This is a genomic window from Streptomyces sp. NPDC037083 (assembly GCF_055606485.1).
The window spans coordinates 453,178-563,378 of record NZ_JBVJSQ010000005.1 but is presented as its reverse complement, the minus strand read 5'-3'; the positions used below and the strand labels follow the sequence as shown (position 1 = coordinate 563,378).

106 protein-coding genes, 1 tRNA gene and 2 pseudogenes (1 of these 109 running past the window's edge) are annotated in these 110,201 nt (G+C 71.0%); 56 read left to right on the top strand and 53 right to left on the bottom strand.

Features of this window, described 5'->3' with window-relative positions; genetic code table 11:
* Positions 1-293 precede the first annotated feature (293 nt).
* The 8 genes from pstB to ACZ7DE_RS17340 form a co-directional block, all read right to left on the bottom strand.
* Complete coding sequence (gene pstB / locus ACZ7DE_RS17375) at positions 294-1,070, bottom strand: phosphate ABC transporter ATP-binding protein PstB (RefSeq protein WP_470761970.1); 777 nt, start codon at positions 1,068-1,070, stop codon at positions 294-296.
* Between the two features lie 48 nt (positions 1,071-1,118).
* Positions 1,119-2,183, bottom strand: a complete 1,065-nt coding sequence (pstA, locus tag ACZ7DE_RS17370; protein ID WP_470761968.1) for a phosphate ABC transporter permease PstA — start codon at positions 2,181-2,183, stop codon at positions 1,119-1,121.
* Complete coding sequence (pstC, locus tag ACZ7DE_RS17365; protein ID WP_470761966.1) at positions 2,180-3,199, bottom strand: phosphate ABC transporter permease subunit PstC; 1,020 nt, start codon at positions 3,197-3,199, stop codon at positions 2,180-2,182. The genes pstA and pstC overlap by 4 nt, the downstream gene beginning before the upstream one ends.
* A 137-nt stretch (positions 3,200-3,336) precedes the next feature.
* Positions 3,337-4,467, bottom strand: coding sequence for a phosphate ABC transporter substrate-binding protein PstS (gene pstS, locus ACZ7DE_RS17360; protein ID WP_470761964.1), 1,131 nt, complete (start codon positions 4,465-4,467; stop codon positions 3,337-3,339).
* Between the two features lie 335 nt (positions 4,468-4,802).
* Positions 4,803-5,234: an NUDIX hydrolase gene (locus ACZ7DE_RS17355; RefSeq protein WP_470761962.1), complete on the bottom strand. Its 432-nt coding sequence runs from the start codon at positions 5,232-5,234 to the stop codon at positions 4,803-4,805.
* Between the two features lie 22 nt (positions 5,235-5,256).
* Positions 5,257-6,447 (bottom strand): CHAD domain-containing protein, encoded by a 1,191-nt coding sequence (locus tag ACZ7DE_RS17350; RefSeq protein WP_470761960.1) that lies wholly within the window; start codon positions 6,445-6,447, stop codon positions 5,257-5,259.
* Positions 6,428-8,785, bottom strand: a complete 2,358-nt coding sequence (locus ACZ7DE_RS17345) for an RNA degradosome polyphosphate kinase (protein WP_470761958.1) — start codon at positions 8,783-8,785, stop codon at positions 6,428-6,430. The genes ACZ7DE_RS17350 and ACZ7DE_RS17345 overlap by 20 nt, the downstream gene beginning before the upstream one ends.
* Before the next feature lie 34 nt (positions 8,786-8,819).
* Complete coding sequence (locus ACZ7DE_RS17340; RefSeq protein WP_470762060.1) at positions 8,820-9,245, bottom strand: GntR family transcriptional regulator; 426 nt, start codon at positions 9,243-9,245, stop codon at positions 8,820-8,822.
* Between the two features lie 118 nt (positions 9,246-9,363).
* Here ACZ7DE_RS17340 and ACZ7DE_RS17335 point away from each other — a divergent pair, with 118 nt between their 5' ends.
* The 5 genes from ACZ7DE_RS17335 (at position 9,364) to ACZ7DE_RS17315 (ending at position 14,149) form a co-directional block, all read left to right on the top strand.
* Positions 9,364-9,912, top strand: a complete 549-nt coding sequence (locus ACZ7DE_RS17335) for an RNA polymerase sigma factor (RefSeq protein WP_470761956.1) — start codon at positions 9,364-9,366, stop codon at positions 9,910-9,912.
* Between the two features lie 67 nt (positions 9,913-9,979).
* The gene (locus ACZ7DE_RS17330) at positions 9,980-10,822 is read left to right on the top strand and encodes a cupin domain-containing protein (protein WP_470761954.1); all 843 of its coding nucleotides are present in this window, start codon (positions 9,980-9,982) and stop codon (positions 10,820-10,822) included.
* A gap of 62 nt (positions 10,823-10,884) precedes the next feature.
* On the top strand, positions 10,885-11,802 hold the full coding sequence (locus ACZ7DE_RS17325) for an ABC transporter ATP-binding protein (RefSeq protein ID WP_470761952.1): 918 nt from the start codon (positions 10,885-10,887) through the stop codon (positions 11,800-11,802).
* A complete protein-coding gene (locus ACZ7DE_RS17320; protein ID WP_470761950.1) occupies positions 11,799-13,352 on the top strand; it encodes an ABC transporter permease in 1,554 nt (517 codons plus the stop codon). The genes ACZ7DE_RS17325 and ACZ7DE_RS17320 overlap by 4 nt, the downstream gene beginning before the upstream one ends.
* Positions 13,353-13,495: 143 nt before the next feature.
* Positions 13,496-14,149: an ABC transporter gene (locus tag ACZ7DE_RS17315; RefSeq protein ID WP_470761948.1), complete on the top strand. Its 654-nt coding sequence runs from the start codon at positions 13,496-13,498 to the stop codon at positions 14,147-14,149.
* Positions 14,150-14,603: 454 nt separating this feature from the next.
* On the opposite strand, the gene mshD is transcribed toward ACZ7DE_RS17315, so the two are convergent.
* Entirely contained in the window at positions 14,604-15,530 is a 927-nt protein-coding gene (gene mshD / locus ACZ7DE_RS17310; protein ID WP_470761935.1) for a mycothiol synthase, read from the bottom strand.
* A gap of 158 nt (positions 15,531-15,688) precedes the next feature.
* Between mshD and ACZ7DE_RS17305 the strand changes: the two genes are divergently transcribed.
* Positions 15,689-17,500, top strand: a complete 1,812-nt coding sequence (locus ACZ7DE_RS17305; RefSeq protein WP_470761933.1) for a bifunctional metallophosphatase/5'-nucleotidase — start codon at positions 15,689-15,691, stop codon at positions 17,498-17,500.
* Between the two features lie 337 nt (positions 17,501-17,837).
* On the opposite strand, the gene ACZ7DE_RS17300 is transcribed toward ACZ7DE_RS17305, so the two are convergent.
* The 7 genes from ACZ7DE_RS17300 to ACZ7DE_RS17270 form a co-directional block, all read right to left on the bottom strand.
* Entirely contained in the window at positions 17,838-19,979 is a 2,142-nt protein-coding gene (locus tag ACZ7DE_RS17300) for a pectinesterase family protein (RefSeq protein ID WP_470761931.1), read from the bottom strand.
* An 81-nt stretch (positions 19,980-20,060) separates the two neighbouring features.
* Positions 20,061-21,515 carry a HAMP domain-containing sensor histidine kinase gene (locus tag ACZ7DE_RS17295; protein ID WP_470761929.1) on the bottom strand — a complete coding sequence of 485 codons (1,455 nt, stop codon included), beginning with the start codon at positions 21,513-21,515 and terminating at the stop codon, positions 20,061-20,063.
* Positions 21,512-22,249, bottom strand: coding sequence for a response regulator transcription factor (locus ACZ7DE_RS17290; RefSeq protein ID WP_470761927.1), 738 nt, complete (start codon positions 22,247-22,249; stop codon positions 21,512-21,514). Before ACZ7DE_RS17290 ends, ACZ7DE_RS17295 begins: the two co-directional genes overlap by 4 nt.
* Positions 22,250-22,365: 116 nt before the next feature.
* Complete coding sequence (locus tag ACZ7DE_RS17285) at positions 22,366-22,584, bottom strand: hypothetical protein (protein ID WP_470761926.1); 219 nt, start codon at positions 22,582-22,584, stop codon at positions 22,366-22,368.
* Positions 22,585-22,620: 36 nt separating this feature from the next.
* Positions 22,621-23,799, bottom strand: coding sequence for a S1C family serine protease (locus ACZ7DE_RS17280; protein WP_470761924.1), 1,179 nt, complete (start codon positions 23,797-23,799; stop codon positions 22,621-22,623).
* Positions 23,800-23,961: 162 nt separating this feature from the next.
* On the bottom strand, positions 23,962-24,984 hold the full coding sequence (locus tag ACZ7DE_RS17275) for a LacI family DNA-binding transcriptional regulator (RefSeq protein ID WP_470761923.1): 1,023 nt from the start codon (positions 24,982-24,984) through the stop codon (positions 23,962-23,964).
* A gap of 105 nt (positions 24,985-25,089) precedes the next feature.
* Positions 25,090-25,878: a winged helix-turn-helix transcriptional regulator gene (locus ACZ7DE_RS17270; RefSeq protein ID WP_470761921.1), complete on the bottom strand. Its 789-nt coding sequence runs from the start codon at positions 25,876-25,878 to the stop codon at positions 25,090-25,092.
* A 204-nt stretch (positions 25,879-26,082) separates the two neighbouring features.
* On the opposite strand from ACZ7DE_RS17270, the gene ACZ7DE_RS17265 reads away from it, so the two are divergent.
* From ACZ7DE_RS17265 to ACZ7DE_RS17230, 8 genes are all read left to right on the top strand, one after another.
* On the top strand, positions 26,083-26,922 hold the full coding sequence (locus ACZ7DE_RS17265; RefSeq protein ID WP_470761919.1) for an alpha/beta hydrolase: 840 nt from the start codon (positions 26,083-26,085) through the stop codon (positions 26,920-26,922).
* 55 nt (positions 26,923-26,977) lie between these two features.
* Positions 26,978-27,232, top strand: coding sequence for a MoaD/ThiS family protein (locus ACZ7DE_RS17260; protein ID WP_470761917.1), 255 nt, complete (start codon positions 26,978-26,980; stop codon positions 27,230-27,232).
* 1 nt (position 27,233) lies between these two features.
* Positions 27,234-28,613 (top strand): hypothetical protein, encoded by a 1,380-nt coding sequence (locus ACZ7DE_RS17255; RefSeq protein WP_470761915.1) that lies wholly within the window; start codon positions 27,234-27,236, stop codon positions 28,611-28,613.
* 185 nt (positions 28,614-28,798) lie between these two features.
* Positions 28,799-29,536 (top strand): LmeA family phospholipid-binding protein, encoded by a 738-nt coding sequence (locus ACZ7DE_RS17250; protein WP_470761913.1) that lies wholly within the window; start codon positions 28,799-28,801, stop codon positions 29,534-29,536.
* A 199-nt stretch (positions 29,537-29,735) separates the two neighbouring features.
* The gene (locus ACZ7DE_RS17245) at positions 29,736-29,816 is read left to right on the top strand and encodes an Ms5788A family Cys-rich leader peptide (RefSeq protein ID WP_350751515.1); all 81 of its coding nucleotides are present in this window, start codon (positions 29,736-29,738) and stop codon (positions 29,814-29,816) included.
* Between the two features lie 138 nt (positions 29,817-29,954).
* Positions 29,955-30,794 carry a sulfurtransferase gene (locus ACZ7DE_RS17240; RefSeq protein WP_470761911.1) on the top strand — a complete coding sequence of 280 codons (840 nt, stop codon included), beginning with the start codon at positions 29,955-29,957 and terminating at the stop codon, positions 30,792-30,794.
* A gap of 69 nt (positions 30,795-30,863) precedes the next feature.
* Positions 30,864-31,151 (top strand): DUF1416 domain-containing protein, encoded by a 288-nt coding sequence (locus ACZ7DE_RS17235; RefSeq protein WP_020122955.1) that lies wholly within the window; start codon positions 30,864-30,866, stop codon positions 31,149-31,151.
* Between the two features lie 79 nt (positions 31,152-31,230).
* Positions 31,231-31,500 carry a DUF3099 domain-containing protein gene (locus tag ACZ7DE_RS17230; RefSeq protein WP_470761909.1) on the top strand — a complete coding sequence of 90 codons (270 nt, stop codon included), beginning with the start codon at positions 31,231-31,233 and terminating at the stop codon, positions 31,498-31,500.
* Positions 31,501-31,541: 41 nt separating this feature from the next.
* Here ACZ7DE_RS17230 and ACZ7DE_RS17225 read toward each other — a convergent pair whose 3' ends face one another.
* Positions 31,542-31,904, bottom strand: coding sequence for a DsrE family protein (locus tag ACZ7DE_RS17225; RefSeq protein ID WP_239755590.1), 363 nt, complete (start codon positions 31,902-31,904; stop codon positions 31,542-31,544).
* Positions 31,905-32,236: 332 nt separating this feature from the next.
* On the opposite strand from ACZ7DE_RS17225, the gene ACZ7DE_RS17220 reads away from it, so the two are divergent.
* The 3 genes from ACZ7DE_RS17220 to ygfZ are packed head-to-tail and all read left to right on the top strand — an operon-like array spanning position 32,237 to position 34,297.
* A complete protein-coding gene (locus ACZ7DE_RS17220; protein WP_470761906.1) occupies positions 32,237-32,812 on the top strand; it encodes a heme-binding beta-barrel domain-containing protein in 576 nt (191 codons plus the stop codon).
* A 17-nt stretch (positions 32,813-32,829) separates the two neighbouring features.
* Positions 32,830-33,321 (top strand): Fur family transcriptional regulator, encoded by a 492-nt coding sequence (locus ACZ7DE_RS17215; protein WP_470761903.1) that lies wholly within the window; start codon positions 32,830-32,832, stop codon positions 33,319-33,321.
* A gap of 10 nt (positions 33,322-33,331) precedes the next feature.
* On the top strand, positions 33,332-34,297 hold the full coding sequence (ygfZ, locus tag ACZ7DE_RS17210; RefSeq protein WP_470761901.1) for a CAF17-like 4Fe-4S cluster assembly/insertion protein YgfZ: 966 nt from the start codon (positions 33,332-33,334) through the stop codon (positions 34,295-34,297).
* Positions 34,298-34,343: 46 nt separating this feature from the next.
* Here ygfZ and dtd read toward each other — a convergent pair whose 3' ends face one another.
* Positions 34,344-34,769 carry a D-aminoacyl-tRNA deacylase gene (gene dtd / locus ACZ7DE_RS17205; RefSeq protein ID WP_470761899.1) on the bottom strand — a complete coding sequence of 142 codons (426 nt, stop codon included), beginning with the start codon at positions 34,767-34,769 and terminating at the stop codon, positions 34,344-34,346.
* 157 nt (positions 34,770-34,926) lie between these two features.
* On the opposite strand from dtd, the gene ACZ7DE_RS17200 reads away from it, so the two are divergent.
* The 3 genes from ACZ7DE_RS17200 (at position 34,927) to ACZ7DE_RS17190 (ending at position 38,155) form a co-directional block, all read left to right on the top strand.
* Positions 34,927-35,493: an RsiG family protein gene (locus tag ACZ7DE_RS17200; protein WP_470761897.1), complete on the top strand. Its 567-nt coding sequence runs from the start codon at positions 34,927-34,929 to the stop codon at positions 35,491-35,493.
* A gap of 190 nt (positions 35,494-35,683) precedes the next feature.
* A complete protein-coding gene (locus ACZ7DE_RS17195) occupies positions 35,684-36,949 on the top strand; it encodes a GNAT family N-acetyltransferase (RefSeq protein ID WP_470761895.1) in 1,266 nt (421 codons plus the stop codon).
* 297 nt (positions 36,950-37,246) lie between these two features.
* On the top strand, positions 37,247-38,155 hold the full coding sequence (locus ACZ7DE_RS17190) for a GntR family transcriptional regulator (protein ID WP_470761893.1): 909 nt from the start codon (positions 37,247-37,249) through the stop codon (positions 38,153-38,155).
* Here ACZ7DE_RS17190 and ACZ7DE_RS17185 read toward each other — a convergent pair.
* A complete protein-coding gene (locus tag ACZ7DE_RS17185; protein ID WP_470761891.1) occupies positions 38,145-38,339 on the bottom strand; it encodes a hypothetical protein in 195 nt (64 codons plus the stop codon). The genes ACZ7DE_RS17190 and ACZ7DE_RS17185 overlap by 11 nt on opposite strands.
* A gap of 152 nt (positions 38,340-38,491) precedes the next feature.
* Here ACZ7DE_RS17185 and ACZ7DE_RS17180 point away from each other — a divergent pair, with 152 nt between their 5' ends.
* Both ACZ7DE_RS17180 and ACZ7DE_RS17175 read left to right on the top strand, forming a co-directional pair.
* Entirely contained in the window at positions 38,492-39,370 is an 879-nt protein-coding gene (locus ACZ7DE_RS17180) for a FadR/GntR family transcriptional regulator (RefSeq protein WP_470761889.1), read from the top strand.
* Complete coding sequence (locus ACZ7DE_RS17175; protein ID WP_470761887.1) at positions 39,370-40,116, top strand: HAD family hydrolase; 747 nt, start codon at positions 39,370-39,372, stop codon at positions 40,114-40,116. Before ACZ7DE_RS17180 ends, ACZ7DE_RS17175 begins: the two co-directional genes overlap by 1 nt.
* Here the strand turns inward: ACZ7DE_RS17175 and ACZ7DE_RS17170 are convergent.
* The gene (locus ACZ7DE_RS17170) at positions 40,103-40,288 is read right to left on the bottom strand and encodes a hypothetical protein (protein WP_470761885.1); all 186 of its coding nucleotides are present in this window, start codon (positions 40,286-40,288) and stop codon (positions 40,103-40,105) included. The two genes, ACZ7DE_RS17175 and ACZ7DE_RS17170, sit on opposite strands and share 14 nt — an antisense overlap.
* Positions 40,289-40,412: 124 nt before the next feature.
* Here ACZ7DE_RS17170 and ACZ7DE_RS17165 point away from each other — a divergent pair, with 124 nt between their 5' ends.
* The 5 genes from ACZ7DE_RS17165 (at position 40,413) to ACZ7DE_RS17145 (ending at position 47,552) form a co-directional block, all read left to right on the top strand.
* Complete coding sequence (locus tag ACZ7DE_RS17165; protein WP_470761883.1) at positions 40,413-41,294, top strand: winged helix-turn-helix domain-containing protein; 882 nt, start codon at positions 40,413-40,415, stop codon at positions 41,292-41,294.
* A 266-nt stretch (positions 41,295-41,560) separates the two neighbouring features.
* Positions 41,561-43,684 (top strand): phosphotransferase family protein, encoded by a 2,124-nt coding sequence (locus ACZ7DE_RS17160; protein WP_470762059.1) that lies wholly within the window; start codon positions 41,561-41,563, stop codon positions 43,682-43,684.
* A 79-nt stretch (positions 43,685-43,763) separates the two neighbouring features.
* Complete coding sequence (locus tag ACZ7DE_RS17155; RefSeq protein ID WP_470761881.1) at positions 43,764-44,651, top strand: hypothetical protein; 888 nt, start codon at positions 43,764-43,766, stop codon at positions 44,649-44,651.
* A gap of 76 nt (positions 44,652-44,727) precedes the next feature.
* Positions 44,728-45,357: a TetR family transcriptional regulator gene (locus ACZ7DE_RS17150; RefSeq protein ID WP_470761879.1), complete on the top strand. Its 630-nt coding sequence runs from the start codon at positions 44,728-44,730 to the stop codon at positions 45,355-45,357.
* A gap of 56 nt (positions 45,358-45,413) precedes the next feature.
* On the top strand, positions 45,414-47,552 hold the full coding sequence (locus tag ACZ7DE_RS17145) for a HelD family protein (protein WP_470761877.1): 2,139 nt from the start codon (positions 45,414-45,416) through the stop codon (positions 47,550-47,552).
* A 17-nt stretch (positions 47,553-47,569) separates the two neighbouring features.
* Here the strand turns inward: ACZ7DE_RS17145 and ACZ7DE_RS17140 are convergent, their stop codons facing one another.
* On the bottom strand, positions 47,570-47,950 hold the full coding sequence (locus ACZ7DE_RS17140; RefSeq protein ID WP_470761876.1) for a winged helix-turn-helix transcriptional regulator: 381 nt from the start codon (positions 47,948-47,950) through the stop codon (positions 47,570-47,572).
* A 138-nt stretch (positions 47,951-48,088) separates the two neighbouring features.
* Between ACZ7DE_RS17140 and ACZ7DE_RS17135 the strand changes: the two genes are divergently transcribed.
* From ACZ7DE_RS17135 to ACZ7DE_RS17120, 4 genes are all read left to right on the top strand, one after another.
* The gene (locus tag ACZ7DE_RS17135; protein ID WP_470761875.1) at positions 48,089-48,496 is read left to right on the top strand and encodes a RidA family protein; all 408 of its coding nucleotides are present in this window, start codon (positions 48,089-48,091) and stop codon (positions 48,494-48,496) included.
* A gap of 134 nt (positions 48,497-48,630) precedes the next feature.
* Positions 48,631-49,074 (top strand): helix-turn-helix domain-containing protein, encoded by a 444-nt coding sequence (locus ACZ7DE_RS17130; protein ID WP_470761873.1) that lies wholly within the window; start codon positions 48,631-48,633, stop codon positions 49,072-49,074.
* Positions 49,075-49,196: 122 nt separating this feature from the next.
* Positions 49,197-49,862 carry a hypothetical protein gene (locus tag ACZ7DE_RS17125; protein WP_470761872.1) on the top strand — a complete coding sequence of 222 codons (666 nt, stop codon included), beginning with the start codon at positions 49,197-49,199 and terminating at the stop codon, positions 49,860-49,862.
* A gap of 179 nt (positions 49,863-50,041) precedes the next feature.
* The gene (locus ACZ7DE_RS17120) at positions 50,042-50,377 is read left to right on the top strand and encodes a DUF2516 family protein (protein ID WP_470761871.1); all 336 of its coding nucleotides are present in this window, start codon (positions 50,042-50,044) and stop codon (positions 50,375-50,377) included.
* A gap of 210 nt (positions 50,378-50,587) precedes the next feature.
* On the opposite strand, the gene ACZ7DE_RS17115 is transcribed toward ACZ7DE_RS17120, so the two are convergent.
* The 3 genes from ACZ7DE_RS17115 to ACZ7DE_RS17105 all read right to left on the bottom strand — a co-directional run bounded on the left by ACZ7DE_RS17115 (position 50,588) and on the right by ACZ7DE_RS17105 (position 54,502).
* Positions 50,588-52,135, bottom strand: a complete 1,548-nt coding sequence (locus ACZ7DE_RS17115; protein ID WP_470761869.1) for a PP2C family protein-serine/threonine phosphatase — start codon at positions 52,133-52,135, stop codon at positions 50,588-50,590.
* A 251-nt stretch (positions 52,136-52,386) separates the two neighbouring features.
* A complete protein-coding gene (locus ACZ7DE_RS17110; protein WP_470761867.1) occupies positions 52,387-53,481 on the bottom strand; it encodes a C40 family peptidase in 1,095 nt (364 codons plus the stop codon).
* A gap of 202 nt (positions 53,482-53,683) precedes the next feature.
* The gene (locus ACZ7DE_RS17105) at positions 53,684-54,502 is read right to left on the bottom strand and encodes a class I SAM-dependent methyltransferase (protein ID WP_470761865.1); all 819 of its coding nucleotides are present in this window, start codon (positions 54,500-54,502) and stop codon (positions 53,684-53,686) included.
* Between the two features lie 494 nt (positions 54,503-54,996).
* Between ACZ7DE_RS17105 and mshA the strand changes: the two genes are divergently transcribed.
* Both mshA and ACZ7DE_RS17095 read left to right on the top strand, forming a co-directional pair.
* Positions 54,997-56,334: a D-inositol-3-phosphate glycosyltransferase gene (gene mshA, locus ACZ7DE_RS17100; RefSeq protein WP_470761863.1), complete on the top strand. Its 1,338-nt coding sequence runs from the start codon at positions 54,997-54,999 to the stop codon at positions 56,332-56,334.
* A pseudogene (locus tag ACZ7DE_RS17095) lies at positions 56,327-56,821 on the top strand (type III secretion system chaperone family protein); the annotation flags it as partial. The gene mshA and the pseudogene ACZ7DE_RS17095, both read left to right, overlap by 8 nt.
* A 209-nt stretch (positions 56,822-57,030) precedes the next feature.
* On the opposite strand, the gene ACZ7DE_RS17090 reads toward ACZ7DE_RS17095, so the two are convergent.
* Positions 57,031-57,861 carry a helix-turn-helix transcriptional regulator gene (locus tag ACZ7DE_RS17090; RefSeq protein ID WP_470761861.1) on the bottom strand — a complete coding sequence of 277 codons (831 nt, stop codon included), beginning with the start codon at positions 57,859-57,861 and terminating at the stop codon, positions 57,031-57,033.
* A 49-nt stretch (positions 57,862-57,910) separates the two neighbouring features.
* Between ACZ7DE_RS17090 and ACZ7DE_RS17085 the strand changes: the two genes are divergently transcribed.
* A complete protein-coding gene (locus ACZ7DE_RS17085) occupies positions 57,911-58,336 on the top strand; it encodes a DUF2000 family protein (RefSeq protein WP_470761859.1) in 426 nt (141 codons plus the stop codon).
* Between the two features lie 160 nt (positions 58,337-58,496).
* Here the strand turns inward: ACZ7DE_RS17085 and ACZ7DE_RS17080 are convergent, their stop codons facing one another.
* Entirely contained in the window at positions 58,497-59,822 is a 1,326-nt protein-coding gene (locus tag ACZ7DE_RS17080) for an MDR family MFS transporter (protein ID WP_470761856.1), read from the bottom strand.
* A gap of 184 nt (positions 59,823-60,006) precedes the next feature.
* On the opposite strand from ACZ7DE_RS17080, the gene ACZ7DE_RS17075 reads away from it, so the two are divergent.
* Positions 60,007-60,768: a phosphoglyceromutase gene (locus tag ACZ7DE_RS17075; RefSeq protein WP_470761854.1), complete on the top strand. Its 762-nt coding sequence runs from the start codon at positions 60,007-60,009 to the stop codon at positions 60,766-60,768.
* 105 nt (positions 60,769-60,873) lie between these two features.
* On the opposite strand, the gene ACZ7DE_RS17070 is transcribed toward ACZ7DE_RS17075, so the two are convergent.
* The gene (locus ACZ7DE_RS17070; RefSeq protein ID WP_470761852.1) at positions 60,874-61,149 is read right to left on the bottom strand and encodes a ribosomal protein L7/L12; all 276 of its coding nucleotides are present in this window, start codon (positions 61,147-61,149) and stop codon (positions 60,874-60,876) included.
* A gap of 39 nt (positions 61,150-61,188) precedes the next feature.
* A pseudogene (locus tag ACZ7DE_RS17065) lies at positions 61,189-61,338 on the bottom strand (site-specific integrase); the annotation flags it as partial.
* Between the two features lie 692 nt (positions 61,339-62,030).
* On the opposite strand from ACZ7DE_RS17065, the gene ACZ7DE_RS17060 reads away from it, so the two are divergent.
* Positions 62,031-62,666: a hypothetical protein gene (locus ACZ7DE_RS17060; RefSeq protein ID WP_470761850.1), complete on the top strand. Its 636-nt coding sequence runs from the start codon at positions 62,031-62,033 to the stop codon at positions 62,664-62,666.
* The gene (locus ACZ7DE_RS17055) at positions 62,663-63,151 is read left to right on the top strand and encodes a hypothetical protein (RefSeq protein ID WP_470761848.1); all 489 of its coding nucleotides are present in this window, start codon (positions 62,663-62,665) and stop codon (positions 63,149-63,151) included. The genes ACZ7DE_RS17060 and ACZ7DE_RS17055 overlap by 4 nt, the downstream gene beginning before the upstream one ends.
* Positions 63,152-63,693: 542 nt before the next feature.
* Here ACZ7DE_RS17055 and ACZ7DE_RS17050 read toward each other — a convergent pair.
* The 7 genes from ACZ7DE_RS17050 to ACZ7DE_RS17020 form a co-directional block, all read right to left on the bottom strand.
* Positions 63,694-64,317 carry an HD domain-containing protein gene (locus tag ACZ7DE_RS17050; protein WP_470761846.1) on the bottom strand — a complete coding sequence of 208 codons (624 nt, stop codon included), beginning with the start codon at positions 64,315-64,317 and terminating at the stop codon, positions 63,694-63,696.
* On the bottom strand, positions 64,314-64,595 hold the full coding sequence (locus tag ACZ7DE_RS17045) for a hypothetical protein (RefSeq protein WP_470761845.1): 282 nt from the start codon (positions 64,593-64,595) through the stop codon (positions 64,314-64,316). Before ACZ7DE_RS17045 ends, ACZ7DE_RS17050 begins: the two co-directional genes overlap by 4 nt.
* Complete coding sequence (locus tag ACZ7DE_RS17040) at positions 64,592-66,103, bottom strand: hypothetical protein (protein ID WP_470761843.1); 1,512 nt, start codon at positions 66,101-66,103, stop codon at positions 64,592-64,594. Before ACZ7DE_RS17040 ends, ACZ7DE_RS17045 begins: the two co-directional genes overlap by 4 nt.
* Before the next feature lie 744 nt (positions 66,104-66,847).
* Positions 66,848-70,825 (bottom strand): tetratricopeptide repeat protein, encoded by a 3,978-nt coding sequence (locus tag ACZ7DE_RS17035; protein ID WP_470761841.1) that lies wholly within the window; start codon positions 70,823-70,825, stop codon positions 66,848-66,850.
* A gap of 12 nt (positions 70,826-70,837) precedes the next feature.
* Positions 70,838-71,200 carry a trypco2 family protein gene (locus tag ACZ7DE_RS17030; RefSeq protein ID WP_470761839.1) on the bottom strand — a complete coding sequence of 121 codons (363 nt, stop codon included), beginning with the start codon at positions 71,198-71,200 and terminating at the stop codon, positions 70,838-70,840.
* A 224-nt stretch (positions 71,201-71,424) separates the two neighbouring features.
* Entirely contained in the window at positions 71,425-72,684 is a 1,260-nt protein-coding gene (locus ACZ7DE_RS17025) for an NAD(P)/FAD-dependent oxidoreductase (protein ID WP_470761837.1), read from the bottom strand.
* A gap of 93 nt (positions 72,685-72,777) precedes the next feature.
* Positions 72,778-73,722: an RNA polymerase sigma-70 factor gene (locus tag ACZ7DE_RS17020; protein ID WP_470761835.1), complete on the bottom strand. Its 945-nt coding sequence runs from the start codon at positions 73,720-73,722 to the stop codon at positions 72,778-72,780.
* Between the two features lie 337 nt (positions 73,723-74,059).
* Between ACZ7DE_RS17020 and ACZ7DE_RS17015 the strand changes: the two genes are divergently transcribed.
* Positions 74,060-74,911, top strand: coding sequence for a DUF4232 domain-containing protein (locus tag ACZ7DE_RS17015; protein WP_470761834.1), 852 nt, complete (start codon positions 74,060-74,062; stop codon positions 74,909-74,911).
* 39 nt (positions 74,912-74,950) lie between these two features.
* Here ACZ7DE_RS17015 and ACZ7DE_RS17010 read toward each other — a convergent pair whose 3' ends face one another.
* From ACZ7DE_RS17010 to phoU, 3 genes are all read right to left on the bottom strand, one after another.
* Positions 74,951-75,199 carry an SCO4226 family nickel-binding protein gene (locus ACZ7DE_RS17010; RefSeq protein WP_470761832.1) on the bottom strand — a complete coding sequence of 83 codons (249 nt, stop codon included), beginning with the start codon at positions 75,197-75,199 and terminating at the stop codon, positions 74,951-74,953.
* A gap of 236 nt (positions 75,200-75,435) precedes the next feature.
* Entirely contained in the window at positions 75,436-75,594 is a 159-nt protein-coding gene (locus ACZ7DE_RS17005; RefSeq protein WP_470761830.1) for a hypothetical protein, read from the bottom strand.
* A 265-nt stretch (positions 75,595-75,859) separates the two neighbouring features.
* Entirely contained in the window at positions 75,860-76,603 is a 744-nt protein-coding gene (phoU, locus tag ACZ7DE_RS17000; RefSeq protein ID WP_470761829.1) for a phosphate signaling complex protein PhoU, read from the bottom strand.
* A 278-nt stretch (positions 76,604-76,881) separates the two neighbouring features.
* Between phoU and phoR the strand changes: the two genes are divergently transcribed.
* Together phoR and phoP are read left to right on the top strand one after the other, a co-directional pair.
* Complete coding sequence (gene phoR, locus ACZ7DE_RS16995; protein WP_470761827.1) at positions 76,882-78,201, top strand: two-component system sensor histidine kinase PhoR; 1,320 nt, start codon at positions 76,882-76,884, stop codon at positions 78,199-78,201.
* A gap of 5 nt (positions 78,202-78,206) precedes the next feature.
* Positions 78,207-78,878 (top strand): two-component system response regulator PhoP, encoded by a 672-nt coding sequence (gene phoP / locus ACZ7DE_RS16990; RefSeq protein ID WP_004000192.1) that lies wholly within the window; start codon positions 78,207-78,209, stop codon positions 78,876-78,878.
* Positions 78,879-79,037: 159 nt separating this feature from the next.
* Here phoP and ACZ7DE_RS16985 read toward each other — a convergent pair whose 3' ends face one another.
* Positions 79,038-79,703, bottom strand: coding sequence for a copper chaperone PCu(A)C domain-containing protein (locus ACZ7DE_RS16985; protein WP_470761825.1), 666 nt, complete (start codon positions 79,701-79,703; stop codon positions 79,038-79,040).
* Between the two features lie 660 nt (positions 79,704-80,363).
* On the opposite strand from ACZ7DE_RS16985, the gene ACZ7DE_RS16980 reads away from it, so the two are divergent.
* The 6 genes from ACZ7DE_RS16980 (at position 80,364) to ACZ7DE_RS16955 (ending at position 86,738) form a co-directional block, all read left to right on the top strand.
* Positions 80,364-80,846, top strand: a complete 483-nt coding sequence (locus ACZ7DE_RS16980) for a CarD family transcriptional regulator (protein ID WP_003953493.1) — start codon at positions 80,364-80,366, stop codon at positions 80,844-80,846.
* Between the two features lie 299 nt (positions 80,847-81,145).
* Positions 81,146-81,898 (top strand): 2-C-methyl-D-erythritol 4-phosphate cytidylyltransferase, encoded by a 753-nt coding sequence (ispD, locus tag ACZ7DE_RS16975; RefSeq protein WP_470761823.1) that lies wholly within the window; start codon positions 81,146-81,148, stop codon positions 81,896-81,898.
* Positions 81,888-82,394: a 2-C-methyl-D-erythritol 2,4-cyclodiphosphate synthase gene (gene ispF, locus ACZ7DE_RS16970; protein WP_470761822.1), complete on the top strand. Its 507-nt coding sequence runs from the start codon at positions 81,888-81,890 to the stop codon at positions 82,392-82,394. The genes ispD and ispF overlap by 11 nt, the downstream gene beginning before the upstream one ends.
* Positions 82,395-82,501: 107 nt before the next feature.
* A complete protein-coding gene (gene cysS, locus ACZ7DE_RS16965; RefSeq protein WP_470761820.1) occupies positions 82,502-83,902 on the top strand; it encodes a cysteine--tRNA ligase in 1,401 nt (466 codons plus the stop codon).
* Between the two features lie 100 nt (positions 83,903-84,002).
* On the top strand, positions 84,003-84,944 hold the full coding sequence (rlmB, locus tag ACZ7DE_RS16960; RefSeq protein WP_470761818.1) for a 23S rRNA (guanosine(2251)-2'-O)-methyltransferase RlmB: 942 nt from the start codon (positions 84,003-84,005) through the stop codon (positions 84,942-84,944).
* Between the two features lie 126 nt (positions 84,945-85,070).
* Positions 85,071-86,738, top strand: coding sequence for a DoxX family membrane protein (locus ACZ7DE_RS16955; protein ID WP_470761816.1), 1,668 nt, complete (start codon positions 85,071-85,073; stop codon positions 86,736-86,738).
* Positions 86,739-86,914: 176 nt separating this feature from the next.
* Here the strand turns inward: ACZ7DE_RS16955 and ACZ7DE_RS16950 are convergent, their stop codons facing one another.
* The 4 genes from ACZ7DE_RS16950 to ACZ7DE_RS16935 all read right to left on the bottom strand — a co-directional run bounded on the left by ACZ7DE_RS16950 (position 86,915) and on the right by ACZ7DE_RS16935 (position 91,285).
* Complete coding sequence (locus ACZ7DE_RS16950; RefSeq protein WP_470761814.1) at positions 86,915-87,646, bottom strand: nucleotidyltransferase family protein; 732 nt, start codon at positions 87,644-87,646, stop codon at positions 86,915-86,917.
* 212 nt (positions 87,647-87,858) lie between these two features.
* Positions 87,859-88,329 carry a hypothetical protein gene (locus tag ACZ7DE_RS16945; protein ID WP_470761812.1) on the bottom strand — a complete coding sequence of 157 codons (471 nt, stop codon included), beginning with the start codon at positions 88,327-88,329 and terminating at the stop codon, positions 87,859-87,861.
* A 221-nt stretch (positions 88,330-88,550) separates the two neighbouring features.
* Complete coding sequence (locus ACZ7DE_RS16940; RefSeq protein ID WP_470761811.1) at positions 88,551-89,639, bottom strand: ABC transporter ATP-binding protein; 1,089 nt, start codon at positions 89,637-89,639, stop codon at positions 88,551-88,553.
* 311 nt (positions 89,640-89,950) lie between these two features.
* The gene (locus tag ACZ7DE_RS16935; RefSeq protein WP_470761809.1) at positions 89,951-91,285 is read right to left on the bottom strand and encodes an RNA-guided endonuclease InsQ/TnpB family protein; all 1,335 of its coding nucleotides are present in this window, start codon (positions 91,283-91,285) and stop codon (positions 89,951-89,953) included.
* Positions 91,286-91,460: 175 nt separating this feature from the next.
* Between ACZ7DE_RS16935 and ACZ7DE_RS16930 the strand changes: the two genes are divergently transcribed.
* Positions 91,461-91,534 (top strand) — tRNA-Thr (locus ACZ7DE_RS16930).
* Between the two features lie 70 nt (positions 91,535-91,604).
* On the opposite strand, the gene ACZ7DE_RS16925 is transcribed toward ACZ7DE_RS16930, so the two are convergent.
* Positions 91,605-92,522: an aminoglycoside phosphotransferase family protein gene (locus ACZ7DE_RS16925; protein ID WP_470761807.1), complete on the bottom strand. Its 918-nt coding sequence runs from the start codon at positions 92,520-92,522 to the stop codon at positions 91,605-91,607.
* Between ACZ7DE_RS16925 and ACZ7DE_RS16920 the strand changes: the two genes are divergently transcribed.
* A complete protein-coding gene (locus ACZ7DE_RS16920) occupies positions 92,521-93,186 on the top strand; it encodes a rhomboid-like protein (protein WP_470762058.1) in 666 nt (221 codons plus the stop codon). The two genes, ACZ7DE_RS16925 and ACZ7DE_RS16920, sit on opposite strands and share 2 nt — an antisense overlap.
* A complete protein-coding gene (locus ACZ7DE_RS16915) occupies positions 93,183-94,613 on the top strand; it encodes an NAD(P)/FAD-dependent oxidoreductase (RefSeq protein WP_470761805.1) in 1,431 nt (476 codons plus the stop codon). Before ACZ7DE_RS16920 ends, ACZ7DE_RS16915 begins: the two co-directional genes overlap by 4 nt.
* A gap of 71 nt (positions 94,614-94,684) precedes the next feature.
* Here the strand turns inward: ACZ7DE_RS16915 and ACZ7DE_RS16910 are convergent, their stop codons facing one another.
* Positions 94,685-95,653, bottom strand: coding sequence for a zinc-binding dehydrogenase (locus ACZ7DE_RS16910; protein WP_470761804.1), 969 nt, complete (start codon positions 95,651-95,653; stop codon positions 94,685-94,687).
* A gap of 289 nt (positions 95,654-95,942) precedes the next feature.
* Between ACZ7DE_RS16910 and ACZ7DE_RS16905 the strand changes: the two genes are divergently transcribed.
* Entirely contained in the window at positions 95,943-96,647 is a 705-nt protein-coding gene (locus ACZ7DE_RS16905) for a pentapeptide repeat-containing protein (protein ID WP_470761802.1), read from the top strand.
* A 104-nt stretch (positions 96,648-96,751) separates the two neighbouring features.
* Here the strand turns inward: ACZ7DE_RS16905 and ACZ7DE_RS16900 are convergent, their stop codons facing one another.
* Positions 96,752-97,252: a hypothetical protein gene (locus tag ACZ7DE_RS16900; RefSeq protein WP_470762057.1), complete on the bottom strand. Its 501-nt coding sequence runs from the start codon at positions 97,250-97,252 to the stop codon at positions 96,752-96,754.
* Between the two features lie 58 nt (positions 97,253-97,310).
* Here ACZ7DE_RS16900 and ACZ7DE_RS16895 point away from each other — a divergent pair, with 58 nt between their 5' ends.
* Positions 97,311-98,723, top strand: a complete 1,413-nt coding sequence (locus ACZ7DE_RS16895) for a M1 family metallopeptidase (RefSeq protein WP_470761801.1) — start codon at positions 97,311-97,313, stop codon at positions 98,721-98,723.
* Between the two features lie 108 nt (positions 98,724-98,831).
* Here ACZ7DE_RS16895 and ACZ7DE_RS16890 read toward each other — a convergent pair whose 3' ends face one another.
* A complete protein-coding gene (locus tag ACZ7DE_RS16890) occupies positions 98,832-99,812 on the bottom strand; it encodes a bifunctional GNAT family N-acetyltransferase/NUDIX hydrolase (protein ID WP_470761800.1) in 981 nt (326 codons plus the stop codon).
* 154 nt (positions 99,813-99,966) lie between these two features.
* Positions 99,967-100,542: a TerD family protein gene (locus ACZ7DE_RS16885; protein WP_470761798.1), complete on the bottom strand. Its 576-nt coding sequence runs from the start codon at positions 100,540-100,542 to the stop codon at positions 99,967-99,969.
* A gap of 165 nt (positions 100,543-100,707) precedes the next feature.
* On the opposite strand from ACZ7DE_RS16885, the gene arfB reads away from it, so the two are divergent.
* Entirely contained in the window at positions 100,708-101,145 is a 438-nt protein-coding gene (gene arfB / locus ACZ7DE_RS16880) for an alternative ribosome rescue aminoacyl-tRNA hydrolase ArfB (RefSeq protein ID WP_470761796.1), read from the top strand.
* Between the two features lie 113 nt (positions 101,146-101,258).
* Positions 101,259-102,122, top strand: a complete 864-nt coding sequence (locus ACZ7DE_RS16875; RefSeq protein WP_470761794.1) for a sigma-70 family RNA polymerase sigma factor — start codon at positions 101,259-101,261, stop codon at positions 102,120-102,122.
* Positions 102,123-102,251: 129 nt separating this feature from the next.
* On the opposite strand, the gene ACZ7DE_RS16870 is transcribed toward ACZ7DE_RS16875, so the two are convergent.
* Together ACZ7DE_RS16870 and ACZ7DE_RS16865 are read right to left on the bottom strand one after the other, a co-directional pair.
* On the bottom strand, positions 102,252-102,758 hold the full coding sequence (locus ACZ7DE_RS16870; RefSeq protein ID WP_470761792.1) for a GNAT family N-acetyltransferase: 507 nt from the start codon (positions 102,756-102,758) through the stop codon (positions 102,252-102,254).
* Between the two features lie 79 nt (positions 102,759-102,837).
* Complete coding sequence (locus tag ACZ7DE_RS16865; RefSeq protein ID WP_470762055.1) at positions 102,838-103,329, bottom strand: flavin reductase family protein; 492 nt, start codon at positions 103,327-103,329, stop codon at positions 102,838-102,840.
* A 457-nt stretch (positions 103,330-103,786) separates the two neighbouring features.
* Here ACZ7DE_RS16865 and cdgB point away from each other — a divergent pair, with 457 nt between their 5' ends.
* On the top strand, positions 103,787-105,454 hold the full coding sequence (gene cdgB, locus ACZ7DE_RS16860; RefSeq protein WP_470761790.1) for a diguanylate cyclase CdgB: 1,668 nt from the start codon (positions 103,787-103,789) through the stop codon (positions 105,452-105,454).
* A gap of 147 nt (positions 105,455-105,601) precedes the next feature.
* A complete protein-coding gene (locus ACZ7DE_RS16855; protein ID WP_470761788.1) occupies positions 105,602-106,561 on the top strand; it encodes a CBM35 domain-containing protein in 960 nt (319 codons plus the stop codon).
* 10 nt (positions 106,562-106,571) lie between these two features.
* Here ACZ7DE_RS16855 and ACZ7DE_RS16850 read toward each other — a convergent pair whose 3' ends face one another.
* The 3 genes from ACZ7DE_RS16850 to ACZ7DE_RS16840 all read right to left on the bottom strand — a co-directional run bounded on the left by ACZ7DE_RS16850 (position 106,572) and on the right by ACZ7DE_RS16840 (position 109,784).
* Positions 106,572-107,501, bottom strand: coding sequence for a 1-phosphofructokinase family hexose kinase (locus ACZ7DE_RS16850; RefSeq protein WP_470761786.1), 930 nt, complete (start codon positions 107,499-107,501; stop codon positions 106,572-106,574).
* Positions 107,502-107,637: 136 nt separating this feature from the next.
* Positions 107,638-108,843: an N-acetylglucosamine-6-phosphate deacetylase gene (gene nagA / locus ACZ7DE_RS16845; RefSeq protein WP_470761784.1), complete on the bottom strand. Its 1,206-nt coding sequence runs from the start codon at positions 108,841-108,843 to the stop codon at positions 107,638-107,640.
* Complete coding sequence (locus tag ACZ7DE_RS16840) at positions 108,843-109,784, bottom strand: ROK family protein (protein ID WP_470761782.1); 942 nt, start codon at positions 109,782-109,784, stop codon at positions 108,843-108,845. The genes nagA and ACZ7DE_RS16840 overlap by 1 nt, the downstream gene beginning before the upstream one ends.
* A gap of 164 nt (positions 109,785-109,948) precedes the next feature.
* Between ACZ7DE_RS16840 and ACZ7DE_RS16835 the strand changes: the two genes are divergently transcribed.
* Positions 109,949-110,201, top strand: partial view of an ABC transporter substrate-binding protein gene (locus ACZ7DE_RS16835; RefSeq protein ID WP_470761780.1) — the 5' end (the start) only. Its footprint extends 1,037 nt past the window's final position; the window shows 253 of its 1,290 coding nt (coding positions 1-253); it begins with the start codon at positions 109,949-109,951; its stop codon lies off the right edge, out of view.

Genomic DNA, 110,201 nt, shown 5'->3' with positions numbered 1-110,201 from the left:
ACTCGGGTGGGGGCTCCGCCCCCTGTGGCGCCCGCGAGTGTCGTTCGCCCGCGCCCCCGCTCGGTGGGTTGACGAGTGGCCCTCGTCTCAGGGCTTCGCCCGAAGCCCGGGCGCCCCCTGGAGGTTCAGCCCCCTGCGGACCTCGCCTCTCGGCGCCTCGTCCCGCCGGGGCCGGCCGTGGCCCGGTGTCGTCCCGCCTCCTGCAACGCGTGAGCCCGCCCCCCGAAGACGGGGGGCGGGCTCTTTGCGTCCTCGCGGTGGCACCGCCATGCAGCACCGCGAGGGGTTCGGGGTCAGCCGAAGCGGCCTGAGATGTAGTCCTCGGTCGCCTGGACCGACGGGTTGGAGAAGATGCGTTCCGTGTCGTCGATCTCGACCAGCTTGCCGGGCTGGCCGACGGCGGCCAGGTTGAAGAACGCCGTGCGGTCAGAGACGCGCGCCGCCTGCTGCATGTTGTGCGTCACGATGACGATCGTGAAGCGTTCCTTCAGCTCGCCGATCAGGTCCTCGATGGCGAGGGTGGAGATCGGGTCGAGGGCCGAGCAGGGCTCGTCCATCAGCAGGACCTTCGGCTCCACCGCGATCGCCCGCGCGATGCACAGCCGCTGCTGCTGGCCGCCCGACAGGCCCGAGCCGGGCTTGTTCAGGCGGTCCTTGACCTCGTTCCAGAGGTTCGCGCCCTTGAGGGACTTCTCGACCACGTCCGCGAGCGCGGACTTCTTGTACGAGCCGTTCAGCCGCAGGCCCGCCGCCACGTTGTCGAAGATCGACATCGTGGGGAAGGGGTTCGGACGCTGGAAGACCATGCCGACCTCGCGGCGCACGGACACCGGGTCCACGCCCGCGCCGTAGAGGTCCTCGTCGTCCAGGAGCACCTTGCCCTCGACCCGGCCGCCGGAGGTCACCTCGTGCATGCGGTTCAGCGTGCGCAGGAACGTGGACTTGCCGCAGCCGGAGGGGCCGATGAAGGCCGTCACCGAGCGCGGCTCGACCGTCATCGAGATGTCCTCGATCGCCTTGTGGGCTCCGTAGTAGGCGGTCAGCCCGCTTACGTCGATTCGCTTGGCCATGTGTTCTACTTCACTTCCCGGTCGTATAGATCAGTCGCTGTGGCCGCTTCAGCGACCGGTCTTCGGGGCCTTCCAGCGGGCGAGGCCGCGGGCCACCAGGTTGAGGATCATCACGAAGGCGATCAGCGTGAGCGACGCGGCCCAGGCCCGGTCGTAGGCCGCCGTCGAACCCGCGCTCTGCGCGTACTGCTGGTAGATGTACAGCGGAAGCGACGCCTGCGCGCCCTCGAAGGGGTTGGCGTTGATGAACGGGTTTCCGAAGACCAGGAGCAGGACCGGCGCCGTCTCGCCGGCGATACGGGCGATCGCCAGCATCACGCCCGTGATGATGCCTCCGATCGACGTCGGGACTACCACCTTCAGGATCGTGCGCCACTTGGGGACGCCCAGGGCGAGAGAGGCCTCGCGCAGCTCGTTCGGAACCAGTTTCAGCATTTCCTCTGTCGAGCGTACGACGACCGGCATCATCAGGATCGCCAGCGCGAGTGAGCCGGCGAAGCCGAACGGCTGCATGTCGAGCATCAGCATCAGGCTGAGGATGAACAGGCCGGCCACGATGGAGGGGATGCCGGTCATCACGTCCACGAAGAACGTGACCGCCCTGGCCAGGTTGCCGCGGCCGTACTCCACCAGGTAGATGGCCGTCAGGATGCCGATCGGCGCGCCGATCGCGGTGGCCAGGCCGACCTGCTCCAGGCTGCCGAGGATCGCGTGGTAGATGCCGCCGCCCGGCTCGCTGTCCGCCACCACGCCCATCGAGTGGGTGAGGAAGTAGACGTCCAGGACCTTCACGCCCCGCTGGATCGTCGTCCACAGGAGGGAGACCAGCGGGACGACCGCCAGCAGGAACGCCACCCAGACCAGGCTCGTCGCCACCCGGTCCTTCGCCTGGCGGCTGCCCTCCACCTTCGTGGCGATGGCGTACGTGCCGAGGATGAAGAGGATGCCGGCGATCAGACCCCACTGGACCTTGCTGTCCAGCCCGCCGGCGATGCCGATGACGACCGCGAGGGCGAGCGAGCCCGCCGCGACGGCCCAGGCGAACCACTTGGGCAGGCTGGCGCCGCGGAGCGTGCTCGGGGCCTTGTCTGCTACTGCGCTTGCGTGGCTCATGCGTTGGCCCCCGAGTACTCCTTGCGGCGGGCGATGATCATGCGAGCCGCGCCGTTGACCAGCAGGGTGATGACGAACAGGACCAGACCGGAGGCGATGAGCGCGTCACGGCCGAACTCCGTCGCCTCGTTGAACTTGCTGGCGATGTTCTGGGCGAAGGTGCCGCCGCCCGGGTTGAGGAGGCTGGCGTGGATGTCGAAGTCGGGGGAGAGCACGGTGGCCACCGCCATCGTCTCGCCGAGCGCTCGGCCGAGTCCCAGCATCGAGGCCGAGATCACGCCGGAGCGGCCGAAGGGCAGCACCGACATGCGGATGACCTCCCAGCGGGTGGCGCCGAGCGCCAGCGCGGCCTCCTCGTGCATCTGCGGAACCTGCCGGAACACCTCGCGGCTGACGTTGGTGATGACCGGGAGAATCATGACGGCCAGCAGGATGCCCACCGTGAGCATCGAGCGCGGTGCGCCCTGGTCCCAGGAGAAGACGCCGGTCCAGCCCAGGTAGTCGTCCAGCCAGCCGAACAGGCCGTCCATGTGCGGTACGAGGACCAGGGCGCCCCAGAGGCCGTACACGATGGACGGCACGGCGGCGAGCAGGTCGATCACGTACGCGACGGGGCCGCTCATGCGGCGCGGGGCGTAGTGGGTGATGAAGAGGGCGATCGCCACGGCGATCGGGACCGCGATGACCATCGCGATGATCGACGAGACCACTGTGCCGAAGGCCAGGACCGCGATGCCGAACTTCGGCGGGACGAGGCTGGTGTTCCACTCGAAGGCGGTGAGGAAGTTGGCCTCGTCCTTGCTGATGGCGAGGTACGCCCGGTAGGTGAGGAAGACCGCGATCGCGGCCATGATCACCAGCAGGAAGATGCCCGAGCCGCGGGAGAGACCGAGGAAGATCCGGTCACCGGGCCGAGTGGCGCCGCGGGCCGCGCGCTTCTCCTCGGCCGTCGGAGGCGGCGGGGTCGCGGGGGGTGGGATGTCGTCCGTGTCTGTCTGGTGCGTCTTTATGTTCATGGGGATCTCCGGTCTGCGGAGCCGCCCGCGGGTATCGGCGGCTCGGGTGGGGCCGGATCGCGTGCGGCCCCTGGCGGCGGTGCACCGGACGGGTGCGGTCCGGACCGAGTTCCCCCGACCGGACCGCACCTCTCAGATCAGCTCAGGCCCTCGATGGTGGTGCGGACCTTGGAGATGATGGAGTCGGGGATCGGCGCGTAGTCGATGCCCGAGAGGATGCCCTGGCCCTCGGTGCTGGCGATGTAGCGCAGGAACGCCTTGGTGGCGGGCAGGGTGTCGGCCTTGTTGCCCTTGTCGCAGGCGATCTCGTACGTGACCAGGGTGAGCGGGTAGGCGCCGTCGGCCTTGGTGTTGTAGTCCAGCTTCAGCGACAGGTCGCTGCCGGTGCCGACGACCTTCGCGGCGGCGACGGCCTTGGTGGCGCCGTCGGAGGAGGCCTTGACCGGGGCCGAGGCACCCGTGTCGACGGCGACGGTGCCCAGGCCGTCCTTGGCGTAGGACAGCTCCATGTAGCCGATCGCGCCGTTGGTCTGCTTCACGCCCTGGGCGACTCCGGAGGAGCCGGCCGCGGCCTGGCCGCCCTTGGCCTGCCAGGCCTTGCCGCCGGAGTACTTCCAGTCGTTCGGGGCGGCGGCGATCAGGTACTTGGTGAAGTTGTCGGTCGTACCGGACTCGTCGGAGCGGTGGTACGGCTGGATCTTCAGGTCGGGGAGCTTCGCGCCGGGGTTGAGCTTGGCGATCGCGGCGTCGTTCCAGTTGGTGATCTTGCCGTCGAAGATCTTGGCGATCGTGGAGGCGTCGAGCACCAGGTTGTCCACGCCGGAGACGTTGTAGGCGACGGCGATCGGGCCGGCCACCATCGGCAGGTCGATGCCCTGGCCGCCCTTGCAGACCGACTTCGAGGCGGTGACGTCCTCGGGCTTCAGCGCGGAGTCCGAGCCGGCGAAGGCGACCTGGCCCTGCGTGAACGCCGTGACGCCCGCGCCGGAGCCGGAGCCCTTGTAGTTGACCTGGACGCCGGAGCAGGCCTGCGTGAAGTTCTTCACCCAGGCGTCGATCGCGTTCTTCTGCGCGGAGGAGCCGTCGGCGAGGAGCTGGCCCTTGGCGTCGTCGCACTTGATGGATCCGGCGGCCGCGGTGGCGGAGGAGTCGCCGCCGCTCTTGGCGGAGCCGGTGTCGTCGGAGCCGCACGCCGTGAGGGCCAGGGCGCCGGAGACGGCGAGAGCACCGAGGGAGAGAGCCCGCCGGTTCATGCGCTGAAGCTTCACTTGGGGGAGGTCCTTCCAGGAGCCGCCGTCCTGAATCCGGCGGCGTGCGGAGTGTGCGAAGTCTGCTTGGTGCGGACACGTCCCGCTTGTCGCGAGCCGCACCGCGTAAGGCTGAAATTAGGCAGATCAGGTGAAGGCGCTTACGGGCGCGGGTGAACGGCGGGTGAACCCCTGCCGTCGGTGCGGTTAGGTCACGGAACGCTTACGTCGAGGACACGGGACGATTCCGGCGGGGCCGGTCTGGCCGGTCCTGATTCGTGCGGGTCGGGTCCGGCCCCCTCCGGGGGCGGTCCTTGTCGGGCCGGTCCAGGGTCGGGGACGGTTCTCGGCATCTTTTATGCCAGGTGCAGGACCTGCAGCAGTGCGTCCACGAGGGTGCGGTCCCTCGGCTGGGTGAGCCGGTTGCGGGCGGTCGACGGGGGCAGCCACAGGAGGCGGTCGACCTCGTCGTTCGGCGTGAACGCGCCGGAGACGGCCTCGGCGGCCCAGTAGCGGACCTGCTTGGGGCGGCCGTTCGCCTCGTACTCCATGGTCGGCAGCCGCGTCCCGGGCACGGCCCGGTGCCCCGTCTCCTCCTCGACCTCGCGCAGGGCGCCCGAGAGCGGGTCCTCGCCGCGTTTCAGCTTGCCCTTGGGGTGCGACCAGTCGTCGTACTTGGGGCGGTGGACGAGGCATACCTCCAGTCCGCCGGCCGTCGGGGAGCGGCGCCACAGCACACAGCCGGCCGCCTGGACGACGTCGTCGTCGGGGTCTCTCGCAGTGCTCACCTGGATCTCACCGCCTGCCTGGTCAGGGTGCGCCGATGGGCTGCTTCTGCCACGACCTCTGGAACGCGTACCGCGCCGCCTCCACCTCATGCCTCTGGTCGGCGTGGAGCACGCCGAGCGCGTACGCGGTCGCGGGCGCGATGCGGGGGGTGCGGGCCGCCTGCGCCGCGGCGGACGCCGCCTCCGAGGCGTCGCGGTGCCGGTCGAGGGCCTGGCCCGCGCCGAGCAGACGGACGTCCAGGGGGGCGCCGCGGCCGTGGACGACCTCGCAGGAGTACCGGTGCAGCCGCAGCAGCAGGCGGACCTGGTGCCAGGGCGCGTCCTGCGGGTGCGGGGACGGGTCCGGGGAGAGGCCGTGGACGAGGGCCGCCGCGTTGTAGGGGCTGCCCGCGGTGACGAGCGGAAGCGCGGTCACCGCGTCGGTGAGGCGTTCCTCGGCGGCCTTGGCGAGGGGCCGCAGGTCGGTGGTGAGGGCGGCCGGCGTCAGGGGGACCTCGCTGGCGAGGACGGCGACCTTGTCCGCGACCGCGTGGAAGCGTGAGGAGCCGAGGGCCTGCAGGGCGGTGGAGTGGGCCCGGGTGCGGGCCAGGGTGAGCTGGCGGTCCAGGAGGGCGCCCGCCTTCGCCGCGCCCACGGTGAGGTTGCCGCGGTCCGGGGCGGCCGGGCGGGCGGCCGCGCGGTCGCCGCCCGCGGCGGGGCCGGCCGCCCCGCTCAGCTGGGGCTGGGCCAGGGTCTGGACCTGGACCGGGACCGTCGTCGCCATGGGCATCGGCGCCGGGGCCGAGCCGGACAGCCGGTTCAGCGCCAGCAGCAGTCTCTCCAGCCGGGCCCCGTACGCGTGCTCCAGGCCCAACGTGCCCGACAGCCAGGCCAGTTCGGGGCGGATGTCCTCCGACCAGTCGGGGTCGAGGAGGGGGCGGAAGGTGTGCAGGCTGCCGCTGATGCGGCGGGCCGAGCGGCGCAGGGCGCGCGCCGCGTCGACCCGCTCCTGCGCGACGCCCGCCGCGCCGCCGTCCCCCGCGCGCGCGTGCGCCCGGCCGGCGCCCCCGCCCGCGTGCGACGAGCCGTTCGACGTCCCGCCCCCCGACTCCCGGTGCAGGCGCAGGGCGCGGAGGAACTCCGTGGCCTGGGCCCGGAGGTAGTCCGCGAGGGCGTCCCCGGTCGTCGCGGGCCCGGCCGCGGGGTCCGTCAGGTCATGGTGTCGCTGTGCCACGCCGGCGCCTCCGGGCGTCTATGAGCATCTCCTGGACGTTGCGCAGGGGCCCGCCGTCCGCGTCGGTCGAGTGCCGGGTCCATTCGCCGTCCGGGCCGAGGTGCCACGAGGCGGTGCCGTCGGACATCCCGGTCTCCAGCAGCCGGTTCAGGGACGCCCGGTGGCCCGGGTCGGTGACCCTGACCAGGGCCTCGATCCGGCGGTCGAGGTTGCGGTGCATCATGTCGGCGCTGCCGATCCACACCTCGGGCTCCCCGCCGTTGCCGAAGCCGAAGACGCGGGAGTGCTCGAGGAAGCGGCCGAGGATGGAGCGGACCCGGATGTTGTCCGACAGGCCGGGAACTCCCGGGCGCACCGCGCAGATCCCGCGCACCCATACGTCGACCTGGACGCCCGCCTGCGACGCCCGGTAGAGGGAGTCGATGAGGGCCTCGTCGACGATCGAGTTGACCTTGATGCGGACGTGCGCCGGCCGTCCCGCGCGGTGGTGCTGGATCTCCTTGTCGACGCGTGAGATCAGGCCGTCGCGCAGCGACTTGGGGGCGACCAGGAGGCGGCGGTAGGTCTCGCGGCGGGAGTAGCCGGAGAGCCGGTTGAAGAGGTCCGAGAGGTCCGCGCCGACCTGCGGGTCGGCGGTGAGCAGACCGAGGTCCTCGTAGAGCCGGGCCGTCTTCGGGTGGTAGTTGCCGGTGCCGACGTGGCAGTAGCGCCGCAGCGTGTCGCCTTCCTGGCGCACCACCAGCGACAGCTTGCAGTGGGTCTTGAGGCCGACCAGGCCGTAGACGACGTGGCAGCCGGCCTCCTCCAGCTTGCGCGCCCACTTGATGTTGGCGTGCTCGTCGAACCGGGCCTTGATCTCGACCAGGACGAGGACCTGCTTGCCGGACTCGGCGGCCTCGATGAGCGCGTCGACTATCGGGGAGTCGCCCGAGGTGCGGTACAGCGTCTGCTTGATGGCGAGGACGTCGGGGTCGCCCGCCGCCTGCTCCAGGAACGCCTGCACGGACGTGGAGAAGGAGTCGTACGGGTGGTGCAGCAGGACGTCGCGGCTGCGCAGGGCCGCGAAGATGTCCGGCGCGGACGCCGACTCGACCTCGGCGAGATCGCGGTGGGTGCCGGCGATGAACTTCTTGTACTTCAGCTCGGGCCGGTCGAGACCGTGGATGCGGAAGAGACCGGTGAGGTCGAGCGGGCCGGGGAGCGGGTAGACCTCCGCCTCGGAGACCTTCAGCTCGCGCACCAGCAGGTCGAGCACCTCGCGGTCGATGGACTCCTCGACCTCCAGGCGCACCGGCGGCCCGAAGCGGCGCCGCATGAGCTCCTTCTCCAGGGCCTGCAGGAGGTTCTCGGCGTCGTCCTCCTCGACCTCGAGGTCCTCGTTGCGGGTGAGCCGGAAGGCGTGGTGCTCCAGCACCTCCATGCCCGGGAACAGCTCCTCCAGGTGGGCGCCGATGACGTCCTCGATGGGGACGTAGCGGCCGGGGGAGCTCTCCAGGAAGCGGGACAGCAGCGGGGGCACCTTGACGCGCGCGAAGTGCTTGTGGCCGCTGACCGGGTTGCGCACGACGACCGCGAGGTTGAGCGAGAGGCCCGAGATGTACGGGAAGGGGTGCGCGGGGTCGACGGCCAGGGGGGTCAGGACCGGGAAGATCTGGTGCCGGAACAGGGTGAACAGGCGAGCCTGCTCCTTCTCCGTCAGCTCGCTCCAGCGGACCAGGTGGATGCCCTCCTCCGCGAGGGCGGGGGCGATGTCCTCGTGGTAGGTCGCGGCGTGCCGGGCCATGAGTTCGCGCGAGCGGGCCCAGATCATCTCCAGCACCTCGCGCGGCTGGAGGCCGGAGGCGGAGCGGGTGGCGACGCCGGTGGCGATGCGGCGCTTCAGTCCGGCCACCCGGACCATGAAGAACTCGTCCAGGTTGCTGGCGAAGATGGCGAGGAAGTTGGCCCGCTCGAGCAGGGGCGTGCTCGGGTCCTCGGCGAGTTCCAGGACGCGCTCGTTGAACGCGAGCCAGCTGCGCTCCCGGTCGAGGAAACGACCCTGCGGGAGCTGGGGGCCGTCGTACGGCGCCTCCTCGTAGGTGTCGAGGTCGGCATCGATGTCGGGCTCCAGATCGGAGACGACGGCAGCCACGGTATGCGGGCGGTGCGCGGCTATGGAGCCCACGGAGGGCTGCGCGTGCTGGACCTCGGCCTGGGTGTCTGACTGGCTCATGTACCCATTCTTCCGCGCGAACAGCGAGACAGGCGCGTCGGAACGTGCGGGCGGGATCGCGGCGGAGCTTCCGTGGGGCTGGATTCCCTCGGGAGGCGGCGAAGGCTCGGGCACGGCGGGCTTCATTCACCGAGCGTCGCAAGGTCGTCTGAACCAACGGTTACGGAGACATGGCGTGCGGGATATCGGGGGGCGGCTCGCGGGGGTCGGGTGCCGTGAAGTGTTCGTCGAGGACGGCGGCGAAGAGCGCGGCCACGTCGTCGCGGTCCAGTCCGGTCTCCCTGGCCCGGACGGCCCACGCGTCCAGGTCGGCGCGCAGGGGCGTGTGTGCGGGGGCGGTGCTCAGTCCGCGCCGCACGAAGGTGCCGAGGCCGCGCCGGGCCTCCACCAGCCCGTCGCGCTCCAGCTGGCGATACGCCTTCAGCACGGTGTTCGGGTTGACGGCGGTCGCCTCGACGGCCTCGCGTGCGGTGGGCAGCATGTCGCCGGCCCGCAGCAGGCCCAGGCGCAGGGCCTGCTTGGTCTGCTGGACGATCTGGACGTAGTTGGCCACGCCGCTGTGCCGGTCGATGCGGTATTCGACCACGACCACCCGGCTTTCACTAATTGAGTAGTGAAAGGGTGGTTTGTGGTGGTGTGCAAGTCAAGAAAAATTCGTGCGGTCGGCCGTGAACCGATCGGCGGGGCTCGTCCGATGAGGGGATGTGAGCGAAACGAGAAGCGACGGGGAGCTGCTGCGGGCCATCGCGGCAGACCGGGACCGTCACGCCTTCGAGGAGCTGTACCGGCGGTACGCCCCGTGGCTGACCGCGCGCATGCGCGGGCGCTGCGCCGACGCCGGGATAGTCGACGACGTCGTCCAGGAGACGTTCCTCGCGGTGTGGCGCGGCACCGCCCGCTACCGCGAGGAGGGCTCCCCCGACGCCGCCGGCTGGCTGTGGCGCATCGCCGCCCGCCGCCTGGTCGACGCCATGCGGGGCGACGGGGCGCGCGGCCGGCTGCGCCAGGCGCTGGCCCGGCTGCGCCACCGGGACGAGGCCTCGGCGGAGGAACGCGTGCTCGCGGGGGTGGAGCACGGGGACCTCGCCGGGGCCCTCACCCGCCTCTCGCCGGAGCTGCGGGCCGTCCTGCAGGCGACCGTCATCGACGGGCTCACCACCCGGGAGGCGGCCGTTCTGCTCGGCATCCCGCCCGGCACCGTCAAGACGCGGGCCCAGCGTGCCCGCAAGCAACTGCGGGAGGCGCTGGCATGAGGCGGTACGTGTGCGGAGCAGGCCTGCGCGCTCGCGTGGGCGACGAGCGGTCGAGGGAGGTCGTGGCATGACGTGGCACGTGGCTGAAGAAGACCTGCGCGCCTACGCGCAGGGCGAGCTGGCACCACCCCTGCTGTGGTCCGCCGACGCCCATCTCACCGCGTGCGCCGAGTGCCGGGCCCGGCTCGCCGGCGCCACCGACCCGGTCGCGCTGGACGCCGCCTGGGAACGGCTGGACGCCGAGCTGGACGCGCCGCGGCCGAGCCTGATCGAGCGGCTGCTGGTGCGGATGGGCATGGCCGACCACACCGCGCGGCTGCTCGCGGCCACGCCGGTGCTGCGCCGCTCCTGGCTGCTGGCGGTGCTGTTCCTGCTGGTCGTCACCGTGCTCGCGGTGCGCATGGTGGATCAGCCGACGCTGTTCCTGGCGCTGGCCCCGCTGCTCCCGCTCGCCGGCGTGGCCCTGTCCTACGGCCCGTCCCTCGACCCGACGTACGAGATGGCGGTCGTCGCGCCGCTGCACGGCTTCCGGCTGCTGATGATCCGCACGGTCGCGGTGCTCACCGCCGGCCTCGTCTGCAACGGCCTGGCGACGCTGGCCCTTCCGGGGTACGGGCTGCTGGCCCTGGCCTGGCTGCTGCCGGCGCTCGCCCTCACCGGGGCGGGGCTCGCGCTGACCGCCCGGCTGGGTCCGGTCGTGGCGCCCGCCCTGGTCGGCGGCGCGTGGGTGACGCTGCTGGCGGCGGCCAGGGTCCAGGCGCACGCCCAGGACACCCTCGCCCCCTTCACGGCGGCGGGGCAGGCGGCCGCGGCGGCGGTCGCGGCCCTCGCCGCCCTGCTGCTCTACCAGGCCCGGGACCGCTTCGACGCGCGTCCCGTGGGCGGCTTCCCGGACGGCGGTGCCGGATGACACGGCGCCCCGGCCCCGCAGAGCCCGACCCCGCCCGCCAACCGGAATTCCAGGAGCCCCACATGACCACCGCCCCCGCCTCCGGCCCCGTCCCGGGCCACAGCGGCCGAGCGGCCTCCGGCCCCGCCACCCTGACGGCCACCGACCTGTCCCTGCGCTTCGGCGGGACACGAGCCCTCGACGGGGTCTCGCTGCGGCTCAGCCACGGCGTCACCGGTCTGCTGGGCCCCAACGGCGCGGGGAAGACGACTCTGCTGCGGGTGCTGGCCACGGCCGTACCGCCCGACGGCGGGCGGTTCACGGCCCTCGGCCACGACCCCGGCACCGCCTCCGGGCGGCTCGCCCTGCGCCGCACGCTCGGCTATCTGCCCCAGAACCCCGGGTTCCACCCGGACTTCACGGCTTTCGACTTCGTCGACTACGTGGCGATCCTGAAGGAGCTGACCGACCGCTCCGCCCGGCTGCGCGAGGTGCGGCGCGTGCTGGAGGCCGTGAACCTCTCCGAGGTGCGCGGCCGGCGTCTGAAGCGGCTCTCCGGCGGAATGCGTCAGCGCGTCGCCCTGGCCGCCGCCCTCGTCGGCGAACCCGGCCTCCTCGTGCTGGACGAGCCGACCGTCGGCCTCGACCCCGAACAGCGCATGCGTTTCCGCGAGTTGATCGCCCAGGCGGGAGAGGGCCGCACCGTGCTGCTGTCCACCCACCAGACCGAGGACGTGGCGATGCTCTGTCACCGTGTCGTGGTCCTGGCCGGCGGCCGCGTCCGCTTCGAGGGCACCCCGGCCGAGCTGACCGCCCGAGCGGCGGGCCGGGTCTGGAGCAGCGCCGAACGCGATCCGAACGCCCTGGCCGGCTGGCGCACCGGCGCCGGCGTCTTCCGTAACCTCGGCGACCCGCCCAAGGGCGCCGACCTCCTTGAACCGACCCTGGAGGACGGCTATCTGCTCGCCCTCGACGGCGAGAGCACGGCGGTGACCGCATGAGCACGGCCACCCCGACGATCACCGGAGTCGCGCCCGCGCTCACCGAGCCCGCGCGCGAGGGCCGCCGTGCACGAGCCGTCCTGGCCCTCGCCCGTTTCGAGGCACGCGAACTGCTGCTGCAGGTCCCGATCCTGCTCACCTTCGCGATCTACGTCGGTTTCGTCGCCCTGCGGCTGATGGGCAGCGACGGCATGAACGACTACCCCGTCCTCAACACCGTCGACCGCCGCACCCAGTCGGGACCTCTGCTGTTCGCCGTCGCGGTGTTCATCTGCTCCAACGCGGCCGCGCTGCGCTCCCGCAAGAGCAACACCGTGCAGCAGTTCGACGTCCTGGCCATGGAACCCTGGCGGCGCACCCTCGCCCATGTGCTGTCGGTGGTCCCGTACGCGGCGCTCACCGCGCTCGTCGTCGCGGCCGAGTTCTGCCGGGAGGCCCTGAAGCCCGGCGCGATCGGCCACGGCTCCTTCGGGGAACTGACCGTCGGCCCCCTGACCGTCCTGCTGGCCGGTGTCATGGGAGTACTGCTGGCCCGTCTGCTGCCCTCCTCCTTCGTCCCCATACTGTTCACGATCCCCCTCTACATGCTCTTCCTGCTGGCCTCCGTGAACGTGTCCGAGGGCGGGTGGCGGGGCTGGCTCTCGCCGTTCGTCTTCGTTGCCGAGACCGGGGGCGACCCGGTCCCCTCCGACCTGATCGGCCGCCCCTCCGGCTGGCACGCGCTGTATGCGACGGGCCTGTGCGCCGTGCTGGCCTGCGCGGCCCTGCTGCGGTCCGGCGGTCGTACCCGGGCCGTCACGGCGGCGACCGTCCTCGCCCTCGCGGTCACCGCGGCCGGCGCGGTCGGCCAGCTTCCCCGCGACGGCAAAGCCCTGGAAGCGGCCCGCAGGACGGCGGGCGACGCCCCTGAGAAGGTCCAGTCGTGCACGACGTACGGCCGCTCGACGTACTGCTCGTTCCCCGAGTGGAACGGTGTGCGGTCCGACTGGGCCGAGGTCGTCGACCGCGTCCGGTCCGCGGCCGGAGGAGCCGCCGCGCAGGCGCCCCTGACGGTCCGCCAGCGCATCTACGTCGGCGACACGGTGGAGGGCGACGGCGCGCTGGACCCCTCCACCACCCCGGGCCAGGTGACGGTCGGCACGCGCTGGGGCGGCAACCGGGTCCCCGAGTTCGCGGTCGGCGCCGCCACCGTCCTGGTGGGGGGCTCGGAGGACATGACGACGCAGGAGATGTGCGACGACGCGCGCGCGGTGACCGTCATGTGGCTGGTCCTGAGCACCGACCCCACCCCGATGGCGACCTTCCGGAACGTGCGGCTGAGTGACAGCGTCACCGGCTCGGGCCAGGTCCTGGCCCCGACGAACGGACTGAGCCTGACGGGCCCGCAGACGACGGTGATCCGGGAACTGCTGGCGTCCCCGCGGGCCGCGATGACGGCCCGCGTCAAGGCTCACTGGACCGACCTGACGTCCGCGAGCACGACGACCGCGCAGGCCGCGAAGCTGCTGGGCGTCGCGGTGCCGAAGGAGGCGGAGAAGTGCGAGGAGTAGGGGGAGCGAGGACGACGAGGACCGCCTCGGGAATGAGGCGGGCCCCGGGGGCGGAGCCGACCCCGGAGACGAGGAGGCCGGGGGCGCGGAGGCCGGGGGCGCGGAGGGACCCGGTCGGCCTGCTCCGGTCGCTGGTGCCGCCGGTGTGGCGCAGCCTCCCCTGGCTGCCGCTGACCGTGGCCGGCGGTCTGGGCCTGCTGTCGGCGGCGGAGCTTCGCCTCCCCGAGCACGCGCCGGACGTCGAGTCGGGGCTGCCGGTCCTGCGCCTGACCGCCTTCGTCGGCGCACTGGGCCTGGCCTTCCTCCTGGACGACCCCGCCCGGAACACGACCGCGGCGACACCGGTGGGCCGGCCGTGGCGAACCGTGCTGCGGCTGGCCCTGGTGGCTCCGCTCGCGTCGCTCTGGTGGGTCGCGGTCCTGCTGCTCATACCGGCCCCGACCCGCCCCGCGCCGGGCCCGGCCACCGTCGAGGCCGCGGCGATGGCGGGCGCGGCCCTCGCCCTCGCGGCGACCGCCGTTCGCTTCACGGGCTCGGCGGCGGTGGGCAGGGGGGCGGCGATCTGGCTGGGAGTGGTGGCCGGCGTGACAGTGCTGGTCCCGAACCGCTGGGGACTGCTGGGCACACCCCAGGATCCCTACTGGGCGGCGACGCAGGTGAGATGGGCGGCGGCCCTGGGGGTCACTGCGGCGGTGAGCGCACTGTTCACGCCGGAGCCGCTGAAGGGGCTGTCGGGCCCGAGGCTGGTCCTACGGCCCCCGAGCCGCGACCCCGGCGCCGGCCCCGGCAACGGGTGAGCAGCGGAGCCCGGCACTCGCCTGGGCCCCGGCCCCGGGTGACCAGCGGGCCCCGGCACTTGCCTAGCCCCGGCGCCGAGTGACCAGCGGGCCCCCGCCCCTGCCTCGGCACCCCCCGCGCACGCACCGGTCGCGGCGCACGCACCGGTCGCGGCGCACGCACCGGTCGCGGCGCCCGCCCCGGTCGCGGCGCCCGCCACCGGGTGACCATCGGACCGAGTGAGCAGCGGACCCCGGCACTCGCCCAGGCCCCGGCGCCCGCTCCGGCACGGGGGTGACCGGATTCCCGCGCCCGCCCCGGCCGCGGCGCCCGCCCCGGTCGCGGCGCCCACACCGGGTGACCATCGGACCCCGGCACTCGCCCAGGCCCCGGCGCCCGCTCCGGCACGGGGGTGACCGGACTCCCGCGCCCGCCCCGGCCGCGTTGCCCGCCCCCGCCCCAGGTGAGCGCCGCTCACGTCTCCGAGCGGTACATCAGGTCCGTCTCGTGAGTGAGGAAGCCCAGCCGCTCGTACACGGACACCGCCGCCTTGTTGTCGGCGTCGACGTACAGCATCGCCGTGGGCAGCCCCTGCGCCGCGAGATGCCGCAGGCCGATCGTGGTGAGGGCCTTGCCGAGGCCGCCCCCCTGGGCGTTGGGGTCGACGCCGAGGACGTACACCTCACCGAGCTGCTCCTCGGCGTGGACCTTCGTCCAGTGGAAGCCGACGAGGCGCTCGCCGCGGAAGGCGAGGAAGAAGCCGGCGGGGTCGAACCAGGGCTCGGCCTTGCGGTCGTCGAGGTCGCGCTGGGTGAGGGAGCCCTGTTCGGGATGGTGGGCGAAGGCGGCGGCGTTGACGGCGAGCCAGGCGGCGTCGTCCTGCCCGGGGACGAAGGCGCGGACGGTCACGCCCGCGGGCAGCACCGGATCGGGCAGTTCGAGGTCGGTCAACGTCCGCCGCATCTGACGCAGTTCGCGGAACAGCGTCAGGCCGAGGACCTGGGCTAGGTGTCGCGCGGCGGAGTGACCGCCGTGGGCCCACACCCGAAGCCGCTTGCCGGATGCGGCGAGCAGGGCGGAGCCGAGCGCCCGGCCGTGCCCGTGACCGCGGTGCGAGGGGTGGACCACCAGCTCGGCGGCGGGCGCCTCGACCGGGTCGGTGTCCTCCAGCTGGGCGTAACCGACGAGTTCGCCGTCGAGGGTGAGGACCAGATGACAGACGCCGTCGCGGGCGCCTCCGCGCAGCTGCAGCCGGCCCTGTTCGGACACCGCCTGCTGGCCGTCCGTCCGGGCGGCCTCCGCGAGCAGTTCGAGGACGGCCTCGGTCTGTTCGGGGGAGAGCTCGGAGTGGGTCTCGATGGATCGGGAGCCGGGGATCCGTGCGATGTCGTCGCTGGTCATGCGTACGAGGGTAAGGGGCGGAGGCCGCAAAGTGGCGGCAAAGGAGAGGGCAAAGGGAAACCAGGATGTAACCAGTAACCCCCTGTCGCGCTACGCGCGTTGACTCTAGGCTGCGCCGGACGGGAGCCACCTATTCCAGCCGATTCACAGGGGGGCGCATGCCAGCCACTTCCCAGCCGCAGCCGAGCGACAGACGCGGCCGACGCCGTACGTACCGTCTTGTCGCGGCCTCCGCGGTACTCGCGACCGCCGGTGCCCTCGCCGCCGCGCTCCCGGCGGACGCGCACGACAGCAAGCACGGCAAGCCGCTGCCGAGCCGCTACCAGGACGTACAGCTGCTGTCCTTCAACGACCTGCACGGCAACCTCGAACCCCCGTCCGGCTCCTCGGGCCGGGTCACGGAACTGCAGGCGGACGGCACCACGAAGACGATCGACGCGGGCGGTGTGGAGTACCTCGCCACGCACCTGCGCGAGGCCCGCAAGGGCAAGGCCTACTCGATCACCGCGGCGGGTGGCGACATGGTGGGCGCCTCGCCGCTGATCTCGGGTCTCTTCCACGACGAGCCGACCATCGAGGCGCTGAACAAGCTGGACCTGGACGTCACCTCCGTCGGCAACCACGAGTTCGACGAGGGCGCCAAGGAACTGGGCCGGCTGCAGCACGGCGGCTGTCACCCGACGGCCGGCTGCTACACGGACGAGGAGTTCGAGGGCGCCGACTTCCCGTACCTGGCGGCCAACGTCCTGAACGAGAAGACCGGCAAGCCGATCCTGAAGCCGTACTGGGTCTGGAAGAAGAAGGACGTCAAGATCGGCTTCATCGGCGTGACGCTGGAGGACACCCCCGGCGTCGTCTCCGCCGAGGGCGTCAAGGGCCTCAAGTTCAAGGACGAGGTCGAGACGATCAACAAGTACGCCAAGGTGCTGCAGAAGCAGGGCGTGAAGTCGATCGTGGCGCTCATCCACGAGGGCGGTCTGCCGGCCTCGGGGGCGTACAACTACAACTGCGACTCCCCGGGCGCGGGCGCCGGTATCTCCGGCCCGATCGTCGACATAGCGAAGAACATCACCCCCTCGGTGGACGCGCTGGTGACGGGCCACACGCACGCCGCGTACGCGTGCACGATCCCGGACCCGTCGGGCAGGCCTCGCACGGTCACCTCGGCCGCGTCCTTCGGCCGGCTGTACACGGACACCACGCTGACGTACGACCGCTTCACCGGTGACATCGCGCGCACAGCCGTCAAGTCGGCGAACCACGTGGTCACCCGGACGGTTGCCAAGGCGCCCGACATGACCGAGCTGATCACCAGGTGGAACACCCTGGCGGCGCCCATCGGCAACAGGGCGATCGGCCACATCTCCGCGGACGTCCCCAACACGGGCACCGAGTCCCCGATGGGCGACCTGATCGCGGACGCCCAGTTCTGGTACGGCAAGCAGCTCGACCCGGAGACGGACCTCGCGCTGATGAACCCGGGCGGCGTCCGGGCCGGTCTCACCTACGCGGCCAAGGGCAGCGAGGGCGACGGCGTGGTGACCTACGCCGAGGGCTTCACCGTCCAGCCGTTCTCCAACACCGTGAACCTGCAGAACTTCACCGGCGCCCAGCTGATCCAGGTTCTCAAGGAGCAGGTGAGCGGGACGAACGCGAGCGCGCCCAAGATCCTCCAGCCGTCCGCCAACCTGACGTACACGCTGGACCTGACGAAGAGCGGCGCCGACCGCGTCGTCACGGGCTCCATCAAGCTGAACGGCGCGGCGATCGACCCGGCCGCGACCTACCGCGTCTCGACGAACAGCTTCCTCGCGGGCGGCGGCGACGGCTTCCCCACGCTGGGCCAGGGCACCGGTGACCTCGTCGGCGCCGACGACCTGACGGCCCTGGAGCAGTACCTGCTCGCCAACTCCTCGGCCGCGGGCCCGATCGCCCCGCCGACGGCGAACCGGATCACGATCGTGCAGTAACCCTTTCAGCAGGACAGCCAAGAGGCGGCCGCGTCACCGACGCGGCCGCCTCTTCGTATTAAAACCTGTGTGAGTTCTTCGTCGGCGGGCACGACGAGCCGATGACCCGGTGCGGGGTGTACGCCCGCCCGGCCCGGCCCTGGTCGGCGGACGAGATCCTGCCCGTCGCGCGATCGGTCATGGGAGGGTGGGCCCGGCGATCACCAGAGCGATTACGGCGTGGTGCGGGGTCGGTGACGCCGCGTCGAACACCTGGGACGCCGTGTCAGACGGCTGGGACTCGCTCCTGTCCGGGCGCCGTCCACGCGGCCGGCGCGCGTAGACGGCGCCCGGCCCGTCAGGAGGCCGTGGGGGTCCAGTCGCCCAGCCAGTCCGCGACCTCCTGGCCGGCGGCCTGGGCGTCGGTCAGGTGGGGGCGGTCGGTGCTCGCGGCGCCGGCGCCCGCGCCCTTGTTCTGGTACTCGGCGAACCGGTCGTCCTTCCACGAGAAGCCGCTCATGTCGGTCCAGGGCGCGGTCTTGATCGCGGCGCTCAGGGTCGTGTTGCGGACGGTGGCCTGCGGGTCGAGGCTCGCGTCGCCGCCCGCGTGCCAGGGGCGGCCGAGGTGGAAGCTGCGGTCGGAGACGTCACCGCTCACCGTGGAGTTGGCGATCAGGATGCCCTTGCGGTTCGCGGCGGTGCTGGGGGCGGTGACATAGCCGGCCGAGGTGCCGTTCCAACGCTTCTTCAGGGTGATGACGGACTTGTCGATCACCGCCGTGGCGCGGCCGAAGATGAAGTCGACGTTGCCGACGACGTAGGAGTTCGTCATGTAGACGCGGCCGAGCCTGTCCTTGGACGCGGTGTCCACCAGCAGGGTGTCCTGGTCGCCGCTGACGATGACGCCGTCGAGGAACACCTTGTCGGCGGCGGTGCGCAGGGCGACCGCCTGACCGGCGATGTCCTGGTGGGCGGCTTCGTCGAAGTCGTTGGAGACGGTCAGGTTGCGGGCCTGGAAGTCGTCCGCCTCGACGGCGACGGTGGCGCTGCCGCCGGTGCCGTAGGTGCCCCCGCCGGGCTTCGGCGTCCCCGAGGCGTTGTTGTAGACGATCGTGGTGTCCTTGCGGCTGCCGCCGGTGCCCTGGATGGTGACGTGCGGCTTGTTGGCCGGCACCTTGACCAGTTCGCGGTACGTGCCCGGCTTGACGGCGATCACGACGCGCGAGGGGTTGTTCACCGGCACGGCGTTCACGGCGGCCTGCACGGACGTGTACTGCCCGCTGCCGTCCTTGGCGACGGTGAGCGTGGTGGCGGCCGCCGCCCTCGTCGTGGCCGTCGTCGTGACCGCCCCCGTGCCGATGGAACTGCGCGGGCCCGCGGCCGACCTGAGCAGCGCCGGCACGTCCGCCGCCTTGTCGAGGGTGTACGCGTAGTACGTCCTGGGATCCCAGACCGCGCCCGCGCCGCCGCTCTCGTTCCTGCCGGCCGTCCCGGAGTACACGTTGCCGCGCTGGACGACGGTGGCGGTCGCGTCCCGGATCACGGGGTTGGTCAGCCCCTGGAAGCAGGAGTTCTCCAGGACCATGTTGGTCCTGCCGCGCGCGTAGTTGCCGTAGGAGGACCTGATGTCCGTCCCCGCCACGTCCTCCAGGAAGTTGTTGTACAGGTGCGCGTGGGCGACGTTGTCCGTGGACGGGTTGCGCTGCTCGGTCTCGCGGATCCAGTTGTGGTGGATCGTGACGTCGGCGGTGACGTTGTCGGTCCAGCCGATGCCGAACGCCTTGTTGTCCTGGCTCAGCCTGTTCCAGGAGACGGTCAGGTAGGTCGTGTCCTTGCGGCTGTCGATGAGCCCGTCGGCCATGTGCCGCAGATCGTTGTGGTCGATCCAGACGTGGTGGGCGCCGTCCATCTGGATGGCGTCGAAGTCGTGCTCCTTGTCGTTCCAGACGCCCTGGTAGGCGTCCCGGATCGTCAGGTTGCGGATGATCACGTTGTGGACGCCCTGGCCGAGGAAGAAGCCGCCGCCGACGATCTGCCCGGAGGTGCCGGATCCGACGATCGTCTTGTCCGACCGGACCTTGATCTCCTTGCCGACCGGATCCATGGTGATCGCGGCCGCGACGACGATGACGTACGGCTCGTCGGCGGTCGCGTACCTCTCGAGGTCGGCGAGGGTCTTCACGGTGACGGTCCTGCCGTCCCGGCCGCCGTAGGTGCCGTTCTGGCCCAGTGCGTCGACCGAGGCGAAGCCGTCGGCGGAGGCGGTGGCCCAGGCGGTCGCGGCGGCGGTCGCGGCCGAGGCGTTCGCCTGCCCGGCCGCGCCGAACAGCCCGAGGTCGGAGCCGTAGGCGAGGGTGCCGGCGGCGGTGAGGGCGAGGGGGAGACCGACGGCCAGTGCCCTCCTGTTCCTGCGGTGACGGGGCCTGGCCGTCGGCCCGGCCGACTCGGCGGACTCGCTCGTCCCGGCCGACCCGGGCGACGTGCGGCGATGCTCGCTCATACGGCGAAACCCTTCCGTGTGGGGGGTGACTGAGGGTGAGTCGCCGCCCGGTACGGGAAGGTTGCCGGTGCCGCGGGAGTTCTACGACGGGAGTGGTGACCCGACGGCGGGATCCTCCGGCGGAGGGGTCGGCGCCCCCGGCAGCCGGACCGTCGCCACCGTGCCGCCGCCGTCCGCGTGGGCCAGGGTAACCTGGCCGCCCGCCTGTTCCACGGTGCGGGCGACGATCGACAGGCCCAGCCCCGAGCCCGGCAGCGCCCTCGCGCTCGGGGAGCGCCAGAAGCGGTCGAAGACGTGGCGGAGTTCCTCGGCGGGGATGCCGGGGCCGTGGTCGCGGACGGTCAGGGTGCCGTTGTCGAGCCGCACCTCGATGGTGCCGCCCTCGGGGCTGAACTTCACCGCGTTGTCCAGGATGTTGACCACCGCCCGCTCCAGCGCGGCCGGTTCGGCCCGGGTGTACCAGGGGTCGAGCGAGGCCGTGATGGTCAGTTCCGGGCCGCGCAGCCGTGCCCGGCGCAGCGCCGACTCCACCGTGTCCTCCAGTGAGACCACCTGTACGCGTTCGCCGCGCTGGCCCTCCGAGCGGGACAGTTCCTGAAGGTCGCCGATCAGCGAGGCGAGTTCGGTCATCTGCGCCTTGACGGAGGCGAGCAGCGCCTTGCGGTCGGCCTCGGGGATCGGACGGCCCGTCTCCTCGCTCCGGGTGAGCAGCTCGATGTTGGTGCGGAGGGAGGTGAGGGGGGTACGCAGCTCGTGCCCGGCGTCCGCGATCAACTGCTGTTGCAGTTCATGGGAGTTGGCGAGGGAGGCGGTCATCGAGTTGAAGGAGCGGGAGAGACGGGCAACCTCGTCCTCGGCGTCGTCCTCGACGGGGATGCGCACGCTCAGGTCCTCGGTGCGCGCCACGTGCTCGACGGCCTCGGTGAGCTTGTCGACGGGACGCAGACCGGCTCGCGCGACGGCGAGACCGGCGGCGCCGGCGCCCACGACTCCGAGGCCGGAGACGAGGAGCAGGATGAGGGCGAGGTCGTTGAGGGTGGACTGGGTGCCCTTGAGGGGGACGGCGATGACCACCGCGGCCTTGGGCAGTTGGGGGGACTTCGGAGTCAGCGGCAGCGTGAGCACACGGACGGATTCGCCGTCGGAGTCCGTTCCGTTGCGGATCATGGCGTCGGTGCCTTCCTTCGCCACGTTCTTGTCCGCCTCGGCGACCTTGACCACCCCCATGGAGAAGTCCATGACGCAGGACGTCCCGTCCTCCAGGACCACCTGCAAATACGTGTTGCGGGGTCCGAACGGGTTGTCCGACGGCGTCTGAGTGCAGTTGCTGACGGCGTCGTTGGCCTGGTCCTGGAGCCGCCCCATCGCGGCCGCCTTCTGGAGGTCTTCGTCGACCTGGTCGTACAGCTTCCCCTGCACGATGAACCAGCAGGTCACCGACACCGCCGCAACCGCGAACGCCACAGCGGCGGCGACCAGCAGCGACAGCCGGGCCCGGATCGGAAGGGTACGGAACCGCCGGGCGACCCTGTTCACTCGGCCCCGCCCTGTCGCAACACGTACCCGACGCCCCGCACGGTGTGCACGAGACGCGGCTCTCCGCCCGCCTCCGTCTTGCGGCGCAGGTACATCACGTACACGTCCAGCGAGTTGGACGACGGCTCGAAGTCGAAGCCCCACACCGCCTTCAGGATCTGCTCACGGGTGAGGACCTGGCGCGGGTGCGCCATGAACATCTCCAGGAGGGTGAACTCCGTGCGGGTCAGCTCGACGGGACGCCCGCCGCGCGTCACCTCCCGCGTCGCGAGGTCCATGCGCAGGTCCCCGAAGGTGAGGGCCTCGTCGTCGGGCACGGCCCCGGCGCCGGCCGCCGACGCGTAGGAACTGCGCCGCAGCAGGGCCCGTACCCGGGCGAACAGCTCGTCGAGTTCGAACGGCTTGACCAGGTAGTCGTCGGCGCCCGCGTCGAGGCCGGTGACCCGGTCGCCGACCGTGTCGCGGGCCGTCAGCATCAGGATGGGCGTGGTGTCCCCGGCCCCGCGGATGCGGCGCGCGGCGGTGAGGCCGTCCATGCGCGGCATCTGGATGTCCAGCACCACCAGGTCGGGGCGGTAGGCGGCGGCCTTCTCCAGCGCGTCCGCGCCGTCCACGGCGACCTCCGTGTCGTATCCCTCGAAGGCGAGGCTGCGCTGGAGGGCTTCGCGCACCGCCGGCTCGTCGTCGACGATCAGGATGCGCTGGGTGTCACGGTCGCCTTCGGCGGGGCTCATGGGCGTGGATTCCTCGGGTGCGGTGGGACGAGGGAGGCTGGACCTGCTGAACGTGCTGAGTGCGTTCAGCCTCGCACGGTTCCCGGTGTGCGCGTAAAGAGCGGGTTGGGGATGAATCAGCCGCGCACGGCCGTGAGCCGGTTCAGCGGAACCTTGCGCTGATGCGGGCGGGCGGCCGTGGTGCGCAGGCCCATCAGCTGCGGCGCCGCCACCTCGGGCGCGCGGGTCGCCGCCGTCGGCGGGTGCAGCTCGTACGCCACGTCGAGGGCCAGGGCGAGGTCGGTCGCGCCGTTGCCGGTGACCGGGTGCGAAAGCTGCTTGATCTGCATGATCATGACGTTCTCCCTGGCTCGGTCTCGGGTGTGGGGGCGTCAGCTGTCGGAGCCGCCGGCCCGCAGCGTGGCGAGGTCGGCCTTGACGGTGTTGATCGGGATGGCGAAGCCGAGGCCGACGCTGCCGGCGTCGGAGGACGAGGAGTCCGCCGCGGCGGAGTACATCGCGGAGTTGATGCCGATGATGTTGCCGCCGGCGTCGATGAGCGCGCCGCCGGAGTTGCCCGGGTTGAGGGAGGCGTCCGTCTGCAGGGCCTTGTAGGTCGTCGTGGACGTGCCCGTGTCGCCGTTGAACTGTTGGCCGCCGAACTGGAAGGGCCAGTTGCCGCCCCCGCCGCCCTGCTGCTGTCCCTGGCTCTCGTCGGTGGAGACGGTCACGTCCCGGTTCAGGGCGGAGACGATGCCGCTGGTGACGGTGCCGGTCAGGCCCTCGGGGGAGCCGATCGCCACGACCGTGTCGCCGACCTTGACGCCGTCGGAGTTGCCGAGGGTCGCAGGCTTCAGGCCGGAGGCGTTCTCCAGCTTGATCAGCGCGAGGTCCTTCTTGCTGTCGGTGCCGACGACCTTGGCGGTGTAGGACTTGCCGTCGCTGGTCTTCACCTTGATCGAGTTCGCGCCGGAGACCACGTGGTTGTTGGTGACGATCTCGCCGTCGCCGGTGATGATCACGCCGGAGCCGGTGGACGTGCCGTTGGCGAGCGTGGCGCTGACCTCGACGACGCTCGGGCTGACGGTCGCCGCGATGGTGGCCACGTCACCCGTCTTGCTGGAGGGCACCACGCTGGTGGTGGTGGACGACGAGACCACCTCGTCCTTGCCGGTCAGCTCCTGGATGCCGTAGGCCGTGCCGCCGCCGATGGCGGCCGCGACGATCGCCACGGCGGCGAGCAGGGCGAGCGGGCCGCGGGTGCGCTTCTTCCCGGCGGGGGGAGCGGGCTCGGCGGCCGCGGGGTCGAGGAGAGCGGTCCCGCCGCCGCCGCCGTGGCCGCCGCCGTGGCCGCCGGCGGCCTGCGTCTGCCACACCGCGGTGGGGTCGACCGGGGCCTGGGCGGTGGGCCGGTACCCCGGCGGGGGCGGCCACTCCGGGTTCACCGGGGAGGCGCTCACGGGAGAGGGGGGCGCCGGGGAGGAGGCGTGCTGCCGGGCGCCCTCGTACGGGGCCTGGTACGGGTTCTCGAAGTTCTCGTACTCGCCGCTGCGGCGGAAGCTCTCGGTCATGGAAGGAAGCTTGACGCCCCACCATGAGAGCTCCCTGAGTGCTCCCTGAGAACGCCGCCAGAACCTCGTTTGCCCGATATGAAGAGCGGTCCCGAAGTCCGGCGGAGCTGTCAGACGCGTCTCATGCACGGCCCCCGAAGGCCCGTGCGGGCCTTCGACCGATTACGCGCAGCCGCAGGACTGCCGTACCACCAGTTGCGAGGGGAACACCTTCAGCCGCTCGCGCCGCGACCCGGCGACCCGCAGACCGTCGTCCAGGACGAGGTCGACCGCCGCCCGGGCCATCGCCGAGCGGTCCGATGCGATCGTCGTCATGGGCGGGTCGGCGAGGGCGGCTTCCTTGATGTCGTCGAAGCCGATGACCGCCAGCTCGCCGGGCACGTCGATGCGCAGCTCGCGCGCCGCGCGCAGCAGGCCGATCGCCTGGTCGTCGGTGGAGCAGAAGACGGCCGGCGGCCGGTCCGGGCCCGCCAGCAGCTCCAGGGAGACGCGGTAGGCGTCGTAGCGGTTGTACGGCGCCTCGAAGAGCCGGCCCTCGGTGCTGAGGCCGGCCTCGTCCATGGCGCGCCGCCAGCCCTCGACGTGGTCGGAGACGGGGTCGCCGACGGACGGCGTCTCCGCGGTGCCGCCGACACACGCGACGTACTCGTGGCCGTGCTCCAGCAGATGGCGGACGGCGAGCTGGGCGCCGCCCAGGTCGTCGGTGACGACGGCGACGTCGTCGATGGCCTCGGGGCGTTCGTGCAGCAGCACCACCCGGGCGTCCCAGGCGTCGATCTCGGCGGCCGCCAGGTCGTTCAGCGCGTGGCTGACGAGGATGAGGCCCGAGACCCGCATCCCGAGGAACGCCCGCAGATAGTGGACCTCGCGCTCGGCGACGTAGTCGGTGTTGCCGACCAGCACCATCTTCCCGCGCTCGGAGGCGGCCTGCTCGACCGCGTGCGCCATCTCCCCGAAGAAGGGCTGACGGGCGTCCGGGATGATCAGGCCTATGAGGTCCGTGCGCCGGGACGCCATCGCCTGGGCGACCCGGTCGGGCCGGTACCCCAGCTCCTTGATGGCGGCGAGGACACGCTCGCGCGTGGCCGGGGCGACCGGCCGGGGTCCGTTGTTGATGACATAGCTGACGACGGCGGTCGAGGTACCCGCCAGTCGCGCCACGTCATCCCGAGTCACCTTGGCCACGCGCGGAGTCTACGCGGATGGACCGGCTCCGGGCAGGGCGGACCGAAGCTTGGATGTGCGCAAGCAACGCCCTGTCCGAGCAGGTACGGGGCCTACCGGCGGGTACTACGCCTCCGCCGAGACCTCTTCGGCGTCCAGGGCGGTCGCGTTGTCCGCATCCTCCGGCTTTGCCCGCTCCGGCCGGTCCGACTTGGCCTTCGCCTCGTCGGCGACGCGCTCCCCCTTCTCCGGCGTAACGAATCGATAACCGACGTTGCGGACGGTTCCGATCAGCGACTCGTGCTCGGGGCCGAGCTTGGCGCGCAGGCGTCGTACGTGGACGTCGACCGTGCGGGTGCCGCCGAAGTAGTCGTAGCCCCAGACCTCCTGGAGCAGCTGTGCGCGAGTGAACACCCGGCCCGGGTGCTGGGCCAGGTACTTCAGGAGCTCGAACTCCTTGAAGGTGAGGTCCAGGACCCGCCCCTTGAGCTTCGCGCTGTAGGTCGCCTCGTCGACCGACAGGTCGCCGTTGCGGATCTCCATCGGGGAGTCGTCGGCGACGATCTGCTGGCGGCCCATGGCCAGCCGCAGGCGTGCCTCGACCTCGGCCGGGCCGGCGGTGTCCAGCAGCACGTCGTCGATGCCCCAGTCGGCGGTGACGGCCGCGAGGCCGCCCTCGGTCACGACGAGGATGAGCGGGCAGCCGGGGCCGGTGGAGCGCAGCAGCTGGCACAGGCTGCGTACCTGGGGCAGGTCGCGGCGGCCGTCGATCAGGATGACGTCGGCACCGGGGGTGTCGACGAGAGCGGGGCCTTCCGCCGGAGCCACGCGCACGTTGTGCAGCAGCAGGCCGAGGGCCGGCAGCACTTCCGTCGACGGCTGGAGGGCGTTGGTCAGGAGCAGCAGAGAACTCATACGTCTGGTTCCTCCTCGGTCCCTGCGAGGACGTTTTGCGGCACTGCGGCTTTTTGCGGCACTGCTCTGCGTTCCCGGGGGCCGTACACCCGCGGCCACCTGGTGTTTTCCACCCGGTCGCCACTTCGTATACAACGCTTCCGAAAGCACAAAAGGACCCGGGGGCTACGCTGCCCGAGTCCTCTGTCCAGCAGAATAGCCCACATGAGCAGCGGACCGGCAGGTCATGTGGCACGTTCCACCGTTCGTCCGAATTCCGAGACGGGCAGGCCTGCATCATTGCGGACGTTTCTGACCACCGCCGACGGGATTTCCATTGATTCCGTATACGAACCGGGTGAGGTCGTATACGACGCCGCCATGCCATCCGCCCGACACCTGGTGTTCGTCGTCGCGCACGGGTTCACCGGAGACGTGGACCGCCCGCACGTGCGACGGGTGGCGTCCGCGCTCGCCCGGTACGGGGCCGTCGTCACCTTCTCCTTCCGGGGGCACGGCCGCTCCGGAGGGCACTCCACCGTCGGCGACCGCGAGGTGCTGGATCTGGCCGCCGCCGTCGGGTGGGCGCGCTCGCTCGGGCACGCGCGCGTGGTGACCGTCGGCTTCTCCATGGGCGGCTCGGTGGTCCTGCGGCACGCGGCCCTCCACGAGGAGACCGTGGACGCCGTCGTCTCCGTGAGCGCGCCCGCCCGCTGGTACTACCGCGGCACGGCCCCCATGCGCCGGCTGCACTGGCTGGTCACCCGCCCCGCGGGACGGCTGGTCGGCCGCTACGGTCTCCGCACCCGTATCCACCACCGGGACTGGGACCCCGTTCCGCTCTCCCCGGTCGAGTCGGTCCCGAGGATCGCCCCCATCCCGCTGCTGATCGTGCACGGCGACCAGGACGGCTACTTCCCCCTCGACCATCCCCGCATGCTGGCCGAGGCCTCCGCCGGCCACGCCGAACTCTGGCTGGAGCACGGCATGGGCCACGCCGAGCACGCGGCCGGCGACGGCCTGCTGGCCCGCATCGGGGACTGGGCGGTCGCGCGGGCGGGCTAGCCTGGGCGCTGTTGACCACCGAGATTCGACGTGACGAACTGACATGAGGGACGGGATGGCAAAGGTCACGGTGCGCTACTGGGCGGCCGCCAAGGCCGCGGCCGGAGTCGCCGACGAGCCGCACGACGCGGCCACGCTCGCCGAGGCGCTCGACGCCGCGCGGGAGCGACACCCGGGCGAACTCGTGCGTGTCCTGCAGCGATGCTCGTTCCTCGTCGACGGTGACCCCGTGGGCACCCGCGCACATGAGACGGTACGGCTGGCCGACGGCGGCACGGTCGAGGTGCTCCCGCCGTTCGCAGGAGGGTGAGATGACCGACCAGCCGTACGACGCCTCTTATCAGGGGGACCGCCCCTATCAGGGCCACGAGGGCTACGACCCCCGTGCCCAGCGACAGCCCCAGCAGGCTCAGCAGCACCAGCAGGCCCAGCAGCAGGGGTGGCCGGGGGAGCAGCAGGGGTACGACGACGCGCAGGCCCAGCCGCAGTACACCCAGCAGTGGCAGGGCCAGACCTGGGAGACCAGCGTGCAGCAGCCGGTCACCGCGGCCGACCCGGCCCAGACGGCCTACCTGCCGCCCCAGACGGGCGAGGCCCCGGCCTACGGCAACCCGCAGTCCGGGTACGGCGGTTCCCCGGGGTACGGCGACTCCTCCGCCTCCGGCGGCGGTTCCGCGCCCGCCGGCGCTCCCGGATACGGCGACTCCTCCGCCTACGGCCGGGCCCCCGCGTACGGCAGCCCCGCGGCGGCCGCGCCGCTGCCGCCCGAGCACCACTCCCCGGCGGGGAACTGGCATTCCCCGGCTCCGCAGCAGGCGGCCTCCGCGCCCCCGGCACCGGCGCCCGCGCCGACCGCCGCCCCCGGCACGGCCCCCGGCCACGGCAGCACCGCCGGTCCCACCTACGGCCCCGCCACCCTCGCCGGCAACGCCCGCGTCACGGATGCACAGCGGGCCCGTCTGGAGGGGCGCTCGCCGATCATCGAGCCGGGCATGCAGCCGGCCGCGCTCACCGCGCTCCTCGGTCTGCTCCTCTCCGGCGCGGCGGCGATCGGGACGTACGCCCTCGTCGTCCCGCTCGTCGCGCTCCAGGCCGTCACGGCGGCGGGCTGGTTCCGGCTGAACGGCATGTGGCCCGCCCGGCAGGGCATCGCGCTCGCCTTCCTGGGCGCCCTGGTGTCGGACGCGGCGCTCCTCGCCGCGGGCCGGGAGAACGCGCCCGCCGCCATCCTGGGCACCCTCGGCGTCTGGGTGCTGCTCTGTCTGGTCCTCCAGCTCCGTTCGCACGCCGAGCCCGACGAGCGCATGTACGGCCTGATGGCGACCGTCGCCTCCTCCGCCCTGGCCGTCCTCGCCACCGGGCACCTCGGTGCGGAGCCGGACGCGGTGACCGTCGGCGCGGCCGCCGTGGCGGTGGCCGTCCTGGCCCGTGCGCTGCCGCTGCCCACCCCGGCCTCGGTCGTGGTGGCCCTGCTCGCCGCGGCGGGCGCGGGCATCGCGGTCGGCCAGATGACCGGCCTGGGCGCGCGGGGCGCGTTGCTCGGCGCGGGCGCGGCCGTCTGCGCGCTCATCGGCCACCGGGTGGCGAGCTACGACTACCCGTCCCGCTTCGTGCACTTCACGGCGGGCGTCGCCCTGCCGCTGGCGGCCGCGGCGCCTGCGGTCTACGTGCTGGGACGGGCGCTGGCGTAGGGCGGCCGACCGACGGTCGGCGGGCGGTCGGCCTGCGGTCGGGCGGGCAGTCGGGAGCGGTAGGGGTCTGTCACAGGTGATCGACAATCCGGTGGCGGCCCTTCCGTGCGGGGTTACCTTGAACCGTTGTCAGGAGAACCGTTCACCGTGAACCGTTCAGGCCATCCGGGTGGGGGAACTACCGCATGCGTGCGCTTCGAATACTGCTGGTCGTCGTCGTGGTCCTGGGCGGCCTGTTCGTGCTCGCGGACCGCCTCGCCGTGAACTTCGCGGAGGACGAGGCGGCCGACAAGCTGAAGGCCAACGAGGGCCTGGCCACCACCCCGGACGTGTCCATCAAGGGCTTCCCGTTCCTCACCCAGGTCGTCGGCGGCTCCCTGGACGACGTCGAGGTCGGCATCGAGAACTACGAGGCGGCGACCGGCACGGACGGGCGGACCATCCGCATCGACGACCTCGAGGCGGACATGAAGGGCGTCGAGTTCTCCGGCGACTACAGCTCCGCCACCGCCTCCACGGCCACCGGCACCGCGTCCATCACCTACGCCGAGCTGCTGAAGACGGCGAAGTCCGAGCCCACGCAGGTGATGCAGGGCGTCACCGCCAACGTGGTCGGTCTCTCCGACGGCGGCAACGGCAAGATCAAGGTCGCCGTCGAGGCCACCGTCCTCGGCACCAGGCTGCCGCAGCCGGTCTACGTGCTCAGCACGGTCACCGTCGAGGGCGACACCGTCCGGGTGCACGCCGACTCGCTGCCCAGCTTCGGCGGGGTGCGGGCCGCCGAGAACGAGGTGCGCTCGATCACCGACTTCGAGCAGAAGATCGACGACCTGCCCGGCGGCATCAAGCTCGACAAGGTCGTCGCCGCGAAGAGCGGGGTGGAGATCTCGGTGAAGGGTTCGAACGTCAGGCTGGCCGGGTAGGGCTGACCTCTGATGGACGTCAGACGTCCGACAGGTGAGACGCCGATGTCCGTCCGGCAGATGTGACTGCGGACGCAAGCGCCCGGAACCCGTGTCACCACGGCCCGGGCGTTCTTCTTTTCCCACTATGCGGACGATCGCGTCTCACTATACGGAGCGCTGATGACATGTCCGCCTGTCCGTCCCTACGATCGAGGGCATGAAGCGACAGGCGGATCTCACGAAGCGGCGGGCAGTAGACCTGTGCCGCGTCGCCGCCATGCTCTGTCGCCCCTTCTGAGCGGAAGCACAGCCGGCCTTCCGCGCCTCCCGGCGCCCTCCCTCGAGGGCATCCGTGCGCCGGCCGCCGGCGAGACCCGGCCGCGCACCCCGCATTTCTTGCACACCCCCGCCGCAACTGCCCCGGAGGAGAACGAGCATGAGCCGCAGTGACGTCCTGGTCGATGCCGACTGGGTCGAGGCCAACCTCGACAACGCCGACATCGCCATCGTCGAGGTCGACGAGGACACGTCCGCGTACGAGAAGAACCACATCAGGAACGCGATCCGGATCGACTGGACCAAGGACCTCCAGGACCCGGTCCGCCGTGACTTCGTCGACCAGGAGGGCTTCGAGAAGCTCCTGTCGGCCAAGGGCATCGCCAACGACACGCTGGTGATCCTCTACGGCGGCAACAACAACTGGTTCGCGTCCTACGCCTACTGGTACTTCAAGCTGTACGGCCACGAGAACGTCAAGCTTCTCGACGGCGGCCGCAAGAAGTGGGAGCTGGACGCCCGCGAGCTGGTCGAGGAGGTGCCCGAGCGCCCGGAGACCTCCTACCAGGCCAAGCCCCAGAACAAGTCCATCCGCGCCTTCCGCGACGACGTGGTGGCGGCCATCGGTTCGCAGAACCTGGTCGACGTCCGTTCGCCCGACGAGTTCAGCGGCAAGCTGCTCGCTCCCGCGCACCTGCCGCAGGAGCAGTCGCAGCGCCCGGGCCACGTCCCGTCCGCCCGCAACATCCCGTGGTCGAAGAACGCCAACGACGACGGCACCTTCAAGTCGGACGAGGAGCTCAAGGAGCTCTACGCCGAGGAGCAGGTCGACCTGGCCAAGGACACCATCGCGTACTGCCGCATCGGCGAGCGCTCGGCCCTGACCTGGTTCGTGCTGCACGAGCTGCTGGGCGTGGAGAACGTCAAGAACTACGACGGCTCCTGGACCGAGTACGGCTCGCTCGTCGGCGTCCCGATCGAGCTCGGCGCCAACAAGTAACTCGCCCCCAGCAAACGGACAAGAAGCGGACCCGACCGGCCTTCCGGTCAGACATCTCTGGAGAAGCACATGTGTGGAGCGAAGGCCGGCGGCCCGGACGCCTCGACGATCAAGCCCGGTGAGACCACGATCCAGGGTCAGGTGACCCGGGACGGCGAGCCGGTGGTCGGTTACGTCCGCCTGCTGGACTCGACCGGCGAGTTCACCGCGGAGGTCCCCACCTCCGCCACCGGACAGTTCCGCTTCTACGCGGCCGAGGGCACCTGGACCGTGCGCGCCCTCGTTCCCGGCGCCACCGCCGACCGTACGGTCGTCGCCCAGCAGGGCGGCCTCGCGGAGGTCGCGATCGCGGTCTGAGCACGACGCAGGGGCCGTATCCCACGGGTTGGACGCCAGGGATACGGCCCTTCGCCGTGCCCCGGCCTACCCTGGACGTATGTTGGCCCGCCGACGGCACGCCTATTTCGCGATGATGGGCACCTGCATCGCGCTGTTCGTCCTGGCCTGGGCCGTCGTACGGATCTGGTCGGTTCCGGTGGCCGTCGGGATGTGCCTGGTGGCCATGGTCATCCCGCCGCTCGCCGCGATGGTCGCCAACCGGCGGGGCCCCGAGGACCGCTGGTGGGACGACCCCTCGGGCGACCCCAAGTCCGACGAGTGGTGGGACGAACTGGACGGCAAACGCCGCCCCGGGGACCGGCCCTAGGACCTGGCCGGACCGGCCCTGCTTGATCGGCCGGACCGGCCCTAGTAGACGAGCGCCTGCGTGTCGTCCGCCAGCGCCTCCTGCACGAACACCTGGGCGCCGGCGATCCGCACCCCCTCGATGACGTCCTTCTCCGTGATGTCCCGACGGGCCGCGCACTGCGTGCACAGGGTGAGACGGCCGCCGGCCAGGACCGAGTCGATCAGGTCGGGCAGCGGGGCCGCGTGCGGGAGTTCGAACTCGGCGGCCCGGCCCGGCAGCGCGAACCAGGCCGACTCCCCGGTCAGCCACAGGGAGACCTCGACCCCGCTGGCCACGGCCACCGCCGCGACCGTGAACGCCTGAGAGCACCGCTCGGGGGCATCGGCCCCGGCGGTCACCTTGATCACGAGCTTCTTCGCCATGTCCGCATCGTAAGCACGTCCAGGCGCCGCGGCGGCCGTTCCCCTCCGGCGGACCGCGGCCCCGCGCAGAGCCGACCGCCGGGCCGACGCCCGTGAGGGCGTACCTCACAAGGAGGGCGGGGCCCCGGCCGCGTAAGCTGGGGCCCGGCCCTGTCGTACGTGTCCCGAGTCGTACGTACCCGAAGCACGCTCATCCGAGGAGCACCCGTGGAGATCTTCTTCGAAGCACTGCTGGTCCTGGTCTGCGTCGGCGTTCTCGCCTTCGCCGGTCTGACCGTGAAGAAGCTGTACCAGGGCCAGCGCTGACCTACCACGTCCAGGAACTGCCACTCATGATCGAGATTCCGTCCGACCTCCACAAGGACCTCGTCCCCCTCGCCTTCCTGCTCGGCAGCTGGGCGGGCGCGGGCGTGCACGACTTCCCGGGTTCGCAGAAGTGCAACTTCGGGCAGGAGGTCACCTTCGGCCACGACGGCCGGGACTTCCTGGAGTACCACTCCCGCACCTGGGTCCTGGACGGCGACGGCAACAAGGTCCGGCCCCTGGAGTCGGAGTCCGGCTTCTGGCGCATCGACGCCGACCGCAAGGTCGAGGTGACGATGGTCCGCGACGACGGCGTCGTCGAGATCTGGTACGGCGAGCTGGCCGACAAGAAGCCGCAGATCGACCTGGTCACGGACGCGGTGGCCCGCACGGCCGCCTCCGGCCCCTACACCGGCGGCAAGCGTCTGTACGGCTACGTCAAGAGCGATCTGATGTGGGTCGGCGAGAAGCAGACCCCCGAGGTCGAGCTGCGCCCCTACATGTCCGCGCACCTGAAGAAGGTCGTCACCCCGGAGGACGTCGAACGCTGGGCGAAGGCCCTCCCCGACGACATGCCGGACGACGGGATCGCCTTCTTCAAGTAGTCCCTAGACTCGTGGGTGTGGTGAGCACTGAAAGCACTGACTGGAAGAGCGACCTGCGGCAGCGCGGCTACCGGCTGACGCCGCAGCGCCAGCTTGTCCTCGAAGCCGTGGACACCCTGGAGCACGCGACCCCCGACGACATCCTCGTGGAAGTGAGGAAGACGGCGTCGGGGGTCAACATTTCGACGGTCTACCGCACGCTGGAGCTCCTGGAGGAGCTCGGGCTGGTCAGTCACGCGCATCTGGGGCACGGGGCGCCCACCTACCATCTGGCCGACCGCCACCATCACATCCACCTGGTCTGCCGGGACTGCGACAACGTCATCGAGGCGGACGTGAAGGTGGCCGCCGAGTTCACGGCCAAGCTGCGTGAGACCTTCGGCTTCGAGACGGACATGAAGCACTTCGCGATCTTCGGCCGCTGCCGGGACTGCGCGCTCAAGGGTTCCTCCGCCAAGGGTTCCAAGGCCAGGGGCTCGGCTGCCAAGGGTTCGATTACCGAGTCGTAGGCTTGGCTTCATGAAGAGCCCCCTGCTGTCCCTGCCCGGCGCCGTCCCAGCCGAGGGCGTGGACGAAGGCGTCGCCGGCCACTACGGCGACCTGTTCCGTGAGCAGCGCGCCCTGGCCGGCGGCAGCGGCTTCGTCGACCTCTCGCACCGCGGAGTCGTCACCGTCTCCGGCGAGGACCGGCTGAGCTGGCTGCACCTCCTGCTCACCCAGCACGTGAGCGACCTCCCGGTCGGCCAGGCCACCGAGGCGCTGATCCTCTCCGCGCACGGCCACATCGAGCACGCGCTGTACCTGGTGGACGACGGCGTGACGGTCTGGGCGCACGTCGAACCCGGCACCCAGGACGCGCTGATCGCGTACCTGGAGTCGATGAAGTTCTTCTATCGCGTCGAGGTCGCCGACCGGACGGCGGACACCGCGGTCGTCCATCTCCCGGCCGGGTCGATCGCGCCCGTCCCGCCCGGTGTCGTCGTCCGCGAGACCGCGTACGGCCGCGACCTCTTCCTCCCCCGCGCCGACCTGGAGTCGTACGCCGGACAGGCCGGTCCGCCGGCCGGGATCCTGGCCCACGAGGCGCTGCGCGTGGAGGCGCACCGCCCTCGACTCGGCTTCGAGACCGACCACCGAACGATCCCGCACGAACTCGGCTGGATCGGCGCCGCCGTGCACCTCCAGAAGGGCTGCTACCGCGGCCAGGAGACGGTCGCCCGGGTCCAGAACCTCGGCAAGCCGCCCCGCCGACTCGTCTTCCTGCACCTCGACGGCAGCGAGGTCCACCTCCCGCCCGCCGGCACCGAACTGCGCGTGGCCGACGAGGCTCCGGACGGCCGCAAGATCGGCTTCATCACCACGTCCGCCCGCCACCACGAACTGGGCCCGGTCGCCCTGGCCCTGGTGAAGCGCAACGTGCCGGTGAACGCCCCCCTGGTGGCCGACACGACGGCAGCGGCCCAGGAGACCGTGGTCGAGCCCTGAGACCGGGTTTCAGGGCGGTCCGGGGCCGCACTCTTCGGGGGCGGCCCTAGATCTCGAGCAGGACGGTGAACGGGCCGTCGTTGGTCAGGGCGACGCGCATCTGCGCGCCGAACCGGCCCGTCGCCACCGTCGCGCCCAGCGCACGAAGCTGGGCGACGACCTCGTCGACGAGGGGTTCGGCGACCGCGCCCGGGGCCGCCGCGTTCCAGGTGGGACGGCGGCCCTTGCGGGCGTCCCCGTACAGCGTGAACTGGCTGATCACCAGGAGCGGGGCGTCGATGTCGCTGCACGACTTCTCGTCCTGCAGCATGCGGACCGACCAGAGCTTTCGGGCGAGCTGGGCCGCCTTCTCCTCGGTGTCCTCGTGGGTGACTCCGACCAGGACGCACAGGCCCTCGCCGCTGATCTCCCCGACCGTCTCGCCGTCCACGACGACGCTCGCGCCGTCCACCCTCTGCACCACCGCTCGCATGCGGACCATGATGCCGGGTGCCCGGCGCGGACCCGTGAGTGGCCCATTTTCGATCCTTAAGCCCCTGTCTGGGGCCGTTCGGGGGGACTCGGTAACAAAGCGGCCACTTGGGGTGGCACGATGCTTCCACACGCCGGTCGAGGGGACGGTAGAGGACATGAGCACACCGAGTACCGGGCGGCCCGCGACACACCGGCCGCCGACACAGCGCAGCGACAGCCATGTGCTGCCCGCCGCACCTGCGGAGCACGACCTGGCCGGGCTGAGCCTGCCCGAGCTGCGCACCCTGCGCCGGGACGCCCAGCGCGACGAGGCCGACCTCAGCTACGTGCGGCGGCTGCTCCAGGGCCGGATCGACATCCTGCGCGCGGAGCTGGCCCGGCGCTCCCCGACGGGCGCGGCCTCCGTGGTCGAGCGGCTGTCGGAGATCCTCACCGACGCCCCCGCCCGTCACCGCTCCTCGGCCCGCCACGTCACCCTGGGCACTCCGCACAGTGAGGAGTACCGGCGACTGGCCGCCGACATGCTCGCCGACGTCGAACTCTCCGACCTGGACGCCCGCACGGACCCCGAGCTGCACGAGGGGATGGCCCGTCTGGTCCGCTACGAGCAGCAGGTCTCCAGCCGCCGCCAGCGTCTGCAGCGGACGGCCGACGAGTCCGGCGCGGAGATCACGCGGCGCTACCGGGAGGGAGAGGCGCAGGTCGAGGACCTGCTGGTCTGAGGCCGGCGAGGTCCTGCCTGCGCCCGCGGCGGACCCGCAGTCGAAGCCCGGTGCAGTGCGCGGTCGACCTGCCTGGACGCGGCGGACACAGTGCATGCGACGGACACGGTGGACGCGGTGGACATGGTGAATGCCGTGGACGTGGGAAAAATCTTCGCACCGCCCGCCCGCCCCTGCCTACGGTGATCCCATGACCCGCCTCGCCACCCCGCACACCGTGGACGTCCGTCCGATCGCCGATGCCGAACTGCCCGCCTGGACACGGGCCGTGAACACGGGTTTTCTGCGCCCGCCCACCGTCCCCGACCAGATGCTCGCCGACCGCCGCACCGCGTTCTCCGACTCCCGTTTCTCCGGCGCCTTCGACGCGGGCCGGTGCGTGGCGACGTTCCGCTCGTTCGACCAGCGGCTCACCGCGGTCGGCGGCGCCGCCGTCCCCGCCGACGCCATCTCCAACGTCACCGTCGCGCCCACGCACCGTCGACGGGGACTTCTCACCCGCCTGATGGCCGACGACCTGACAGCGGCGAAGGAACGCGGGGACGTCGTGGCCACCCTGATAGCCGCCGAATACCGGATCTACGGCCGGTACGGCTTCGGACCGGCCACCTCGGCGACCGAGTGGTCGATCGACGTACCGCGCGCCGGCTTCGACCCGCGCGGACCGGTCCCGCAGGACGGCGGCCGCATCGACTTCGCCGAGGGCGAGGAGATCCGCCGGCTCGGTCCCGAGCTGCATGAGCGGCTGTGCCGCGTCCAGCCCGGCGCGATCAACCGGGACGAGCACTGGTGGGCGGCGCGCACCGGGCTGCTGTGGCTGCACGGCGATGCGTGGACCGAGCCCTTCTTCGTGGTGTACCGCTCGGCGGACGGCGTGGTCGAGGGCATGGCCTGCTACCGGGCGGACGACGAGTGGAGCGACGCCAAGCAGCCGCTGAACACGGCGCGGGTGGACTGGCTGATCACGGTGACCCCGGCCGCGGAGCGCGCCCTGTGGCACTACCTGTGCTCCATCGACTGGATCACGCGGGTGAAGAGCGGCTGGCGTTCCCCGGACGACCTGCTCCCGCACTATCTGCCGGACCCGCGCGCGGCGAGCATCACCACGCAGGCGGACTGGCTGTGGGTACGGATCCTGGACGTCGTAAGGGCGCTGGAGGCACGTACCTACGACTCGGCCGGCACGCTGGTTCTGGAGGTGGTCGACCGGGCCGGTCTGGCCGGAGGCCGCTTCCTGCTGGACGCGACCCCCGAGGGCGCCTCCTGCACGCCGACCACGCGCAGCGCCGACATCACCCTGGACGTCGCCGAGCTGGCGACGCTGTGGCTGAGCGACGTGTCCGCGGGGCGGCTGGCGGTGCTGGGCCGGCTCCAGGAAGAACGAGCGGGCGCCGCCCGGGGGGCCGACGCCCTGCTGCGAACGTCCGGGCGCCCGTGGTGCCCGGACATGTTCTGACGGCTCCTCTCGGCCGTTGGGAAAGTGGTCCATCCGTAGCTGTTCAGTTGTGGCTGTGCGTTCGCTCTGAAGTTGTGGCTGTGCGGGCTATGTTCAGTTGTGGCTGTACGTCGGTGCCGACTGCTCGGGCTCCCGGCTCCCCTCCGGATGGGAGCCCGACCGGCCAACCGTCTGAAAGTTTGACCACGTTGTTGAAGTTGGCAGCCAACTTCACTGTACTTATGTCCGCTTGGAAGCGTCCTATAACCATCTCCCTTTGAACTGCCACAAGATGGCGGGAAGTTGTAGTGTGCGGACGTGGACCCGGAAAATGCCTCCGTCAAGGCACGGAGGCGGGCGGAGCGGCCGCAGCCGTCACACCGCGAGGTGGCCGACGAGCTGCGCACCCGGATCAGAACCGGAGTGCTGCGGCCGGGTCAGCGCATGCCCACGCAGGCCAAGCTGGCGGACGAGTTCGGCGTCGAGCGGGGCACCGTGCGCCAGGCCCTGCGCATTCTTCAGACCGAGCGGCTGCTCACCAACGTCTCCAAGGGGAGTCCGGCGACGGTCGCGCCGCAGCCGGGCGCGGCCGGCCTGCCGGTCGGGCCCGGGGCGCCGCCGCAGCCCTCGATGGTGGGCCTCCCGCCGCGTATCACCGAGGCCTTCGCGGCCGAGCACGTCGAGGTCGACGCCCTCTGTCTGACGGCCGTCTCGCTGACCGCCGCGATCGGCGAACCCCTGCGGCAGATCCATGCGGGGCAACTGAAACCGGCCAAGATCGACGTCCGGGTGCTGCTGCCCTCCCGGGACATCGACCTCGCCTTCCCGACGCCGGTGGACGCCTCGGCCACCGGTCGGCTGCAGCGCCGCTGGCTGGCCCATCGCAACGCCCAGGGCCAGGTGCTGCGCCACAACCTGCTCACGCTGCGCTCCACGCACGGCATCGACGTCCACGTCACGTTCCGCGCGCTGCCCTTCACCCCGCCCGTCAAGCTGTACGTGCTCAACGGGACGGAAGCGCTGTTCGCCTACTACACCGTCCAGCGCGGCGAGCAGACGATCGATCAGGAGCACCTGGAGATGTACGACGCCGAGGGCACGCGCTCGGTGCTGTTCGCCTTCGAACAGGGGGCCGGACCGCGTGACACGACGTTCGTGGAACAGTCCCGCCTGTGGTTCGACGCGCTGTGGGAGACGATCAGCTCCGAGCTGGTCCTCACGAGCTGACGGCGGGACCGGAGGCGAGGAGGGCGAGGATCACGGCGCCGGCCGAGCTGATGGCGGGGCTCTTGGCCTTGATGCCGACGCTGAGCAGGAGCAGACCGACGGCGCCGGCGGTGCCGTACTTCCACTGGATGGTCTGCTCGACGCCGACGACGAAGGCGGCGCTGAGGAGGACGAGGACGGGCATGGTGGTTCCCCCCTTCCAGGCTGGGAGTGGAGGCGAACCTTCCGCCAACTCACTCAAGTTGGTAACCAACTATGACTATGTTGTCCCCACTTGGCAGCAACTGCTAAACAACTTTCAAACAACTCCCGTCAGATGGATGGAAGTTGTAGCGTTTGGTCGTGACCCAGGAGAACGTGGCAGTGAACGGCAGCAGAAGGCTCTCGCCCCAGGAGATCGCCGACGTCCTGCGCGAACGCATCCGCGTCGGGGATCTCAGGGCCGGCGACCGGCTGCCCACCCAGGCCGAGCTGGCCGACGAGTTCGGCGTGGAGCGCGGTGCGGTGCGCCAGGCCCTGCGGGCACTGCAGGACGACGGGCTGCTCACCAACGTGAGCAAGGGCAGCCCGCCCCGGATCGCGGAACCGCCGGCCCCGGGCACCGACGAGCCCCAGCCCACGATGGTCGGCCTGGCCCCACGGCTGACCGCGGCCTTCTCCGCCCCGCACGTGCGCATCGACGCCGCCTGTCTCACCGCCGAGAGCCTCATCCCGGCCCTGGGCGAGCCCCTACGGCTGATCCACGGAGGGCAGCTGAAGCCCGCCAGGATCGACGTCCGCATCCTGCTGCCGTCCCGCGACATCAGCCTCGCCTTCCCGGTCCCGGTCGGGGGCCGCGGCGACGACGACCCCGTCCACCAGCGCTGGCTGGCGATGCGCAACGCCCAGGGGCACGTCCTGCGGCACAACCTCCAGACCCTGCGCTCGCACGGCATCGACGTCAGCATCACCTTTCGCGCGCTGCCGTTCACCCCGCCGGTGAAGCTGTACCTCCTCAACGGCCAGGAGGCGCTGATGGCGTACTACATGGTCACCCGGAGGGAGGAGTCCACCGACACGGGAACCCTCGACATGTACGACGTTCTCGGCACCGAGTCGCTGCTCTTCTCCTTCGAGAAGGCGGTCGGTCAGCGCGACGCCGCCTTCGTGGAGGAATCCCAGAAGTGGTTCGACGCCCTCTGGGAAACCATCACGACGGACCTGACACTCTCCTAGTGACTTCTGATACGCAGCAGACCCAGCACACGACACCCGGTACCGAGACCGAGGCGGCGGACGTGCGTGAAGTGATCAGGGGCGCGCGAGTCGTCCTGTGGGACTTCGACGGACCGATCTGCCGTCTCTTCGCCGGTCACTCCGCGGAGGGCGTGGCCGACGGCCTGGTGGAGTGGCTCGAAGGACGGGGCCTGCACGGCCTGCTGACGGACTCCGAGCGGGAGTCGCTCGACCCGCACGTCGTGCTGCGCGCCGTGGACCGCCGGCACCCGGGCAGCGACCTGGTCACGGAGCTGGAGGAACGTCTCTCCCAGGAGGAGCTGAAGGCCACGGCCACGGCGATGCCCACGCCCTACGCCGACCCGCTGATCCGCACCCTCACCGCCCTCGGCCTGCGGCTGGCGATCACCACGAACAACTCCCCCCGGGTGGTCACCACCTACCTGGCGAGCCGCGGCCTCACCTCCTGCTTCGCGCCCCACGTCTACGGCCGCACCCAGGAGCTGAGCCACCTCAAGCCGCATCCGCACTGCCTCAACCTCGCCCTGCGCGCCACGGGCTCGGCGCCGGACACCGCACTGATGATCGGCGACACCCCCTCCGACTTCCTGGCCGCCCGGGAGGCGGGCGTTCCGTTCCTCGGCTACGCGCGTAACGAGCGCAAGGAGAAGCTGCTCAGGGGCGCGGGCGCGACACGGGTGGTGAACTCACTGGAGGCGGTGCTGACGGCGGTCAGGCGGCCATGAGCAGCAGCGCCACGAGCATGACGGCCGCACCGACGGCGAGCGCGTCATGCCGGGCCCGTACGCCCACGGCCAGGGTGAACAACAGCATCACGCCCACCGCTCCGAGCTTGGTCCGCACCGTCAACCCCGCGCACAGCGCCAGGAGTTCCCAGAGTGCCGATAACAGGAGCATGACCTTCCACCTGCCTGCCATTTTCGGTGAAGCCTACAAGTGCCAGTCCAATTGGACTGCTTGACGCGAAGTGGATTTCCCCTGACTGGTAGATCCCTAATCGGCCTGGCGGTACGGTCGCGTCGTGGACGCGCAGCAGAGCGGTGACTTCGGGGGCCGGGAGTTCCATCGGGTCGCCGACGACCTGCGCGCCCGGATGACGGACGGCACGTATCCGCTGCGCTCCTTCCTGCCGTCGCAGCGGGACCTGGCAGAGGAGTACGGGGTCTCCCGCGACACCGTGCAGCGAGTGCTGCGGGAACTGGCCAACGAGGGCTGGATCGAGTCCCGCCAGGGCAGCGGCTCCCGGGTGGTCAAGACCCAGCGGATCCAGTCCTCCACGCCCCGGGCCACCCGGCTGCGGCACGGCGCGTCGCTGGGTCCCCTGCTCAGCGAGGCCTTCGAGCAGCCGGAGGTCACCCTGGACGTCTACACGCTGACGTCCGAGTCGCTGGACGCGCACATCCGGCTGCAGGCCGAGCGGATCCGCGGCGGCTCGATCGCCCCCGAGCGCATCGGCCTGCGCATGATCCTGCCCACCAAGGATCTGGACCTGCCCTATCCACGGGTCAAGGACGACAGGAACGACGAGCGGCTGCGCAGCCGGCTGCACGACATCACCCACCGCCACACGGAGTCGCTGCGCTCGGTGCTGAGGGACCTGAGGACCGAGAAGTACGTGGCCTCCGTCGACGTCCAGATCCGGCACGCGCCGCTGACCCCGGCCTTCAAGCTGTACCTGCTGAACGGCGCCGAGGTGCTGCACGGGCCCTACGAGGTGATCGAGCGCCGGATCGAGCTGGAGTCGGGCGGCGTGATCGAGGAGATCACCGCGCTCGACGTGCTGGGGCTCGGCGCCACGCTGACCCATCATGTGAAGGACGAGGACCCGAACTCCCCGGGCACCGTCTTCGTCGACACCTGGCAGTCGTGGTTCGACTCCGTGTGGAACTTCCTCGCCGAATAGCCGCCGCGTCTGCGCTAGCATTCCCCAATCGCGCGAGCAATCGCTCCCGTTCCCACGTATGAGACGGCGAACCAGCCCGTCTCGAACGGCCCGACGCGGATGAGTGGCACACCACCCATTGGCCCACTTGCATCGCTCCGGTCGTGAGGCGCCTTTACCGTTTGCCCTAACATGCCCAGCGCGAGTACCCGGAGCGGCCAGTGGTCGACCACCTTGTTCCCCCTCGTCACCTCGGGGAACGAGCCGCCGAGGACACGTCCGACGTCCTGTCGGCCTTCGTCCGGGCCGCGGAGTCCACGCAGGCATCCAGCGGCCACCACAACCGCAACTACGTGCTGCCGTTGACGGACGAGCTGGCGCGACGGCTGCGCCGCGAGCCGGGCACCCCGGTGACGGTGCGCATCCGGCGACAGGACGCGCTGCCCGTGGTGATCAGGACCTGGCAGAACGAGGCGGCGATCCTCGACGCCCTCCAGGGAGTCCTGCCCCACGCGCCCGCGTGCCTGGTCAGGACCCCGGACTTCTCCGTCCACAGCTATGTGGAGGGCGTGCCGCTCTCCACCATCTGCGGAAACGGTAAACCTGTCGACACCCTGCTGATGAAGGCCCTGGCCGGGCTGCTGGCCCAGATGACCCAGGTGCGTCGGGCAGCGCTGCCGGACCTGCCGAGTGCCTGGCCCGCCAATCACAGCGACAGCCAGGGCTTCCTGAAGACCCTGGCCCGCTGCGCCGACGAACAGATCCGCAAACCCAACTGGGCCGAGTTCGGAGGTCTGTTCAAGGCACTGGGCATCTCTGACGACGCCCTTGTCCGGCTGGCCGAGCGGGTGCCGGCGATGACCCGGCGGCCGTACAGCCTGCTCCACGCCGACCTGCACCGGGACAACCTGATCGTCTCGTACGGCGGCGCCCCGCCGCTCGTCTGCGTCGACTGGGAACTGGCGACCTACGGCGATCCCCTGCACGACCTAGCCACCCACCTGGTGCGGATGCGGTACCCGGCCCACCAGTGGGACGAGGTCATCGACGCGTGGGCGGAGGCCATGCGGGAATGCCGGCCCAGCGCGGTCAAGGGGCTGGCCAAGGACCTTCGCCACTACATCGACTTCGAGCGGGCGCAGTCCGTCTACCCGGACGTCATGCGGACCGCGCGGTCGTTGCAGGAGTCGTTCACACAGAAGAGCCTGGACGAGGCGGCGGTGGAGGTGCGCCGGGCGCTGCTGGAGGCGGCGGAGCCCCTGCGGCTCAGGAACGTTCCGGCGAACGACGAGATCGAGCGGGCTCTCTTCCGGTGGCTGGCGTCACGCAGGGACGGGTCCGTGAGCGGCCGGGACTGGATCGCGAAGGCCTTCGGCTGGGTGCCGGATCCGCGTTTTCCCGAGAACCACCGCTTCCCCGCTTCCGCCGTGCGGGACGCGCTGCTCGCGGAGGGAGCCGCTCCGGCGCACCGGGTCTTCAAGGGAACCGCGCACCTGAACTCGGTGGTGTGCGTGCCGGACATGCGGACTCCCGTGGTCGTGCGCCGCAAACTGCCCGACGTGTCGCGCCGGGAACCCAAGTACCTGAGCGAGCATGCCGTCCTGCAGGCGATCCAGGAGTCACGCGTCCGCGTGGCGGCGCCCGAGGTCCTCGCGCTGGGCGTGAGTTACCCGGACGACCGGTTCAGCATTCACACCTACGTGGGCACCCACATCGACCTGCCGCCCGTCCACCCGAAGAACGGCCTGCTGCCCCACGAGGCGGACGCGCTCGTCGACCAGCTGTGTGAACTGACGCGGGTGAATCATGAGTTGATCGATCCGCAGGCCCGGGACGTCGACTTCTGCGAGTGGCTGAAGGAACAGCTGGTCGGCCTGGTGCGGGACCTGCCGAAGGAGTCGCTGCAACTGGCGCGTTCGCTGGGGCTGCCCGACGAGCGGCGGCTTCGGGAAATCCTCTCGCGGCACCGGGTGAGCCATCGGGCGCCGGCTCTGCTGCACGGCGACCTCAACCCCTGGAACCTGGTGCGCCGCACCGACGCCCTGGCCCTGACGATCATCGACTGGGAGATGGCCCTGGTCGGCGACCCGCTCTACGACCTGGTCCGGCACATGCACCTGACGCCGACGAAGCCTGAGATCAGGGAGCGGATGTTCCTCCGGTGGCAGCGGCGGCTGGCCCCGGAGTACACCCGGGACTGTGCGAAGGACTGGACCGTCTACCGCTGGATCGAGATCATCCGATCCGCGTACATCGACCTCGACCGTCTGGCGACAGGGTCGAGTCTGGACGCCCCCAACGTCCGCCGGGCCGTCAACTCCTACGCCGACACCCTCGCGGCCGCCACCGCCTCCCTGGGCCTCCCGATACCGGCCACCGCGAACCCCTATCTTGCCCGCGCCCTTGCCTAGGGCCACCCTGGTCGGATCGACCACCGTTCGGACCAGGGTCGGTTGACGCCCTCGGGCGTGAGGCGCGAGGGGGTCGGACATGTCCGCGCGGGGAAGCCGAACAACGGGCGAGGGCGGCGTGGGGAACGCGCTGCGGCGCTACCAGGAGCGCTTCGAGCCGACGGTCACCAGGGTCCTGCTCCTCGGGATCTTCGTCACCGGTCTGACGGCCCAGTTCGTCAAGCCGGTCGGCGACGCCCTGGAGGGCAAGGCCTTCCTCGGCGGCGCCCTTCTCAGTCTGGTCGGCTACGTGCTCTACGACACGGTGAAGGACCTGGCGACGGCGCTGCGGGCGCCGGTCCGGGGGCAGGTGAACTCCCGGGAACTCGGCCTCTTCGTCAGCGAGGCGTTCCGGGCCCGCACCGTGGACATCGCCTTCCTCGGCTACACCGGGGAGACCCTGTACAACGAGCTGTACCACCGCCTCGAAGGCCTCCTCGACGATCCCGGCCCCACCCGCAACGTCACCATCCGCGTGCTCATCCCCGACTTCGGGCAGCCGATGACGGTGCCCTCCAGGGTGGGGGCGGACGGCATCCCCGTGGACGACCCCGACTTCCGCAAGCGCCTGGAAGCCAAGTGCCGGGAGTTCGACGAGACGCTGTACGGAATCGCCGAACGGCTCACCGGCCGGGGCCGGGTCACGGCGCGCTGCGAGTACCGCCTGTATCCCGGCATACCGAGGGACAAGATCTGCGTCTTCAACCGGGAGCTGGTGCTGCACGGGCTCTACGACGTCGTCGCCCGCACGGTGCTGAGCAGCGCCTCCCCGGAGTACTACGACCCCAAGGGATACCGCACGGACCTCAACGTGTGGTCCCAGGAGGGGACGGAGGACGCCCGGGCCGTCATCGCCGCGTGGAACAAGCACCTCGACGACCTGTGGGGTCTGGCCGCTTCGCCGCCGTGGCGCGCCCCCGCACCGTGAGGCGGTGTCTCGGCGTGACCCGGATCCCGGGCGTCGCCGTCCTCGACGTGCCGACCCGCCCCCTTAGGCTCCCCCCATGAGTGAGAGCGGGCTGCGGGAGCGCAAGAGACAGCGGATGTACCAGGCCGTGTCGGAGGTCGCCGTCCGGCTCTTCCTGGAGCGCGGCTTCGACGCGGTGTCCGTCGCCGAGGTCGCCGCGGCGGCGGAGATCTCCAAGCCGACCCTCTTCCGGTACTTCCCGTCCAAGGAGGACCTGGTCCTGCACCAGATCGCCGATCACGAGCAGGAGGCGGCGCGCGTGGTCGCCGCGGCGCGCGCCGAGGGAGTCGCGCCGCTGGCCGCACTGCGCCGGCACTTCCTCGACGGGGTGGCCGCCGACGATCCCGTCACCGGCGTCAACGACCACCCGAACGTGCGCGCCTTCTACGACCTGCTCTACGGCACCCCCTCCCTGGTCGCCCGTCTGTACGGCTACCTGGAGCGCTCGGAGTCCGCCCTCGCCGACGCCCTCGCGGACGACCTGCCCACCGCGCTCGACGCCCGGCTCGCGGCCGGCCAGATCATCGCCGTCCGGCGGATCCTCGCCGAGGAGAACTGGCGGCGGGTCGCGGCGGGGGAGCGGCTCGAGGACGTGCGGACGGACGCGGTGGCCGCGGCGGAGCGGGCCTTCGACATGCTGGGCACGGGGCTGCCGCAGCTCGCCTGAAATCAGAGACTCAGTAAAATATGTAACTCGGTAACGTTATTCGTTACCCTGGTCGCATGACGGCACCCGAGCTCGCCCCCAAGGACTCCGCGGACCCGGACCCCCAGGACCTCGACACCGCCCTGCGTCGCGAACGCGCCCACCACGACACCTGCAGAGCCGCGCTCACCGCCATGGTCGAGGGCGCCGACCTGCGCGTCGTCACCGGCGAGGACGTCTCCGCCTCCGGCGCCGACGCCGAAGTCCTCGGCCACCGGTTGCGCAGCCACGCCAAGGCCCTGCACGAACTGCCCGAAGGCCCCCTGTTCTTCGGGCGGCTGGACTTCGCGCACGGCACGGGCGGCGAGCACGAAGGACTCGCCCACCACATCGGCCGGCTGCGCATCAGCGAGCACCCGGCCGCCCCGCCCCTCGTCGTCGACTGGCGCGCACCCGTCTCCCGAGCCTTCTACCAGGCGAGCGCCCGCGATCCCCAGGGCGTCGCCGTACGGCGGCGGTTCGGCTGGGCCCCCGGCAGCCGGGGCGACTCCGCCGACCTCACGGGCCTGGAGGACGAGCGCCTCGACACGGGCGGGCCGGCGAACGCGCCCGGGCCCGGGGCCGCGGCGCCGGACGGCGGCATCGTCGCCCGCGAGATCGAACGTCCGCGCGTCGGCCCCATGCGGGACATCGCCGCGACCATCCAGCCCGAGCAGGACGACCTCGTACGAGGCGACCTCACCCGGTCGGTGTGCGTGCAGGGCGCCCCCGGGACCGGCAAGACAGCCGTGGGCCTGCACCGGGCCGCCTACCTCCTCTACACCCACCCGCGACGCATCCAGCGCGGCGGACTGCTGATCCTCGGCCCCAACCGGGCCTTCCTCTCCTACATCGCGGAGGTGCTCCCCGCCCTCGGCGAGACCGGCGTACGGCAGTCCACCCTGCACGAGGAGATCGGCCGGCACCGGGCGACCGGCACGGACCCCGACCGCACCGCAGCCGTCAAACACGACCCGCGGATGGCCGAGGTACTGCGCCGCGCGGTGTACGGGCGGGTGGCTGCCGAGCGCGCCGAGGACCTCTCCGTCCCGGAGGGCTCCTACCGCTGGCGCGTCACGGGCCGCGCGCTGACCGAGATCGTCGCGGGCGTCCTCGCCGAGGCTCCGCCCTACGAGACCGGACGCGAACGCGTGCGCAGCCGGATCGTCCGCCGCATCCAGGAACAGGCCGAACGCCGGAGCGGACCGCGCCCGGCCTCCTGGACGCGCCGGATCGAACGGGCGCGGGCGGTGAGCGCGTGCGTGGAGGCGGTGTGGCCGAAGCTGCGCCCGGAAGAGATCGTCGCCCAACTCCTCACGGATCCGCAGGAGCTGGCTCGCTCCGCGGCGGGCCTGCTGGACCCCGACGAGCAGCGGGCCCTGCTCTGGCCGCGGCCGCCCCGCTCCCCGAAGTCGGCGCGCTGGTCGACGGCCGACCTGGTCCTGCTCGACGAGGTCGCCGGCCTCCTCGAACATCCCCGGGGATACGGCCATGTCGTCGTCGACGAGGCCCAGGACCTCTCCCCGATGGAGTGCCGCGCCGTCGCCCGCCGGGTCCCCTTCGGCTCCCTCACCGTCCTCGGCGACCTGGCACAGGGCACCACCCCCTGGGCGGCGGCCTCGTGGCGGGTGCAGATGACCCACCTGGGCAAGCCGGACGCCACGATCGTCCCGCTGACCACGGGGTTCCGCGTCCCGGCCGCAGTGCTCGCCCTCGCGGGCCGCCTCCTCGACCGCCTCGACGTCGACGTGCCGCGGGCCGACTCGCTGCGCCGGGACGGCGAACTGCGCGTCCGGCGGGCGGACGGCGGCCTGCCCGACGCGGTCGTCGCCGCCGTACGCGACGCACTCGCCCGCGAGGGCTCCGTCGGCGTCATCGCGGCGGACGCGCAGGCGGCCGCGATCCGCGAGGCGCTGACCGTGGTCGGCGTCCCGTCCTGCGGCCCGGACGAACCGGCCGCCCGGGTGACGGTCGTCCCCGCGACCCTGGCCAAGGGCCTGGAGTACGACCACGTCGTCGCCGTCGAACCGGCGGCCGTCGCGGAGTCGGAGGAACGGGGCCTGAACCGGCTCTACGTGGTGCTGACGCGCGCGGTGACCCGGCTCGAGGTGGTGCACGAGAGGGCGCTGCCCTGGGACGAGGTGGTGCACGACAGGGCGCTGCCCTGGGACGGGTGAGAGCGCGCCGCCGGGCGTCAGCCGTCGAATCGGCGGCGGGCGGCCTCGATGTGACCGAGGTACCGGTGGGTCCAGCCGCACATCCCGTCGACCGTCGCCCGCAGGCCCCGCCCCGACTCGGTCAGCGTGTAGTCGACCCGCGGCGGCACGGTGGGGTGCACGGTGCGCTCGACCAGGCCGTTGCGCTCCAGCATCCGCAGGTTCTGGGTGAGCATCTTGTGGCTGATGCCCTCGATCTGGTCCCGCAGCGCACTGAAGCGCAGGGTGTCCTCGCCGAGAGCCTCGATGATCAGGAGCGCCCACTTGTTGGCGACGTCCGAGAAGATCTCCCGCGCCAACGAGTCCGCGCGCCTCAGGTCCGCTTCCTCGGGCGAGCCGTTGAACTGCTTGGTCACCATCAGGTTCCCCAGTCACCGAAAAGTGCGTTCTTCCACGTCAGCAGCCACTCTCTTACGGTTCCCGAGTAACCACAAGTGACCGTGAGCGTCCCGGTGGGGCGCGAGCCCCGGGCGCTCGTGTGCGAGGAGGCGGGCAGCATGACCATCACCCTGGTGAACCCGAGCGGACTGCCGGAGATCCCGGTGTACCGGCAGGTGTCGATCGCGACCGGCTCGAGGCTGGTCTTCGTCGCCGGGCAGGTCGCCTGGGACGCCGAGGGGGTCACGGTCGGCCGAGGCGACCTCGCCGCCCAGGTCGAGCGGAGCTACCTCAACGTCGGCACCGCACTGGCCGCGGCCGGCGCCTCCTTCGCCGACGTGGCGAAGCTGACCGTCCACGTCGTCGACTGGACCCCGGACAAGATGCCCCTGCTCCTGGAGGGAATCGCGCGCGCCTCCGCGAAACTGGGCATCACCCCCGTCGCGCCGGCCACCCTGATCGGTGTCGCGGCACTGGACGTCCCCGACCATCTCGTCGAGGTCGAAGCCGTCGCGATCATCGACTGATCGGTGGCCCGTGGCATGCGCACTGTCCGTTCCCGGCGGAGGCGAGCCGGTGCTCCCGGCAGGCGGACGTGGCGCGGCGCACTTTTGCAAGCAGGTGCTTGCAATAGTTAGCGCGGGTGGTGCAAGGTGGAGGCATGGCATCGCTCAACGTCGGCAATCTCGGTGAGTACCTGCGCGAACAGCGGCGCAACGCGCAGCTGTCGCTCCGGCAGCTCGCCGACGCCGCCGGGGTGTCCAATCCGTACCTGAGCCAGATCGAGCGCGGGCTGCGCAAGCCGAGCGCGGAGGTGCTGCAGCAGGTCGCCAAGGCGCTGCGGATCTCCGCCGAGACGCTGTACGTGCGGGCCGGCATCCTCGACGCGGAGCGGGACCGGGACGAGATCGAGACCAGAGCGGTCATCCTCGCCGACCCCACGCTCACCGAGGCGCAGAAGCTGGCGCTGCTCCAGATCTACGAGTCCTTCCGCAAGGAGAACGGGATCGGGAGCGACGGCCGCGGCCACGGCGACGTGGACGGTGCGGACGCCCGGGCCCGGGCTCAGGAGAGCGACGCCGACCCGCAGCAGACGGCCAGTTGACCGGACCAGGGGACCGGCCGCACCGCTGCGGACCCGCACGACCCCCAGCCGAGGACGACGTACTCGGCACGCACGACGCACACGACCTGTACGACGAACGTGAATCCGGGAGGACCTTCACCATGGCCATCACCGACGACCTGCGCAAGACCCTGAGCGACCCGACCCCCCTCTACTTCGCCGCGGGCACCGCCGACCTGGCCATCCAGCAGGCGAAGAAGGTGCCGGGTCTGGTGGAGCAGCTGCGCACCGAGGCTCCGGCCCGTTTCGAGGCCGTCCGCAACACCGACCCCAAGACCGTGCAGGAGAAGGCCGGCGCCCGCGCCAAGGAGGCCACCGCCCGCGCCAAGGAGGCGCAGGAGACCCTCCAGGCCAAGGTCACCGGCTTCATCAGCACCCTCGACGGGGACATCAAGAAGCTCGGCAGCACCCTCGACGCCGACCTGAAGAAGTTCGGCGAGACCGCCCAGGACTTCGCGCTGCGCGGCGTGGGCGTCGCCGCCGAGTACGCCGTCAAGGCCCGCGAGACCTACGAGAAGGTCGCCGAGCACGGCGAGCAGGCCGTGAAGACCTGGCGCGGCGAGGCCGCCGAGGAGATCGAGGAGCTGGCGATCGCGGTCGAGCCGAACGCCGAGCCGAAGCCGGAGCCGGTCAAGGCGACCGAAGCGCCGAAGCCCGCTCCGGCCGGGGCCAGGACCGAGCCCGCCCCGGAGGCGAAGACGGCCGCCGCCAAGAAGGCTCCGGTGCGCAAGCCCGTCGCGAAGAAGACGACGCCGCCCGCCAAGTGAGACCGACGGCCGGCGCGGGAACGGCGAACAGCGACATACGGTCACGGGCCGGGCACTGACACGGTGCCCGGCCCGTTGTACGGGTAGCCGGAGTGCGGTTGCGGGTACGGTGACCGCGTAGGGACGAGCAGGTCGAGTCGAGACGAGACGCGTCGAATCGGGTGGTGGGCGTTGTGCTGATGGCAGGCTTCGCAGGGCTGATGTGGCTGCTCTACCTCGCCATGTTGGTGCTCGCCGTGGTGGCACTGGTGATGGCGGCGCTGTTCCGTGACGACGCCTACCGGGCAGCAGACAAGCAGAACAAGGGCTTCTGGCTGATCATCCTCGGCATCGCCGTCGCGGTGAACCTGCTGGTGCCGATGCTCTTCCTGCAGCTCGCGGGCCTCGTCGCCACGATCGTCTTCTTCGTGGACGTCCGTCCCGCCCTCAGGCAGGTCTCGGGCGGCGGCTGGGGTCGCCGACGCGGCGGAAGCAGCAGCGACGGCCCGTACGGCCCGTACAACGGCGGACGGTAGCCGCCCGGCGTCCCCGACGCTGCCCACGTCCGACGCCGCTCATCTCCGCGGCTGATCACGTCCTGCGACACTCAGGTCCGGCGGCGCTGGCCGGGCGGCGCGTGTCCGAGCGAACGGCTCCGGCACCCAGTGGAGCGGCTCCGTCACCCGAGCGGAACGGCTCCGGCTCCCAGCGCGCGGCTCCCTCACCCGAGCAGCGGAGCGGCTTCGTCACGGCACGCGGTCCAGCAGGACCACCGCCACGTCGTCCGTCAGCTCGCCCCCGTTGAGCTCACGCACCTCGTTCACCGCGGCCTGCAGCAGGGCCTCCCCGCTCAGCCCCTCGGAGAGCTGGCGGCGGATCATCTCCACCATGCCGTCCTGGCCCAGCCGCTCCCGGCCCTCGCCGATCCGGCCCTCGATCAGGCCGTCGGTGTACATCATCAGGCTCCACTCGGCGCCCAGCTCGACCTGCATCCGAGGCCAGCGGGCGCCCGGCAGCAGGCCGAGGGCGGGGCCGTTGTTGTCGTAGGGCAGCAGACGCGCGGGCCGGTCCGGGCGGGCGATCAGCGGCGCGGGATGACCGGCCAGGCACAGGCCCGCCCGGCGGCCGTCGGGCGCGATGTCCACCGTGCACAGCGTCGCGAAGATCTCGTCGTCGTCGCGCTCGTGCTCCAGCACCTGCTGAAGCGTGTTCAGCAGCTCGTCCCCGCACAGGCCGGCCAGGGTCAGCGCCCGCCAGGCGATGCGCAGCTCGACGCCGAGCGCCGCCTCGTCCGGACCGTGGCCGCAGACGTCGCCGATCATGGCGTGCACGGTGCCGTCCGGCGTGCGGACGGTGTCGTAGAAGTCGCCGCCGAGCAGCGCGCGCGAGCGGCCGGGGCGGTAGCGGGCGGCGAAGCGCAGCTGCGAACCCTCGAGGAGGGGCGTGGGCAGCAGTCCGCGTTCCAGCCGGGCGTTCTCCTGCGCGCGCAGCTTGCCTTCGGCGAGCCGCCGCTCGGCGGTGTCGGAACGTTTCCGCTCCACCGCGTAACGGATCGCCCGGCTCAGCAGCCGACCGTCCAGCTCGTCCTTGTAGAGATAGTCCTGGGCGCCCACGCGCACCGCCTCGGCGCCACGCTCGGCGTCGCCGGACGCGGTGAGCGCGAGCACGGCGTGCCGGGGTGCGAGACGGAGCACATGCCGCAGGACGGCGAGCTCGTCGTCGCAGGTGTCGGACGACCGGCCCGGCGCGGGCAGCGCGAGGTCGAGCAGGATGCATTGGACGTCGTCGGTGAGCAGCCGCTCGGCCTCGGTGAGGTTGCGGGCGGTGCGCACCCGGATCGGCTTGCCGTCCGAGTCGCGCAGGTCGCGCACGATCGGCGCGGCCGTGGGATCGTCCTCGATCAGCAGCAGGGTGAAGGTGGTGTGGGCGGAGCCCACGCCGTTGGCGCCCGTGGGGTTGCTGCCTGCGCCGGCGGCGCTCGCACCGGCGGCGGTCATGTCAGGGGCGCTCCCCTCGTCGGGGCACGCTTTCGCGGCACCGGGCGCACCGGTGCTCGCGTCGGCGGCACCCGGCTCGCCAGTGCTCACATCGGGGGTGCTCACGTCGTGGTGGACGCCGTCGGCAGGCATTGCGTTGCGTGCTGTGCCGTTCTCGGCCGGCGTCGCCTCGTGGCGACCGGCGTCCTGGTTGCGGGCGGCTTCTTCCGTGGAGGGGCCGCCGACTGCGGGCCTGGCCTGCGCCTGACCACTCTCCGCGGCCGGGATCGCTCTCTGCCGCGGTATGGGTACGGGCATCGTCTTGGGTTCCTTCCCTCCCCCCGAGGGCATGGCGGGGGCGAGGGACCTCGACCCACCGACGGGGACCATAGCGGCAGAAGGCGCCGCAACGGAATGGCGTGAAGCACGCTGCTCGATCTCTGGCCGCTGTCATATGCCGCGTTCCCTACCGCACTTGGGCACGACGGGAACACGGCGGTGATGACGAACGTCACGTCCGCCCGGAGTTTGGGGCCCGGAGGGGGGTGCGGTGGGTCACATGGCCCAGGTCACGCGTCCGGACGCACGACCCCGAGTATCGGCATGGAACCGGCCCCCGCGAGCGTGACCGTACGGCCCGGACGCGGGGCGTGGACGATCGAGCCGTCGCCCACGTACATCGCGACGTGGCTGGCGTCGTCGAAGTAGATGATCAGGTCGCCGGGGCGCATGTCCTCGACCGGGACGTGCGGCAACTGCTTCCACTGTTCCTGCGAGGTGCGCGGGATCGTCCGGCCGGCGCTCTTCCAGGCCTCGGAGGTCAGTCCGGAGCAGTCGAAGCTGTCCGGGCCCTCGGCGCCCCACACGTACGGCTTGCCGATCTGCGCGGTGGCGAACTGCACGGCCGCCTTGCCCTGGACGGACGCCGCGCTGTCGATCGCGTCGAGAATGCCCGTGTCCAGCCAGGCGGTCTGCGCCTTCTGCGCGGCCTGCCGCTCCAGCTCCTCGAGGCGCGCCTTCTCCTTCTTCTCCAGCTGCGACTGGAGCTTCTCGGCCTCCGCGATCTGCTTCTCGATCTTCTTCTGGGCCGCCGCCTTGGTCTTGCGGCCGGCCTCCAGCTTCGCCCACTGCGCGGAGGCGTCCTTGGAGTACTGCTCCAAGTCCTGCTGGGTGCCGGTCAGTTCGCCGATCAGGCCCTTGGTGGCGCGCTGGCCCTGGCGCACCCGGCCCGCGCCGTCGAGGAACTCCGACGGGTCGTCGCTCAGCATCAACTGCGCCTCGTCGGGCAGACCGCCGGTGCGGTACTGGGCGCGAGCCGCCGCTCCGGCGCGGTCCTTCAGCTCGGCCAGCTTCTCCTGGCCCGCGACGATCTTCTTGGCCAGCGCGACGATCTCCGCGGACTGCTTCTGTGCCGCTTCCTCGGCCGCGTTGTAGGCGTCGGTGGCCACCGCGGCGTCGTGATAGAGCTCTTCGAGCCTGGTGCGGACGGCTTCGAGGTCCTTGTTTCCGGTCGCGGTCGAGGGCAGCGCGGGGGCCGTGGAACTCGCCGCCGGGGACGGCGTGGGGTTCGGGCTCGCGAACGCGACACCGGGCGCCCCCAGCACGGTGACCGCGCAGACCACGGTCACAGCCGCCGCGAGCAGGCCGCGCTTGCCCGTTCCCATACCTCGTCCCCCAACGCTGATTAACCGTCAGTAACTTACGGTGCCCGGGGGATCGTGCCATGTCACGGCCGAAAACGACAGAGGTGAGGACAGAACGACAGAACGAGTCCTTCCCCTTCTCTCCACTCCGGCATAACGATCTCCCGGCCTGTGTGACGAACGACTCACGGAGATCGTTCCCGGCGACCCTGGCGGCTCCTGCTCAAAGCTTGGGCGCCAACGCCTGCCAGCGCACCGTCACTTCGCCCTGCCGCCAACGCAACGGCGAGTCCGTCACCGGCCAGTCGGCCGTCAGGTCCCGTATCGCACGGATCCACCTCTGGCGCGCGCCGTACGACGCGTAGGGCGCGGCGGCTGCCCAGGCGCGGTCGAAGTCGCGCAGGAAGGCGTGGACCGGCTCGCCCGGAACGTTGCGGTGGATGAGCGCCTTGGGCAGCCGCTCCGCCAGGTCCGAGGGTCGTTCCAGGGAGCCCAGCCGGGTCGCGAACGTGACCGTGCGCGGCCCTTCGGGCCCGAGCGCGACCCACACGTGCCGGCGTCCGATCTCGTCGCAGGTCCCCTCGACCAGCATGCCCCCACGGGACCCGGTCGCCGGATCGGCCGGCGCGAGCCGTGAGCACAGCCGCTCCCAGACAGCGGGGACGTCGCCCTCGTCGTACTGCCGCAGCACGTTGGCGGCGCGCACGAGGTGCGGCCGTCGGGGGACCGGGACCTCGAACCCGCCGTGGCGGAAGACCAGCCCCTCGCGCTCGTACGGCACCGCGGCCGCGACCCGGGCGGGGTCGATCTCGACGCCCACCACACGCGCGCGTGGCGCGACGGAACGCAGTCGCTGCAGCAACTCGACGGCCGTCCAGGGCGCGGCCCCGTAGCCGAGGTCGACGGCGACGGGGTCGACGGCCCGCCGCAGCTCGGCGCCGTGCGTCGCCGCGATCCAGCGGTCCATGCGGCGCAGCCGGTTGGGATTCGTCGTCCCGCGCGTGACCGTGCCCACGGGGCGGGCGGGAGCGCGGGATGTCATACCCACGAGGGTATGCGCTGCCTCCACCCATCTCGGCCCGCCCACGCCGACCCGTCCACGGACGGAGGCCCGCATGGGTGTGCTGGGCCCGATTGGGGGCGCCTGGGGCTCTGGGGGCGGGGCACGTCTGGGGGGCGGGGTCTGGGTCCGGTTGGGGTGCGCGGCCCGCTGGGGGCGGTGGCCTGCGTGGGGTGCCGGGCCCGGTTGAAGTCTGCGCGGGCCGCTGGCTGGGGGCAGGGGTCTGCCTGGGCGTGCTCGACGCCCCCGCTCACGGCCGCCGCGCCCCATCCGCCCGCGGTCGCCGCGTCTCGCCCGCCGCCCGAGCCTCCACGCACGTGCGCCTCGAACGGTTGAGCGATGTTGGTAACGGCTGGGCAAAAACCGCCACTTTCCGAAACCCGCCCGGAATGGGAATGCCTTCCTCCGGTGTTCCACCCCCCGGAGGGCGCGCCACACCCTCCTTCCGGCATGCCCGCAGCAAGGAGGAAGGCCCCGTGAGCCAGTACGCCAACAGGCTCGGGCGTCGCTCTACGGCGGCTCCCTCGCGGCTCAGGCTCCACCGCCGCCCCCGTCGCGTCGCGATGCTCTCCGTGCACACCTCTCCGCTCCACCAGCCCGGCACCGGCGACGCCGGCGGCATGAACGTCTACATCGTCGAACTCGCGCAGCGCCTCGCCGCGATCAACATCGAGGTCGAGATCTTCACGCGCGCGACCACCGGCGGCCTCCCGCCGACCGTCGAACTGGCCCCCGGCGTCCTCGTCCGGCACATCGACGCGGGCCCCTACGAGGGCCTGGCCAAGGAGGACCTGCCGGCCCAGCTGTGCGCCTTCACGCACGGCGTGATGCAGGCCTGGGCCGGCCACCGCCCCGGCTACTACGACCTCGTGCACTCGCACTACTGGCTCTCCGGCCACGTCGGCTGGCTGGCCGCCCAGCGCTGGGGCGCGCCCCTGGTGCACGCCATGCACACCATGGCCAAGGTCAAGAACGCCAACCTGGCCGACGGCGACACCCCCGAGCCCGCCGCCCGTGTCATCGGGGAGACGCAGATCGTCGAGGCCGCCGACCGCCTGATCGCGAACACGGCGGAGGAGGCCGACGAACTCGTACGGCACTACCACGCCGAACCCGGCAAGGTCGCGGTCGTGCACCCCGGCGTCAACCTCGACCGCTTCCGCCCGGCCGACGGCCGCGCCGCCGCCCGCGCCCGCCTCGACCTCCCGCAGGACGCCCTGGTCCCCCTCTTCGCGGGCCGCATCCAGCCCCTGAAGGCTCCCGACGTCCTGCTGCGCGCGGTGGCGGTCCTGCTCGACGAGCGCCCCGACCTCCGCTCCCGCATCGTCGTACCGATCGTCGGCGGCCCCAGCGGCAGCGGTCTCGCCAAGCCGGAGGGGCTGCAGAAGCTGGCCGCCCGGCTCGGCATCGCGGACGTCGTACGGTTCCGGCCGCCGGTCGGCCAGGACCAGCTCGCGGACTGGTTCCGGGCGGCGTCGCTGCTGGTCGTCCCCTCCTACAGCGAGTCCTTCGGCCTGGTCGCCATAGAGGCGCAGGCGGCCGGCACCCCGGTGCTCGCCGCCTCGGTCGGCGGACTGCCGGTGGCCGTCCGGGACGGTGAGACGGGATTCCTGGTGCAGGGCCACGACCCGGCCGGCTACGCGCGCGTGCTCGCGCGCTTCGCCGACCGGCCCGAACTCCCCGCCCGTATGGGCGCGGCCGCCGCCGCGCACGCCCAGTCCTTCGGCTGGGACACCGCGGCCGCCGCCACGGCCGACGTCTATGCGGCCGCGACCCAGTCCCACCGCCGTCGCGTACGCTCCGAGCATGGGTGACGTGGAGAAGACGGCGGCACAGGCCATCGAGGCCTTCCTGCAGGACGCGGAGCTGGAGTGGGAGAGCCCCGCGCCCGGGAACTACGTGGTCCAGCTGCCCGGCACCCGCAAACTCAAGACGACCGTCTCCCTCATCGTCGGCGGCCACTCCCTCTCCCTGAACGCCTTCGTCATCCGCCACCCCGACGAGAACGAGCCCGGCGTCCACCGCTGGCTCCTGGAGCGCAACCTCAAGCTGTACGGCGTCGGTTACGCCGTCGACCAGCTCGGCGACGTCTACGTCACCGCCCGCCTCCCTCTCGCCTCGGTCACCGCCGACGAGGTCGACCGCCTCATGGGCCAGGTCCTGGAGGCCGCCGACGGCGCCTTCAACACCCTCCTGGAACTCGGCTTCGCCGGAGCCATCCGCCGGGAGTACGAGTGGCGGATCTCCCGGGGCGAGCCGACGCACAACCTGGCAGCCTTCGCCCACCTGACACAACGCCCGACCACCCCGACGGACGCGACCGCCCCGACGGACGCCACGGACTCGACCGCCCCGACGAGTTCGACGGCCAGGACGGACTCGACGACCGACTGACGGCCGCTCTGGGGCAGTCGCAGCCGGAGTCGCAGTGGCGTCGCTCCCGCTTCCGCTTCCGCTTCCGCTTCCGCTTCCGCTCCCGCTTCCGCTCTCGCGGAGTCGCTCGCCGTCGATCACCGGACGGGCTGCTTGCCACGCCCTCCGTACCGTCCCGGCGTGACGCCCACCAACTTCCTGAAGTGCCGGGTGAGATGAGCCTGGTCGTAGAACCCGGACGCCGCCGCGACCTCACCCGGCGGCCGCCCGTCGAGCAGCAGCCGACGGGCGAGGTCGACGCGACGGGCGGTCAGGTACTGGTGCGGCGCGATGCCGTACGCCGAGCTGAACGCCCGTACCAGGTGGGCCGGATGGGCCTGCGCCAGCCGCGCCGCCTCGTCCAGCGCGAGGCCCTGGACGACCCGTTCGTCGAGGAGTTCGCGCAGACGCCGGGCGAGGACCGGATCGCGGCGCGGGGGAGCGGCCGGCCGGCGGGGCCTCAGATGGTCCCGCAGCCGCTCGCCGATCAGCGTCAGCCGGCTGTCGGCCGCCAGCTCGTCACCGGGCCGGGCGAGCGCGGAGTGCAGTTGCCCCACCCGCCGGCGCAGGACCGGATCGCGCAGGTCGGGCGCGTCGACGGCGGCCCCGATGAGGTCCTCGCCGAGCACCCCGGCGTCGAGATACAGCACCCGCTTGCGGAAGCCCTCCGAGGTCACGGCCGAGCCGTTGTGCGGCACGTGCGGCGGCAGCAGCGTGACCGTGTCGTGCGGCGTCCCGTGCTCGTGCCGGTCGAGGTCGTAGCGCACGGCGCCGTCGTCGACGATGAGCAGCGTCCACGCCTCGTGGACGTGCATCGGGTAGGCGTACTCGGTGAAGTGGGCGTGGAAGACCTCCACCACGCCCGGGACGCGGGGACGCCAGGCGGAGACGTCGGCCGTGGGCTGCGCGGCCAGGTGCTGGGCGGCCATGCAAAGAACGTACAAGACGGTGGTGGACGACGGTCGGCAGTCTCGTCGCATGAACAGCGAACCGATCCGCTTCGACACGAAGATCGCCGTGCTGCTGCGCGAGGACCTGGAGACCTGGCAGCGCCTGAACGTCACCGCGTTCCTGGTCAGCGGCCTCGGCACGGAGCTCCCCGAGGTGATCGGGGAGCCGTACGAGGACGCCGACGGCGTCCGGAGTCTGCCGATGTTCCGCCAGCCGGTGCTGGTCTTCGAGGGCACGAAGGAGATGCTGAAGACGGCCCACGCGCGCGTGCTCTCCCGCTCGCTCCCGCGCGCGGTGTTCACGAGCGACCTCTTCGCCACCGGCAACGACCGTGACAACCGGGCGGCGGTGCGTGCCGTGCCGACGGCCGAACTGGACCTGGTCGGGCTGGCGGTGCACGGCCCGAGGAACGCGGTGGACAAGGTGCTGAAGGGGGCGCGGATGCACCCCTGACCAGCGACGCCCGGTTCCGGCGACTCCGGAAGCCCGGCCGCTCCGGAAGCCCGGCCGTTCCGGAAGCCCGGCCGCTCCGGAAGCCCGAGGGCTCCCTAAGCCCGAAGGCTCAGGAGCCCCGGAGACTCCAGAGCCCCGGAGACTCCAGGGCCCCGGTGGCTCAGGCGGCGCTGACCTCCGGCTCGGCCGGCTCGGCCGTCTTCGCGGGCTCGGCCGTCTTCGCCGGGGCGTCCGTCTTCGGCGGGGCGTCCGGCCGGTCGACGACGGACGCGGGCGCCGTCTCCTCGTCCGGCAGCCGCCGCATCAGCACCCCGTACCCGAGTCCTGCCGCCGTCCCGACGACCGCGCACATCCCCCACAGCCACTCCGCGCCGAACCGGTCGATGACGAAGCCGGACATCACCGGGGCGACCAGGGAGGCCACGGCCCACGAGAGCGTGTACATGCCCTGGTAACGGCCTCGGCCGTGGGTGGGCGAGAGGCGGACGACGAGCCCGGTCTGGGTGGGCGCGTTGACGATCTCGGCGAGCGTCCACACGCAGACGGTGAGCGCGAACACGCCGACCGACCCGGCGAACGCGGTGAGTCCGAACCCGTATCCCGCGAGGACCGAGGAGACCACCAGCAGCCGCCGGGGATCGCGGTGCTCGATGAACCGCGTGACGGGGATCTGCAGCGCGACGATGAGGACGCCGTTGACGGCGATGGCCATGCCGTAGTCGGCCGGTGTGAACCCGGCCGCGCCCATCGCCACGGGCAGCCCCACGGACCCCTGCTGGAAGACGAGCGCGACCAGGAAGGACAGTCCGACGACGCTCATGAACCGCCCGTCGCGCAGGACGGTCCCCAGGCCGACCGTCTCGCTGTCGCGGACGCTCCTGTCCGTCAGCCCGGGCCGCGACTCGGGCAGCTTGAGGAAGACGACGACCGCGCACACGAACGTCATCCCGGCCTCGAGAAGGAACCCGGCGCGGTAGCTGACCTCGGCGATGAAGCCGGCGGCCATGGAGGAGACGGCGAAGCCGAGGTTGATGGCCCAGTAGTTGAGCGAGAAGGCGCGGACCCGGTCCTCGGGCCGCACGATGTCGGCCATCATCGCCTGCACGGCCGGCCGGGACGCGTTGGAGGCCATCCCGACGAGGAAGGCGACCCCGGCGATCGCGACGGGATGCTCGACGAACCCGAGCAGCGCCACGGAGGCGGCGGTCGAGGTCTGCGCCACGAGCATTGTGGGCCGCCGTCCGAGCCGGTCCGCCATCACCCCGCCGGCGAGCGACGAGACGACCCCGCCCAGCCCGTGCAGCGAGGCGACGAGTCCGGCGTAGGAGGCGGAGTAGCCGCGGTCCAGCGTCAGGTACAGCGCCATGAAGGTGGCCACGAAGGCGCCGAGCCGGTTGACGAGGGTGCTGGTCCACAGCCACCAGAACTCCCGGGGCAGCCCGGAGAGCGTCTCGCGGACGGCACGTCTGAGAACGGCGACAGGCATGACTGATCCCCCGGGATGTAAGCGGCGCTGGCGGTGCTCAGAACTTACGAGAGAGGGGGAACCGGCTGCCACTCGATTAACAGAAACGGTCAATCGTCACCCGTCCGCCGCCCGTCCGCCGTCGGCCTGTCCGCGGTACGAGCAGACGCACAACGCATCGGAGCGGTGGATTACGCTCATACGCATGGCCGACGCACCGTACAAGCTGATCCTCCTCCGCCACGGCGAGAGCGAGTGGAACGCGAAGAACCTGTTCACCGGCTGGGTGGACGTCAACCTCAACGAGAAGGGCGAGAAGGAGGCGGTCCGCGGTGGCGAACTCCTGAAGGATGCCGACCTCCTGCCCGACGTGGTCCACACGTCCCTCCAGAAGCGGGCGATCCGCACCGCCCAGCTCGCGCTGGAGTCCGCCGACCGCCACTGGATCCCCGTCCACCGCTCCTGGCGACTGAACGAGCGCCACTACGGCGCCCTCCAGGGCAAGGACAAGGCGCAGACCCTCGCGGAGTTCGGCGAGGAGCAGTTCATGCTGTGGCGCCGCTCCTACGACACCCCGCCCCCGCCCCTCGAGGACGGCACGGAGTTCTCCCAGTCCGCCGACCCGCGCTACGCGACGATCCCGCCGGAGCTCCGCCCCCGCACGGAGTGCCTGAAGGACGTCGTCATCCGGATGCTCCCGTACTGGTACGACGGCATCGTCCCGGACCTCCTCGCCGGCCGCACGGTCCTCGTCGCCGCCCACGGCAACAGCCTGCGGGCCCTCGTCAAGCACCTCGACGGCATCTCGGACGCCGACATCGCGGGCCTGAACATCCCCACGGGCATCCCCCTCGCCTACGAACTCGACGCCGACTTCAAGCCGGTGACCCCGGGCGGTACCTACCTCGACCCGGACGCAGCGGCGGCCGCGATCGAAGCAGTCAAAAACCAGGGCAAGAAGAAGTAACGAGACACCGGTAAGCCCCCGACCTGCGGTTTCTTCGCGGGGCGGGGGCTTTTTGGTCGGGCTGGGCCGTCCCAGGGCCGTCAGCCGGTTGATCGGCGGCCGTGTTCAGCGCTTCAGAAGGTCCGGCCCCGGCTGTTCTTTCGTCTCTGCCCGGGCTCCCGCATCGCGCAGGACCGACACGGCTGCCGCCGCATCTTCCTCGGGCACGCCGGCGAGAACGACGGCGGGAACCTGCGTCGCCAGAACCTTGCTGCGCCACAGGCTCAGCCCCGTCAGCCGACGCACGACCTGGACGACGTCCATCACACGGACACCAGGGTCAGTGAGCACCACGTCATGAGGCACGTCGTCGCAAACCAGCAAGAAGTACTCGTCCGCCATTGCTCTCCCCGCCCCTTCCATTTCGGAGCGTACGAGCCCTCAGCCGTCATGTCGCATCGTTTCGGTGGTGCCGAACACAGCGACTACGGCCTTGCGGGTCCGCTCCTGGCGGGACGACATCAGGTGTGCGTGCACGCGCAGCGTCAGGCCCGGATCCGAGTGGCCGAGGTACTCCGCGAGAGCCTTGGTGTGTCGAGACCGGCTGTCGACAACTCCCGCCGGTTTAGACATGATTGGCCGATGCCCGAGTTCAGTTGGCCGGACCGCTCCCAGGTGCCGGCCTCGGATGCCGTGGACCGGGGCCGGCCAGCAACCGTCTCTGCACTGCTGCTTGGGTCTCACGTCAGCGGACGAGTCATCGGCCGACAGCCGTTCGGCGTCTTCTTCCTCCTCGATGGCGTACCGAATGCAATCGGCCTTGCTGAGCTCACCGCCATGCCTCACAGCGTGGAGTTGCCCCTCTTGGGCACGACCGTCGCCGGTGAAGTGATTTGGCACGCGGGCCACAACTGTTAGGTAAAAATCCGCCTCGATGAATGGCACGTGCCCGCGTGATCACCTCCTGGTCGCCGCGACTCTGCACCCGCACCAGAACGAGCGGGGAGAAGTGGGGAACCATGGTGAAAGAGGTTGAGCCCGGAAGGATCACGGACCGAGCGTTCGCCCGGGTCGGTGCCCGAACTGTCCTCAAATGATCGCAGCGCCCCAAGCTGAGAGCGCGAGTTAGGTTCTCGTCACCGCTCCGTGGATGTGGTCGCCTTGCGTAGATCGAACCCTCAAGTCCTCCTCAGAATAACGATCTTGTACTTGTCGCGTGCATGCCCTGCACCTACTGTCCAAGTGCTCGATCGCCACGGGGGCGGTCACCAGGAAGGTGTCACATGGCCATCGGCTCAAGGCGCGCTGCGACCGGCGCTGCCACTGCTTTGCTTCTCTGTTTTGTTACTGCGGGTGCCGCAGCCGCCGAAGAGGTGCCGTCGGAGAGCTCGGCGATAGGTGCCGACCAAACGACGGACGTCAACGGCAGGGAGGGCTGGGAGGACGGTACCGACCAGCCGCTCCCCGAAAAGGCACCAACCCTGTGTGACACGCCTTCCACGTGGTACACCATCACGTCGAAGAAGGCCTACCACGTGCCTTCTTGGTGGAACGGCACAAAGTACAAGGACGGCCCGGGGGGCACCATGGCCGTCTCTGTCACCAGGACCGGGACCATCTCCGCCGAAATCTCGGCCAGCGGGGAGTGGTCGGCCGGGGCGCTCCTTGCCAAGGCCAAGACCACTATCAGCGTCAAGATCGGCGGCAGTGTCGCTATCGCCACCGGCCACAACTACACCCATGACATCAGCCGGAACAAGTACGGCCATCTGCAGTACGGCTCATGGGGGTACAAGGTGACCTGGAAGCGGTACCGTTCCGGTGGCGGCAGTAGTTGTGGCGGCGTCGAGATCGCTCATGGTTCGGCTACGCTCCCTACGTCCGAGACTGGCTGGAAGTACTGGGAAACCACGTCATGACCTATTCGAGCCCGCGGGCATGGCTCGCCGGATGTGCTGTGGCGGCGTCGGTAATCCTGCTCACCTCGTGCACGTCCGGCAGCGGTGACAGTAAGGCCTCCAAAGCTCCCTCGTCGGCCGCGTCGAGTAAGTCTCAGGCGGCAACCGGATCCTCGGAGAAGAAGTTCACCAAGCAGGCTCAAGCGGCCCTTGCCACTGTCCACGGCGGCAAGTTGGTCGAGGCCGGCGCGGAGCGGGTGACCGACGGCATCCATACTGAGCCGAGCCTGAGTGAGGGCAAGACCTACAAGCTCAACCTTGTGTGCGTTGGCAAGGGCAGTGCGCACCTGACATTCACCCCGACGAGCGCCGGCACAAAAACCGAGGTGCCGTGCGATCAGTCGGTGGTCCAGCAGCGGATCATCGTACACAAGCCGATACGCATTGATGTCTACGGTGCCAAGGGCTCGACCGGCGTGATCGCCTGGCAGATCGACGCCATCTGATTCGCGCATACGGGTGCCCCAGCACGGCAGCTGAGGCGTTCAGTCCGCAATGCAACGAAGTACAGCAACCCCAGCAACCGTCAGCGCTGACCCGCACAGCACTCCCCGCAGCCTGTACGACCTCCAATGACCGATCTCTCAGAGCTACGGATCAGAGGGTGCGGTCATGGTGTGCGCACCATGACCGCACCACAAGCTCACCAGATCAAGCGGGGAACGGCGGATTCCACGGCACCCCGCCAACTTGGTCGGCTGCAGCTCATCGAAGGGCCGGAACTCAAGTACCTGATCAAGGAACACCTTGGCAAGGACGTGATCCCGGGCCCGGTCCCCCGAAGAGGCGCCCCTCGCGCTGAGGCCGGCGGCCCGCCCCGACCTGCGGTTTCTTCGCGGGGCGGGGGCTTCGGTCGGGCTGAGGGTGGCACGGACGGTGTGGGCGTGCGAGTCCCGGATGCCGTTCTTGTTCAGTTGTCGTGGGCCAGGTGGACAGGGGGCGGCGGTGTGGCGGTCCCGTGCCCGGGGATGCGTGCCGACGGCGGGTGTCAGGTCGTCCCCGCGGGCGCCTCGTCCTCCAGGTGGCGGTAGAACTCCCGCCACTCCTCGAAGGCCGTCTCGAACCACGGGACCCCCGCGGCGAGAGGTACCAGATGGCGGCACGTCTCGCGGTAGTAGGAACGTCGCTTTTCGGGCCGTGGGTGCGTGTCGAGCCGCTGCACGTTGCTGAACCGGTCCGCCAGCTTGAGCAGCAGGACCTCCGGCGGGGCGGAACGCAGGCTCAGGAGGTAGCGGTCACGTACCTCGGCAGGATCCTCGTGGGCCTCGGGGTGCGGCTTCGTCACCCAGCCCACCCACTCCTCCACCCGGGGGCCGAACCGCTCACCGACCTCCCCGGCCGTGCGGTCGGTGTCCTCCACGACGTCGTGGAGTACGGCCGCGACCAGCAGGTCCTCGTCGTGGACGCCCGCGCCCGAGACGAGGATCTCCACCACCTCCAGGAGGTGCTCCATGTACGGCTCACCGGCGGGCCTCTTCTGATTTCCATGGGCCTCTCCGGCGAACGCCACGGCCTCCCCGAGGCGCTGCGCCGAAACCTCTGGAGCGAGCACCGCCAACTGCCGGCGGGCGGTGTCCCAGTCGTGCCACGCGCCGAACACCCGATGGGTCAAGACGACTCCTGATCCGCAGCTTCCAGCTGCCTCTTGTATTCCGCCCACCGAGGCAGGGTCGACGGCAATTCGTCGGCCTTCGCCCTGCGGGTCTCGAACTCTCCCACGATGCGTCGACGCTGGATCTCGGTAAGGGCTTCGTTCCTGATCGACTTCATTTCCGCAGGAGATTCGCACTCCCTCTCGTCGATGACGAAAGCCGCGAGCATGAATCCGTCCGCGGTCCTTCTGCGGAACGTCGAGATCATGACGAACTTCGGGCCTGTCTCATCTGTCACGGGTGCCTCCTGCGAGTCTCTTCCTGATCCAATGCCGCCGCCTCTGCCTGCATGTTACGCATCACGTCGCGTTCCTGCGGGGTCGTTTCGATGTGCGACTTGTACACGGTGTTGTGCTCGAGGTCGGCGGCCACGGAAGCCCGCTCCGTCGTGAGCTGGAGTTCGTACGTGTACGGCATTTCGTTGACCTCGATGGCTACGACCATGGGGATGACGCGGTAGCTCGGATTTCCGCTCTTGGGCTGGGCGTACATGTTCTCGACCTCCAGCAGGCGTCCGTTCTCTCCGGTGCCGAAGTACTCCTTGGCCTTTTCGAGAACGGTTTCGAGCCGGGCGGTGTCCTCGACGGTAATTCTTGCACCCACGGCATCGATGACGTCCCCGATCTCGTAATCCGGGCGGGCTTTTCTGCCCTCACTCCCCTCGGTCATTCGATTCACTTTGTCGACCAGGCCGTCTGCGGATTTCGTGCGGATGCTCAATTCGGCATCGTCGGCGTCGCCGGCCTCCTCGAGGAGATTCGTCACGTCTTCGTAGACGGCCGGCTCCACCTCGTTCTGCAGCCTCATGCCGTAGTCGTCCAGGGCATCGCGGTCGCTGTCCTCGATGGAGGCTCCGAGGGCCCGCACCGGGTCGTCCACCTTGGTCTGCTCGACGTACGCGTTCTTGCGGGACGTCCCGTCGGGCTCGTGGTTCACATCATGCTCCACGGGCTCGAACAGGGGGCCGCGCCCGGGGTTCTCGGACCTGTACTCCTCCAAGGAGCGTCCCTCCAGGGTCTCTCCCTCGGCGAGCTCCTGAATGATCGCCAGGGTCCGTTCGCCCCTGCCCTCAGGATCCTTCAGGTTCTCGATGACATTCAGCCTGTTCGCATCGTCCGCACCGAGCTTGGTGATCACCGAGGCCACCTCGGGATGCCGCTCGCCGAGGGCCTCCGCCGCGTCCGCCAGCGGGTTCTCCGACTGATCCCTCCTCTCCGGATCGTCGGTCTCGTCGGTCTCGTCGGCCTCGCCGTTGTCCTCCGGCGGTGCGTCGGGCTCGTTCGCATCCTCCGCCTCGCCAGGATCCGGTGCCTCGTCCGGTTCCGCGGGCTCCTCGGGCTCGACCGATTCGTCGGGCCCCTCGGGTTCGACGGACTCGATGGACCGGACCGATTCGTCGGTCTCGTCGGGCTCCTCAAGTTCGGCCGGCTCCTCGGGTTCGGCCGGTTCGGCGTGGGCGTCCGCGGCTTCCGGCGATTCGGAGGGGTTCGGTTCCTCGTCCACAGCTGTGGGCTCGACGGGCTCGCCGGGTTCCTCGGTCTCGTCGGGTTCCATGGGGTTGACCGACTCGACGGAGTCCTCGGGGTCCTCGGGTTCGGCCGGCTCCGTCGTTTCGGGCCGCTCCGCGGATTCGGCGGCCTCCGGGGTCGCCGGTTCCTCCGGGGGAGTCGGCTCCGGGGCGGCCGTCTCTTCGGGTGGGGCCGGGGCTTCGGGTATCGGGGGAAGCTCTGTCGGGCGATCGCTCACTGGTGACTCCGAGGCGGGTGAGGTCGGGGCAGAGGACGTTCTGGGGCCGCGGCCCGCGAGGCCTCCTGCGCTCGATGCATGACCTCATCCCCCCGATTCTGTAAGGAGGTTAAGCCTACGAATCCGGGAGGTACGTCCCGAGCTTGCTTCGTGGCGCGCCGCCCGTGCCGCCGCGCGGCTCCGGTCCTGGCATACGTCGGTGCAGGACCGCAGCTGCCGTGCCGGGGGCCAGTACGCTGCTGCCGGCAGGTACCGGCACGGACGAGGAGCGTCGTGGAGCTGTCGCCACCGATGTCGAACCGTCTTGCGAACAGCTGCCTGGGAGCCGTCCCGGCGGCCGCTGCGGTTGCCTACGCGGCGCAGGCCGGTTCCGGCTTCTCGCGGCTCACGGCCTGTCTCGCCGTGATCGGGTTCGCGGCCCTCGCCGTGCGGGGGTACCGGCTCGGGGTGACGTGTGAGCGCGGGCGGCTCGAGATCCGCGGCTATCTGCGCACACGCGTGATTGCGCGAGAGTCCATCACGGAGATCACGGACTTCCCCGCCGTCAGATGGACGGCTCGTGAGGGGGGCCGGCGATGGACCCCGGTCACGGCGTTCATGTTCAGCCCGGGTGAAGTCTCGGCAACCCGACTCCACAAGGCTCATGCCGTCAGGAAGTTGCGACGGTGGGCAGGACGCCGGTGACGGTCGACGCGGGACGGTCTCCGCTGAGCGCGCGGCGGGTTGCGCAGAAGCTGTACCTGTTCAGGAGGGCTCGGGGGTTCGGCCCGGGATGGTCGTGGGGAAGATGGGGAAGTCGAATTTCGCTCCGCCGCCGAAGGCGTTTTCGCTGGCGTTCCATTCTCGGCGGCACAGTTCGATGGGGTCCAGGGGGGAGTCGTCCGGCGCGCTCAGGTCCAGTGCGTTTCGGCAGGCCTCCAGGTCGCCGTGGCAGGCGTAGACGAACGCCTGCAGCCATCGCGTCGTGCTTTTCGCCCGGTTCACCGCCCTGTCGTTGATGAACGTCTCAAGGCGTCTGAAGTCGGCGGCGCTGGTTCCTGAGATGGCCAGGGCGTAGATCTCGTGGGAAACGAAGGCGACGTTCTTCGGGTACTTCGTGCGACCGGCCCCCGCGATGCGGGAAGCCGCATTCCAGTCGCCTTCCATCTCGGCGATGAGGATCTCGCCGAACAGGACGTCTTCGGCGTATCCGGCCTCTCCCAGGAAATCCTGCAGGCTGCGCAGGCGACCGGGGTCGCCCATGGCCGCACAGATGAGGACCGCGTTTCCGGCCAGCCGGTTGACCTGTCCGTGGCTGCCGAGACGGGATACGCCTTCGCACAGGACGCGTACCGCTTCCTCGCGGTCTCCCAGATACACGAACAACGACGAATGGGTCTGGTACAGCGAGAACAGGTTGTTCCGCGGCACCTTCGTCATGCCCTCGCGCAGCAGGGCCACCGCTTCGTCGGCCTTGTCGTCGCGGGTCAGCAACTCGCCCGCCAACTGGTACAGCGAGAACAGGTTGTTCTGGGGCGGCACCTTCCTCATGCCCTCACGCAGCAGGGCCACCGCCTCGTCGGCCTCCCCGTCGCGGGCCAGCAGCTCACCCGCCAGCTGGTACAGCGAGAACAGACTGCCTTCGGGGACCTTGGCCATGCCGTCCCGCAACATGGCCACCGCTTCGTCGACCCTGTCGTCGCGGGCCAGCAGTTCCCCCGCCAGCTGGTACAGCGAGAACAGGTTGTTCCCCGGCACTTTCTCCATGCCTTCGCGCAGCAGGTCGACCGCCTCGCCGATCCGCGTGCGATCACGCCCCAGCAGTTCACCGGACAACTGGTACAACGCGAAGAGGCTGTTCCGCGGCACCTTGGCCATGCCGTCGTGCAGCAGGGTCACCGCTTCGTCGACCTTGTCGTCGCGGGCCAGCAGATCGCCCGCCAGCTGGTACAACGAACCCCGGTTGCCCTCGGGCACTTTCTCCAGGCCTTCGCGCAGCAGGTCGACCGCCTCGCCGATCCGCGTGCGATCACGCCCCAGCAGTTCACCGGACAACTGGTACAGCGAGAACAGGCCGAACTGCGGCGGGACCTTCGTCATGCCCTCGCGCAGCAGTGCCACCGCTTCGTCGATCTCGCCGTCGCGGGAGAGCAGTTCTCCCGCCAGCTGGTACAGCGAGAACAGGTTGTACTGCGCCGGCACCTTGTCCATGCCTTCGCGCAGCAGGGCGATCGCCTCGCCGATCCGTGTGCGATCACGGGCCAGCAGGTCGCCGGCCAGCTGGTACATGGAGGAAAGGTTGTACTGCGGCGGGACCTTCGTCATGCCTTCGCGCAGCAGTGCCACCGCTTCGTCGATCTCGCCGTCGCGGGCCAGCAGTTCTCCCGCCAGCTGGTACAGCGAGAACAGGTTGTTCGGTACGGGCACTTTGGTCATGCCTTCCCGCAGGAGGGCCACCGCCTCACCCATACGTGCGCGATCACGGACCATCAGCTCGGCTTGGGCGATGTAAATCTGGCAGGCGAACCGCACGTCGATCACAGCGAGAGCCTTGGCCGCCACTTCAATCGCTGCGTCAGTGCCGAGCATCTGGTCGGCGAGCTTGATATGGAGCATCCACGCTCCGGCAGAGGCGTTCACCGATGTCGTCGCATACATCACCTGTGTGAGTGCCTCAGGGGCGTCATCAGGCCGGCCGCGGTCCACGAGCAGGCGGGCGAGGTAGAAGTGGAGCCCCCAGGACGGACTCACTTCGTCCAGGGCCGCGCTCAGGAGGTAGATGGTCTCTTCGCGTTCTTTTGGATCGCGTGGAATATCGCGCTTGTAGCTGTAGATGCGGTCCAGGAACAACGAGTAAGATTTCGCTACGGCAGCAAGCGTGGCGTGCTCTTCGGCAACGTGAAGATGATACCTGCATTCCAGGAAGTCACTGCCCCGGGCGGCCATGGACAGGCTGCCCTCCTTGAAGTGGCGCGCATAGTGCTTTCCCGCCTGGGAGTGGGCGCGCCGCTGCTCGCCTCTGGCCCATGGCAGAGAATGGAGAGAAAGCTCCCTGGCGATCGGGTTGAGGGTGAACCACTTCTGCCCTCTTCGCTCGACCAGGAAGTTGGCGATCAGTCGACGTTTCGCCGAGTTCGCGACGTCTTTTGCGATCTCGGGCGAGTAGAGAGAGAACACCTCTTTGTCGAATGAGCGCCGATATACGGCCAGCTTTTTCAGGAGTGCCAGGTCCGACTCGCTGAGCCGGGTGATGAACCGCCTCAGGAAAGCGGACTCCAAGGACTCGGCGAACGACTCGTCGACGATGCGATCGCGTATCTCCCATGCTTCGGGCCGCAGGGGCACCAGGTCATCCAAGGTGTCGAACTGTAGACAGCTCGCAAGAACCTGAATGGCTCGCGGATTACCGCCCAGCCAATTGACGACTTCTCTCGCCCTGTCCTCGGGAAGCCCGGCGGGCACCCCCAGCGATCTCAGGGTTCGAGAAAGCAGTTCCATCCCCTCGCCGTCACTCATGCCGGTCAGTGTGAACACGGTCGGGTCATCGATCCACGGGAACTTCGCCGCCTCGTCGGCCACGATCAGGATTCGACCGCCCGAGTTCCTGATCCTTCTCGATAACGAGTTCACGAAGTTCTGCACCCCGCTGTCCGGTGCTCCGGAGTCTTCGAGGAAACAGTTGTGGAAGTCATCCAGGAGGAGGATGCCCCCCTCCCGCAGCGTCGTCGCGATCTCCAGCACGGGGTCGGACCCCAGAGACACTCCGATTTTTCCGATCTCGGCGAATTTGTCACCGATCAGGACGAGGAGTTCGGTTGACGAGTGGATTCCGGGAGGGACCTCGACGTCGATGATCGTCCGGTGTGGGTGGACTTCCGCGATGCGCAGGGCGGCGGTCGACTTGCCTACGCCCGAGAACCCTTGAAGCACCCCGACGGGAGTGCCGTTCTTCACCCAGTCCTGCGTCAGCAGCTTGAGGACTTTCCCTCGGGATTTCGCCTCGGGTTCCTCGCCGGACGTCGGCGCGGCCGGCCTCTGGACTCGTTCGCCGCCGAGCGGAAGGGAAGCGAGACGGTCCACGTCGGCTATGCCGAGTGCGTCGAGCATCCTGGTCCGGGTGGCATGCGGGAGTCGGGAAATGGCGTCGATAGGAGTAACGGTCAGTGACCCGCCTCCTTCCGAGACATTGTGACTGCGTACCACGCCGATCACACCGCTGTCGGTCACCACCCCTGCCCCTGACATACCGCCCCAAGGGCTGCCGACGGTGTCCAGCTTCCCCAGCGGGGTCAACGGGATCTCGGGGCCTGAAATCTTGAAGGAGAGGAAATCGACGTGTCCCGTCGTGCCGACGTCGGCACGGAGTCCTTCGGCAGTGGGCACCCGTCCGTCGATCTGGGCCAGAACACGGAAATCGTTCTGCTTCTTCCATCTCGGAAAGCCCAGCGCCTGGCAGCCGTCCAGGAGCCTGGCGACGCTGCGGTCGACGAGCGCGCACGCGAGTCGGTCCATTTCGCCGATGCCGGGGGCCACCAGGATTGCCAGGTCCACGGATTCATTGTGCGAGCGCACGTGGACTTCGGCGTCGAACTCGACCCCGTTCAACGTGACCCGGTGGTTCTCCCCGTTTGCGCAGTGATCTGCGGTGAGGATGTATTCGCCGCCGATCCGTAAACCGGATCCGACGTAGGCCTGCCCTGAGATGTCGTAGCGAATCAGCGCCGCGCGTTCGGTGCGGATCATTCCATCTCCCCCTTATTCGGGCTCGCCGAGAGTCGCTTCCCTTCCTCCTGTGCGACTGTTGCTTTCGGCGTCGGAGATGAAGAATTCCTTCTGCTGGCCGTCCGGATCGAACGCGATGGGGTCCAGTGTCAGCTTCAGGGTCTGTGTGGTGACGTTTTGATGCGACACCTCTGCGTTGGCGTCCAGGAGCCACCACTTGATGCCGGCCCTCGCCTTGCCGGAATTGGTGACCGCCACCTGAACCGTCAACTCGACCGGCGCCGGCTTGAACCGAAGCGGTCGCACGCGGTCACCGCCCCAGGCCCGCAACAATTCCCCCCGCAATGCCTCGATCGCTTCGGCCAGGCCCACCAGGCCTTCCGGCGATTCGCTCATGGTTGCGGCTCCCTCCCAGGTCAAGACACTGCCGACCAGTTTGGCGCACGAGGCTCACCGGCGTACACGACTTCGCCCACGGCGCGGGAGGTCCTCTGCGAGGAAGGGGCCGGCGTCTCCTCAGGAATGGAAGCCGGCCGCCCTGTACCCCTGGTTGCCGATGATCTGCCGTCGCCCGTCGCCCGTCGCCCGTCGAGCCTGCGCAACCCGCCGAGTCCCGCGAGTCAGCCGACGTGGGCCGAGTCCGCCGAGTCCGTCACGTCCGCCAAGCCCTGCGAGATCCTCGCGTCCGGCGGGGTCTGCGAGGCCGCTCCGGCCGTCCCGGCCGGGTTCTGGACGACGCGGCGGCGTCGGGTGGGCAGCAGGACCGGGTTGGCGACGCCCCAGGCCGCGCCCTTGCAGATCAGTTCCTTGTAGACGGCGGCGAGTCGTCCGGTCAGGGCCGCGTCGACGGAGCGGTCGTCGGCGGTGACGTACTGGATCAGGCCCTCCTTGCGGCCCAGCGAGATGCACTGGTTGAAGTACCGCAGCGGCACGTTCGGGAGCTTTCCGCCGGTCAGGCGCCCTGCGATGGCGTCGGCCGCCTGCCACGCCGTGGGGACGCCCGAGGCGCACGACATCCGCAGCGGCTTGTCGCCGGGGCCCGCCACCAGGGCCGCGTCACCGATGGCGTAGACGTCGGGGTGCGAGACCGAGCGCATGGTCCGGTCGACCACGATCTGGCCGGTGTCGGTGACGTCCAGGGCGGTGGCCTGCGCGAGGGGATGGACGGCGAAGCCGGTCGTCCAGACCGTGACCGCGGACGCGATGGACGTGCCCTCGACGGTGGTGACGTAGCCGGCCTCGACGGCGGCGACCTCGGTGTGCTCGTGGGTGGTGATGCCGAGAGCGTCGAAGACCTTCCGCAGGTGCCGGCGGCCCTTGGGCGAGAGCCAGTCGCCCAGACCGCCCCGGGCGACGACCGCGACGTCGAGGTCCGGGCGGGCCTCGGCGATCTCCGTCGCGGCCTCCAGGCCGGTGAGGCCGCCGCCGACCACGACCACGGGCTGCCCGGCGTCCAGACGGGCCAGGCGCTCGCGCAGCCGGAGCGCCCCGGGGCGGCTCGCGATCTCGTGGGCGTGCTCGTCGGTGCCGGGGACGCCCTGGGCGTTCCAGCCGCTGCCGAGGGCGTACACCAGGGTGTCGTACGCCAACTCGTCGGCGCCGTTCGCGTCGACGACGGCGACCGTCCTGCGGTCGACGTCGATGCCCGTGACCTGGGCGAGCCTCAGTTCGACGCCGGTGCCCGCGAACATCTCGCTGAAGGGCCGGGGCTTGAGGTCCTGGCCGACGGCGAGCTGGTGCATCCGGACGCGCTCGACGAAGTCGGGCTCGGCGTTGACGAGGGTGATGGCGACGTCGTCGCGGTGCAGTCGCCTGGCGATGCGTCCGGCGGCGGTGGCTCCGGTGTATCCGGCCCCGAGAACGATGATGCGGTGCTGCATGTCCGTGCTCCTGTCTTGAGCGGATTCGCCTCTTGAACCGGGCGGCCCGCCGTTTCCTGACAGGTCCGCGATGTGAAGCACCTCACATCGCGGTCAGAAGGCGCGGATCAGGGGTTCCCCGTGGTCGGCGGCCGCCCAAACCCTGGTCGCGCGTTCGAGCTTGTCGGGGTTGACCTGGTTGCGGAACGCGACGATGCCGTCGGCGGCGACCTCCAGGCACATGACGCCGATGACCCGGCCGTCGAGCACCACGACGACCGCGGGCGCGCCGTTGGCGGTCGTGGCGTAGACGTCGGGCGAGCCGCCGACGAGGGAACGCTTGGCCTCGCTGGGTTTGAACAGGCCCCGCATGAACTTCGCCACCGCGAGAGCACCCTCGAACGCCTTGGCGCGCGCCGGAACCTTGCCGCCCCCGTCGCCGATCGCGATGGCGTCCTGTGTGAGCAGCCGCACGAGCGGCTCGGTCCGGCCGCTCGTGGCGGCCGCGAGGAACTCCTCGACGATGCGCCGGGCGGCGGCCTCGTCGATCTCCGTGCGGGCCTTGCCGGCGGCGACGTGCTTCTTGGCGCGGTGGAAGATCTGCTGGCTGGCGGCCTCGGTGAGATCGAGGATCTCGGCGATCTCCCGGTGCGGGTAGTCGAAGGCCTCCCTCAGCACGTACACCGCCCGCTCGTTGGGGGAGAGGCGCTCCAGGAGGGTGAGAACCGCGTACGAGACGGATTCGCGCTGCTCGGCGGTGTCGGCCGGGCCGAGCATCGAGTCCCCGGCCAGCAGCGGTTCGGGAAGCCACTGGCCCACGTAGGTCTCGCGTCGCGCGCGGGCCGAGGTGAGCTGGTTGAGGCACAGGTTGGTGAGCACCTTCGTCAGCCAGGCCTCGGGCACCTCGACGCGGTCGACGTCGGCGGACTGCCAGCGCAGGTATGTCTCCTGCACGGCGTCCTCCGCCTCGCTCGCGGAGCCCAGGAGGCGATAGGCGATGGCCTCCAGGCGGGGCCTCGACGCCTCGAACCGGTCCACGTCCTGCATGGTCAGGGCCATGGCACGGATCCTAGCCCGCACGGCGCGCCACGGCCGCCGCATTACCGCCGCCGCCCCGCCGCTGCCGCATGCGGGCCGCCGCGTACGGCTGCCGCTGACGGCCGGAGTGACGGCCGCCGCTGCATGGCTGCCGTGTGACGGCCGCCGAGTTACGGCTGCCGTATGCGGGGGCCGTCGTGTAACGGACCTGCGCACGGGTCGCCGGTCCGGTCTCCCGGCCCGGGCGGCGCAGCACCGCGATCCGGGTTTCGTCACCGGTGGGTCACAGACGGGCGGCCGGACGAACCTGCGTGACCGCCCGGTCCGTCTGCGCCGGTGAACAGTGGCGCGAGGGCCGATGCCCGCGCCGATCCGGATTCGGGGGAACGACATGCGGTACACGGACGCAGGCGGGAACGGAAGCGCGAGCGGGAACGGAAGCGGGGACGCGAACGGAAGCGGGGGCGGCCTCAGGGGTGTGCTCACGCATGCGCGCCAGGGTTCGGTGGCACTGGCCGTCGCGGCCTCCGCAGCTCTCGCGATGACGGGATGTCAGCCGACGGACTCGCCCTCCCCTGCCGGAAGTTCCACCGCCGCCGGCAGTCCGTCGGCCGGAAGCTCCTCGGCGGGCGGCTCGGCCGGTGGCTCCTCCGCGGGGAGCCCTGCCGGCGGCAGTTCCGCCTCCGCGAGTTCCGCCCCCGCAAGTTCCGCCGCCCCCGCCCCGGCGACCCCGTCCAAGCCCGCGGGCGGCGGCTCGACGGGCGGCTCCGCCGCGACCTGTCCGGCGGAGAGTCTCGAGGTCAGCGCCCGGCAGGCCGTCGAGCGGCCGGTCGGCACCGGGACCGGCGCCGCGATCGTGGAGTTCACCAACGTCTCCGCCCGGGCCTGCGTCCTCAAGGGCCACCCGTCCGTCGCCGGGGCAGGCAACGGTTCCCCCGACCACAACAAGCCGCTCTCCGTCACGCCTTCCGGACCGGCCGGGCCGGTGACCGTCGCCCCCGGCGGCAGGGCGTGGGTGAAGCTGACCTTCGTGCAGGTGCAGGGGGAGGCCGACGGGTACTGCGAGTCCGGCGCCGACCCGTCCGTGTACCCCACGATCGTCGTCGGTCTGCCGGGCTCCGGGGCGCATCAGGTCGCCTTGGACGACGGGCAGTTCGCCGAGTGCGACGACACCGTCACCGTCACCGCCGTGACGGCGGCCAAGCCCTGACCTGACCCGCAGGGCGCCCGGCGGCGGGCGCAGGTGCGTTCACACGGTCAACGGCACGGGATGGATCTCGTCCGCCATGTGGCCCGTGCGCTCGTGGATGCGCAGGACCGCCTCCGCCGAGGGAGCCTCGGAGAGGCAGTAGACCGTTCCGGACTCGGGGTCCGCCCAGGCGCGTTCGAAGTGGACGTGCTCCTCGCCCTCGATGGCGAGGTCGGCCCGGTGGGCCTCGAGGAGCTGTTCGGCCGTGATGCCCTGCATCCCGTGATGGACGTCCATGAAGCGGGTCATGACTGCCCGCCCCCTTCCGATCTGGTGTGGCTGCCGGCGTGGGTGCCCGATTCCCGTCGGGCCTCCCCTTCTTCCTTGTGACGCCTGTGACGCCTCCTCTTCCTTGCCTACATCCTGCGCTCGCGCTCCCTCCGGGGCGACCGGGCGAGGACCGGCCCCGGACGCCCCGGTACGACGTAGGGCCGCGGCGCCGGCATCGGCGCCGCGGCCCTACGCGGACGTACGAGCGTGCGTCCTCAGCCGCACTGGCAGGGGCTGCCCGACTGGCACCCGCAGCCGCACCCGGAACCGCAGCCGCACGCGCCGATCAGCATGAGGTTCCTGATCTCGGCGGGCTGCTCGGTCGGGCGCTCCTGCGTGGGGTCGGGCGTGGGAGTGCTGGGGGACTCGGCCATGGGTTCCTCCCGGAGGCGTAGGACCTGTGCCCATTCCATCGCCGCTCCCCTGGGCGCATCAACGGCGCACAGGGTCTTGCGCACGCCCTGAACCGATCCGGCACGCCCCCGCGGACGACCGAGCGCGGACGGCGACGACCCCACAGTTCCCTCGGGCTCCACTGGCCTCTCCGTCAGACTCCCCGGGCCTCGCCCTCAGACTCCGCAGGCCCCGGAACCCGAGGGCCCCGGAACCCGAAGGACCCCCGAACCAGACCCCGAGCCCTCAGACGTTCCCGCCTTCGACGTCCGTCCCCGTCCCCGCGCCGGTGTCCGCTCCCGTGCCCGCGGCCGGCTGGATCTCCGGCGGCAGGTCCTGCTGGAGATCGTCCGCGTGCTCGCCCGTCACCAGGAACACCACGCGCTTGGCGACGGCCACCGCGTGGTCCGCGAACCGCTCGTAGTAGCGGCCCAGCAGGGTGACGTCCACGGCCGTCTCGATGCCGTGCTTCCAGCGGTCGTCGATCAGGTGCTGGAAGAGCGTGCGGTGCAGGAGGTCCATCTCGTCGTCGTCCTGCTCCAGCTGGAGCGCCAGGTCGACGTCCTTGGTGATGATGCACTCCGCCGCCTTAGCCATCAGGCGCTGCGCGAGCTGGCCCATCTCCAGGATCGTCGCGTGCAGGTCGTGCGGCACCGCACGGTTGGGGAAGCGCAGCCGCGCCAGCTTCGCGACGTGCTGGGCGAGGTCGCCGGACCGCTCCAGGTCGGCCGACATCCGCAGCGACGTGACGACGATCCGCAGGTCGGTGGCGACCGGCTGCTGCCGTGCCAGCAGCGCTATCGCCCGCGCCTCCAGGTCGTGCTGCAGCTCGTCGACCCTCTTGTCGGCCTCGATGACGCTCTCGGCGAGCTTCAGGTCGGCGTCGAGAATGGCCGTCGTGGCGCGTCCGATCGCCGACCCGACCAGCCGGGCCATCTCCACCAGGCTGTCGCCGATCGAGTCCAGTTCCTCGTGGTACGCGTCCCGCATCAGGGTTCCCTCTCGTACGTCGTTCTTGGGGTTCGGGTTCGGTTCCGGGGGCCAGAACCGGCCGCGAAACCAGGTCGGAATCGGCCCTCGGACCGGCGCCGACCGGCCCTGTGACCGGAGCTGCGAACCCCACGGTGCCACGCTCCGCCCCGTACGCGTCGATTTCCGTCACCCCAAATGAACCATCCCTGGCTCCAAGGTGAACTCTGGGCGACGAGTGTTCGAGCTCGCACCTCGATGGCTGTGGCCAGGACGGAACCCGTGCCTAACCTGGGTGCATGGACGTGAACGCGGCGGTCGCCGCAGCGGCAGCGATCGCCGGGGTGCTCACCGGTGTCATCGCCATGCTGGCGTTCCGCTGGAGCGAGCGGGAGCAGAAGCGCCCCACGCGCACCTCCCTGCACACGGACCCGGTGCTTCCGCCGGGGGTGGACACCGTCCTGTCCGTGCTCCGCTCCTCCGCCGTCGTGCTCGACGAGGCCGACGCCGTCGTCAAGGCCAGCTCCGCCGCGTACGCCCTCGGGCTGGTCCGCGGGGGCAGGCTGAGTATCGAGCCCATGCTCAAGATGGCCCGGGACACCAGACGGGACGGGGAGATACGCCAGGTCGAACTGGACCTGCCCCGGCGCGGGACCGGGCGCGGCGAGGCCCTCGCGGTGTCCGCCAGAGTGGCTCCGCTGGGCTCCCGGCTGGTCCTCCTGCTCGTCGAGGACCTCACCGAGGCCCGCCGGATCGAGGCGGTGCGGCGGGATTTCGTGGCGAACGTCAGCCACGAGCTGAAGACGCCGGTCGGCGCGCTCTCCCTTCTCTCCGAGGCCGTGATGGACGCCTCGGACGATCCGGAGGCGGTGGAGCGGTTCGCCGGCCGCATGCAGATCGAGGCCACCCGGCTGACCAGCCTGGTCCAGGAGCTCATCGACCTGTCGCGGGTCCAGAACGACGATCCCCTCGAGGACGCCGAACCGGTCGGCGTCGACGAACTGGTCGCCGAGGCCGTCGACCGCTGCCGGCACCAGGCCGGCGCCAAGCAGATCACCATGGCCGCCGGAGGCACGGCCGACCTGCGCGTCTGGGGCCACCGGGGCCAGCTGGCCGCGGCCCTGGGCAACCTGGTCGAGAACGCCGTCAACTATTCGCCCGCCCGCACCCGCGTCGGCATCGCCGCCCGCCGGGTGGTCGCGCCGGGCGGGGATCTGATCGAGATCGCCGTGACCGACCAGGGCATCGGCATCTCCGACAAGGACAAGGAGCGCATCTTCGAGCGCTTCTACCGGGTCGACCCCGCCCGTTCCCGTGCCACGGGCGGCACGGGCCTCGGGCTGGCGATCGTCAAGCACGTGGCCGCCTCGCACGGCGGGGAGGTCACGGTGTGGAGCGCCGAGAACCAGGGCTCCACGTTCACCCTGCGGCTGCCGGAGGCGGGCGCGGCCCGCGACCGCGCGCATCAGCATCCGGACCCGGACGAGGCCGACGACGTCGACGACCTCGACGAGGTCACCCCCTCCTCCTCCCGCCCCTCACCCCACGCACCACCCCGCGCCTCATCCCCCGATTCGACCGCGTACCAGACGCTTTCCGCCCCGGAGGTCCTTCCGTGACCCGAGTGCTCGTCGTCGAGGACGAGGAGTCCTTCTCCGACGCCCTGTCGTACATGCTCCGCAAGGAGGGCTTCGAGGTCGCGGTCGCGACCACGGGCCCAGACGGACTCGACGAGTTCGAGCGCAACGGCGCCGACCTCGTGCTCCTCGACCTGATGCTGCCGGGTCTGCCCGGCACGGAGGTGTGCCGTCAGCTGCGCGGCCGCTCCAACGTTCCCGTGATCATGGTGACCGCCAAGGACAGTGAGATCGACAAGGTCGTCGGCCTGGAGATAGGAGCCGACGACTACGTCACCAAGCCCTTCTCCTCGCGCGAGCTGGTCGCCCGCATCCGGGCCGTCCTGCGCCGCCGCGGCGAGCCGGAGGAGGTGACCCCGGCGGCGCTGGAGGCGGGCCCGGTCCGCATGGACGTCGACCGTCACGTGGTGACGGTCTCCGGCTCCAAGGTCGATCTCCCGCTCAAGGAGTTCGACCTCCTGGAGATGCTGCTGCGCAACGCCGGCCGCGTCCTGACCCGTATGCAGCTCATCGACCGGGTCTGGGGCGCCGACTACGTCGGCGACACCAAGACCCTCGACGTCCACGTCAAGCGCCTCCGCGCCAAGATCGAGCCGGACCCGGGAGCGCCGCGCTACCTGGTGACGGTCCGGGGCCTGGGCTACAAGTTCGAGCCGTAGGAAGCGGGCCCGGCGGCCGGACCGCCGGGCGGAGTCCTGCGTGGGGAGGGTGCTCGGGCCGTGGGAGGCAGGACCGGCGGCGAGCACGACCTGAACGTGTGAAGGGCGGCACCCCCGAGGGTGCCGCCCTTCACACGCGTCCTGGATCCGGTACCGGGCTCAGTGGCCGGCCGCCGCCGAGTCCGAGGAGCTCGGGGAGGCGGCGCCGGACGGCACGCCCGACGGGGACTGCGAGGCGCCGGCGGACGCCGACCCGGAGGGCGACGCGCTCCCGGACGGCGTCTGCGAGGGCTTGGGCGAGGCGCTCGGGACGGCGGTCGGGCCCCACTTGGAGAAGTAGCTCTCGGCGGGGACGACGAAGGCGCGCAGGCTGATCTCGCCGGTCTCGCTGAAGGTGAAGGTGACCTTCTGGGCGTTGCCGTCCTGAACGGCCTCGTTGCTGCTCGGCAGGACGGCGGAGGCGTTGTTCGCTCCGCCGATGACGACGGAGCCGTGGGCCGGGACCGTCAGCTTGCCGTTGCCCTTGGCGGGCTTGAGCTCGGCGGGCTCGTTCACGCCGTCGACGGTGATGGAGTCCAGCGTCTGGGCCTTGTCGCCGGCGTTGAAGACGGTCGCCGAGATGGCGGCGGGGCCGGTCGACTCCGGGTCGGGCTGGGTGATGACCACGACGTTCTGCAACTTGATGTCGCCGACACTGGCGGCGGCGTTGTCCGGCTTGATCTCCAGGGTCTGGGAGTCGTTGCCGGCGCCGCAGGCGGCGAGCGAGGCGATCGAGAACGCGATGGCGGAGGCGGCGAGGGCGCCGCGTCGAAGGCTGCTGCTCACGGCGGCGGCAACTCCTTGTGCACGCGGGCGGCTTTCCTTTGAATAAAGCCGTCCTAAGGGTCTGTCAGCGGCCCTTAGGTTACCGAGCCGTTCCCGCGCCGCCGCACCCGACCCGCCTCTGGAGCGATCCGGCGCCCCGGCGGACGTCCTGGCCGCACCCCGTCACACCCGTCACACCCGTCACTCCCGTCCCGAGAACCTCACGCGACCCCTGAGTCACATTGGCTTCACCTGTCGTCTGCCTGCTCGTCCGTGATTCGCAAAAGCGCGCTCGCGGGCCCGCTCGCGGATTTTCCGTGAAGGAATGCGAGACCGTCCCCGGAATTGATCACGGCCCCGGCCGAACAGCCGATGATCAATTCCGGAAACGGCCCGTATCCGTCCGGCCGCACCGAACGGAGTAGCGGAAGTCGCACATCCGGAAGCGGACATATGTGGACGTTCGGCCGTTCGGGCGGCGCTCCGGATGCGTGTAACGTGCGCGTTTCTCCCCCCTCGAAGAGCCGCTCCGACCTGCGAATACCTGCTTCCGCGGGCCCTCCGCAGCACGTCCCTGTCAGTGTTGTCAAGCCCCGAGATATGCCCTGACCTGCGAAAACGCCATTCAGAACCCGCAGTTTCCGTGTTACCCTGGATAGCCACGGAAGGGGTACCTGTCACATGACGTTCAAGGTTGGCGACACCGTGGTCTATCCCCATCACGGGGCCGCGCTGATCGAGGCCATCGAAACTCGCCAGATCAAAGGCGTGGACAAGACCTACTTGGTGCTGAAGGTCGCCCAGGGCGACCTGACGGTACGTGTGCCAGCGGACAATGCGGAGTTCGTCGGCGTGCGTGATGTGGTCGGTCAGGACGGGCTGGACCGGGTCTTCGAGGTGCTGCGCGCGCCGTACGCCGAGGAGCCCACGAACTGGTCGCGTCGTTACAAGGCAAATCTGGAGAAGCTCGCCTCCGGCGATGTCATCAAGGTCGCGGAAGTCGTGCGTGACCTGTGGCGTCGTGAGCGCGAGCGCGGACTCTCCGCCGGTGAGAAGCGCATGCTCGCCAAGGCCCGCCAGATCCTGGTGAGCGAGCTCGCTCTCGCGGAGAACACCAACGAGGACAAGGCCGAAGCGCTGCTCGACGAGGTTCTCGCGTCCTGAAGCCGGTCCAGGACCGACCTCGGCACACTGAAGAACACTGAAAATGCCGCGGTGCCCGATGACGAATTCCCGTCGCCGGGCGCTGCGGCATGTTCGTGCTCGGACACTGCCGTGCACCCCGCCCCACTGCCCTGCGACCCAACGCGCCGTCCACGGGGGTGACCCCCCGATACTTGGTGTGCCGGGCCCGGGCTGCTGCCTCGACCGGTGCGTCACGGAAGGGTCCGGTCAAGGCGTCGCGCCCGGCACTTCCCAGGCCATACCCACGGCAGGCCAGCACACAAACCTGACAGGAACCGATGTCTGACGATTCGCGTCCTTCCCCCGCGCCCGCCCGCACGGCCGCGGTGATTCCGGCCGCCGGCCGGGGCGTCCGCCTCGGTCCCGGGGCCCCCAAAGCGCTGCGCGCGCTGAGCGGCACGCCCATGCTGATCCACGCGGTGCGCGCGCTGGCCGCCTCCCGCGCCGTCGCCCTGGTGGTCGTCGTGGCCCCGCCCGACGGCGCCGGCGAGGTCAAGTCGCTGCTCGACGCCCACGCGCTGCCCGACCGCACCGACTTCCTGGTCGTGCCCGGCGGCGACTCCCGTCAGGAGTCCGTGCGGCTGGGGCTCGCCGCGCTGCCGCCCGAGTACGACATCGTCCTGGTCCACGACGCCGCCCGGCCCCTCGTCCCCGTCGACACCGTGGACGCGGTCATCGAGGCCGTCCGCGAGGGCGCCCCGGCCGTCGTGCCGGCGCTGCCGCTCGCGGACACCGTCAAGGAGGTCGAGCCGACCCGCGTCCCCGGCGACCCCGAGCCGGTCGTCGCCACCCCGGAGCGCGCCCGCCTGCGCGCCGTGCAGACCCCCCAGGGCTTCGACCGCGCCACGCTGGTCCGCGCCCACGACACGGTCACCGTCGACGTCACCGACGACGCGAGCATGGTCGAACAGCTCGGCCTGACGGTCGTGACCGTCCCCGGCCACGAGGAGGCCTTCAAGGTCACCCGGCCCCTCGACCTCGTCCTCGCCGAGGCGGTCCTGGCCCGCAGGAGGCTCAACGATGGCTTCTGAGACCCCCCTCGCGGGCACGCCGCTGCCCCAGGTCGGCATCGGCACCGACATCCACGCCTTCGAGGAGGGCCGCGACCTGTGGTGCGCGGGCCTGAAGTGGGAGGGCGAGGGCCCCGGCCTGGCCGGCCACTCCGACGCGGACGTCGTCGCGCACGCCGCCTGCAACGCGCTCTTCTCCGCCGCCGGACTCGGCGACCTGGGGCAGCACTTCGGCACCGGGCGCCCCGAGTGGTCCGGCGCCTCGGGCGTCACCCTGCTCACGGAGGCGGCCCGGATCGTGCGCGAGGCCGGCTTCGTCATCGGCAACGTCGCCGTCCAGGTCGTCGGCCCCCGGCCCAAGATCGGCAAGCGGCGCGACGAGGCGCAGAAGATCCTCTCGGAGGCCGCCGGAGCCCCGGTGTCGGTGTCGGGCGCGACGACGGACGGGCTGGGCTTCCCCGGGCGCGACGAGGGCCTGATGGCGATCGCCACGGCGCTCGTGGTGCGCACCGGCTGAACGGCCCGCGACCGCACCGCCCGACATATGCCATGGCATGTCACGAATATGTGGCCCTTGGGCGGAAGGGGCTCGGGGCACTGCCCCGCGCCCACTACCCTGGAGTGGTGACCATTCGCCTGTACGACACCAGCGCCCGGAAGATCCGTGATTTCGTCCCGCTCACACCGGGTTGTGTCTCGATCTACCTCTGTGGCGCCACCGTGCAGGCGGCCCCGCACATCGGGCACATCCGCTCGGGACTGAACTTCGACATCATGCGCCGCTGGTTCGCCCACCGCGGCTACGACGTCACGTTCATCCGCAACGTCACCGACATCGACGACAAGATCATCGTCAAGTCGCACGACCAGGGCCGCCCCTGGTGGTCCATCGGATACGAGAACGAGCGCGCGTTCAACGACGGCTACCAGGCGCTCGGCTGCCTGCCGCCGACCTACGAGCCGCGCGCCACCGGGCACGTCCCCGAGATGATCGAGATGATGCGCGGTCTGATCGAGCGCGGCCACGCCTACGAGGCCGACGGCAACGTCTACTTCGACGTGCGCTCCTTCCCGGGCTACCTGGAGCTGTCCAACCAGGACCTGGACGATCTGCGCCAGCCCTCCGGCGACGGCGAGACCGGCAAGCGCGACCAGCGCGACTTCGCACTGTGGAAGTCCGTCAAGCCGGGAGAGCCGAGCTGGGAGACGCCGTGGGGCCGCGGGCGTCCCGGCTGGCACCTGGAGTGCTCGGCCATGGCGCACAAGTACCTGGGCTCCGCCTTCGACATCCACGGCGGCGGCCTCGACCTGATCTTCCCGCACCACGAGAACGAGATCGCCCAGGCCAAGGCCTACGGCGACGACTTCGCCGCCTACTGGGTGCACAACGCCTGGGTCACCATGAGCGGCGAGAAGATGTCGAAGTCCCTCGGGAACTCCGTCCTCGTGTCCGAGATGGTCAAGCAGTGGCGTCCGATCGTGCTGCGCTACTACCTCGGCACCCCGCACTACCGCTCGATGATCGAGTACAGCGAGGAGTCGCTGCGCGAGGCCGAGTCGGCGTTCGCGCGCATCGAGGGATTCGTGCAGCGCGTCGTCGAGAAGGCCGGAGGAGTCGTCGAGCCCGCGGCCGAGGTGCCGCCCGCGTTCGCCGAGGCGATGGACGACGACCTGGGCGTGCCGCAGGCCCTCGCCATCGTGCACACGACGGTGCGCCAGGGGAACTCGGCCCTCGCCGCCGACGACAAGGAAGCCGCGGTGGCCCGCCTCGCCGAGGTCCGCGCCATGCTCGGCGTCCTCGGCCTCGACCCGCTCGACCCCCACTGGGCCGGCGAGGAGAGCCGGGGAGAGGACCTGCACGGCGTGGTCGACAGCCTCGTACGGCTCGTGCTCGACCAGCGCGAGTCGGCCCGCGGGCGCAAGGACTGGGCGACCGCGGACGCCATCCGCGACCAGCTCACCCAGTCCGGCCTGACCATCGAGGACAGCCCGCAGGGACCGCGCTGGACGCTGGGTCCGCGCTAGGACGGCCACAGGGCCTGTCCTTGATCGACTGTGCCGCCCGGCCTTCCGGGCGGCACACTGCATAAGACGTTTGTACGAAGCTCACGGAGACGAGTGACTCATGGCAGCCAACAACCGCCGCATGTCCGGCAAGAAGGGCGCGCAGGTCGGCAGTGGCGGCCAGCGACGCCGGGGCCTGGAGGGCAAGGGTCCGACCCCGCCCGCCGAGATGCGCAAGAAGCACAAGAAGAACCGCATCGCGACGGCCAAGGCGAAGCAGGCCGCACGCCGGCCCGTCGCCCGCGGCCGGGGCGGCAAAGGCACCTCCGAGATGGTCGTCGGCCGCAACCCGGTCGTCGAGGCGCTGCGTGAAGGCGTGCCCGCGAGCACGCTCTACGTCCAGCAGTTCATCGACAACGACGAGCGGGTGCGCGAGGCGCTGCAGCTCGCGGCCGAGCGCGGCGGCATCAACCTCATGGAGGCCCCGCGGCCCGAGCTGGACCGCATGACCAACGGCCTCAACCACCAGGGTCTGGTCCTGCAGGTCCCGCCGTACGAGTACGCCCACCCCGAGGACCTGGCCGCGGCCGCCTACGACGACGGCGAGGACCCGCTGATCGTCGCCCTCGACGGCGTCACCGACCCGCGCAACCTCGGCGCCGTCGTCCGCTCCGTCTCCGCCTTCGGCGGCCACGGCGTGGTCGTCCCCGAGCGCCGCGCGGCCGGCATGACGGCCGGCGCCTGGAAGACGTCCGCCGGCACCGCCGCCCGCACCCCGGTCGCCCGCGCCACCAACCTCACCCGCGCCCTGGAGGCCTACAAGAAGGCCGGCATCGCGGTCGTCGGCCTGGCCGCCGACGGGGAGCACGAGGTCGGCGAACTGCCCGCACTCGACGGCCCGGTCGTCATCGTCGTCGGCAGCGAGGGCAAGGGACTCTCCCGACTGGTGGGCGAGACCTGCGACTTCCGCGTGCGCATCCCGATGCCGGGCGGCGCCGAATCCCTCAACGCCGGCGTGGCCGCGGGAATCGTGCTGTACGAGGCGGCTCGGCGCAGGGCCTGACGGGACTGCACGCACGTCCGGAAATTCACCCGAACGGGTTAATCCCGGCGTGTAGTGCAACCTTGACGGAGTCCGGACAGATCCGGCGGGTCAAAGCAGTGTCCTAAACACACATCACTCGGTTAGATGAGTGTGGACACCAGAACACCCCGCACACCCACGGGGGACCGCTCGTCGGGATTCGACGACGCTCCCGCGCTGAGCATGGTGAAGGTGCCGAGCGATCCGGCGCAGATCATCGTCAGCCACGCGAGCTTCCGCGTGCAGCTGGGCGCGTCTGCGCGGCGTAGTCAATCCCCGCGGATCGCCCGGCACGTGAGCGCCATCGATGACACCGCGCGCATCCCCGGCGTCGGGGCGGCGGGCAGAGCGGGCGCCGCTTCCGGTGGCCGCCGGCGGGCCGTCGTCTGGAGCGGCAAGTCCGCCCCGGACGACACCGGCGCCCACCGGCTGCTGCAGGCCGTGCGGGCAGGCAGCGTCGGCCACGGCGAACCGCCCACGGCCGACGCCGGAGCCACCCAGGTCATCCCCCGCGTCGGCGTGGACGACAGGAACTACGACGGCGACCTCGCCGCGCAGACCCTGGAAACCCCCATCGTCGGCGCCCAACGCGCCCCCGTCGCCGGCGAACACCGCCTCCTGCCGAACATGCGCACCGTCGGCAGCGCCTACGACGAACCCGCCTACCACGACGCCCAGTTCGACGACTTCGGGCCGGCGGACGACGGCCCCGACCCCGACACCCACACGGCCCCGCGCACCCGACGGCACAACGACGACCCCGCCCGGCACGCCTACTTCCCCGGCCGCCGGATGAACCTCGGCGTGGTCCTGCTCCCGCTGCGCATCTTCCTCGGCTTCATCTCCATCTACGCCGGCATGGGCAAGCTGTGCGACCCCGTCTACTTCGACGGCGGCAAGCGCGGCTCCATGGTGAAGTGGCTCAACACCCTGCACCCCTGGGAAGTCGCCGAACCCCTGCGCCAGTTCGCCCTGCACCACCCCGTCGGCTCCGGCCTCGTCATCGCCTTCCTCCAGGTCGTCGTGGGCGTCCTCACGGTCCTGGGCTGCTGGCAGCGGGTCGCCGCGGTGGTCGGCGCCGGACTCTCGGCCGCACTGATCGTCACCGTCAGCTGGAAGACCGTCCCCGTCTACGACACCCCCCACATCATCTACCTCGCCGCATGGTCGCCGCTGATCATCGCCGGCGCCCCCGTCTACTCCGTCGACGGCCGCCTCGCCGCCGGCGCCTGGCGTCGCCTCGGACCGCGCACCGACCTGTGGGAGCTGCGCCGTTACGTGCTGCGCCGCGGCGCCCTCGTCACCGCCATCGCCGTCGGACTCACCCTGCTCGTCGGCTCCCTGCTCGGCGGAGCCGTCCGCGACGCCGACCGGGTGGTCGTTCCCGGCCCCGGCGAACCCCCGCGCAACGAGCTGCCCGGCTCGCCGCTCCCGCAGAAGTCCGGCACGCACAAGGCGACCCGGAAGCCCTCCGCTTCCACCGCGCCCACCCAGAGCGCCACCTCGGCGGCCCCGACGGCCGGCGCGGACAGCGAGCCCTCCAGGTCCCGCGACTCCGGCACCGCCGGAGCGGGCGCACCCAGCCAGACCCAGGGCACCGCGGGACAGGCCCCGCCCGAGCGCTCCACCCCGGCGGAACAGGCCCCGGCGACCAGCTCCGGCCCCTCGTCCGGTGGCTCGTCGAGCAGCTCCGGCGGCTCGGACGGCGGCTCCGACGGCGGCGGATCGTCCTCCTCCGGCCAGCCGGGCCTGGTGGGCGGCCTGCTCGGGTAACGCGAGACCGAACGACCGAGGGTGCCGTGCGCGGAAAGCGCACGGCACCCTCAATCGTTCAGGTGCGCGGAGAACGTCGCGACCAGCCCCACCGGGCCGGCAGCCGATGACGAACCGTGTGAACCGCTCCACTCGCGGAGCGACTCAGCGACTCAGCGACTCAACGGCCCAGCGACTCAACGGCCCAGGGCCGCCAGTTCCTTCGCCGCCTCCGTCAGGTCCTTCGCGGTGTCGATGGCCCGCCAGTACGCCCCCTGCGGGATCGGGAAGCCGGCCAGCCGCCGCTCACGGGCCAGGTGCGGGAACGTCGTCCGCTCGTGGTCGCCGCGCGCGGGCAGCAGCCCCGCGAACTCCGGCGAGAAGACGTACACGCCCGCGTTGATCTCGTACGTCGTGGGCGGCGCCTCGATGAAGTCGGTGATGTGACCGAACCCGTCCGTCTGCACGGCCCCCCACGGAATGCGCGGACGCGCCAGCGCCAGAGTCGCTATGGCGTCGCGCTCGGTGTGGAAGTCGGCCATCTCGCGCAGCGAGAAACGGGTCCAGATGTCGCCGTTGGTGGCGTACCAGGACCGGTCCGGGTGGGGGAGGTGGGCGGCCGCGTACTTCAGACCGCCGCCGCGGCCCAGGGGCTCGGTCTCCACGACGGTGGTGACCCTCACGGGCAGCTCGGCCGACTTCAGCCAGTCCTGCAGGACCTCGGCGAGGTGGCCGCAGGAGACGACGACGTCGGTCACGCCCTCCTCGGCCAGCCAGCCCAGCTGATGACCGATGATCGGCGTCCCCGTACCGGGGATCTCGACCATCGGCTTGGGCCGGTCGTCGGTGTACGGGCGCAGCCGGGACCCCTGGCCACCGGCCAGGATGACGGCTTGCGTGGGGCGGGACGCGGCGTGCGGATCGGTCATGCCCGCACTGTACGTGCCGCACGTTCCGGGCCGTGCGGCTCCCCCGGTGCAGGGGGCGCCGCACGGCCCGGTAGGAGTGTCGGACCCCGGAGAGCGGGCCCTCTGTCTGACGTCCGTGCCTGACGCCTGTGTCTGACGCCTGTGTCTGACGTCCGTGCCTGACGCCTGTGTCTGACGTCCGTGCCTGAACGCTTGTGTCTCAGCCCGGCGCCTCAGCCCCGCGCCGCCAGGACGCCCGAGGCGAAGGCCGTGTCGCACACCGGGCGGGCGTACGACTGGGCGCGCGAAGGACCGTACATACGGACCGCGGCGCGGCCCAGGGCGCGGGCGATGGAGGAGCAGTGCCTGGCCAGCGACGGCTTGCCGTTCACGGCCGCCTGGAGATGGGTCAGGGCGACGCCCGGATCCTTCTCCTGGAGCTCGGTCAGCAACTGGTCGCGCAACACGTCCTGCGGGGCCTTGGCGGCCTCGTGCGAGGACTGGTGCGCGGTGGAGACGTCGGAGGCGGTGAGCACCGAATCCGAGGGGTTCCCCGACCAGTTGACCCGGGTGACCGCGAGGGTCCCGGAGAGCACCATGACGACGGGCAGGACGAGGGCGAGCGAGCGGCCGATCCGGCGGGCTGGGCCGCCCCGGCCGCTGCGCGTGCGCTGGGTGGTGGAGTGGTTCGCGGAGTGCTTCACGCGTGAGAGGGTAGCGTGCAGTAATGACCGGGCGACATTCAGTCACTCGCACGGGGGATGCCGCTGTGCTCCCTTTTGGGTAAAGGGTTGACGGGCGGCCGTCGAAATGTCCGCTGTGCCGGGGATTCTGCGGACGCGGAAAAGGGCCCCGCAGCAGCCTGCGAGGCCCTTTTTCGTCAATCCGGGTGAATCACCCGGGTTCAATCAGGTCCGTCAACCCGTCAGTCCGACAGACGCGCGCCCGTCGACGTCGAGAACACGTGGGTCTCACCCGCGCGCGGGACGACGTGCAGCGTGCTGCCCTTCTCCGGGACGTCACGGCCGCCGACGCGGACCACGAGGTCCTTCGACTCGTCGCCGACCTTGGCGGTGCCGTAGACGAAGGCGTCGGAGCCGAGCTCCTCGACCACGTTCACGACGACCGCGAGACCCGTGTCGGCGTCGGCGCCCGCCACGTCGAAGTGCTCGGGGCGGACACCGACGGTGACCGTCTTGTCGGTGGCCGCGGCGAGCGCGTCGCGCTGCACCGGCACCACCGAGTTGCCGAACTTCACGCCGCCGTCGGCGATCGGCACCTCGACGAGGTTCATCGCCGGCGAGCCGATGAAGCCGGCCACGAACAGGTTGGCGGGCCGGTCGTACATGTTGCGCGGGGTGTCGACCTGCTGGAGCAGACCGTCCTTGAGGACCGCGACCCGGTCGCCCATCGTCAGGGCCTCGACCTGGTCGTGGGTCACGTACACGGTGGTGATGCCCAGACGGCGCTGCAGCGACGCGATCTGCGTACGCGTCGACACACGCAGCTTGGCGTCCAGGTTGGACAGCGGCTCGTCCATGAGGAACACCTGCGGCTCGCGCACGATGGCGCGGCCCATCGCGACACGCTGGCGCTGACCGCCCGAGAGGGCCTTCGGCTTGCGGTCCAGGTACTCTGTGAGGTCGAGGATCTTCGCGGCCTCCTCGACCTTCTGCCGGATCTCCGCCTTGTTGACGCCGGCGATCTTGAGCGCGAAGCCCATGTTGTCGGCGACCGTCATGTGCGGGTACAGCGCGTAGTTCTGGAACACCATGGCGATGTCCCGGTCCTTGGGCGGCAGGTGGGTTACGTCACGGTCACCGATGCGGATCGCACCGCCGTTGACGTCCTCGAGACCGGCGAGCATCCGGAGCGAGGTGGACTTGCCGCAGCCGGACGGACCGACCAGGACGAGGAACTCGCCGTCCGCGATCTCGATGTCGAGCGCGTCGACGGCGGGCTTGGTGGAACCCGGGTAGACCCGGGTCGCCTTGTCGAAAGTGACAGTGGCCATGGCTCGAAGGCCCCCTTCTACCGGCAGGAACGTGCCGGACGATCCGTTGTAGGAAGGTGGTTGGTGTAGTCCACATGAGCGAACTGGGTCAGGACGGTACCTGGCGTTTCCCGGCCTGTCAGTACCTGCACGCATGTGAACTTCACGAAAATTCCCGAACGGGGCAGAGCAACTGTCTTTTGACCTTGATTCCTGCTTCACAGCCCGCCGCCGGTCACACACAGCCCTGTGAGCTGTGCCTGTTCGGTCTTACATGGGCTCCACAGGCGTTCCGGCCGACGGCCCGTCGGTCCGTACCACAGCGGTCACCGCTACGCGGCCAGCAACCGCAACCCCTCATTCCGGAGGTTCACGGCCGCGTTCACATCGCGGTCGTGGAAGACCCCGCACTCAGAACACGTCCACTGCCGGACCGAGACATCCAGCCTCTGGCCCACGGCATGACAGGCCGAGCAGCGGCGGGTCGACGGGAAGAAGCGGTCCACGACCACCAACTTCCGCCCGTACCACTCGCACTTGTACTGCAGCTGCCGCAACAGCTCGCCCCAGCTCGCATCGAGAATCGTCTGGTTCAGCTTCGCTTTCCGCCGCCTCCCCTTGCCCCTTGCCGCGCGCGACAGGGATGCGACGGACAGGTCCTCCACCACGAGCACTTGGTTCTCGCGCACGAGGCGGGTGGTCAGCTGATCCAGCATGTCCCTGCGCACGTCCGTGATCAGCGCGTACAGGCGCGCGATCTTCTGCCGGACCTTGGCCCGGTTCTTCGAACCCCTCACCTTCTTGTGCAGCTCCCGCTGTAACCGCGCCAGCTTCTCCGCGTACCGCCTCAGCAGCCGCGGATGATCGAACTTCGTCCCGTCGTCCAAGGTCACGAGCGACGCCAGCCCCAGATCAATCCCGACCGCCTTCGGCTCCCGCGTCCCCGGCGTGAACACCACAGGTAACGGCGCCATGCGCTCCTCCACCAGCGCCGACACGAAATACCGGCCCGCTCGATCACGCGTCACCGACAGACGCACCGGAACCGCCCCGGCAGGCAACGCCCTCGACCAACGCACATCCAACGGCCGCGACTGTTTCGCCAACGTGATCAACCCCGTACCGGGCCGCTCGGGGTCCTCCACCCACCTGAACCCGCTGCGCACATACGTCACCGCATCCCTGGACCGTCCCTTCTTCTTACGCCTCGGATACCTCGCCTCACCCTTGAAGAACCGGCTGTACGCCTCATCCAGATGGCGCAGCGACTGCTGGAGAACGACCGAAGACACCTCCGCCAACCACGCTGTCTCCGCCGCCCGCTTCCAACCCGTCAAGGCCCGACACGTCTCCGCGAACCCCACGTTCACCCGATGCCGCTCCCAGGCCCCGGAGCGCAGCGCCAGCCCCTCGTTGTAGGTCCACCGACAGGCGCCGAACGTCCGCTCCAGCTGCTCTGCCTGTTCCTCGGTGGGGTAGAAGCGGAACCGGTAGAGACGGTGACGGGTACCGGGGGCCTTGGCGTGGGGATGTAGACGAGTCGCCCGGCGCGTGTGGTGCTTGCGGCGGTCGCGGATGCCGAGAACCTCGCGCTTGATGCACTCGGCCTGCTCGCCCTTCACCGCTTCAGGCGTAGATGTCCGAGCCTTCTCCGCGGACTTCCCCATGGTCCCCTCCCCGACGATCCGATCTTCGGAACAGCACGTCAGACCGATCAACGAACGAGTGCGCGATCGGTCACGCACAGTTCTCGAATGCGTGAGGAGAAGAGAAGTCCGTGGCCCGGGGAAACGGGGGCTGTGTACAGTGGAGCCGCCCTCGCGCGGCGTTGTAGCGCGCGGCGCCTCCTTAGCTCAGCTGGCCAGAGCAGCTCACTTGTAATGAGCAGGTCGTCGGTTCGAATCCGACAGGGGGCTCGGTGGGAAGTCCGGGTCGGCTCTTGGCCGGCCCGGGCTTTTTCATGTCCTGTTCTCTCCGGGGGCGCCGTCAGGGTCGCAGGAGGCGGGCGATCTCCAGTCGTCGTGGCTGCGGTGGGCGGCCGTCCTCGATCTCCCACAGGCAGTCCTGGAGGACACGGGCGAGGGTCCAGGCGCGGGCCCGGTCGCGGCCGAGGCCGAGGGCGGCGGTCATCGCGTCGAAGCGCCAGAGCACGTCGGCCGGGTCGTGGCGGTTGGCGATCGCGGGCAGCAGCTCGAAGCCGGGGTCGCCGGCGAGGGGTTTGGGGTCGATGGCGAGCCAGGGCGCGCGGTCGCCGGCGAGGACGTTCTCGTAGTGCAGGTCCCAGTGCAGGAGGCGGTCGCCCGGCTCGGACACGACCTCGCGCACGGCGGCCGCGCAGTCGGCGATCAGACGGCGTTCGCAGGGGTCGGGGACGCGTTCCAGGGCCCGGGGGGTCTGTTCGAGCATGTCCCGGGCGATGTCGCCGAGTGCGCGCATGCCTCGCGGGGCCGGGGTGGTCGTCAGATGGGCCAGCAGTTCGGCGATGATCAGCACCGCCTCGTGGACGTCCTCGACGTGGGACAGCATGCGGGCCGGGTCGAGGCGTTCGAGGAGCAGTGCGCCGGTGGGCTCGTCGTGGCGCAGGAGGCGTACGGCGCGGTCGCCGTCCCAGATGCGCAGGGCGGTCGGTTCGCCGGCGCTCTCCTCGTCGAGGATCTGGAGCTTGAGCGCGGCTCGTGTGCCGTCGGCGGTGGAGACGACGGGGAGGACGAGTGCGCTCACTCCGTGCATGGAGGGGCCGTCGACGCGCAGTTCCCAGCGGTCGAGGAATTCCTGTGCGAGGGCCGGCAGACCTGCGATGAAGGCCCGTCCCGCCGTGCCGTTGTGCTTTGTCTGTTCTGCCGCCAGCGCGTCGGGAACGTCGATCATCTTTCGGACGATACTGGGCCGCGTGAAACGGCTCATGGGAGTTTCCGGGCTGTGGCGGTCGGTGTGGGCGTACGTTCGCGGGGCGCCCGGCACCTATGTGTGGCTGGTGATCCTGTTCTTCACCACGGTCGCCCTGCACCACATGTCTGCGGAGTTCGAGCAGGAGTTCCTGCGGCAGCGGTCGACCAACATCCATGAGCTGTCCCGGCATCCGGTGCGGGTGCTGGTGGCGAGTGCGATGTGGATCGACGGCGGGCACTGGCTGCCGTACGCGGTGCTGTACTCGGTCTTCCATGCGCGGGCCGAGCGGTGGCTGGGGACGGCGCGGTGGCTGGGGGTGTGTGCGGCGGCGCATGTGCTGGCGACGTTGATCAGTGAGGGGGTGCTGGCGAAGGCGGTCCGGGACGGGCTGGCGCCGCAGTCGTCGGTCAACACGTTGGACGTGGGGGTGAGTTATGCGCTGGCGGGTGTGGTGGCGGTGCTCGTCCACCGGATCCGTTCGCCGTGGCGGTACGGGTATCTCGTCGTGGTCCTGGGTTTCTACGTCGTTCCGTTGGCGGTCGGGCCGACCTTCACGGACTTCGGGCACTTCGTCGCCGTGCTGGTCGGGCTGGGGTGTTTTCCGCTGGTGAGGGGGCGTGGAAGTGTGCGGAATCCGAAGGAGACAGGGCCTGTTCCGCCGGGTAGCGTCCGGCCATGAGCAGCGTGGGGAGCGGTGTCGTGAACGGCGTCCTGGACGGCGTCGTCAATGGCGGTGTGTCGTTCTGGTACGCGGATGACGGTCTTCCGGCGGTGCGGGAGCCGCTCGGGGGTGACGCGTCCGCGGACGTCGTGGTCGTCGGGGGCGGGTACACGGGGTTGTGGACGGCGTACTACCTGAAGAAGGCGGTTCCCTCGCTGCGGGTGACGGTCCTGGAGCAGCGGTTCTGCGGGTATGGCGCGTCGGGGCGCAACGGGGGCTGGCTGTACAACGGCGTGGCGGGCCGGGACCGGTATGCGAGGCTGCACGGCCGGGAGGCGGCCGTTCGGTTGCAGCGGGCGATGAACGAGACGGTGGACGAGGTCGTCCGGGTGGTGGCGGAGGAGGGTTTCGACGCCGGGGTGCACAAGGGTGGGGTGCTGGAGGTGGCCCGTACGCCGGCGCAGTTGGCGCGGCTGAGGGAGTTCCACGCGCACGAGGTGTCGTTCGGGGAGCGGGACCGTGAGCTGTACGGGGCCCGGGAGACGGCGGAGCGGGTGCGGGTGGCGGGGGCTGTGGGGTCGAGCTGGACTCCGCACGGGGCGCGGGTGCATCCGGTGAGGCTGGTGAAGGGGCTGGCTGCGGCGGTCGAGGCGATGGGGGTGGAGGTGTACGAGTCGACCCCGGTGACGCGGGTTCTGGCCGGGCGGGCGGTGACGCCGTACGGGACGGTCCGGGCTCCGTATGTGCTGCGCTGCACGGAGGGTTTCACGGCGGCGCTGAGGGGTGAGAGGCGGACTTGGTTGCCGATGAATTCCTCGATGATCGCCACTGAGCCGCTGACGGAGGAGCAGTGGGCGGCGGTGGGCTGGTCGGGGCGGGAGGCGCTGGGGGACATGGCGCACGCGTATGTGTACGCCCAGCGCACGGCTGACGGGCGGGTCGCGCTCGGTGGGCGAGGGGTGCCGTACCGGTTCGGGTCGCGTACGGACAACGACGGGCGGACGCAGCCGGAGACCGTGGGGGCGCTGCGCGAGATCCTGGTCGGTTTCTTTCCCGCGCTGGCGGGGGTGCGTGTCGAGCACGCGTGGTCGGGTGTGCTGGGTGTGCCGCGTGACTGGTGTGCGTCGGTGACTTTGGACCGGGCGTCGGGGCTCGGCTGGGCGGGCGGTTATGTCGGGTCGGGGGTGGCGACGGCGAACCTGGCTGCCCGGACGCTTCGGGATCTGGTGCGGCTCGATGCGGGGGAGGTGGGGGACACCGATCTGACCGGGCTGCCGTGGGTGGGCCACGGGGTCCGTAGGTGGGAGCCGGAGCCGTTGCGGTGGCTGGGGGTGCGGGGCATGTACGCGGCGTACCGGGCGGCGGACCGGTGGGAGTCGCGGACGCATGCGGCCGGGTCGTCGCGGTTGGCGCGGGTCGCGGACCGGGTGGCGGGGCGTCGCTGAGTCGTTGCCGTCGCCACGGTCGTGGCGGTCGTCGTGGGGGTTTGGCGCGAACGCGCCGGACGCCTCTCCTGTCAGGTCGTGAGGACGACTTTTCCGGTGGTCGCGCGTGTCTGCAGGGCGCGGTGGGCGGTGGCGGCCTCGGTGAGGGGGAAGGTCTGCACGGCCGGGGTCAGGCGGCCCGCGGCGGCCTCGGCGAGGGCGCGCTGTTCGAGGGTGCGTATGCCGCCCGGCCGGTCGGTCATCGCGGGTCCGAGGACGGATCGGGAGACGCCTTCGACGAAGTGGCCCCTGCCGCGGATGCCCTCGGCCGACCAGCCGAAGACGAGGTGGGCGCCGCCGGGGCCGAGGAGGGCGACGGCCTCGCGGGCGATGTCTCCGCCCACCCCGTCGAAGACGACGGTGGCGGGCCGGCCGCCCAGGTGGGCGCGGACCGTGGCGGGCCATGTGGTGTCCGTGTAGTCGACGGCGAGGTCGGCGCCGTTGGCCGCGACCCGGGCTGTCTTGTGGGGGCCGCCGGCGAGTCCGACGACGGTGGCGCCGGCGTTCCTGGCGTATTGCACGAGGAGGGTGCCGATGCCGCCCGCCGCCGCGGGCACCACGGCGACGGAGTCGGGCCCGAGCTCGGCGAACTGCAGGATGCCCAGTGCCGTGCGGCCGGTGCCGATCATGGCGACGGCTTGTGCGGAGTCCAGGTTCGCCGGGATCTCGTGCACGCGCTCGACGTCGGTGACGGCCAGTTCGGCGTAACCTCCGGGCGCGAAGCCGAGGTGGGCGACGACGCGTCTGCCGAGCCAGGCGGCGGGGGTTCCCTCGCCGAGGGCGTCGACCAGGCCGGCGACCTCGCGGCCGGGGACGGTGGGCAGGGGCGTCGGTGCGGGCGCCGGGCCCTGGAGGCCTTCGCGCAGGGCGAGGTCCAGGAGGTGGACGCCCGCGGCTTCGACGGCGACGCGGACCTGGCCGGGGCCGGGCGCGGGGTCGTCGACCTCCTCGTAGGAGAGGTTCTCGGCGGGGCCGAAGGCGTGGAGGCGGATGGCGTGCATGCGGGTCCCCCGGTGGGTGCGGTGAGGTGAGGTGTGGGTGGTGCGATGCGGGTGGTGCTGTGGGGCGTGTGGTGCTGGTGTGAGTGCGGATGGAGATGGGGATGGGGGTGCTGCGGTGGGGCGTGTGGGGTGGGTGCCGTGTGGTGGGCGTGGTGCGGTGGGTGGGCTCGCCTGGAGCGTGGGTGCGCGGCTCCAGCCTTCAACCTCAAGGTTGGTTGAGGTCAAGGGGAGGCGGGGAAGTGAGGGGCGGGGACGGGGGAGTGTCAGTGGTGGGGTGCAGCATGGGGGCATGGCGAGGACAGCGGCCGGCGCGACCGGCAGGAACGGCGGCAGGGTGGGCTCGGCGGTGAAGGGCGCTCGGCGTCCGGAGGTGCGGCTGCCGCCGCTGGAGCCGTACGCCGGCGGCGGGCTGGAGCCCGACGGGGACTACGACGGCGTGGAGTTCCGTGAGGCGGACCTCGCCGGGCAGGACGGCGGGGGCGCACGCTTCATGGACTGCGCCCTGGCCGGATGTGCGCTGGACGAGACGAGACTGCGCAACGCCCGTCTCCTCGACTCGGTCCTCACCGGCATCCGGGGGGTCGGCACGGACCTGGCGGAGGCGACTCTGCGCGACGTCGAGCTGCTCGACGCCCGCCTCGGCGGCACCCAGTTGTACGGCGGCGCTCTGGAGCGGGTCGTGATCCGCGGCGGCAAGATCGACTACCTGAACCTGCGTCAGGCGCGGCTGAGGGACGTCGTCTTCGAGGGCTGCGTCCTGGTCGAACCGGACTTCGGCGGCGCTCGTCTGGAGCGGGTCGAGTTCGTCGACTGCGTCCTGAAGTCGGTCGACTTCACCGGGGCGACGTTGACGGACGTGGATCTGCGCGGTGCGACGGAGCTGGGCATCGCGGGCGGTGTGGACCGGCTGTCGGGCGCGGTGATCAGTCCGGCCCAACTGCTGGACCTGGCACCGGTGCTGGCGGCCGAGTCGGGGATCAGGGTGGAGGGCTGAGGCGTCCGGCCCACTTCGACCGGAGATCGCTTCAGCCCGGGCTCTCTTCGGCCGGGGATCGTCAGCCCGGGCTCACTTCGGCCGGGGATCGCTTCGGCCGGGGCTCACCTCACCCGCGGGAACCGTGCCTGCAGGGTCCAGACGGCCGGGTTCTCGCCCAGGTCGTCGTGGAGGTCGGTCAGGTCGGCGAGGAGGTCGTGGAGGAAGTCGCGGGCTTCGCGGCGGAGTTCGGCGTGGGAGAAGGTGAGCGGGGGCTCCTCCGCTGGCATCCAGTCGGCCTCGATGTCCACCCAGCCGAAGCGGCGCTCGAAGAGCATGCGGTCGGTGGACTCGGTGAAGTCCAGTTCCGCGTACTGGGGGCGGGAGGCGCGGGAGCCCGCCGGGTCCTGGTCGATGCGCTCCACGATGTCGCACAGCGCCCACGCGAAGTCCAGCACCGGCACCCATCCCCAGGCTGTGGACAGCTCGCGGTCCGCCTTGGTGTCGGCGAGGTAGACGTCGCCGCAGAACAGGTCGTGGCGCAGGGCGTGGACGTCCGCGCGCCGGTAGTCCGTCTGGGGCGGGTCCGGGAAGCGGTTGGAGAGGGCGTAGCCGATGTCGAGCACGTAGGCGATGGTGTCACGGCCCCGCGACCGCGCCGGACCTCCCCATAAGATCACTGACATGTCCAGATCCGTGCGTCTTGTCCCGGCCGCCGCGTTATTGGCCTGTGGCCTCGTCCTGTCCGCGTGCGACAGCGGCTCGTCGGACGGCTCGGGCGGCTCCGACGGCGCGGCCGGCGTGAGCGACCCGTACTTCCCGAAGGCGGGCAACGGCGGCTACGACGTCTCCCACTACGGTCTCACCCTCGCCTATGTTCCCGACGGCAACCGTCTCACCGGCACCGCGGTCGTCACGGCCCGCGCGACCGAGGACCTCTCCGCCTTCGATCTGGATCTGGTGGGCATGGAGGTCCAGGAGGTGACCGTCGAGGGCGCCGCCGCCGAGTTCCGCCGGGAGGGTCAGGAACTGGTGGTGCGCCCGTCCGACGGCCTCGCGGAGGGCGAGACCTTCGAGGTGCGGGTGCGCTACTCCGGCAGCCCGCAGACGATCACCGACCCGGACGGCTCGAAGGAGGGCTGGCTGCGCACCGAGGACGGCGCGCTCGCCCTCGGCGAACCGACCGGCTCCATGGCCTGGTTCCCGGGCAACCACCATCCCTCCGACAAGGCGTCGTACGACGTCGCCGTCACCGTCCCGAAGGGGCTGACGGCCGTCTCGAACGGCGAGTTGCGCAGTGAGCGCAGTACGCGGGACGGGCGCAGGACCTTCGTCTGGCACACCGCGGAACCGATGGCGAGCTACGCGGCGACGCTCGCGGTCGGCCGCTACACCGTCACCCGTCCCTCGGCGGAGGACGGCCTCCCGGCGTATGTGGCGGTCGACCCCTCGCAGGCGGCCGCGAGCCGTGCGGTGCTCGCGCGGCTTCCCGAGGTCATGGACTGGGCGCGGGACAACTTCGGCCCCTACCCCTTCTCCTCCGCGGGCGCGATCGTGGACCGCCCCGAGGACGCGGCATACGCCTTGGAGACGCAGAACCGTCCCGTGTATCCCGGCGCCCCCGACATCGAGATGTTCGTCCACGAGACCGCCCACCAGTGGTTCGGTGACTCCGTCACGCCGAGGAGCTGGCGGGACATGTGGCTCAGCGAGAGCCTCGCGACCTACGCCGAGTGGCTGTGGACGGAGGACGAGGGCGGCGCCACGGCCGAGGAGACCTTCACGGAGTTGTACGACCACGGCGAGGACGAGTACGAGGACCTGTGGGACTTCCCGCCGGCCAAGCCCACGACGGCCGCGCACATCTCCGACAGCCCCGTCTACCAGCGCGGCGCGATGGTGATCCACCGCATCCGCCAGACCGTCGGCGAAGACGCCTTCTACGACCTCGTCCAGGGCTGGGCCGCCGCTCGCCGCCACGGCAACGCCGACACGGACGACTTCACGGCGTACGTCGAGAAGCAGGCGCCGGACGCGGACTTCGACGAGATCTGGTCGGAGTGGCTGTACGGGGAGGGCAAGCCGGCGCGGCCCTGAGCGCCGGCACGCGGACGCCGTGTTTCGGTGCGCCGACGCCGCCTTCTCCGTGGGCGGACTCCGCGTCTTCCGAGCGGGGACGCCGCACGGCGGGGCGGGCCCCTGCGCTCATCGGCTTCCCGGTCGGAGCGCCGGATCCGGGCGGCGGCCGTTCTCCCAGTCGTCGAGCAGTCGGGCGAGGCCGGACGGCCACACCGGCTCGCGTTCCTCGGCGAGTTCCTCGCGGGTCCACCAGCGCCAGCCGAGGATGCCGTCGGTGGCGTGCGCGGCGGCCAGGTCGGCTCCGGTGGGCGCGCGGTGCGGGCCGGGGGCGACGTAGATGTGCTCGTGCTGGCGGACGAGGATGCCGAAACGGGTGAAGTCGTGCTCCCATGTGCACAGCAGCCCGGGCTCCAGGTCCGTCCACCCGGTCTCCTCGGTCAGCTCCCGCAGGGCCGCCTCGCGCGGCGACTCGCCCTCGTCGAGTCCGCCGCCGGGCAGCGCCCAGTGCACCCCGGCCTCGTGGTTGTGGTACCGGAAGAGGAGCACGGACCCGTCGGGGGCGACGACGGCGACGCGGGCGGCGCGGCGGGGGACGACGAGCGGTTTGCGCAACACGGCGCAGGGCCGCCCGAGTTGCAGGTCGCGCCGGTGGTCGACGACCTCGTATCCGAGCGCGGTCCAGAAGGCGAGGCCTTCGGGGTTGGCGTCGAGGACGGCGAGCCGCACGGCGCCGGCGCCGGCCTCGCGCAGTCGCTCCTCGATCCGCTGGACGATCCGCCGTCCGAAGCCCTGGCGCTGCACGGCCGCGTCGACCATCAGCAGCCCGATCCAGGGGTCGGGGTCCTCGGGGTCGGGATGCCGCGCGAGCGTGATCACGATCCCGACGAGCTTGCCCCGGCTGCTGGCGAGCAGTACCTCGACGTCCGGGTTCGCCAGCTCCCCGGCGAGGGCGGCCGCCACCTGTTCCGGCCGGATGTGGTCCGGGTCGGGGAAGTCGCCGCTGAGGGCGTGGAACTCACGGTGGGAGACGTAGAGCGAGGTGAGTTCGGTGAGGAGAGGGGCCGGGATGTCGTGGTCGGGGGTGAGGCGGAGGGGGACGAGGAGCATGGGCAGCAGGCTAGGACAGGCCTGGCGCCGGGGCGGGCGGGATCGCCGGACGCGGACCGCCCCGCCCGGCGGTTGCGGGGCGGGGCGGTCCGGGGTGTTGCTCCGAGCCTCAGGCGTCCGGGAGGCCCGGGGGGCCTTGGACGGCCGGGACGTCTCAGACGTTGACGCCGAAGTCCTGCGCGATGCCGACGAGTCCGGACGCGTAGCCCTGGCCGACCGCGCGGAACTTCCACTCGGCGCCGTTGCGGTAGAGCTCGCCGAAGACCATGGCCGTCTCGGTGGCCGCGTCCTCGGAGAGGTCGTAGCGGGCGATCTCGGCGCCGCCGGCCTGGTTGACGATGCGGATGTAGGCGTTGCGGACCTGGCCGAAGTTCTGCGAGCGGTTCTCCGCGTCGTAGATGGAGACCGGGAAGACGATCTTGTCGATGTCGGCCGGGAGGCCGGCCAGGTTGACGTTGATCGCCTCGTCGTCGCCCGCGCCCTCGCCGGTGCGGTTGTCGCCGGTGTGGACGATGGTCTGGTCCGGCGTCTGCTTGTTGTTGAAGAAGACGAAGTGGGCGTCCGAGAAGACCTTGCCCTGGGGGTTGACCGCGATCGCGGAGGCGTCGAGGTCGAAGTCCGTGCCGGTGGTCGTGCGGACGTCCCAGCCGAGGCCCACGGTGACGGCGGTCAGGCCCGGAGCCTCCTTGGTGAGCGAGACGTTGCCACCCTTGGACAGGCTTACAGCCATGGTTGGGAGTCCTTCCCTCGTTGTGTACGGCTTCGTACGGGCACGAAGCTACAGCTATCCCTATGAACGCAGCGAAGGGCGGTCAAGGTTCCCCGCGACACCGCGTTTCTTTACTTTCTTTACCAAGGGATATTCGCGTGACGCGCACGGGGCCGTGGCGGGAACATGGTCGGCATGTCTGGTCCCTATGTCGTCCGCGGCTCCGTCTCCCTTCCCGAGGCCGAGCTCATGTGGCGTTTCTCGCGGTCTTCGGGGCCGGGCGGGCAGCACGTCAACACCAGCGACTCGCAGGTGGAGCTCCGTTTCGACCTCGCGCGCACCGAGGCGCTGCCGGAGGTGTGGAAGGCGCGGGCGCTCGAGCGGCTGGTCGGGCGGCTCGTCGACGGCGTCGTCACCGTCCGCGCCTCCGAGCACCGCTCGCAGTGGCGCAACCGCGAGACCGCCGCCGTACGCCTCGCCGCCCTGCTCGCCGAGGCCACGGCGCCGCCGCCCAAGCCGCGCCGGCCGACCCGCATCCCGCGCGGGATCAACGAGCGCCGGCTGCGCGAGAAGAAGCAGCGGTCGCAGACCAAGCGGGGCAGGACCGGGCGCGACTGGGGCTGAGCGGTCTGTCACATCTCGCGCGCGCCGAACGTCATGCCTACGACCGCGACGAACCCGCCGGCCGCGCTCTACGGCCGCGACCGGCGAACCGACCGTGACGAGGGATGCGACCGATGACGACGACGGGCGACCACGACTTCCTGGCCGATTCCTTCGAGGCGCACCGGGGCCGCCTGCGCGCCGTGGCGCACCGCATGCTGGGGTCCGGCGCCGAGGCCGACGACGCCGTGCAGGAGGCATGGGTGCGGCTCAGCCGGAGCGCCGGCCGGGGGGAGGCCGAGGAGATCGACAACCTCGGCGGGTGGCTGACGACCGTCGTGGGCCGGGTCTGCCTGGACATGCTGCGCTCGCGCCGCTCCCGCGCCGAGGAGTCGCTGGAGAGCTGGACGCCGGGCCCGTCCGTCGTGCCCGACCCGGCGCAGGACGTGCTGCTCGCCGACTCCGTGGGCGTCGCCCTCCTCGTCGTCCTGGACACCCTCACCCCTGCCGAGCGGCTGGCGTTCGTGCTGCACGACCTGTTCGCCGTGCCGTACGAGGAGGTCGCGGGGATCGTCGACCGGACCCCGGAAGCCGCACGTCAGCTCGCCAGCCGGGCCCGTCGCCGGGTACGCGGGGCCCGGGAGCCCGAGGTCGATCGGAGCCGGCAGCGCGAGGTCGTGGACGCCTTCCTGGCCGCCGCCCGGGACGGGGACTTCGACGGGCTGCTCGCCGTTCTGGATCCGGACGTCATGGCCCGCTCGGGATCGAAGGTGACCACGGGCGCGACCGCGGTCGCCCGAGGCGCGTCGGGCTTCGCCCGCCTCGCCGGTGTGGCCCGGCACGCCCTGGTGGACGGGGCGACGGGGCTGGCGGTGCTGGTCGACGGCCGTGTGGAGCGCACGCTGCGCTTCACGTTCGTCCGCGGCGACCGGATCGCCCTGATCGACGTCACGACCGACCCCGCCCGGCTGTCCCGCCTGGAGGTGACCCTCCTGTAGCCCGCCCACGTGCCCCTGCGCCCACGTGCCCCTGCGAGCCCTGCGGGAGACCCGGCCTGCCCGGCCCGGGGTGTAATCCCCCCGCCGGGCCGGGGGCCTGATCCGCCCGCCCGGGCCCGGGCGGGGAACCTAGTCCAGTGCCAGGACGCCGACCACTTCTCCGGCGCTCTTCTCGCCGGTCCTGCGAAAGCCCAGCCGCAGATAGAAGTCCTCGGGGCCGTTCTCGCCCTCGTGCCAGGTCACGTACATCTCCTCGGTACCGCGGCGGCGCAGTTCCGCGGCGACGGACTCCACGGCGAAACGGCCGTAGCCGCGGCCCTGTTCGCCGGCGGCGATGTTCAGCCGCCACAGGCCCGAGCGGACGAGGCTGCCGTCGCCGCGCCCGTTCCAGTCGATGTCGAGGAAGGCCATGAGGAAGCCGACGGGCCGGTCGCCGTCCATGATCAGACGCGGCCAGGCCACTCCCGGGGGGTGGACATGGGCCTCGGCGAGAGACTTCATGACCGGCGAGACCGCGAACTCCTGGTCGGGGCGGACGCGAATGCCGGTCGCCGCCTCGAAATTCCGCGGGGTTATTTCCTCCAGCCGGAGTATGGAAGTCGTCGTGGTGCCGGCGTCGCCCGTCATGCCTGTCATGCTGGCACCCTAGGCGCGCGTCGCGGGACCGGCCACGGCATTTCCCGCGCGCTTACCCGGCCGTCCTTACTCCGACCGCTTACCCCAACTGCCGGTAACGGCCGCGGAAATAGACCAGCGGGCCGCCGTCCGCACTCGGCACGGCCGCGGTCAGGACACGGCCGATCACCAGCGTGTGGTCGCCCGCGGGCACGCGTTGCTCGGTGCGGCACTCCAGGGTCGCCAGCGCCCCGCCGACCAGCGGTGCGCCGCAGACCTCGCCGCGGACGTACGGGATGTCCTCGAAGAGGAGCCGGTCGCTGATGCGGCCCTTCATGGCGAAGCGGCCGGCGATGTGCCGCTGGCTCTCGGAGAGCACCGACACCGCCCACAGCGGCTGTTCGTCGAGCAGGTCGTCCATGCGGGAGCCGGTGCGCAGGCTGACCAGGACCAGCGGCGGGTCCAGGGAGACCGACAGGAAGGCCGTCGCCGTCATGCCGACGTCCTCGCCGTCCGGGGCGCCGGGGTCGTCCGGGTCCAGGGAGGGTTCGCGGGCGGTCACCAGGACCACGCCGTCGGCGAGCCGGGACATGGCGGCGCGGAACTCGTCGTTGCTCACCCCCTCAGCATGCCCGGAGGGGGTTGTCGGCACGGTGTTGAGCACATCTGGGGACACGTCCCGAACGCTAGTGTCCGACCGGTGCGCCCCGCATCGGACCTCCGCCCGAGTAGGGTCGTAGGACCCTGGACCGATAACCGGTCTCCGTTCCTGTGCAGTTGCTGTCTTTCTCCGGTGTCCTGGTTCCTGTCCGTGTTCGGGGAAACACAGGGGAAAACGCTGAAACTCCCCGCAAATGTTCACGTTCATCTGTGACTTGAGTCACAAGACGCATTAATTGTTGACCCTGTGTACCGAGTGGGCAGCGCGCTGTGATTCAGTGGCGGAGGCGTCACAAGGAGACACACACCGACAACAGAGCACCAGAAACGACGTTGCGCCGAAGACAACCCTTGATTCGCTGCGAAGTCTCGGGGGGAGGGCGAAACACATGGAGACCGAGTCGGAGCCTTACGTCCGTCTTGCGTCCCTGCGACAGCTGCACCAGGTCATGGCCGACATGAACACGGCCCGCAGCCTGGCCGACACACTGCAGACCGTCGCCGACGGCGTGGTCACGGCACTCGGGTACGAGCTGGCGTGCGTCAACCTCGTGCGCCCCGACGGCGATCTCGTGGTCGCCGCGTTCTCCGGCAACCCGGCCGCCGAGGCACTCATCACGGGCCGGGTCGGCTCGCGCGAGTCCTGGGAGCGCCGCCTCGCCATGGGCGAGACCTGGGGCGACCTGATCTTCATACCCCACACCGAGGGCTGGGTCCTCGACGACGACGACGTCCCGCAGTGGTACACCGACGGGCCCGCGCCCCGCTTCGAGGACGAGTGGCACCCCTCGGACCGGCTCTTCGCGCCCATGTACACGCCCGCCGCGCCCGGCAGCGGCGGCGCCTGCGGCGAGCTGATCGGCGTCCTGTCCGTGGACCGGCCCCGCAACGGGCGCCGTCCCGGAGCGTGGGGGCGCGAAGCGCTCCAGATGTACGCCTTCCAGGCCGCCATCGCCATCAGCAACGCGCGTCTACGTGCGAATATGCAGCGGGCGCTGGTCCGGCTCGAACGCGAGCAGCAGGCCCTGCGCGCCAGCGAGGAAAGCTTCCGGCAGGCGTTCGAGTACGCCCCCTCCGGCATGGCGATAGCCGAGATGGGCGGCGACCAGCACGGGCGCATACTCCGCACCAACGACGCCCTGTGCCGTCTGCTGGGCCGCCCCGCCTCCGCGATGCGCCGCTACTCCTTCTCCGACCTCGTGCACCCCGAGGACATAGGCACCCTGCTCCGCACCTCCGCCGAAGGCGGCCGCGCCGAACTGCGCCTGGGCCGCCGGGACGGCACCTACGTCTGGGTCAGTCTCCGCAACTCCGTCGTCGCCGACGCCGCGGACGGGCCCCGCTTCCTCCTCACCCACGTCGAGGACATAGAGGAGCGCAAGCGCCGCGAGCTCCAGCTCGCCCACCGCGCCTCGCACGACTCGCTCACCGGCCTGCCGAACTCGGCCGAACTGCGTTCGCGCCTGTCCGCCCGGCTCTGCCAGCGCCCCCAGTCCCTGCACCCCGCGGCCGCCGACGCCATGGACACGGACTTCGGCCACGCCGCCTTCGACGCCAACGGCCACGGTTTCGACTTCCGGCCCGGCGGCGCCGAGTCCTTCGACGGCTACGACCACCATGTGCACACCGCCGCCCCCGAGGACGGCCGCGACGACGGCGCCAAGGGTCTCGCGGTCCTCTTCTGCGACCTCGACGGCTTCAAGTCGATCAACGACCGGTTCGGGCACAACGCGGGCGACGCCGTCCTCATCGAGGTCGCCCGCAGGCTCTCCCGCCAGGTCCGCGACGGCGACACGGTCGCCCGGCTCGGCGGCGACGAGTTCGTGATCCTCGCCGACGGCCTCGGCCGCGCCGACGCCGCCGACCTCGCCGTACGCCTGCGCAACGAGATCATCCAGCCGATCCGCGCCGAGGGCCGGGCCGTGCGGGTGGGCGCCAGCTTCGGCATCGGCTGGGCACATTGCGGGATGACCGCGGACGAAGTGCTGAAGTCCGCCGACGAGCGCATGTACGTCGAGAAACGATCTCGTCCCAAACAGCACAGACGGGCGGGATGATCGCCAGGTCAGCGGCCCCGTTGCCGACCTGATGCGGTCCGAGTCACCCGTTTGGGCGGTGGGGAGCGGGTAGGCTCGCAGTTCTCACACGTATGGATACGCGTACGCGTGTCGCACCCGACCCGCACTGTTGAGGAGTACGAAGGGATGACGCCCGGCAATAACGGCGCGAGCACGCCCGAGGACGACGACCCGTTCGGCTACCTCTACGCCGACGGCCAGGCCAACGGCGCGCAGCCGCCCTCCGGCGGTGGTTACGGCTACCCGAACTCGGTCAGCCGGGTGCGCGCGGTCGGCGAGCGCCAGTACGGACAGCAGCCGCAGCAGCAGACCGCGCAGTACGGGCAGTACGGGCAGCCGCCGACGGCGCCGCAGCAGCAGGGCGCGTACGGCCAGCCGAACGCGCACTACGCCGCGCCCGAGAACTTCGGCGCCGGCGGCCCCTCCACCGGCCGGCAGCCCGTGCAGAACGGCGGCGGCCGCGGTCGCGGCCCCAACACCAAGGGGCTGCTGATCGGCGCGGTCGCGGTGGTCGCCGCGGTCGTCATCGGCATCGCGGTGGCCATGGCCAACGGCGACGACGGCTCCGCCGACGACAACAAGGCGGGCGGCCAGGCGTCCGCCCCGGCCTCCGCCTCGGGGAGCCCCTCGCCCAGCGCGTCGGCCAGCGACGACGCCAACGAGGCCGAGCTGCCGAAGGCCGACGCGAAGGCGCTGAACCTGGGGGACGGGGTTACCACCTCGTCCGACGTGAAGGGCGCGCACGCTGCCGGCGGGATCTACGTCACGGGCTTCAACCACGTGGGCGCCAAGGTCACCTGGACGGTCAACGGGATCGAGAAGGGGGGCACGTACCGTCTGTACGTGCGCTACGGCATCCCGGGTGTGGACGCCAACGCCACCCTGGTCGTCAACGGAACCGCCAGCGCGCAGGCCCTGAACATGAAGAACTTCGCGAAGTCCCCCCAGGGAGACTTCGAGAAGGGCTGGCAGGAGACCTGGGCCAACGTCAATCTCAACAAGGGCACCAACACCATCGAGATCGCCTGCAACCAAGGCAATCAGTGCGACGCGAACCTCGATCAGGTGTACCTCGTGAACTCCTGAGCCCCCGGTTTCAGGCTGCGGTGACCTCCCCGGTCACCGCCACCCGCGTCACCAACTCCTCGTAGGCCGCCCGGTCGAACTCGCCCGCCGTGGGGGCCAGGACGGTCGCCGCGGACAGGGCGACCGCGCGGGCCAGTCGGTCCGGCCAGGGCAGGCGCTCGACCAGGCCCGACAGCAGGCCCGCGGACGCGGAGTCGCCCGCGCCCGTCGGGTTGCCGTGGATGCGGGCCGGCGGGGCGGCGCGCCAGCGGCCCTCCGGGGTCGCCGCGACCAGGCCCTCGGCGCCCAGGGAGGCCACCACGGCCTGTGCGCCGCGGCGGCGGGCGTCCTGGGTGGCCCGCAACGGCTCGTGCGCACCGGTGAGTTCGGCCAGTTCGTCGGCGTTCGGCTTGACGATGTCCGGGCGGGCGGCGACCCCCCGGCGCAACGGCTCCCCGCTCGTGTCGAGCAGGACCGGGACTCCGGCGGCCCGTGCCCCGCGCACCAGGACCGCGTACGCGCCCACCGGCACCCCGGGCGGCAGGCTGCCGCACAGGGCCACCGCGTCGGCGTCGGCGATCAGGCCCTCGTAGGCCTCCTGGAAGGCGGACCACTCGGCCGGGGTGATGACCGGGCCGGGTTCGTTGAACTGGGTGGTGTCACCGGTGCGGGCGTCGACGACGGCGACCGTGCGGCGGGTGGCCCCGGTCACCGGCAGGAGCGCGTCCACGATCCCGGGCACGGCGGTGAGCCGCTCCTGTACGACGCGGCCGGTGGCGCCGCCCGCGAAACCGGTGACCGTCACCTCGTGGCCGAGGGCGGCGAGCACCCGGGCGACGTTCAGCCCCTTGCCGCCGGGCCGTTCCCGTACGTCGGTCACCCGGTGCGAGGTGTGCGGCCGCAGCGCCGGCACGCGATAGGTGAGGTCGAGAGCGGTGTTCAGAGCGACGGTGACGATCACCTGGGCCGGCCTCCCTCGACGGGCACGCGTACGTGACTAGCCGGAGCCCTCGCGGTTCCGGAGGCCTGATCATGCCAAAGAGACGGTGGCCGGCCCAGCCCTCGGGTCGGCCACCGTTCCCGTACGGGCGGACGTTTCAGGCCAGTTGGGGACGCACCACCCAGTCCCCCTTGCGCATCACGCCCTTGAGGTCGAAGTTCTCGTCCAGCAGGACGAGGTCGGCGTCCTTGCCGGGTTCCAGGGAGCCGATGCGGTCGTCCATGCCCAGCAGGCGGGCCGGGTTGGCGGACAGGGCGGCGACCACGTCCTCGACCGGGATCCGGTCGATCGTCACGGCCCGCTGGAAGGCGCGGTCCAGGGTGAGGGTGGAGCCGGCGATCGAGCCGCCCTCCACGAGGCGGGCCACGCCCTCGCTGACCTCGACCTCCAGCGGGCCGAGCAGGTAGTGGCCGTCGCCGATGCCGGCGGCGTCCATGGCGTCGGTGATGAACGCGACACGCCCCGGGCCGGCGTGACGGAACGCCAGCTCCAGGGCGGCCGGGTGCAGGTGCGTGCCGTCGTTGATGAGCTCGACCGTCACCCGCTCGTCCTCCAGGAGGGCGGCGATCGGGCCGGGGGCGCGGTGGCCGAGGGGCGGCATCGCGTTGAAAAGGTGGGTGGCGACGGTGGCTCCGGCCTCGATGGCCTGAACCGTCTGCTCGTAGGTGGCGTCCGTGTGGCCCACGGCGGCGATCACGCCGTGTTCGGCGAGGAGGCGTACGGAGTCCAGGCCGCCGGGCAGCTCCGGCGCCAGGGTGAGCATCCTGGCCCGGCCGCGCGCCGCGTCGATCAGCTTGCGCACCTCGGCCGGGTCCGGGTGGCGCAGCAGCGTCTCGGAGTGCGCGCCCTTGCGGCACGGCGAGATGAACGGGCCCTCGAAGTGGATGCCGGCCAGGTCGCCCTGCTCGGCCAGCTCGCTCAGCAGGCCGGCCTGGCGGACGAGGAGGTCCATGTCGTCGGTGACGGTCGAGGCGACGAGGGTGGTCGTGCCGTGCAGGCGGTGGGTGTGGACGGCCTTTTGGACGTCCTCCGCCGTGCCGGAGAAGGAGGCTCCGCCGCCGCCGTGGTTGTGCAGGTCGACGAAGCCGGGCACGAGCCAGTGGCCGGTGACGTCGACGGGGGTTCCCTGGGGGGCGTCGGCCACGATCCGGGTGCCCTCGATCGCCACGCGGCCGTCGGTCACCGTGCCGGTGGGGAGCACCACCCGGGCGCCGGTGAGTACCTGCCTCCGTGCGCCGGGCGTAGGCCGCGGGTGCGTCGTGGCTGGTCGCGCGGTGCCCCGCGCCCCTAGGGGGGTGGCCATCAGGGTGTTACCTCCGTACCGTCGGTGGAGTCGAGGAGATCCCAGGCCAGGAGGCCCGCTCCCAGACATCCGGCGCTGTCGCCCAGGGCCGCCGGGACGATCTCCGGCAGTCGCTGGAAGGTCACCCGTTGCCGGACTGCTTCCCGCAGGGGTGTGAACAAGGTTTCCCCGGCCTCCGCGAGCCCGCCACCGATGACGAGCATGCGCGGGTCCAGCAGGGTCAGCGCGGTGACCAGGCCGTCGGCGAGGGCGTCCACGGCCGTCTGCCAGACCCGTACGGCGTCCGGGTCGTCGGACGCGACGGCCTTCGCGCAGTCCGCGGCGTCCGCGTCCGGGTCTCCGCAGGCCGCCGCCCATGCCTGGCTCACCGCCGAGGCGGACGCGAACCGCTCCAGGCAGCCGCGCTGGCCGCAGGGGCACGGGGTCCCGTCGGGGCGCACGACGATGTGGCCGATCTCGCCCGCGAAGCCGTGCGCGCCCGCCTCCACCCGGCCGTCGACGCCGATCGCGCCCGCGATGCCGGTGCCCAGGGCCACGAACAGGAAGCGGTCCGTGCCCCGGCCCGCGCCGATCCGGCCCTCGGCGAGGCCGCCGGTGCGTACGTCGTGGCCGAGGGCGACGGGGGTGCCGAGGCGCTCGGCGAGCAGCGTGCGCAGGGGTACGTCCCGCCAGCCCAGGTTGGCCGCGTAGACGGCGACGCCGTTCGCCTCGTCGACGATGCCGGGGACGGCGACGCCGGCTGCGGCGGCGGGCTCGCCGAACTGCTCGACGCCGTGTTCGCGCAGGTCGGCGGCGAAGCCGAGGATGGCGGCGACCACGGCGTCCGGGCCGCGCTCGCGGCCGGTGGCCCGGCGGGCCCGGTGCAGCAGGGCGCCGTCCGCGCCGACGAGGGCGGCCTTCATCCCGGTGCCGCCCACGTCGAGGGCGATGACATGTCTCACGGGGACAGTGTGGCCCCACGACCCACAAGAGGTCTAGTCCACTCGCGGCTCTTGGGGTAGCGTGCCGCCTCGCTGGCCCGAAAGAGGTCTAGTCCACATGGGTGGTGTAGACCTTAATCCGAATAACGGTCCATTGGTATGAGCAATCAGTTGGGAGCAGTGCGGTGCAGCGGCGGGCACGGAAGTCAGGAACCATCGCGGGAACCATCGCGGGGGTGTCGGCCCTCGGGATGTCGGCGGTCCTCGCCGGCTGCGGACTGACCGCAGGCTCCGACGACGTCACCCTGAGACTCGTCGCCGCCGACTACGGCGACAGCAGCGCCAACAGCTCGAAGAAGTACTGGGACAAGCTCGTCGAGGCGTACGAGAAGGACCACCCGGGCGTCACCGTCGACGTGACCGTGTACTCCTGGAACG

Excerpts from the sequence above, each read along its gene's own strand:
- ACZ7DE_RS17290 (WP_470761927.1), bottom strand. The coding sequence starts at position 22,249 with ATGAGCCCCGCCGAAGGCGACCGTGACACCCAGCGCATCCTGATCGTC.
- ACZ7DE_RS17300 (WP_470761931.1), bottom strand. The coding sequence starts at position 19,979 with ATGAGCGAGCATCGCCGCACGTCGCCCGGGTCGGCCGGGACGAGCGAG.
- ACZ7DE_RS16910 (WP_470761804.1), bottom strand. The coding sequence starts at position 95,653 with ATGCACGCCATCCGCCTCCACGCCTTCGGCCCCGCCGAGAACCTCTCC.
- ACZ7DE_RS17185 (WP_470761891.1), bottom strand. The coding sequence starts at position 38,339 with ATGCCCGTCCTCGTCCTCCTCAGCGCCGCCTTCGTCGTCGGCGTCGAG.
- ACZ7DE_RS16890 (WP_470761800.1), bottom strand. The coding sequence starts at position 99,812 with ATGCTCCTCGTCCCCCTCCGCCTCACCCCCGACCACGACATCCCGGCC.
- ispF (WP_470761822.1), top strand. The coding sequence starts at position 81,888 with ATGGCTTCTGAGACCCCCCTCGCGGGCACGCCGCTGCCCCAGGTCGGC.
- rlmB (WP_470761818.1), top strand. The coding sequence starts at position 84,003 with ATGGCAGCCAACAACCGCCGCATGTCCGGCAAGAAGGGCGCGCAGGTC.
- pstC (WP_470761966.1), bottom strand. The coding sequence starts at position 3,199 with ATGAACATAAAGACGCACCAGACAGACACGGACGACATCCCACCCCCC.
- ACZ7DE_RS17305 (WP_470761933.1), top strand. The coding sequence starts at position 15,689 with ATGCCAGCCACTTCCCAGCCGCAGCCGAGCGACAGACGCGGCCGACGC.
- ACZ7DE_RS16870 (WP_470761792.1), bottom strand. The coding sequence starts at position 102,758 with ATGACAGGCATGACGGGCGACGCCGGCACCACGACGACTTCCATACTC.
- ACZ7DE_RS16875 (WP_470761794.1), top strand. The coding sequence starts at position 101,259 with ATGACGACGACGGGCGACCACGACTTCCTGGCCGATTCCTTCGAGGCG.
- ACZ7DE_RS16950 (WP_470761814.1), bottom strand. The coding sequence starts at position 87,646 with ATGACCGATCCGCACGCCGCGTCCCGCCCCACGCAAGCCGTCATCCTG.
- ACZ7DE_RS17230 (WP_470761909.1), top strand. The coding sequence starts at position 31,231 with ATGTTGGCCCGCCGACGGCACGCCTATTTCGCGATGATGGGCACCTGC.
- ACZ7DE_RS17195 (WP_470761895.1), top strand. The coding sequence starts at position 35,684 with ATGACCCGCCTCGCCACCCCGCACACCGTGGACGTCCGTCCGATCGCC.
- pstA (WP_470761968.1), bottom strand. The coding sequence starts at position 2,183 with ATGAGCCACGCAAGCGCAGTAGCAGACAAGGCCCCGAGCACGCTCCGC.
- ACZ7DE_RS16905 (WP_470761802.1), top strand. The coding sequence starts at position 95,943 with ATGGCGAGGACAGCGGCCGGCGCGACCGGCAGGAACGGCGGCAGGGTG.
- ACZ7DE_RS17130 (WP_470761873.1), top strand. The coding sequence starts at position 48,631 with ATGGCATCGCTCAACGTCGGCAATCTCGGTGAGTACCTGCGCGAACAG.
- ACZ7DE_RS17020 (WP_470761835.1), bottom strand. The coding sequence starts at position 73,722 with ATGGCCCTGACCATGCAGGACGTGGACCGGTTCGAGGCGTCGAGGCCC.
- ACZ7DE_RS16915 (WP_470761805.1), top strand. The coding sequence starts at position 93,183 with ATGAGCAGCGTGGGGAGCGGTGTCGTGAACGGCGTCCTGGACGGCGTC.
- ACZ7DE_RS17110 (WP_470761867.1), bottom strand. The coding sequence starts at position 53,481 with ATGGGAACGGGCAAGCGCGGCCTGCTCGCGGCGGCTGTGACCGTGGTC.
- ACZ7DE_RS17325 (WP_470761952.1), top strand. The coding sequence starts at position 10,885 with ATGACCACCGCCCCCGCCTCCGGCCCCGTCCCGGGCCACAGCGGCCGA.
- ACZ7DE_RS17200 (WP_470761897.1), top strand. The coding sequence starts at position 34,927 with ATGAGCACACCGAGTACCGGGCGGCCCGCGACACACCGGCCGCCGACA.
- ACZ7DE_RS17250 (WP_470761913.1), top strand. The coding sequence starts at position 28,799 with ATGCGTGCGCTTCGAATACTGCTGGTCGTCGTCGTGGTCCTGGGCGGC.
- ACZ7DE_RS17240 (WP_470761911.1), top strand. The coding sequence starts at position 29,955 with ATGAGCCGCAGTGACGTCCTGGTCGATGCCGACTGGGTCGAGGCCAAC.
- ACZ7DE_RS17015 (WP_470761834.1), top strand. The coding sequence starts at position 74,060 with ATGCCCGCGCCGATCCGGATTCGGGGGAACGACATGCGGTACACGGAC.
- ACZ7DE_RS17085 (WP_470761859.1), top strand. The coding sequence starts at position 57,911 with ATGAACAGCGAACCGATCCGCTTCGACACGAAGATCGCCGTGCTGCTG.
- ACZ7DE_RS16895 (WP_470761801.1), top strand. The coding sequence starts at position 97,311 with ATGTCCAGATCCGTGCGTCTTGTCCCGGCCGCCGCGTTATTGGCCTGT.
- ACZ7DE_RS17280 (WP_470761924.1), bottom strand. The coding sequence starts at position 23,799 with ATGACCGAGAGCTTCCGCCGCAGCGGCGAGTACGAGAACTTCGAGAAC.
- nagA (WP_470761784.1), bottom strand. The coding sequence starts at position 108,843 with ATGGCCACCCCCCTAGGGGCGCGGGGCACCGCGCGACCAGCCACGACG.
- ACZ7DE_RS17115 (WP_470761869.1), bottom strand. The coding sequence starts at position 52,135 with ATGCCCGTACCCATACCGCGGCAGAGAGCGATCCCGGCCGCGGAGAGT.
- ACZ7DE_RS17005 (WP_470761830.1), bottom strand. The coding sequence starts at position 75,594 with ATGGCCGAGTCCCCCAGCACTCCCACGCCCGACCCCACGCAGGAGCGC.
- phoR (WP_470761827.1), top strand. The coding sequence starts at position 76,882 with ATGGACGTGAACGCGGCGGTCGCCGCAGCGGCAGCGATCGCCGGGGTG.
- ACZ7DE_RS17320 (WP_470761950.1), top strand. The coding sequence starts at position 11,799 with ATGAGCACGGCCACCCCGACGATCACCGGAGTCGCGCCCGCGCTCACC.
- ACZ7DE_RS17150 (WP_470761879.1), top strand. The coding sequence starts at position 44,728 with ATGAGTGAGAGCGGGCTGCGGGAGCGCAAGAGACAGCGGATGTACCAG.
- ACZ7DE_RS17245 (WP_350751515.1), top strand. The coding sequence starts at position 29,736 with ATGAAGCGACAGGCGGATCTCACGAAGCGGCGGGCAGTAGACCTGTGC.
- ACZ7DE_RS17135 (WP_470761875.1), top strand. The coding sequence starts at position 48,089 with ATGACCATCACCCTGGTGAACCCGAGCGGACTGCCGGAGATCCCGGTG.
- ACZ7DE_RS16940 (WP_470761811.1), bottom strand. The coding sequence starts at position 89,639 with ATGGCCACTGTCACTTTCGACAAGGCGACCCGGGTCTACCCGGGTTCC.
- ACZ7DE_RS17105 (WP_470761865.1), bottom strand. The coding sequence starts at position 54,502 with ATGACATCCCGCGCTCCCGCCCGCCCCGTGGGCACGGTCACGCGCGGG.
- ACZ7DE_RS17220 (WP_470761906.1), top strand. The coding sequence starts at position 32,237 with ATGATCGAGATTCCGTCCGACCTCCACAAGGACCTCGTCCCCCTCGCC.
- ACZ7DE_RS17170 (WP_470761885.1), bottom strand. The coding sequence starts at position 40,288 with ATGCTCCTGTTATCGGCACTCTGGGAACTCCTGGCGCTGTGCGCGGGG.
- ACZ7DE_RS17090 (WP_470761861.1), bottom strand. The coding sequence starts at position 57,861 with ATGGCCGCCCAGCACCTGGCCGCGCAGCCCACGGCCGACGTCTCCGCC.
- phoU (WP_470761829.1), bottom strand. The coding sequence starts at position 76,603 with ATGCGGGACGCGTACCACGAGGAACTGGACTCGATCGGCGACAGCCTG.
- ACZ7DE_RS17125 (WP_470761872.1), top strand. The coding sequence starts at position 49,197 with ATGGCCATCACCGACGACCTGCGCAAGACCCTGAGCGACCCGACCCCC.
- cdgB (WP_470761790.1), top strand. The coding sequence starts at position 103,787 with ATGGAGACCGAGTCGGAGCCTTACGTCCGTCTTGCGTCCCTGCGACAG.
- ACZ7DE_RS17120 (WP_470761871.1), top strand. The coding sequence starts at position 50,042 with ATGGCAGGCTTCGCAGGGCTGATGTGGCTGCTCTACCTCGCCATGTTG.
- ACZ7DE_RS17265 (WP_470761919.1), top strand. The coding sequence starts at position 26,083 with ATGAGCAGCGGACCGGCAGGTCATGTGGCACGTTCCACCGTTCGTCCG.
- ACZ7DE_RS17260 (WP_470761917.1), top strand. The coding sequence starts at position 26,978 with ATGGCAAAGGTCACGGTGCGCTACTGGGCGGCCGCCAAGGCCGCGGCC.
- arfB (WP_470761796.1), top strand. The coding sequence starts at position 100,708 with ATGGTCGGCATGTCTGGTCCCTATGTCGTCCGCGGCTCCGTCTCCCTT.
- ACZ7DE_RS17155 (WP_470761881.1), top strand. The coding sequence starts at position 43,764 with ATGTCCGCGCGGGGAAGCCGAACAACGGGCGAGGGCGGCGTGGGGAAC.
- ACZ7DE_RS17035 (WP_470761841.1), bottom strand. The coding sequence starts at position 70,825 with ATGATCCGCACCGAACGCGCGGCGCTGATTCGCTACGACATCTCAGGG.
- ACZ7DE_RS17055 (WP_470761848.1), top strand. The coding sequence starts at position 62,663 with ATGACCTATTCGAGCCCGCGGGCATGGCTCGCCGGATGTGCTGTGGCG.
- ACZ7DE_RS16855 (WP_470761788.1), top strand. The coding sequence starts at position 105,602 with ATGACGCCCGGCAATAACGGCGCGAGCACGCCCGAGGACGACGACCCG.
- ACZ7DE_RS17285 (WP_470761926.1), bottom strand. The coding sequence starts at position 22,584 with ATGATCATGCAGATCAAGCAGCTTTCGCACCCGGTCACCGGCAACGGC.
- ACZ7DE_RS17145 (WP_470761877.1), top strand. The coding sequence starts at position 45,414 with ATGACGGCACCCGAGCTCGCCCCCAAGGACTCCGCGGACCCGGACCCC.
- ACZ7DE_RS16920 (WP_470762058.1), top strand. The coding sequence starts at position 92,521 with ATGGGAGTTTCCGGGCTGTGGCGGTCGGTGTGGGCGTACGTTCGCGGG.
- ACZ7DE_RS16885 (WP_470761798.1), bottom strand. The coding sequence starts at position 100,542 with ATGGCTGTAAGCCTGTCCAAGGGTGGCAACGTCTCGCTCACCAAGGAG.
- ACZ7DE_RS16925 (WP_470761807.1), bottom strand. The coding sequence starts at position 92,522 with ATGAGCCGTTTCACGCGGCCCAGTATCGTCCGAAAGATGATCGACGTT.
- ispD (WP_470761823.1), top strand. The coding sequence starts at position 81,146 with ATGTCTGACGATTCGCGTCCTTCCCCCGCGCCCGCCCGCACGGCCGCG.
- ACZ7DE_RS16865 (WP_470762055.1), bottom strand. The coding sequence starts at position 103,329 with ATGTCCCGGCTCGCCGACGGCGTGGTCCTGGTGACCGCCCGCGAACCC.
- ACZ7DE_RS17140 (WP_470761876.1), bottom strand. The coding sequence starts at position 47,950 with ATGGTGACCAAGCAGTTCAACGGCTCGCCCGAGGAAGCGGACCTGAGG.
- ACZ7DE_RS16935 (WP_470761809.1), bottom strand. The coding sequence starts at position 91,285 with ATGGGGAAGTCCGCGGAGAAGGCTCGGACATCTACGCCTGAAGCGGTG.
- ACZ7DE_RS17070 (WP_470761852.1), bottom strand. The coding sequence starts at position 61,149 with ATGGCGGACGAGTACTTCTTGCTGGTTTGCGACGACGTGCCTCATGAC.
- ACZ7DE_RS17080 (WP_470761856.1), bottom strand. The coding sequence starts at position 59,822 with ATGCCTGTCGCCGTTCTCAGACGTGCCGTCCGCGAGACGCTCTCCGGG.
- pstB (WP_470761970.1), bottom strand. The coding sequence starts at position 1,070 with ATGGCCAAGCGAATCGACGTAAGCGGGCTGACCGCCTACTACGGAGCC.
- ACZ7DE_RS17060 (WP_470761850.1), top strand. The coding sequence starts at position 62,031 with ATGGCCATCGGCTCAAGGCGCGCTGCGACCGGCGCTGCCACTGCTTTG.
- ACZ7DE_RS17025 (WP_470761837.1), bottom strand. The coding sequence starts at position 72,684 with ATGCAGCACCGCATCATCGTTCTCGGGGCCGGATACACCGGAGCCACC.
- ACZ7DE_RS17345 (WP_470761958.1), bottom strand. The coding sequence starts at position 8,785 with ATGAAGCCCGCCGTGCCCGAGCCTTCGCCGCCTCCCGAGGGAATCCAG.
- ACZ7DE_RS17235 (WP_020122955.1), top strand. The coding sequence starts at position 30,864 with ATGTGTGGAGCGAAGGCCGGCGGCCCGGACGCCTCGACGATCAAGCCC.
- ygfZ (WP_470761901.1), top strand. The coding sequence starts at position 33,332 with ATGAAGAGCCCCCTGCTGTCCCTGCCCGGCGCCGTCCCAGCCGAGGGC.
- ACZ7DE_RS16980 (WP_003953493.1), top strand. The coding sequence starts at position 80,364 with ATGACGTTCAAGGTTGGCGACACCGTGGTCTATCCCCATCACGGGGCC.
- dtd (WP_470761899.1), bottom strand. The coding sequence starts at position 34,769 with ATGCGAGCGGTGGTGCAGAGGGTGGACGGCGCGAGCGTCGTCGTGGAC.
- ACZ7DE_RS17030 (WP_470761839.1), bottom strand. The coding sequence starts at position 71,200 with ATGAGCGAATCGCCGGAAGGCCTGGTGGGCCTGGCCGAAGCGATCGAG.
- ACZ7DE_RS17330 (WP_470761954.1), top strand. The coding sequence starts at position 9,980 with ATGACGTGGCACGTGGCTGAAGAAGACCTGCGCGCCTACGCGCAGGGC.
- ACZ7DE_RS17225 (WP_239755590.1), bottom strand. The coding sequence starts at position 31,904 with ATGGCGAAGAAGCTCGTGATCAAGGTGACCGCCGGGGCCGATGCCCCC.
- ACZ7DE_RS17075 (WP_470761854.1), top strand. The coding sequence starts at position 60,007 with ATGGCCGACGCACCGTACAAGCTGATCCTCCTCCGCCACGGCGAGAGC.
- ACZ7DE_RS16955 (WP_470761816.1), top strand. The coding sequence starts at position 85,071 with ATGAGTGTGGACACCAGAACACCCCGCACACCCACGGGGGACCGCTCG.
- mshD (WP_470761935.1), bottom strand. The coding sequence starts at position 15,530 with ATGACCAGCGACGACATCGCACGGATCCCCGGCTCCCGATCCATCGAG.
- ACZ7DE_RS17010 (WP_470761832.1), bottom strand. The coding sequence starts at position 75,199 with ATGACCCGCTTCATGGACGTCCATCACGGGATGCAGGGCATCACGGCC.
- ACZ7DE_RS17255 (WP_470761915.1), top strand. The coding sequence starts at position 27,234 with ATGACCGACCAGCCGTACGACGCCTCTTATCAGGGGGACCGCCCCTAT.
- ACZ7DE_RS17270 (WP_470761921.1), bottom strand. The coding sequence starts at position 25,878 with ATGAGTTCTCTGCTGCTCCTGACCAACGCCCTCCAGCCGTCGACGGAA.